At 71.6% G+C, this 115343-nt stretch carries 97 protein-coding genes, 5 tRNA genes and 2 pseudogenes (2 of these 104 only partly in view); 74 read left to right on the top strand and 30 right to left on the bottom strand.

Annotated features, from left to right (window positions below; genetic code table 11):
* Positions 1-1068: the 3' portion of a tRNA 2-thiouridine(34) synthase MnmA gene (gene mnmA, locus OHS82_RS14170; protein WP_057584908.1), read on the top strand. The gene continues 63 nt to the left of window position 1, outside the view; 1068 of the gene's 1131 nt are visible here — the last part of the coding sequence; the start codon falls outside the window, past its left edge; its stop codon occupies positions 1066-1068.
* Positions 1069-1090: 22 nt separating this feature from the next.
* On the opposite strand, the gene OHS82_RS14165 is transcribed toward mnmA, so the two are convergent.
* Positions 1091-1876: an alpha/beta fold hydrolase gene (locus OHS82_RS14165; RefSeq protein WP_328433951.1), complete on the bottom strand. Its 786-nt coding sequence runs from the start codon at positions 1874-1876 to the stop codon at positions 1091-1093.
* Between the two features lie 38 nt (positions 1877-1914).
* Positions 1915-2238: a DUF427 domain-containing protein gene (locus OHS82_RS14160; protein ID WP_057584912.1), complete on the bottom strand. Its 324-nt coding sequence runs from the start codon at positions 2236-2238 to the stop codon at positions 1915-1917.
* Positions 2239-2288: 50 nt separating this feature from the next.
* Between OHS82_RS14160 and OHS82_RS14155 the strand changes: the two genes are divergently transcribed.
* From OHS82_RS14155 to OHS82_RS14080, 16 genes and pseudogenes are all read left to right on the top strand, one after another.
* Positions 2289-2828 (top strand): TIGR00730 family Rossman fold protein, encoded by a 540-nt coding sequence (locus OHS82_RS14155; RefSeq protein ID WP_057584913.1) that lies wholly within the window; start codon positions 2289-2291, stop codon positions 2826-2828.
* A gap of 18 nt (positions 2829-2846) precedes the next feature.
* Positions 2847-3545: an SDR family oxidoreductase gene (locus tag OHS82_RS14150; protein ID WP_079041689.1), complete on the top strand. Its 699-nt coding sequence runs from the start codon at positions 2847-2849 to the stop codon at positions 3543-3545.
* Positions 3546-3574: 29 nt separating this feature from the next.
* Complete coding sequence (locus tag OHS82_RS14145; RefSeq protein WP_328433950.1) at positions 3575-4576, top strand: methionine synthase; 1002 nt, start codon at positions 3575-3577, stop codon at positions 4574-4576.
* A 14-nt stretch (positions 4577-4590) separates the two neighbouring features.
* Complete coding sequence (ligA, locus tag OHS82_RS14140) at positions 4591-6783, top strand: NAD-dependent DNA ligase LigA (RefSeq protein WP_057584919.1); 2193 nt, start codon at positions 4591-4593, stop codon at positions 6781-6783.
* 201 nt (positions 6784-6984) lie between these two features.
* On the top strand, positions 6985-9228 hold the full coding sequence (locus OHS82_RS14135; protein ID WP_057584921.1) for a putative bifunctional diguanylate cyclase/phosphodiesterase: 2244 nt from the start codon (positions 6985-6987) through the stop codon (positions 9226-9228).
* Between the two features lie 123 nt (positions 9229-9351).
* Positions 9352-9648, top strand: coding sequence for an Asp-tRNA(Asn)/Glu-tRNA(Gln) amidotransferase subunit GatC (gene gatC, locus OHS82_RS14130; RefSeq protein ID WP_007384860.1), 297 nt, complete (start codon positions 9352-9354; stop codon positions 9646-9648).
* A 5-nt stretch (positions 9649-9653) separates the two neighbouring features.
* Positions 9654-11156, top strand: a complete 1503-nt coding sequence (gatA, locus tag OHS82_RS14125; protein WP_057584923.1) for an Asp-tRNA(Asn)/Glu-tRNA(Gln) amidotransferase subunit GatA — start codon at positions 9654-9656, stop codon at positions 11154-11156.
* Positions 11153-11392, top strand: coding sequence for a hypothetical protein (locus tag OHS82_RS14120; RefSeq protein WP_020131415.1), 240 nt, complete (start codon positions 11153-11155; stop codon positions 11390-11392). The genes gatA and OHS82_RS14120 overlap by 4 nt, the downstream gene beginning before the upstream one ends.
* Positions 11393-11407: 15 nt before the next feature.
* Positions 11408-12922, top strand: a complete 1515-nt coding sequence (gatB, locus tag OHS82_RS14115) for an Asp-tRNA(Asn)/Glu-tRNA(Gln) amidotransferase subunit GatB (RefSeq protein ID WP_057584925.1) — start codon at positions 11408-11410, stop codon at positions 12920-12922.
* 86 nt (positions 12923-13008) lie between these two features.
* Complete coding sequence (locus OHS82_RS14110; RefSeq protein WP_057584926.1) at positions 13009-13320, top strand: hypothetical protein; 312 nt, start codon at positions 13009-13011, stop codon at positions 13318-13320.
* A gap of 258 nt (positions 13321-13578) precedes the next feature.
* A complete protein-coding gene (locus OHS82_RS14105; protein ID WP_328433949.1) occupies positions 13579-15843 on the top strand; it encodes an MMPL family transporter in 2265 nt (754 codons plus the stop codon).
* Positions 15821-16394: pseudogene (locus tag OHS82_RS14100) on the top strand (GNAT family N-acetyltransferase). Before OHS82_RS14105 ends, OHS82_RS14100 begins: the two are co-directional and overlap by 23 nt.
* A 26-nt stretch (positions 16395-16420) precedes the next feature.
* Complete coding sequence (locus OHS82_RS14095; protein ID WP_370444254.1) at positions 16421-17047, top strand: hypothetical protein; 627 nt, start codon at positions 16421-16423, stop codon at positions 17045-17047.
* 198 nt (positions 17048-17245) lie between these two features.
* The gene (locus OHS82_RS14090; RefSeq protein ID WP_057584968.1) at positions 17246-17440 is read left to right on the top strand and encodes a hypothetical protein; all 195 of its coding nucleotides are present in this window, start codon (positions 17246-17248) and stop codon (positions 17438-17440) included.
* A 140-nt stretch (positions 17441-17580) separates the two neighbouring features.
* On the top strand, positions 17581-20691 hold the full coding sequence (locus OHS82_RS14085; protein ID WP_057584935.1) for a helix-turn-helix transcriptional regulator: 3111 nt from the start codon (positions 17581-17583) through the stop codon (positions 20689-20691).
* A 36-nt stretch (positions 20692-20727) separates the two neighbouring features.
* Complete coding sequence (locus OHS82_RS14080) at positions 20728-21006, top strand: DUF6191 domain-containing protein (RefSeq protein ID WP_328433948.1); 279 nt, start codon at positions 20728-20730, stop codon at positions 21004-21006.
* A gap of 9 nt (positions 21007-21015) precedes the next feature.
* Here OHS82_RS14080 and OHS82_RS14075 read toward each other — a convergent pair whose 3' ends face one another.
* Together OHS82_RS14075 and OHS82_RS14070 are read right to left on the bottom strand one after the other, a co-directional pair.
* Positions 21016-22176, bottom strand: a complete 1161-nt coding sequence (locus OHS82_RS14075; RefSeq protein ID WP_328433947.1) for a PQQ-dependent sugar dehydrogenase — start codon at positions 22174-22176, stop codon at positions 21016-21018.
* A gap of 136 nt (positions 22177-22312) precedes the next feature.
* On the bottom strand, positions 22313-23311 hold the full coding sequence (locus tag OHS82_RS14070; protein WP_057584941.1) for an aldo/keto reductase: 999 nt from the start codon (positions 23309-23311) through the stop codon (positions 22313-22315).
* A gap of 75 nt (positions 23312-23386) precedes the next feature.
* On the opposite strand from OHS82_RS14070, the gene OHS82_RS14065 reads away from it, so the two are divergent.
* From OHS82_RS14065 to serA, 6 genes are all read left to right on the top strand, one after another.
* On the top strand, positions 23387-24340 hold the full coding sequence (locus OHS82_RS14065; RefSeq protein ID WP_057584943.1) for a 2-hydroxyacid dehydrogenase: 954 nt from the start codon (positions 23387-23389) through the stop codon (positions 24338-24340).
* A gap of 420 nt (positions 24341-24760) precedes the next feature.
* Positions 24761-27724, top strand: a complete 2964-nt coding sequence (locus OHS82_RS14060) for a putative bifunctional diguanylate cyclase/phosphodiesterase (protein ID WP_443061781.1) — start codon at positions 24761-24763, stop codon at positions 27722-27724.
* A gap of 257 nt (positions 27725-27981) precedes the next feature.
* Positions 27982-29829: an acetolactate synthase large subunit gene (locus tag OHS82_RS14055; RefSeq protein ID WP_328433945.1), complete on the top strand. Its 1848-nt coding sequence runs from the start codon at positions 27982-27984 to the stop codon at positions 29827-29829.
* Positions 29830-29850: 21 nt separating this feature from the next.
* On the top strand, positions 29851-30375 hold the full coding sequence (ilvN, locus tag OHS82_RS14050) for an acetolactate synthase small subunit (protein ID WP_057584948.1): 525 nt from the start codon (positions 29851-29853) through the stop codon (positions 30373-30375).
* A 117-nt stretch (positions 30376-30492) separates the two neighbouring features.
* A complete protein-coding gene (gene ilvC, locus OHS82_RS14045) occupies positions 30493-31491 on the top strand; it encodes a ketol-acid reductoisomerase (protein WP_057584950.1) in 999 nt (332 codons plus the stop codon).
* Between the two features lie 232 nt (positions 31492-31723).
* Positions 31724-33313 (top strand): phosphoglycerate dehydrogenase, encoded by a 1590-nt coding sequence (serA, locus tag OHS82_RS14040; protein WP_057584952.1) that lies wholly within the window; start codon positions 31724-31726, stop codon positions 33311-33313.
* Positions 33314-33481: 168 nt separating this feature from the next.
* On the opposite strand, the gene OHS82_RS14035 is transcribed toward serA, so the two are convergent.
* Entirely contained in the window at positions 33482-34999 is a 1518-nt protein-coding gene (locus tag OHS82_RS14035; protein ID WP_328433944.1) for an MFS transporter, read from the bottom strand.
* A 96-nt stretch (positions 35000-35095) separates the two neighbouring features.
* Between OHS82_RS14035 and OHS82_RS14030 the strand changes: the two genes are divergently transcribed.
* Positions 35096-35686, top strand: coding sequence for a TetR/AcrR family transcriptional regulator (locus OHS82_RS14030; RefSeq protein ID WP_057584956.1), 591 nt, complete (start codon positions 35096-35098; stop codon positions 35684-35686).
* Between the two features lie 45 nt (positions 35687-35731).
* Here the strand turns inward: OHS82_RS14030 and OHS82_RS14025 are convergent, their stop codons facing one another.
* The gene (locus OHS82_RS14025) at positions 35732-36925 is read right to left on the bottom strand and encodes a PucR family transcriptional regulator (RefSeq protein WP_057584958.1); all 1194 of its coding nucleotides are present in this window, start codon (positions 36923-36925) and stop codon (positions 35732-35734) included.
* A 128-nt stretch (positions 36926-37053) separates the two neighbouring features.
* Between OHS82_RS14025 and OHS82_RS14020 the strand changes: the two genes are divergently transcribed.
* The 9 genes from OHS82_RS14020 (at position 37054) to OHS82_RS13980 (ending at position 50109) form a co-directional block, all read left to right on the top strand.
* Positions 37054-37980: a proline dehydrogenase family protein gene (locus OHS82_RS14020; RefSeq protein WP_057584960.1), complete on the top strand. Its 927-nt coding sequence runs from the start codon at positions 37054-37056 to the stop codon at positions 37978-37980.
* 45 nt (positions 37981-38025) lie between these two features.
* Positions 38026-39666: an L-glutamate gamma-semialdehyde dehydrogenase gene (pruA, locus tag OHS82_RS14015; protein WP_057584962.1), complete on the top strand. Its 1641-nt coding sequence runs from the start codon at positions 38026-38028 to the stop codon at positions 39664-39666.
* A gap of 311 nt (positions 39667-39977) precedes the next feature.
* Positions 39978-40109 (top strand): hypothetical protein, encoded by a 132-nt coding sequence (locus OHS82_RS14010; RefSeq protein ID WP_015493350.1) that lies wholly within the window; start codon positions 39978-39980, stop codon positions 40107-40109.
* A gap of 203 nt (positions 40110-40312) precedes the next feature.
* Complete coding sequence (locus OHS82_RS14005) at positions 40313-41356, top strand: 3-isopropylmalate dehydrogenase (RefSeq protein ID WP_057584964.1); 1044 nt, start codon at positions 40313-40315, stop codon at positions 41354-41356.
* A 250-nt stretch (positions 41357-41606) separates the two neighbouring features.
* Entirely contained in the window at positions 41607-42695 is a 1089-nt protein-coding gene (locus OHS82_RS14000) for a branched-chain amino acid aminotransferase (protein ID WP_057584966.1), read from the top strand.
* Positions 42696-43139: 444 nt separating this feature from the next.
* Entirely contained in the window at positions 43140-44744 is a 1605-nt protein-coding gene (gene cimA, locus OHS82_RS13995) for a citramalate synthase (protein ID WP_328433943.1), read from the top strand.
* 182 nt (positions 44745-44926) lie between these two features.
* Entirely contained in the window at positions 44927-47956 is a 3030-nt protein-coding gene (locus tag OHS82_RS13990) for a glycoside hydrolase family 3 protein (protein ID WP_328433942.1), read from the top strand.
* Between the two features lie 58 nt (positions 47957-48014).
* Complete coding sequence (locus tag OHS82_RS13985; protein ID WP_328433941.1) at positions 48015-49373, top strand: hypothetical protein; 1359 nt, start codon at positions 48015-48017, stop codon at positions 49371-49373.
* Positions 49374-49509: 136 nt separating this feature from the next.
* Complete coding sequence (locus OHS82_RS13980; protein ID WP_328433940.1) at positions 49510-50109, top strand: YdeI/OmpD-associated family protein; 600 nt, start codon at positions 49510-49512, stop codon at positions 50107-50109.
* An 88-nt stretch (positions 50110-50197) separates the two neighbouring features.
* Here OHS82_RS13980 and OHS82_RS13975 read toward each other — a convergent pair whose 3' ends face one another.
* Entirely contained in the window at positions 50198-50836 is a 639-nt protein-coding gene (locus OHS82_RS13975; protein WP_328433939.1) for a hypothetical protein, read from the bottom strand.
* Positions 50837-50929: 93 nt separating this feature from the next.
* The gene (locus OHS82_RS13970; protein WP_057580468.1) at positions 50930-51538 is read right to left on the bottom strand and encodes a YceI family protein; all 609 of its coding nucleotides are present in this window, start codon (positions 51536-51538) and stop codon (positions 50930-50932) included.
* A 322-nt stretch (positions 51539-51860) separates the two neighbouring features.
* Between OHS82_RS13970 and OHS82_RS13965 the strand changes: the two genes are divergently transcribed.
* Both OHS82_RS13965 and OHS82_RS13960 read left to right on the top strand, forming a co-directional pair.
* On the top strand, positions 51861-53465 hold the full coding sequence (locus OHS82_RS13965; RefSeq protein ID WP_057580469.1) for an acyl-CoA carboxylase subunit beta: 1605 nt from the start codon (positions 51861-51863) through the stop codon (positions 53463-53465).
* A gap of 57 nt (positions 53466-53522) precedes the next feature.
* Positions 53523-53717, top strand: coding sequence for an acyl-CoA carboxylase subunit epsilon (locus tag OHS82_RS13960; protein WP_057580470.1), 195 nt, complete (start codon positions 53523-53525; stop codon positions 53715-53717).
* 145 nt (positions 53718-53862) lie between these two features.
* Here OHS82_RS13960 and OHS82_RS13955 read toward each other — a convergent pair whose 3' ends face one another.
* The 8 genes from OHS82_RS13955 to OHS82_RS13920 all read right to left on the bottom strand — a co-directional run bounded on the left by OHS82_RS13955 (position 53863) and on the right by OHS82_RS13920 (position 64520).
* On the bottom strand, positions 53863-54444 hold the full coding sequence (locus OHS82_RS13955; RefSeq protein ID WP_026248371.1) for a GTP-binding protein: 582 nt from the start codon (positions 54442-54444) through the stop codon (positions 53863-53865).
* Positions 54425-55012 carry a DUF742 domain-containing protein gene (locus OHS82_RS13950; protein ID WP_057580471.1) on the bottom strand — a complete coding sequence of 196 codons (588 nt, stop codon included), beginning with the start codon at positions 55010-55012 and terminating at the stop codon, positions 54425-54427. Before OHS82_RS13950 ends, OHS82_RS13955 begins: the two co-directional genes overlap by 20 nt.
* Positions 55013-55108: 96 nt before the next feature.
* The gene (locus tag OHS82_RS13945; protein ID WP_037781109.1) at positions 55109-55522 is read right to left on the bottom strand and encodes a roadblock/LC7 domain-containing protein; all 414 of its coding nucleotides are present in this window, start codon (positions 55520-55522) and stop codon (positions 55109-55111) included.
* A gap of 10 nt (positions 55523-55532) precedes the next feature.
* Positions 55533-58895 (bottom strand): sensor histidine kinase, encoded by a 3363-nt coding sequence (locus OHS82_RS13940; RefSeq protein ID WP_057580472.1) that lies wholly within the window; start codon positions 58893-58895, stop codon positions 55533-55535.
* Positions 58896-59271: 376 nt separating this feature from the next.
* Positions 59272-59847, bottom strand: a complete 576-nt coding sequence (locus OHS82_RS13935; RefSeq protein WP_030793795.1) for a GTP-binding protein — start codon at positions 59845-59847, stop codon at positions 59272-59274.
* Positions 59828-60226, bottom strand: a complete 399-nt coding sequence (locus tag OHS82_RS13930) for a DUF742 domain-containing protein (RefSeq protein ID WP_009190816.1) — start codon at positions 60224-60226, stop codon at positions 59828-59830. Before OHS82_RS13930 ends, OHS82_RS13935 begins: the two co-directional genes overlap by 20 nt.
* Before the next feature lie 112 nt (positions 60227-60338).
* Positions 60339-60752 (bottom strand): roadblock/LC7 domain-containing protein, encoded by a 414-nt coding sequence (locus tag OHS82_RS13925; protein WP_003973453.1) that lies wholly within the window; start codon positions 60750-60752, stop codon positions 60339-60341.
* Positions 60753-60761: 9 nt separating this feature from the next.
* Positions 60762-64520: a sensor histidine kinase gene (locus OHS82_RS13920; RefSeq protein WP_057580473.1), complete on the bottom strand. Its 3759-nt coding sequence runs from the start codon at positions 64518-64520 to the stop codon at positions 60762-60764.
* Positions 64521-65123: 603 nt separating this feature from the next.
* Here OHS82_RS13920 and OHS82_RS13915 point away from each other — a divergent pair.
* From OHS82_RS13915 to gltX, 3 genes are all read left to right on the top strand, one after another.
* The gene (locus tag OHS82_RS13915; protein WP_057580474.1) at positions 65124-65312 is read left to right on the top strand and encodes a hypothetical protein; all 189 of its coding nucleotides are present in this window, start codon (positions 65124-65126) and stop codon (positions 65310-65312) included.
* Positions 65313-65486: 174 nt separating this feature from the next.
* Complete coding sequence (locus OHS82_RS13910) at positions 65487-66272, top strand: fumarylacetoacetate hydrolase family protein (protein WP_328433938.1); 786 nt, start codon at positions 65487-65489, stop codon at positions 66270-66272.
* On the top strand, positions 66265-67749 hold the full coding sequence (gltX, locus tag OHS82_RS13905) for a glutamate--tRNA ligase (RefSeq protein WP_328433937.1): 1485 nt from the start codon (positions 66265-66267) through the stop codon (positions 67747-67749). The genes OHS82_RS13910 and gltX overlap by 8 nt, the downstream gene beginning before the upstream one ends.
* A gap of 64 nt (positions 67750-67813) precedes the next feature.
* Here the strand turns inward: gltX and OHS82_RS13900 are convergent, their stop codons facing one another.
* Positions 67814-68086, bottom strand: coding sequence for a hypothetical protein (locus OHS82_RS13900; protein WP_328433936.1), 273 nt, complete (start codon positions 68084-68086; stop codon positions 67814-67816).
* Positions 68087-68122: 36 nt separating this feature from the next.
* Between OHS82_RS13900 and OHS82_RS13895 the strand changes: the two genes are divergently transcribed.
* From OHS82_RS13895 to OHS82_RS13870, 6 genes are all read left to right on the top strand, one after another.
* Positions 68123-68857: an HAD family hydrolase gene (locus tag OHS82_RS13895; RefSeq protein WP_057580477.1), complete on the top strand. Its 735-nt coding sequence runs from the start codon at positions 68123-68125 to the stop codon at positions 68855-68857.
* A 91-nt stretch (positions 68858-68948) separates the two neighbouring features.
* Positions 68949-69020 (top strand) — tRNA-Gln (locus OHS82_RS13890).
* Between the two features lie 21 nt (positions 69021-69041).
* Positions 69042-69114 (top strand) — tRNA-Glu (locus OHS82_RS13885).
* A 62-nt stretch (positions 69115-69176) separates the two neighbouring features.
* A tRNA-Glu gene (locus OHS82_RS13880) sits at positions 69177-69249 on the top strand.
* Positions 69250-69269: 20 nt separating this feature from the next.
* Positions 69270-69341: transfer RNA gene (locus OHS82_RS13875), tRNA-Gln, on the top strand.
* A 28-nt stretch (positions 69342-69369) separates the two neighbouring features.
* Positions 69370-69445, top strand: a tRNA-Glu gene (locus OHS82_RS13870).
* Between the two features lie 60 nt (positions 69446-69505).
* On the opposite strand, the gene OHS82_RS13865 is transcribed toward OHS82_RS13870, so the two are convergent.
* Entirely contained in the window at positions 69506-70150 is a 645-nt protein-coding gene (locus tag OHS82_RS13865; protein WP_057580478.1) for a MerR family transcriptional regulator, read from the bottom strand.
* A 38-nt stretch (positions 70151-70188) separates the two neighbouring features.
* On the opposite strand from OHS82_RS13865, the gene OHS82_RS13860 reads away from it, so the two are divergent.
* Positions 70189-70680: a DUF4188 domain-containing protein gene (locus tag OHS82_RS13860; protein ID WP_057580479.1), complete on the top strand. Its 492-nt coding sequence runs from the start codon at positions 70189-70191 to the stop codon at positions 70678-70680.
* Positions 70681-70798: 118 nt separating this feature from the next.
* Here OHS82_RS13860 and ndgR read toward each other — a convergent pair whose 3' ends face one another.
* Positions 70799-71515, bottom strand: coding sequence for an IclR family transcriptional regulator NdgR (gene ndgR / locus OHS82_RS13855; RefSeq protein ID WP_007384919.1), 717 nt, complete (start codon positions 71513-71515; stop codon positions 70799-70801).
* Positions 71516-71707: 192 nt separating this feature from the next.
* Here ndgR and leuC point away from each other — a divergent pair, with 192 nt between their 5' ends.
* The 4 genes from leuC to OHS82_RS13835 all read left to right on the top strand — a co-directional run bounded on the left by leuC (position 71708) and on the right by OHS82_RS13835 (position 75061).
* Positions 71708-73138 carry a 3-isopropylmalate dehydratase large subunit gene (leuC, locus tag OHS82_RS13850; protein ID WP_057580480.1) on the top strand — a complete coding sequence of 477 codons (1431 nt, stop codon included), beginning with the start codon at positions 71708-71710 and terminating at the stop codon, positions 73136-73138.
* A gap of 6 nt (positions 73139-73144) precedes the next feature.
* The gene (leuD, locus tag OHS82_RS13845; protein ID WP_057580481.1) at positions 73145-73738 is read left to right on the top strand and encodes a 3-isopropylmalate dehydratase small subunit; all 594 of its coding nucleotides are present in this window, start codon (positions 73145-73147) and stop codon (positions 73736-73738) included.
* A gap of 285 nt (positions 73739-74023) precedes the next feature.
* On the top strand, positions 74024-74254 hold the full coding sequence (locus OHS82_RS13840; RefSeq protein WP_057580482.1) for a hypothetical protein: 231 nt from the start codon (positions 74024-74026) through the stop codon (positions 74252-74254).
* A gap of 138 nt (positions 74255-74392) precedes the next feature.
* On the top strand, positions 74393-75061 hold the full coding sequence (locus tag OHS82_RS13835) for an HU family DNA-binding protein (RefSeq protein ID WP_057580483.1): 669 nt from the start codon (positions 74393-74395) through the stop codon (positions 75059-75061).
* A 91-nt stretch (positions 75062-75152) separates the two neighbouring features.
* On the opposite strand, the gene OHS82_RS13830 is transcribed toward OHS82_RS13835, so the two are convergent.
* Positions 75153-75356, bottom strand: a complete 204-nt coding sequence (locus OHS82_RS13830; RefSeq protein ID WP_057580484.1) for a hypothetical protein — start codon at positions 75354-75356, stop codon at positions 75153-75155.
* 9 nt (positions 75357-75365) lie between these two features.
* A complete protein-coding gene (gene cofC / locus OHS82_RS13825) occupies positions 75366-76004 on the bottom strand; it encodes a 2-phospho-L-lactate guanylyltransferase (RefSeq protein WP_057580485.1) in 639 nt (212 codons plus the stop codon).
* 163 nt (positions 76005-76167) lie between these two features.
* Between cofC and OHS82_RS13820 the strand changes: the two genes are divergently transcribed.
* Genes OHS82_RS13820 through OHS82_RS13810 form a run of 3 tightly spaced genes read left to right on the top strand, consistent with a single transcriptional unit; the run spans position 76168 to position 79234 of the window.
* Complete coding sequence (locus OHS82_RS13820; protein WP_057580486.1) at positions 76168-77010, top strand: lysophospholipid acyltransferase family protein; 843 nt, start codon at positions 76168-76170, stop codon at positions 77008-77010.
* Positions 77007-78017 carry an NAD(P)H-dependent glycerol-3-phosphate dehydrogenase gene (locus tag OHS82_RS13815; RefSeq protein ID WP_057580487.1) on the top strand — a complete coding sequence of 337 codons (1011 nt, stop codon included), beginning with the start codon at positions 77007-77009 and terminating at the stop codon, positions 78015-78017. Before OHS82_RS13820 ends, OHS82_RS13815 begins: the two co-directional genes overlap by 4 nt.
* Positions 78018-78076: 59 nt before the next feature.
* A complete protein-coding gene (locus OHS82_RS13810; RefSeq protein WP_057580488.1) occupies positions 78077-79234 on the top strand; it encodes a D-alanine--D-alanine ligase family protein in 1158 nt (385 codons plus the stop codon).
* Positions 79235-79283: 49 nt separating this feature from the next.
* Here OHS82_RS13810 and OHS82_RS13805 read toward each other — a convergent pair whose 3' ends face one another.
* Positions 79284-79784 (bottom strand): DUF3515 domain-containing protein, encoded by a 501-nt coding sequence (locus OHS82_RS13805; RefSeq protein ID WP_057580489.1) that lies wholly within the window; start codon positions 79782-79784, stop codon positions 79284-79286.
* A 20-nt stretch (positions 79785-79804) separates the two neighbouring features.
* Entirely contained in the window at positions 79805-80038 is a 234-nt protein-coding gene (locus OHS82_RS13800; RefSeq protein ID WP_020128743.1) for an Lrp/AsnC family transcriptional regulator, read from the bottom strand.
* Positions 80039-80244: 206 nt separating this feature from the next.
* On the opposite strand from OHS82_RS13800, the gene OHS82_RS13795 reads away from it, so the two are divergent.
* Positions 80245-81213: a thiamine-phosphate kinase gene (locus OHS82_RS13795; RefSeq protein WP_057580490.1), complete on the top strand. Its 969-nt coding sequence runs from the start codon at positions 80245-80247 to the stop codon at positions 81211-81213.
* On the top strand, positions 81210-82025 hold the full coding sequence (gene thiD, locus OHS82_RS13790; RefSeq protein ID WP_328433935.1) for a bifunctional hydroxymethylpyrimidine kinase/phosphomethylpyrimidine kinase: 816 nt from the start codon (positions 81210-81212) through the stop codon (positions 82023-82025). Before OHS82_RS13795 ends, thiD begins: the two co-directional genes overlap by 4 nt.
* 165 nt (positions 82026-82190) lie before the next feature.
* Here thiD and rpmB read toward each other — a convergent pair whose 3' ends face one another.
* On the bottom strand, positions 82191-82376 hold the full coding sequence (rpmB, locus tag OHS82_RS13785) for a 50S ribosomal protein L28 (RefSeq protein ID WP_079041368.1): 186 nt from the start codon (positions 82374-82376) through the stop codon (positions 82191-82193).
* A gap of 297 nt (positions 82377-82673) precedes the next feature.
* On the opposite strand from rpmB, the gene OHS82_RS13780 reads away from it, so the two are divergent.
* Positions 82674-84515 (top strand): DAK2 domain-containing protein, encoded by a 1842-nt coding sequence (locus tag OHS82_RS13780; RefSeq protein ID WP_328433934.1) that lies wholly within the window; start codon positions 82674-82676, stop codon positions 84513-84515.
* An 88-nt stretch (positions 84516-84603) separates the two neighbouring features.
* Here the strand turns inward: OHS82_RS13780 and OHS82_RS13775 are convergent, their stop codons facing one another.
* Positions 84604-87594, bottom strand: coding sequence for a tetratricopeptide repeat protein (locus OHS82_RS13775; protein ID WP_328433933.1), 2991 nt, complete (start codon positions 87592-87594; stop codon positions 84604-84606).
* Positions 87587-89449, bottom strand: a complete 1863-nt coding sequence (locus OHS82_RS13770; protein WP_328433932.1) for an HSP90 family protein — start codon at positions 89447-89449, stop codon at positions 87587-87589. The genes OHS82_RS13775 and OHS82_RS13770 overlap by 8 nt, the downstream gene beginning before the upstream one ends.
* Before the next feature lie 167 nt (positions 89450-89616).
* On the opposite strand from OHS82_RS13770, the gene OHS82_RS13765 reads away from it, so the two are divergent.
* The 8 genes and pseudogenes from OHS82_RS13765 to mutM all read left to right on the top strand — a co-directional run bounded on the left by OHS82_RS13765 (position 89617) and on the right by mutM (position 97853).
* Positions 89617-92697 (top strand): helicase-related protein, encoded by a 3081-nt coding sequence (locus OHS82_RS13765; protein WP_328433931.1) that lies wholly within the window; start codon positions 89617-89619, stop codon positions 92695-92697.
* A gap of 76 nt (positions 92698-92773) precedes the next feature.
* Positions 92774-93364, top strand: a pseudogene (gene rsmD, locus OHS82_RS13760) (16S rRNA (guanine(966)-N(2))-methyltransferase RsmD); the annotation flags it as partial.
* Positions 93361-93870, top strand: coding sequence for a pantetheine-phosphate adenylyltransferase (gene coaD, locus OHS82_RS13755; RefSeq protein WP_057580497.1), 510 nt, complete (start codon positions 93361-93363; stop codon positions 93868-93870). The pseudogene rsmD and the gene coaD, both read left to right, overlap by 4 nt.
* A 111-nt stretch (positions 93871-93981) precedes the next feature.
* Complete coding sequence (locus OHS82_RS13750) at positions 93982-95070, top strand: cell division initiation protein (RefSeq protein WP_328433930.1); 1089 nt, start codon at positions 93982-93984, stop codon at positions 95068-95070.
* Positions 95071-95253: 183 nt separating this feature from the next.
* Positions 95254-95907 carry a YceD family protein gene (locus OHS82_RS13745; protein ID WP_057580499.1) on the top strand — a complete coding sequence of 218 codons (654 nt, stop codon included), beginning with the start codon at positions 95254-95256 and terminating at the stop codon, positions 95905-95907.
* Between the two features lie 2 nt (positions 95908-95909).
* The gene (gene rpmF / locus OHS82_RS13740) at positions 95910-96083 is read left to right on the top strand and encodes a 50S ribosomal protein L32 (RefSeq protein ID WP_007493396.1); all 174 of its coding nucleotides are present in this window, start codon (positions 95910-95912) and stop codon (positions 96081-96083) included.
* A gap of 7 nt (positions 96084-96090) precedes the next feature.
* A complete protein-coding gene (gene rnc / locus OHS82_RS13735) occupies positions 96091-96912 on the top strand; it encodes a ribonuclease III (RefSeq protein WP_370444156.1) in 822 nt (273 codons plus the stop codon).
* A gap of 80 nt (positions 96913-96992) precedes the next feature.
* Positions 96993-97853 (top strand): bifunctional DNA-formamidopyrimidine glycosylase/DNA-(apurinic or apyrimidinic site) lyase, encoded by an 861-nt coding sequence (mutM, locus tag OHS82_RS13730; protein WP_328433929.1) that lies wholly within the window; start codon positions 96993-96995, stop codon positions 97851-97853.
* Here mutM and OHS82_RS13725 read toward each other — a convergent pair.
* Positions 97826-98227: a winged helix-turn-helix transcriptional regulator gene (locus OHS82_RS13725; protein WP_057580502.1), complete on the bottom strand. Its 402-nt coding sequence runs from the start codon at positions 98225-98227 to the stop codon at positions 97826-97828. The genes mutM and OHS82_RS13725 overlap by 28 nt on opposite strands.
* A 106-nt stretch (positions 98228-98333) precedes the next feature.
* Here OHS82_RS13725 and OHS82_RS13720 point away from each other — a divergent pair, with 106 nt between their 5' ends.
* A complete protein-coding gene (locus OHS82_RS13720) occupies positions 98334-98921 on the top strand; it encodes a flavodoxin family protein (protein WP_057580503.1) in 588 nt (195 codons plus the stop codon).
* A 152-nt stretch (positions 98922-99073) separates the two neighbouring features.
* Complete coding sequence (locus OHS82_RS13715; RefSeq protein ID WP_057580504.1) at positions 99074-99607, top strand: SHOCT domain-containing protein; 534 nt, start codon at positions 99074-99076, stop codon at positions 99605-99607.
* A gap of 76 nt (positions 99608-99683) precedes the next feature.
* Here the strand turns inward: OHS82_RS13715 and OHS82_RS13710 are convergent, their stop codons facing one another.
* The gene (locus OHS82_RS13710) at positions 99684-100835 is read right to left on the bottom strand and encodes a CAP domain-containing protein (protein ID WP_057580505.1); all 1152 of its coding nucleotides are present in this window, start codon (positions 100833-100835) and stop codon (positions 99684-99686) included.
* 198 nt (positions 100836-101033) lie between these two features.
* Here OHS82_RS13710 and OHS82_RS13705 point away from each other — a divergent pair, with 198 nt between their 5' ends.
* From OHS82_RS13705 to OHS82_RS13690, 4 genes are all read left to right on the top strand, one after another.
* The gene (locus tag OHS82_RS13705) at positions 101034-101315 is read left to right on the top strand and encodes an acylphosphatase (RefSeq protein ID WP_057580506.1); all 282 of its coding nucleotides are present in this window, start codon (positions 101034-101036) and stop codon (positions 101313-101315) included.
* Positions 101316-101695: 380 nt separating this feature from the next.
* The gene (locus OHS82_RS13700; protein ID WP_020128723.1) at positions 101696-101899 is read left to right on the top strand and encodes a hypothetical protein; all 204 of its coding nucleotides are present in this window, start codon (positions 101696-101698) and stop codon (positions 101897-101899) included.
* 277 nt (positions 101900-102176) lie between these two features.
* Entirely contained in the window at positions 102177-105920 is a 3744-nt protein-coding gene (locus tag OHS82_RS13695) for an AAA family ATPase (RefSeq protein ID WP_328433928.1), read from the top strand.
* Positions 105921-106137: 217 nt separating this feature from the next.
* On the top strand, positions 106138-107556 hold the full coding sequence (locus OHS82_RS13690; RefSeq protein WP_328433927.1) for a sugar porter family MFS transporter: 1419 nt from the start codon (positions 106138-106140) through the stop codon (positions 107554-107556).
* Positions 107557-107656: 100 nt separating this feature from the next.
* On the opposite strand, the gene OHS82_RS13685 is transcribed toward OHS82_RS13690, so the two are convergent.
* On the bottom strand, positions 107657-108628 hold the full coding sequence (locus OHS82_RS13685) for an LLM class flavin-dependent oxidoreductase (protein WP_057580509.1): 972 nt from the start codon (positions 108626-108628) through the stop codon (positions 107657-107659).
* Between the two features lie 207 nt (positions 108629-108835).
* Between OHS82_RS13685 and ftsY the strand changes: the two genes are divergently transcribed.
* Entirely contained in the window at positions 108836-110050 is a 1215-nt protein-coding gene (ftsY, locus tag OHS82_RS13680) for a signal recognition particle-docking protein FtsY (protein ID WP_057580510.1), read from the top strand.
* A 277-nt stretch (positions 110051-110327) separates the two neighbouring features.
* On the opposite strand, the gene OHS82_RS13675 is transcribed toward ftsY, so the two are convergent.
* Positions 110328-111017: a bifunctional DNA primase/polymerase gene (locus tag OHS82_RS13675; protein WP_057580511.1), complete on the bottom strand. Its 690-nt coding sequence runs from the start codon at positions 111015-111017 to the stop codon at positions 110328-110330.
* A 447-nt stretch (positions 111018-111464) separates the two neighbouring features.
* On the opposite strand from OHS82_RS13675, the gene nsdA reads away from it, so the two are divergent.
* The 4 genes from nsdA to OHS82_RS13655 all read left to right on the top strand — a co-directional run.
* Entirely contained in the window at positions 111465-112949 is a 1485-nt protein-coding gene (gene nsdA / locus OHS82_RS13670) for a transcriptional repressor NsdA (RefSeq protein WP_328433926.1), read from the top strand.
* 359 nt (positions 112950-113308) lie between these two features.
* Positions 113309-114652, top strand: a complete 1344-nt coding sequence (locus OHS82_RS13665) for an ammonium transporter (protein WP_057580513.1) — start codon at positions 113309-113311, stop codon at positions 114650-114652.
* Positions 114649-114987, top strand: a complete 339-nt coding sequence (locus OHS82_RS13660) for a P-II family nitrogen regulator (RefSeq protein ID WP_003997576.1) — start codon at positions 114649-114651, stop codon at positions 114985-114987. The genes OHS82_RS13665 and OHS82_RS13660 overlap by 4 nt, the downstream gene beginning before the upstream one ends.
* A gap of 26 nt (positions 114988-115013) precedes the next feature.
* A protein-coding gene (locus tag OHS82_RS13655; protein ID WP_328433925.1) for a [protein-PII] uridylyltransferase crosses the window boundary here: on the top strand, positions 115014-115343 show its 5' end (the start). Its footprint extends 2127 nt past the window's final position; 330 of the gene's 2457 nt are visible here — the first part of the coding sequence; it begins with the start codon at positions 115014-115016; its stop codon lies beyond the right edge, outside the window.

Genomic DNA, 115343 nt, shown 5'->3' with positions numbered 1-115343 from the left:
GACTCCGCCGTCGCCGCCGCCCGCGCCGCGGAAGCCGGCCACGACGTGACCGGCGTCCACCTCGCGCTCTCCGCGAACCCGCAGTCGTTCCGCACCGGCGCGCGGGGCTGCTGCACCATCGAGGATTCCCGCGACGCCCGTCGCGCCGCCGACGTCATCGGCATCCCGTTCTACGTCTGGGACCTCGCCGACCGCTTCCGCGAGGACGTCGTCGACGACTTCGTCGCCGAGTACGAGGCCGGCCGCACCCCCAACCCCTGCCTGCGCTGCAACGAGAAGATCAAGTTCGCCGCGCTGCTCGACAAGGCGCTCGCGCTCGGCTTCGACGCGGTGTGCACCGGCCACTACGCGAAGGTGCTGGTCCGCGAGGACGGCACGCGCGAGCTGCACCGCGCCTCCGACATGGCGAAGGACCAGTCGTACGTCCTCGGCGTGCTGGACGACCGGCAGCTCGCCCACGCGCTCTTCCCGCTCGGCGACACGGTGACGACCAAGGACGAGATCCGCGCGGAGGCGGAGCGGCGGGGCCTCGCCGTCGCCAAGAAGCCCGACTCGCACGACATCTGCTTCATCGCCGACGGCGACACCCAGGGCTTCCTCGCCCAGCGGCTGGGCCGGGCGGAGGGCGACATCGTCGACGAGTCCGGCGCGAAGATCGGCACCCACGAGGGCGCCTACGGCTTCACCGTCGGCCAGCGCAAGGGCCTGCGCATCGGCACCCCCGCCGCCGACGGCAAGCCGCGCTACGTCCTCGACATCTCCCCGGTGAACAACACGGTGACGGTCGGTCCCGCCGCCTCCCTCGACGTCGGCGCGCTGACCGCGATCAAGCCCCGCTGGTGCGGCGCCGCCCCCACCGGCCCCGGCGTCTACACGGCCCAGCTGCGCGCCCACGGCGGCGAGACCGAGGTGGCCGCCGAACTCGTCGACGGCCGCCTCGAGGTCACGTTCACCGAGCCGGTCCGGGGAGTGGCGCCCGGTCAGGCGATCGTGCTGTACGACGGCACGCGCGTGGTCGGCTCGGCCACGATCGCGTCGACCGTGCGGACGACGGCCGGGGTGGCCTGACGCCGCCGGGGCGGCCCGGCCGTCAGTCCTGCCCGGCGAAGAAATCCGCCAGCACAGGCGCCAGCACGTTCGGATCCACCATGTGGGACTGGCCTTCCAGCGTCCGGTACGTCCCTCGGGGGACGGCGTCGGCGACGGTGCGCGCGGCCTCGCGCAGCCAGTCCGGGCTCGCCCCGCCCGCCACGGCCAGCACCGGCACGCCGACCGACGCCAGCCGCTCCCGCGGCGCAGGCCCGCCGCCCATCACGGCGTCGTCGTAGGCGAGGGTCGGCGCGACGGCCTCCATCCCCGCCCACATGGGCGACCGGCGGGCGCCCTGGATCATCTCCTCGGCGAGCCCCGTCAGCCGCAGGAACAGCTCGACGGCGTCCCCCCGCCGCCCCTGCGCCAGTGCCTCGGTCAGGTCCGCCGTGTACGCGGCGCGGGCCCGCTCGGCCGCCTCGTCGACGGCGAACGGCGTCTCGTAGACCGCAACCCGGCTCACCGGCAGCCCGGCCGCAGCCGCCTCCAGCACCAGCGCCCCGCCGGACGAGACGCCGTACAGCGCCGCCTCACCGCCCGCCGCGTCCACCAGGGCGCCCAGATCCTCGACCTCGCGCCGCACCGCGTACGGCGCCGTGTCGCTGCTCTCGCCGCGGCCCCGGCGGTCGTACCAGAGGACCGTGAAGCGGTCGGCGAGCAGCCCGGCCAGGGGCGCCACGGTGCCGCCCGTGGACATCGCCCCGCTCACGAGGATGACCGCGGGGCCCTGTCCGGCGCGGGAGTACGCGAGTTCGGTGCCGTCGCGGGAAATCGTCTTCTTGTCCATGCCTGTGCAGACTGCCGCACGGCACGGCCCTCATCGCCCTACGACACCTCGGCTTCGTAGAAGCAGAAGTGGTTCCTGATCGGTGCGACGTCCGGCTTCGGATCCGGATAGGCCCAGACGAGGTCGGCGGCGCCCGGCAGCGACCAGTACGACGCCGTTCCCTTGAAAGGGCAGTAGGTGTGGGTGTCGGAAGGGGTCAGCACGTCGAGGCGGACGTCCTCGGCGGGGATGTAGTACCGCGCCGGACAGCCGGTCTCGCGCAGGACGAGCGCCCGGTCGGTCTCGGCCAGCACCTGTCCGTCATGGACGACCCTGACGTGCCGGTCGCCCTGCTCGATCGTGATCGTGTGTCCTCGGGTCATGCCACAGCAGCGCTCACGGGCCCGTGGTTCTTCCCGCGTACCGTGGCGGCATGCGTATCTGCGTCTTCCTCTCCGCCGCCGACCTCGACGAGCGCTACACCCGCCCCGCGCGCGAGTTCGCGGAACTGCTCGGCAAGGGCGGGCACACCCTCGTGTGGGGCGGCTCGGACGTCGGCCTGATGAAGGTGGTCGCCGACGGCGTGCAGTCGGCCGGCGGCCGGCTGTGCGGGGTGTCCGTGGACTTCCTCGCCGCGTCGGCGCGGCCGGGAGCCGACGAGATGGTGATCGCGAGGGACCTGGCCGAACGGAAGCGGCTGCTCCTGGCGAAGTCGGACGCCGTGGTGATCATGGTCGGCGGGACCGGGACGCTGGACGAGGCCACCGAGATACTGGAGCTGAAGAAGCACGGCCACACCGACAAACCGGTCGTGCTGCTCAACACCGCGGGCTTCTACGACGGCCTGAAGACGCAGTTCCGGCGGATGGAGGACGAGGGTTTCCTGCCCGTGCCCCTCACCGACCTGGTGTTCTTCGCGGAGGAGCCGGTGGGCGCCCTCGCCTGGCTCGAGGAGAGCCAGGGCATCGAGTGACCCGGCGATGATGCGAGCATGGCGGACATGGCTACCCATGTGATCACCGGAGCGGGTTCCGGCATCGGCGCCGCCGTCGCCCGTCGTCTGCACGCGCGCGGGGACGAACTCGTGCTGCACGCGCGCGACGCCGGCCGCGGCAGGGAACTCGCGGCCGAGTTCCCCGGCGCCCGCACGCTCGTCGGCGACCTCGCCGACCCCGACAGACTGAGCTGGGCCTTCTCCCACCAGAGCCTCCCGGAACGGGTGGACTCCCTCCTGCACATCGCCGGAGTGGTCGATCTCGGACCGGTCGGCGACCTCACCCCGAAGTCCTGGCGGCACCAGCTCAACGTCAACCTGATCGCGCCCGCGGAACTGACCCGGCACTTCCTGCCGCAACTGCGCACCGCGCGCGGCCACGTGCTGTTCGTCAACTCGGGCGCGGGCCTGAGGGCGAGCGCCGACTGGTCCGCGTACGCCGCCTCCAAGCACGGCCTGAAGGCCCTCGCCGACTCGCTGCGCGCCGAGGAGCACGGCAACGGCGTCCGCGTCACCTCCGTCTACCCCGGCCGCACGGCCAGTCCCATGCAGGCCAAGGTGCACCAGCAGGAGGGCAAGGAGTACGACCCCGCCGAGTGGATCGACCCCGAGTCGGTGGCCACGACGATCCTGACGGCGCTCGACCTCCCGAGGGACGCCGAGATCAACGACCTGACGGTACGGCCGGGGCGCTGACGGTCCGTCGCGCTACGTACGCTTCACCCGTGAACGCAGACTTCAGTTTCGCCCCGGCCACCGGTGTCGGCTCCCTGCCGGGCGGCGACGCCCGCGAGGCCGCCAAGACCGTCACCGGGTCCTTCGAGGACTTCCCCTTCCTCGCCGAACTGCCGGCCCGTGGACCCGGCGCGGACATGATCGGCCGCACCGCGGGCCTGCTCGTCGAGCTGTACGCGCGCGTGGAGCCCAGCGGCTGGCGGATCGGCGACCGGCCGGGCCGGGACACCAAACGGGCCCGGTCGTGGCTGCGGGAGGACCTCGACGCACTGGAGGAGCACACCCAGGGCTACGAGGGGCAGCTGAAGGTCCAGGCGGTCGGGCCCTGGACCCTCGCCGCCGCACTGGAGCTCAGGAACGGCGAGGCGGCCCTCTCCGATCCCGGGGCCTGCCGCGATCTCGCCGGCTCTCTCGCCGAGGGCCTGCGGCTCCACCTCGCCGAGGTGCGCCGACGGGTGCCCGGCGCGGACGTGGTGCTCCAGCTCGACGAGCCGTCCCTCACCTCCGTGCTCCGCGGCCAGGTGCGGAGCGCCAGCGGCTACCGCACGCACCGCGCGGTCGACCGGCAGGTCGTGGAGGGCACGCTCCGGGACGTCGTCGGGGTGCACGGAGACGGGCCGGTCGTGGTCCACTCGTGTGCGCCGGACGTCCCCTTCGCCCTCCTGCGCCGGTCCGGCGCGGCTGCGGTCTCCTTCGACTTCTCGCTCCTCACCGAGCGTGACGACGACGTGATCGGCGAGGCGGTCGAGGCGGGCACCCGGCTCTTCGCCGGTGTCGTGCCGGGAGTGGACGCCCCATTGTCGGACCCTGCCGGTAGCGTCATGGGTGTCAGGACGCTGTGGCGCCGACTGGGACTGCTGCCCGGGCTTCTCGCGGAGGCGGTCACGCTCACGCCGTCGTGCGGCCTCGCGGGCGCTTCCCCCGGATACGCCCGCCGGGCCTTCGCCCACTGCGTCCGGGCGGCGAGATCCCTCGCGGACGACCCTGAGTGACGGGAGGACACACGGTGGCCGGCGACAGGCAGGCGGAGACGACGGTGCCGAGCGAGGCGCGGGAGCAGCACGCGCAACTCGCCGAGCAGATCGAGGAGCACCGCTTCCGGTACTACGTGAAGGACGCTCCCGTCGTCAGCGACGCGGAGTTCGACCGGCTGCTGCGCGCGCTCGAGGCGCTGGAGGAGGAGCACCCCGAGCTGCGCACGCCCGACTCCCCGACCCAGAAGGTCGCGGGCGCGTACGCCACGGAGTTCACGGCCGTCCAGCACCGCGAGCGGATGCTGTCGCTCGACAACGCCTTCGACGACCTGGAGCTGGCCGCCTGGGCCGAGCGCGTCCACCGGGACGTCGGGGCCTCCGCGTACCACTTCCTGTGCGAGCTCAAGGTGGACGGTCTGGCCGTCAACCTGACCTACGAGAACGGCCGTCTCACGCGCGCGGCGACCCGCGGCGACGGCCGTACGGGCGAGGACATCACGCCCAACGTGCGCACCATCGCGGAGATCCCGGAGCGTCTCACGGGCGACGGGGTGCCCACGCTCGTGGAGATCCGCGGCGAGGTGTTCTTCCCGATGGAGAAGTTCGAGGAGCTCAACGCCCGTCTGGTCGAGGCCGGCGACAAGCCGTTCGCCAACCCGCGCAACGCGGCCGCCGGTTCGCTGCGCCAGAAGGACCCGCGCGTCACCGCCTCCCGTCCGCTGCACATGGTCGTGCACGGCATCGGCGCCCTGGAGGGCTACGAGGGCCTGACCCGTCTCTCCGAGGCCTACGACCTGCTCAAGACATGGGGCCTGCCCACCTCCCCGCACAACAAGGTGGTCGGCGACCTCGACGGGGTACGGGCGTTCATCGCGTACTACGGCGAGAACCGGCACTCGGTGGCGCACGAGATCGACGGGGTGGTGGTCAAGCTCGACGAGATCCGTCTGCAGGGCCGGCTCGGCTCCACGGCCCGCGCGCCGCGGTGGGCGATCGCGTACAAGTACGCGCCGGAGGAGGTCAACACCCGCCTCGTCGACATCCGCGTGGGCGTCGGCCGCACCGGCCGTGTCACGCCGTACGCCCAGGTGGAGCCGGTGACGGTGGCGGGCTCCGAGGTCGAGTTCGCCACCCTGCACAACCAGGACGTGGTCAAGGCCAAGGGCGTGCTGATCGGCGACACCGTGGTGCTGCGCAAGGCCGGTGACGTGATCCCGGAGATCCTCGGCCCGGTCGTCGACCTGCGCGACGGCAGCGAGCGCGAGTTCGTGATGCCCGCAGAGTGCCCCGAGTGCGAAACGCCGCTGCGGCCGATGAAGGAGGGCGACGTCGACCTGCGCTGCCCGAACGCCCGCAGCTGCCCGGCCCAGCTCCGTGAGCGCCTGTTCTACCTGGCGGGCCGCAAGGCACTGGACATCGAGCAGTTCGGTTACGTCGCGGCGGCCGCCCTCACCCGCCCGCTCCAGCCGGAGCAGCCGCCGCTGGCCGACGAGGGCGACCTGTTCGATCTCACCGTCGAGCGGCTGCTGCCCATCCGGGCCTACGTCCTCGACCAGGACAGCGGGCTGCCCAAGCGGGACCCGAAGACGGGCGAGGAGAAGATCGCCACGGTCTTCGCCAACCAGCAGGGCGAGCCTCGCAAGAACGCGGTCGCCATGCTGGAGAACATCGCGGCGGCCAAGGAGCGCCCGTTGGCGCGGGTCCTCACCGGCCTCTCGATCCGGCATGTCGGACCGGTCGCGGCCGAGGCGCTGGCGCGCGAGTTCCGCTCGATCGAGCGCATCGAGCAGGCGACCGAGGAGGAGCTGGCGAACACCGACGGGGTCGGCGCCATCATCGCGGCCTCGCTCAAGGAGTGGTTCGCCGAGGAGTGGCACCGGGAGATCCTCCGCAAGTGGAAGGCCGCCGGCGTCCGGATGGAGGAGGAGAGCTCCGGGGAGGACGAGGGCCCGCGTCCCCTGGAGGGCCTGACGGTCGTCGTCACCGGCACCCTGGAGCGCTTCACCCGCGACGGCGCCAAGGACGCCCTGCAGACCCGTGGGGCGAAGGTGACCGGTTCGGTTTCGAAAAAGACATCTTTCGTCGTCGTGGGTGACAATCCTGGATCGAAATACGACAAGGCAATGCAACTGAAGGTTCCTGTTCTGAACGAGGACGGCTTCGCCGTCCTGCTGGAACAAGGGCCCGAAGCGGCGGCTGAAGTGGCGCTTTCCGTCGAGGAGTAGGCGCGGCGGCGGTTGAAGGCCACCCGATTGGCGCATACCAGATGCATACGGGTGGCCGGGGCGCATTCGGGCAACCGTCGACGACCGCTGCCCGTGGAAGCCTTCTGCGGCCTACTGTTGAGACGTGCGCCTGCCGTGCCCAGGGTTGTCAGGGCAACGGGCCGCGTGGCGTGGGCACCGCCGGCTGTGAGAGGGACGGGAATGGAACCGACCGAGAGCGCCGCCCCGGAGTCATGGCTGCGCCGGCGCCGGGTAGCCGGCGTCCGGTGGGGGAACTGGTGGGCGGGGCGCTCCGAACGACGGCCGGCCGCGGAGACGTACGTGCCGCACACCACGCCGCGGTCCGTGCTCGACGCCGGCGGCTTCGCCGCTCCGCACCCCGGGGCGCCCGGCGCGCAGACCGACCGGCAGCCGGTCTGGCCCACACTGCCCGCGTCGGTCGTCGGGGCGGCCGCGCTCGTCCTGGGCGCCGGGATCTCCCGCGCCTACACCGACCACCACGCCCTCTTCCCGTCCGGCACGACCGGCTGGGCGCTGGCCGTCCTCGCCGGCGTCGTCGTCGGCCACCTGGTCCTCCTCGGCCGGGCCCGGTGGTGGGGCGGCACCGGTTCCGGCGGCGCCCTCACCCTCGCCGTCCTGCTGCTGTACGGGTGGGTGCCCGCCGGCATGGTCAGCCTCACCGTCGTCGTCCTGGTCGGCATAGCCCGGCGCCACCGCTGGCGGCAGGGCGTCCTGCACGGCGCGGTGGACATCCTCGGCATCGGCGCGGGCGCCCTGCTGCTGGCCGCCTGCGGACGGATACCGTCCGTGGAACGCCCCTGGACTCCCGGCAGTTGGACGGTCTACACCGGCCCGCAGGTGGTGCTGGTGGCCGTCGCCTACCTCGCCGTCACCCGTGTCCTGCTCTGGTACCTGCACACCCCCCGCCTCGGCGGGCTACCCACCGTCGCCCGGACGGCCCTGGTCCGACAGGGCCTGGTCGCGGTGGCCCTGCTCGGCATCGCACCGCTGATCTGTGTGGTGGCCGTGGCCAAGCCGATCCTGCTGCCGCTGTTCGCCATCCCCCTCATCGCCCTCGACTCCACGCTGTGGATGGCCCGCGCCCGAGCCGAGGAGCAGCTGCGCGACCCGCTGACCGGCCTGCCCAACCGTCAGTGGCTCCTGGAGCGCATCTGGACCGCCCTGGACGACGCCGAGCGCATCGGCGCCCGGTCCGCCCTGATGCTGATCGACCTCGACCGCTTCCGCTCGGTCAACGACACCCTCGGACACCTCGCCGGGGACCGGCTGCTGCTGCAGATAGCCGAGCGGCTGAAGCTCGCCCTCCCGCGCGGAGCGGAGGTCGCCCGGCTCGGCGGGGACGAGTTCGCCGTCTTACTGCCCGTCGCCGACTCCACGACCTCGGCGACCCGGGTCGCCCGCAGACTGGTGTCCGACCTCAGCTCGCCGCTCGACCTCGACGGACTCACGCTCGTCCTGGAGGCCAGCGCGGGCGTCGCCGTCTACCCCGAGCACGCGCTCGACGCCGAGGGCATGCTGCGCCGGGCCGACGTGGCGATGTACCAGGCCAAGCGGGACCGCACGGGCGTCGAGGTGTACGAGTCCAAACGCGACTCCAACACCCCCGACCGGCTCGGCCTGCTGGGCGACCTGCGGCGCGCGCTCGACGCGCACGAGGTGCAGCTGCACTACCAGCCGAAGGTCCGCTTCGACGGACAGGTGGCCGGGCTGGAGGCCCTGGTCCGCTGGGTGCACCCGGAGCGCGGGAAGGTTCCGCCGGACGAGTTCATAGCGATCGCCGAGTCGTCCGGGCTGATGCCGCACCTCACCGAGTACGTGCTGGACACGGCGCTCGCCCAGGTCGCCCGGTGGCGAGCCCAGGGACTGTTCGTGCCGGTCGCGGTCAACGTCTCCCCGCGCGACGTCCACACCCCGGGTTTCGCGGGATCGGTCGCGGCGCGTCTCGCCCGGCACGGAGTGCCCGCGGGAGCGCTCCAACTGGAGATCACCGAACACGTCCTCCTGGAGGACCCGCAGCGCGCCGCCGACACCCTCAACGGACTGACCGGCCACGGCGTGAAGATGTCCCTCGACGACTTCGGCACCGGCTACTCCTCCCTGGTGCACCTGCGCCGGCTGCCGGTGAGCGAGCTGAAGATCGACCGCTCCTTCGTGGCGCGGCTGGCCGTCGACGCCGAGGACGCGGAGATCGTGCGCTGCACGGTCGACCTCGCGCATTCCCTGGGGCTCCTGGTCGTCGCCGAGGGCGTCGAGGACGACGAGACCTGGGAACGCCTGCGCGACCTGGGCTGCGACGCCGTCCAGGGCTGGCTGGTGGCGGCCGCCATGCCGGCGGACGAGACGACGGCGTGGCTGCGGGCCAGGGGCTCGCGCGGCTGGCAGCGCCCGCGGGCGGCGTTGCCGGCGGCAGCCGCCGACGAGTAGCTCTCGCGGGCCGCGGGCGGGCAGCTCTCGAGGGCCGGTGACGAAGCGTTTCACGGGCACGGGGCCCAGCACCCTAGGATTGGGCCCAAACCACACACTCACTCCACCCCAGAGGAACGCTGCATGCCTGGCATCACGCGCGAGGAGGTCGCCCACCTCGCCCGGCTGGCGCGTCTGGAGCTGAAGCCCGAAGAGCTCGAGCACTTCGCGGGACAGCTGGACGACATCATCGGCGCGGTCGCCCGCGTCAGCGAGGTCGCCGACCAAGACGTACCGCCGACCTCGCACCCGCTCCCGCTGACGAACGTCATGCGGGCGGACGAGGTCCGTCCGTCGCTCACCCCCGAGCAGGCGCTCTCCGGCGCCCCGGCCCAGGAGCAGCAGCGTTTCAAGGTGCCGCAGATCCTGGGGGAGGACTAACCGCCATGACGGACAACGTCACCATCATCAGGCTCACCGCCGCCGAGACCGCCGCGAAGATCGCCTCCGGCGAGCTCACGGCCGTCCAGGTCACCGAGGCCCACCTGGCCCGTATCGAGGCCGTCGACGAGAAGGTCCACGCCTTCCTGCACGTCGACCGCGAGGGCGCTCTCGCGCAGGCCCGCGCCGTCGACGAGAAGCGGGAGCGGGGCGAGAAGCTCGGCCCGCTGGCCGGCGTCCCGCTCGCGCTCAAGGACATCTTCACCACCGAGGGCATCCCGACGACCGTCGGCTCGAAGATCCTCGAGGGCTGGATCCCGCCGTACGACGCGACCGTCACCAAGCGGCTGAAGGCCGCCGACGTGGTCATCCTCGGCAAGACCAACATGGACGAGTTCGCCATGGGGTCCTCCACCGAGAACAGCGCCTACGGCCCGACCGGCAACCCCTGGGACCTCACCAAGATCCCCGGAGGCTCCGGCGGCGGTTCGTCCGCCGCGCTCGCCTCCTTCCAGGCGCCGCTCGCCATCGGCACCGACACCGGCGGTTCCATCCGCCAGCCGGCCGCCGTCACCGGCACGGTCGGCGTGAAGCCGACGTACGGCGCGGTCTCCCGTTACGGCATGGTCGCCTTCTCGTCCTCCCTCGACCAGGGCGGCCCCTGCGCCCGCACGGTCCTGGACGCGGCGCTGCTGCACGAGGTCATCGCCGGGCACGACCCGCTGGACTCCACGTCCATCGACGCGCCCGTCCCGCCGGTCGTCGAGGCCGCCCGCAACGGCAGCGTCGACGGCATGCGCGTCGGCGTCGTCAAGCAGTTCCGCGGCGAGGGCTACCAGGCCGGCGTCATCCAGCGGTTCGACGAGTCGGTCGCGCTGCTGAAGGAGCTGGGCGCCGAGATCGTCGAGCTGGACTGCCCGTCCTTCGACCTCGCGCTGTCGGCGTACTACCTGATCGCGCCGTCCGAGTGCTCGTCCAACCTCGCCCGCTTCGACGGCCTGCGCTACGGCCTGCGCACCGGCGACGACGGCACCCACTCGGCGGAGGAGGTCACCTCCCTCACCCGTGAGGCGGGCTTCGGCCCCGAGGTCAAGCGCCGCATCATGCTCGGCACGTACGCCCTGAGCTCCGGCTACTACGACGCGTACTACGGCTCGGCGCAGAAGGTCCGCACGCTCATCACGCGGGACTTCGAGAAGGCCTTCGAGCAGGTCGACGTGATCGTGTCGCCCACGACGCCGACCACCGCCTTCGCGATCGGCGAGCGCGCCGACGACCCGATGGCGATGTACCTGGCCGACCTGTGCACCATCCCGACCAACCTCGCGGGCAACTCGGCCATGTCGCTGCCCTGCGGCCTCGCCCCGGAGGACAACCTCCCGGTCGGTCTGCAGATCATCGCCCCGGCGCTGAAGGACGACCGGCTGTACAAGGTCGGCGCCGCGGTCGAGGCCGCCTTCGTGGAAAGGTGGGGTCACCCGCTTCTCGAGGAGGCTCCGTCGCTGTGAGCGCACTGAACAAGGCCAAGGGCTTCAAGAAGTCCAAGTCCGGTACGTACCTGTCCATCGCCGGGACCGCGTTCGGCGCGTTCGGCGTCGCCAAGCGGCTGAAGAAGGCCCGCGCCGAGAAGGACACCCTGGTCCTGATCGACGCCACCGTGTCCGCCGTCGCCATCGTCACCGGCCTCGCCATCCTCTACCGCGAGCTGAAGCGGCTGGGCGACGACGACGTCCTGCTGGGCTGAGAGGGAAGTTTCACCGTGACCACCACGACCGACCTGGTGTCGTACGAGGACGCGCTGGCGTCGTACGACCCCGTCATGGGCCTCGAGGTCCATGTCGAACTCGGCACCAAGACGAAGATGTTCTGCGGGTGCTCGACCGAGCTGGGCGCAGAGCCCAACTCGCAGACGTGCCCCACCTGCCTCGGCATGCCCGGCGCGCTTCCGGTCGTCAACGCGATCGGCATCGAGTCCGCGATCAGGATCGGTCTCGCGCTGAACTGCGAGATCGCCGAGTGGTGCCGTTTCGCCCGGAAGAACTACTTCTATCCGGACATGCCGAAGAACTTCCAGACCTCCCAGTACGACGAGCCGATCGCCTTCGACGGCTACCTCGACGTACAGCTGGAGGACGGCGAGACCTTCCGGGTGCAGATCGAGCGCGCCCACATGGAGGAGGACACCGGCAAGTCGCTGCACGTCGGCGGCGCCACCGGCCGTATCCACGGCGCGTCCCACTCCCTGCTCGACTACAACCGCGCGGGCATCCCGCTCATCGAGATCGTCACCAAGCCGATCGAGGGAGCGGGCGAGCGCGCCCCCGAGGTCGCGCGGGCGTACGTCCGTGAGCTGCGCGAGCTCATCAAGGCGCTCGGCGTCTCCGAGGCCCGTATGGAGCAGGGCCAGATGCGCTGCGACGTGAACCTGTCGCTGCGTCCGCACGGCCGGGAGAAGTTCGGCACCCGGTCCGAGACGAAGAACGTGAACTCGCTGCGGTCCGTCGAGCGCGCGGCCCGCTTCGAGATCCAGCGGCACGCGGCCGTGCTGAACGGCGGCGGCACGATCATCCAGGAGACCCGCCACTTCCACGAGGACACCGGGTCGACGACCTCGGGCCGCGTGAAGGAGGAGGCCGAGGACTACCGGTACTTCCCGGAGCCCGACCTGGTCCCGGTCGCCCCGTCCCGCGAGTGGGTCGAGGAGATCCGCGCCGGTCTGCCGGAGCTGCCGCTGGCCCGGCGCAACCGGCTGGTCGCCGAGTGGGACATCTCCGCCAACGACATGCAGTCGATCCTGAACGCCGGCGCGCTGGACCTGATCGTCGCCACGATCGACGCCGGCGCCGACTCGGCCTCCGCCCGCAAGTGGTGGATGGGCGAACTGGCCCGCAGCGCCAACGAGTCGGGCGTCCCGCTCGACGAGCTGGCCATCACACCGGTGCAGGTCGCGCGGGTCGCCGAGCTGGTGCTCAAGGGCGACCTGAACGACAAGCTGGCCCGCCAGGTCATCGAGGGCGTCCTCGCGGGCGAGGGCGGCCCGGACGAGGTCGTCGACAAGCGCGGGCTGAAGGTCGTCTCCGACGACTCCGCGCTGGGCACGGCCGTCGACGAGGCCATCGCGGGCAACCCGGGCATCGCCGACAAGATCCGCGGCGGCAAGGTCGCGGCGGCCGGAGCGCTGGTCGGCGCGGTGATGAAGGCCACGCGCGGCCAGGCCGACGCGGCCCGCGTCAAGGAGCTGATCCTGGAGAAGCTGGGCGTCAGCGAGGGCTGAGGCCCGGCGTGACGGCGAAGGGGTGCACCGCGAACCGGTGCACCCCTTTCCGCTGCGCGCGCAGCGACGCGCTACGCTCGCCCGCCATGAGTGCACGAACCGACTCCGACGCCCACAGCGACATAGAGGACCCGGACGAGGAGTACGGCACCGAGGAGGCCCGGCGGGCCCGCTGGACGGCGACCGTCGCCGGAGCCCTGCTCACCCTCGCCGGCCTCGCCGCGTCCCTCATGCGCCTCAGCCGCTCCGTCCCGGCCCTCGTCCCGTCGGCCTATGCGCTCGGCGCCGCCGTCTGCGCGGTCGCCGCGTTCCTCGGCTCCCGGGGCCGCACCCGGCGCGCGCTGTGGCTGCTCATCGCCGGCGTGATGGTGATGGCGATCGGCGACCAGTCGGACTGACCCGGCCCGATCCGGCGACCGGCGAGGACCGGCGCGGCGACCGGCGAGGACCGGCGCGGCGACCGGCGTGACCCGGCTGACGTGGCCCGACACGGACGCCGTTATTGTCCTGTGACGTGTCTCCCACTCTTGTGAAAAGACACACGAACGCGTCATTCGATCTTTTTCTCCTGCGAGAGTGATCCCAGATCGCTCATACGTTCTTTGCTGGCTGATTCCCGGTCAAAGATCCACAATCCGTCCTCCGGGAGCACAGCTGTGGCAGCCCTCGCGCGTTGGTGTGTCCGCAACCGCCTGCTGGTGGTCCTGCTCTGGCTTCTCGCCCTGGGCGGCACGGCCACCGCGGCCGCCGTCGCCGGCGCCGCGTACTCCAACGACTACGAGGTCCCCGGCACCGAGTCCGGCCGCGCCACCCAGCTGCTCGCCGAGGGCTTCCCGGACCTCGGCGGCGACAGCGACACCGTCGTCTGGCACACCACGGCCGGCTCCGTGAGCGCCTCCGACGTCGAACAGACCATGACCCGGACGCTGGAGAAGATCGCCGGCCTGCCCGGCGTGGCCTCCGTCGTCGGCCCCTACGGCGACCAGGGCACGGCGCAGATCAGCAGGGACGGGCACACCGCCTACGCGACCGTCACCTTCGAGGACCGCGCCGAGGACGTCGACGAGGGCGAGGCACAGGCCGTCGTCCACACCGCCAAGGCCGCCGAGAGCGACGGTCTCCAGGTGGAGCTGGGCGGCAGCGCCATCGCGCTCACCGAGTCCTCCGGCGGGCATCTCTCCGAGGTGGTCGGCGTGGTGGTGGCCGCGGTCGTGCTGTTCCTCGCCTTCGGCTCGCTCGCCGCCTCGGCCCTGCCCATCGCCACCGCCCTGGTCGGCGTCGGCACCGCCTACGCCGGGATCGTGCTGCTCGGGCACGCCATGACGGTCGCCGACTTCGCGCCCATGCTCGGCATGCTCATCGGGCTGGGCGTGGGCATCGACTACGCGCTGTTCATCGTGACCCGGCACCGGCGCGGGCTCAAACGCGGGCTGCCGGTCGCCGAGGCCGCCGCGAACGCCGTCACCACCACCGGTCGCGCGGTCGTCTTCGCGGGCGCCACCGTGTGCATCGCCCTGCTCGGCATGCTGATCCTGCGCCTGAGCTTCCTCAACGGTGTCGCGATCGCCGCCTCGCTCACCGTCGTCCTCACGGTCGCGGCCTCCGTGACGCTGCTGCCCGCCCTGCTGTCCCTCATCGGCATGCGCGCCCTCAGCCGCCGCGAACGCCGCCGCCTCACCGAGCACGGGCCTCAGCCGGAGCTGCCGACCGGGCTCGCCGCCCGCTGGTCGGCGTTCGTGGAGCGCCACCCCAAACTCCTCGGGGCGCTCGCCCTGGTCGTCATCGGCGTCCTCGCCCTGCCCACTTTCTCGCTCCGCCTCGGGACCTCCGACCAGGGCAACGGCCCGGAAACGGCCACCACCCGCCAGGCCTACGACCTCCTCGCCGGGGGAGCCTCCCGCTCGGGCGCGGCCGGCAGCGGGGGAGGTTTCGGCCCGGGCGTCAACGGCCCGCTGACCCTGGTGACCCGCGTCGGCGGCGCCGAGGACCGGCTCGCCCTGGACAACCTCGACACCGCCCTGCGCACCACCGAGGGCGTGGCGTCGGTGACGCCGGTGACCTTCGCGTCCGACGGCCGCACCGCGTACCTGACCGTGGTCCCGGAGTCCGCCCCGCAGTCGCAGCACACCAGCGAACTCGTCGACCGGCTGCGCACCGAGGTGCTGCCCCGCGCCGAGGCAGGCACCTCCCTCGACGTGCAGGTCGGCGGCGTCACGGCCGGCTACGACGACTTCGCGGACGTCATCGTCGACAAACTGCCGCTCTTCGTGGGCGTCGTCATCGGCCTGGGCTGCCTGCTGCTCCTGCTCGCGTTCCGGTCCGTGGGCATACCGCTGAAGGCCGCCGTCATGAACGTGGCCGCCGTCGCCGCCGCCTTCGGGGTCGTCGTGGCCGTCTTCCAGTGGGGCTGGGGCAGCGAACTGCTGGGACTCGGCCGCGCCGGGCCCATCGAGCCCTTCCTCCCCGTGATCATGGTGTCGGTGCTCTTCGGCCTCTCCATGGACTACCAGGTCTTCCTGGTCAGCCGGATGTACGAGGAGTGGCTGGAGACCGGCGACAACCGGCGCGCGGTCCGCGTCGGCCTCGCCGAGACCAGCCGGGTCATCAACTCGGCCGCGGTCATCATGATCTCGGTCTTCCTCGCCTTCGTGCTCAGCGGCGACCGGGTGATCGCCATGTTCGGCATCGCGCTCGCCGCCGCCGTCGCCCTCGACGCCTTCGTCCTGCGCACCCTCCTCGTCCCCGCGCTCATGCACCTGCTCGGCGGCGCCAACTGGTGGCTGCCCCGCGCACTCGACCGGCGCCTGCCGCGGATCAGCATCGAACCGCCCGAGTGCCGGGCCGCCCATGAGAGGCTCGCCGGGGCAATGGAGGAACTCGAGAGGGAGCCGCGGCCGGATGTACGCGATATCGCTGGGTGACGGAGCCGAGCTGCGCCCCCTGGAGCCCTGGGCACGCCGAGGAGTTCCTGACGCACCTGCAGCGCGGCCGGGACTTCATCAACCGGTACGTCCCCTTCGGCGCGAAGGCCGTCGACGCGGCGACCGCGCGCGAGGTGCTGCAGCGATACGCCGACATGCGCGCCGCCGACACCGGCTCGCTGCACGGCCTGTGGCTGGACGGCCGTCTGGTGGGCGGCGCGCTCCTGCTGAACTTCGACGCCGCGACCGCGAACTGCGAGGTCGGCTGCTGGCTGGAGCCCGCCGCCACCGGGCGCGGGCTGATCACCCGGGCCGTGCGGATCCTGATCGACCACGCGGTGGAGCAGCGCGGGATCCAGCGGGTCGAGTGGATCGCCTCCGCCGGCAACACGGCCAGCCTCGATGTCGCCCGTCGGCTCGGGATGACCCGCGACGGCGTCCGCCGCCGGGCCTACCCCTATCGTGGGGAGCGGCACGACCTCGAGGTGTGGTCCGTGCTGGCCCAGGAGTGGCGCGACGCACGCGCGGGCGCCGCTCACAACGATCATTAAGGGACCTCTCAGAGAGCGTCCGTACGGTGCGAGGTATGGGAACCAAGACTGCTGACCAGGCCGGGGCCGAAACCGGCGCCGGGGCCACGACCGACGAGGAGAAGGTGGACGTCACCAGGACCGACGCCGACGACCGGGCGACGACGGGGACCGAGGAGCCCAAGGACTCCGAGGAGACCGCCGCGCAGGACGCGCACGCCGCCGACGCCGCGGACGAAACCGACGACACCGACGGCACTCAGGCGCTCCGGGAGGAGTCCGTCGGCGTGGGGCAGGGCGCGGGCGCGGTCGTCTCCGCGGTCCTCGGCTTCGTGTCGCTGACCGGCAGCTGGGTCGGCACCATCGCCGGTGCCCGCCAGACCCTCGTCGGCCAGCTGGAGGCCTCGTCCGGGGCGAGCGTCGCCAAGCAGATCCAGGCGGTCTACGGCGACGCCTGGCAGATCACCGCCCTGTGGGCGGGACTGTTCGCGCTGGCCGCGCTGGTCACCGGCGTCGTCGTGCTGGCCCGTCCGGCCTTCGGCAGCCCGGCCCGGCCGCAGGCGGCCTGGATCAAGTCGGTCTCCTGGGCGGGCGTGGCGCTCGGCGTCATCGGTCTGCTGCTGGCCGTGCTCAAGTACACCGACGCGCTGCTCGGCCTGCCCTCCGCGAGCTGAGTTCCCGCAGACCACGAGGGGTCTCAGGGCCGCCGTAAGCACCTTACGGCCGGCTCTGAGGCCCCTCGCGCGCGTCTAAGGCCCCGCCGCCCGCCGAAGATGCGGAACTCTCCCGATGTGGCGGACCCCCCTGGGAGACGAAGGTTGAGGCATCGCGAACAAGCGAGGCCGAAACCGATCTCTCAGGGGATGCACACCATGTACGAGTACGAGCTCCACCAGGCCCGTTCCGCCGAACTGCGCCGCCGGGCCGCCGACGAGCGGCTCGCCCGCGCCGTCGCCCGAGGCGCCCGCGCCGCCCGAGGCGCGGCCGCCGAACGCGCTGGCGGAGGCGCCGAGTCCGAGTCCCATACCCACCGTCCGCGCCGGCTCCGGTTCCCCCGGACGGCATGACCGCCGCGGCGGCGGCGGGCGGCCGCACGGGGGTCGGCCGCCCGCCCACCGGAGGAGCCCTCACCGGAGGAGCCCTCACCGGAGGGGCACCCATCGGGGGCCCGGCGATAACCGCTGGGCCCCCTTCGCGCCCGCGTGCCATGCTCGCCCCCGTGGATACCAGGTCCGTCAGCCCTGTCTTCGTCGGCCGCTCCGACGAGCTGGACGTCCTGAACGACGCGCTCTCCCGTGCCGCCGCGGGAGAGCCCCAGGCGTTGCTCGTCGGAGGCGAGGCCGGGGTCGGCAAGACCAGGCTCGTCGAGGAGTTCGCGGCGACCGCCGGCCGCGGCGGCGCCGTCGTCGCGGTCGGCGGCTGTGTCGAGATCGGCGCCGACGGACTGCCCTTCGCCCCGTTCTCCAGCGCCCTGCGCGCCCTGCGCCGGGCCCTGCCGGACGAGTTCGCCGTCGCCGCCGCCGGACAGGAGGACGAACTCGCCCGACTGCTGCCGGAGTGCGGGCAGAGCACGGTCGGACGCCACGACGAGGAGGGCATGGCCCGGCTCTTCGAGCTCGTCGCACGCCTCCTGGAACGCGTCGCCGCCGACCGCACGGTCGTCCTCGCCCTCGAAGACCTCCACTGGGCCGACGCCTCCACCCGCCATCTGCTCTCCTACCTGCTGCGCACCCTGCGCACCGGCCGCCTCGTCGTCGTCGCCACCTACCGCGCGGACGACATCCACCGCCGTCACCCGCTGCGCCCCCTGCTCGCCGAGCTCGACCGGCTGCGCACCGTACGGCGCGTCGAACTCGCTCGCTTCACCCGGGACGAGGTCGGTCGCCAGATCGCCGGCATCCTGGCCCGCGAACCCGACCCCGAGCAGGTCGACGCCATCTTCGAACGCTCCGACGGCAACGCCTTCTTCGTCGAGGAACTCGCCGTCGCCGCGCACGAGGGCTGCCGCACCGGCCTCACCGACTCCCTGCGCGACCTGCTCCTCGTCCGCGTCGAGACGCTGCCCGACAGCGCCCAGCACGTCGCCCGGATCGTCGCCGAGGGCGGCTCCACCGTCGAGTACCGGCTGCTGGACGCCGTCGCCCGGCTCGCCGAGGACGATCTGATCGAGGCCCTGCGCGCCGCCGTCAACGCCCATCTGCTGCTCGCGGTGCCCGACGGGGACGGCTACCGCTTCCGTCACTCCCTGGTCCGCGAGGCCGTGAGCGACGACCTCCTGCCCGGGGAACGCTCCCGCCTCAACCGCCGTTACGCCGAGGCCCTGCAGGCCGACCCGACGCTCGTCCCCGCCGACGAGCGCGTCATGCGGCTGGCCAGCTACTGGTACCACGCCCACGATCCGGCCGAGGCCCTGCCCGCCGTCCTCGACGCCTCCGTAGAAGCCCGCTGCCGACGCGCCTACAGCGAGCAACTGCGGCTCCTGGAGCGGGCGATGGAGCTGTGGGAAGCCGCCCCGGCCCAGGTGCGGGCCGCGCTGCGTCCCGTCGACCACACCGAGGTGTACCCGTCCCGGCCGTCCGGACGGAGCGAGGGAGCCCCCGGCGGCTGCGACCCCGCCGCCACCCCGCTGCGCTACCTCGACCTCCTGGCGGAGGCCACCGTCGCGGGCCGGTACTGCGGGGAACGCGAACGCGCGCTGAAGATCGCCAAGCGGGCGCTGCGGCTGTTGGAGGACGAGGGCGGCGACCCCCGGCGCGCCGCCTGGTTCTGGGTGCAGCGCTCCCGTCTGGTGCGCTCCCTGGGCCGGGGCAGCGGCCGTGAGGAACTGGCCAGGGCACAGGAGCTGATGCGGGGTCTGCCGCCCAGCGAGGTGCACGCCGAGGTGCTCGCCCACGCCGCCGGCTGGTCCGCGCTCCACGTGCCGGGACCGGACGCCTACCGCGCCGCCGAGCGGGCGGTGGAGTACGCCCGGATGGTCGGCGCCCGCGAGACCGAGCTCAAGGCCCGCCAGATCCTGGGCATCCTCATGGTCGACGCCGGGCACATCGAGCCCGGCCTCGCCGAGCTGTCCGAGGTCAAGGACCTGGCGCTCGCCGAGGACATCCCCACCGTCGCGCTCGACGCCTATGTGAACCTCCCCTCCGAGCTGGAGGCGGTCGGACGTTCCGGGGAAGCCGTCGCGATCATGGCGGAGGGACTGCTCTACGCCCGACGGCAGGGACTGCCCGACACGGAGGCGTGGGTCCACGGCAACCTCGCCGAGTCCCTGCTGTCGCTGGGGCGTTGGGACGAGGCGGACCGTGCGAGCGCCGAGGCGGGACGGATCGCCCGGGGCGTGGGCGTCAAGGGCGTCCACGCCACGCTGCGCGCCGAACTCGCCCTGGCCCGGGGCGACCTCGCCGAGGCGGGCCGCCGGCTGGACGCCGCACACCGCTACTTCGGCTCCCGCGAACACGTGCCCCAGAACCATCTCCCGCTCGCCCGCCTCGCCATCGCCCTCGCCGTGGCCGAGAACCGTCCCGCCGACGCCCGGTCCCATCTCGAACACGCCCTGGACGTCGGATTCCCGCCCGGCACCCAGCGCTACGCCTGGCCCCTGCTGCTCACCGCGGTCTCCGCGGTCGATGCGGCCTCCGCGGCCGCGGTCGACGCGGCCCCGGCGGTCACCGAGGCGGCCGGCGCCGACGCCGGGCTGCCGGCCCGGATCCGCCGGGCGGCGAAGAAGCTCGCCGCCGTCGCCCCCGTCTGGCAGGCGCACGCACTGTGGCTCCACGCCGAACTCGCCCGCGCCGAGGGCCGCAACCACCCGGACGACTGGTCCGAGGTCGTCGCCGCCTTCGAGTGCCTGGAACGCCCCTACGACCTCGCGCGCGCCCGGCACCGCATGGCCGAGGCCCTGCTCTCCGTCGGCGGGGACGCCGAACGCGACCGGGCCGCCGAACTCCTGCGCCTCGCCCACGCGGTCGCCGCCCACCTCGGGGCCCGCCCCCTCGCCGACGCCGTCGCCCTGCTTGGCCGGCGTGCCCGGCTGCCCCGGACCACCGCCACGGGTCCGCCGCAGACCCCGGCCGGCCCCGCGGACCCGCTCGCCGCACTCGGTCTCACCGGCCGGGAACGCGACGTGCTGCGTCTGGTCTCCGCCGGGCGTACCAACCGGCAGATCGCCGAGGAGCTGTTCATCTCCCCGAAGACGGCCAGCGTGCACGTCTCGAACATCCTGTCGAAGCTCGAGGTCTCGGGCCGGGGAGAGGCGGCGGCGGTGGCCCACCGCCTGGGGCTGTTCCCGCCGAGGACCGGGGACGGACTGATCGCGCGATAATGGGGCAAGCTGACCGCGAACCGGCAGAGGAGAGCGATGTTCAACGCCTTCGAGGAACTCTTCTCACCGGGCCGGGGGCACACCCGTGAGGAGCAGAACCGGCTGGAGCTGACCCGGGAGGACGTGGGCGACGCCGATCCCGGGCGCGGGCCGATAGACCTCGCCTCCGGAAGGGTCGTGGTCCGGGCGGCCGAACCGGACCCGGCGGAGGACGGGCCCAAGGTGGAGGCGCCGCCGGGGGAGGGGCCGCCGAGGGGGGAGGGGCCGCCCGGGGAGGGTCCTGCGGGGGAGAAGTCCGCGGCGGGGGAGAGGTGACGCCGAAGGTCACGTCACCCGCAGCTCGAGGATCCGGTCGTCCCCCTTCTTCGGGTCGCCGCGGCCGTCCGTGGCGCTGGTGGTGACCCACAGCTTGTCGCCGCCCACCGCCACCACCGTGCGCAGCCGGCCGTACTCGCCCTTGAGGAAGGCCTGCGGATCCGCCGAGACGGCCGTGCCCTTCAGCGGGACGCGCCACAGCCGCTGCCCCCGCAGACCCGCCATCCAGATCGAGCCCTCGGCGTACGCGATGCCGCTCGGAGAGGCCTCGTCGGTGTGCCACTGGGCTGCCGGGTCGCGGTACTTCGCATCCTTGGACGCGCCCTCGGCCGCGGGCCAGCCGTAGTCGGCGCCGGGTTCGATCGCGTTCAGCTCGTCCCAGGTGTTCTGGCCGAACTCCGACGCGAACAGGCGCTGCTTGGCGTCCCAGGCCAGTCCCTGCACGTTGCGGTGGCCGTACGAGTACACCGGGGAGTCCGGGAACGGGTTGCCCGGGGCCGGGTCGCCCTCCGGGGTCAGCCGCAGGATCTTGCCTCCGAGGGACTTCTTGTCCTGCGCCAGCCCGCGGTCGCCGTTCTCACCGGTGCCGATGTACAGCTGCCGGTCGGGGCCGAAGGCGATCCGGCCGCCGTTGTGGATCATGCCCTTGGGAATGCCCTTGAAGACCGTGTCGGGAGCCCCCAGCTGATCGCCGGCGGGTCGCTTCGCGTCGTAGATCATGCGGAGGACCCGGTTGTCGGAGGCGGAGGTGACGTACGCGTAGACCATGTGGTCGGAGGCGTAGTCGGGGGAGAGGGCGAGGCCCAGCAGCCCGCCCTCGCCGGCCGCCGAGACGCCCGGCACCTCGCCCAGCTCGGTCTTCGCGCCGGTCTTCTCGTCCACCCGCGTGATCGTGCCCTCGTCGCGCGAGCCGACCAGCAGGCCGCCCTCCGGGAGGGGGGCGAGGCCCCAGGGGCTGTTCAGCCCCTCGGTGACCGTGCGCACCACTTCGACCGTGCCCTTCGCGGGCGGGGTCTCCTCGGCGGCCGGGGTGGTGCGGGCGGCCGCGCTCCCCGCCGGCGCGCCGGTGGAGGCGGGGGACGATCCTCCGGCGCCGGAGGAACAGCCGGCCGTCACCAGCAGGGCACCCGTGGCCAACACGGCCGACACAGCTCGACGTCGCACGATCATGGTCCCTTCGACACGCGGGTTCCCTCGGCAGGCTTCACCTGTCTTACGCCGGTGGCGCCCGTGGGGTTCCCGTCCGGCGCGAGGTCGACCCGAAAGCGGTGCTCGTCCCCAGGTCCCGGCGCCCCGGGCGCGACGCTCACTCCCACGATCCCTGCGCCCCCGGCAGCTGCGCCAGTTCGGCCAGATCCTGCGGCGTCAGGCGCAGAAGCGGGGCGCGCGCGTTCTCCGACACCCACCGCTCCCGCTTGGCGCCCGGTATCGGGACCACGTGCCGGCCCTGCGCCAGCACCCAGGCCAGGGCCGCCTGCGCGGCCGTCACGGTGTCGCCGTGCCGGGCGGCGACCCGGCGCAGGCCGACGACGATCGGCTGGTTCGAGGCCATCATCTCGGCGGTGAACCGAGGATGCCGGGCACGCATGTCGTCCGGCTCGAACCCCTCCCCGGGAGTGAGCCTGCCGGTGAGGAAGCCGTTGCCGAGCGGCATCGCGGCGAGGAAGCCGACACCGTGCGCCTCGCACCAGGGCAGCAGGCCGTCCAGCGCCTCCGGCGACCACACCGACAGCTCCGCCTCGACGGCGCTCACCGGGAACACCTGCTGGACGCGCCGCAGCTGCCGAATCGTTCCGTCGTACAGGTGCCCGCTCGATCGCCGGCCGCCCCGTGCGCCCACCGCGCACAGCCCCAACGCCCGCACCTTGCCCGCCTGGACGAGCTCGGCCATCGCGCCCCAGGTCTCCTCCACCGGGACCTCGGGGTCGGCGCGGTGCAGCTGGTAGAGGTCGATGACATCCGTCTGCAGCCGCCGCAGGGAGGCGTCGCAGGCCCGTTTCACGTACCCCGGGCGGCCGTTCGCCACGATGTGCTGTTCGCCGACGAGCAGACCGACCTTCGTCGACACGAACGCGTCCTCGCGCCGCTCCTTCAACGCCCGCCCCAATAACAGCTCGTTGGTGAACGGGCCGTACATGTCGGCGGTGTCCAGCAGGGAGGAGCCCTCGTCCAGCGCCCGGTGCACCGCCCTGAGCGACTCGTCGCCCCGCTGCCGCGACCCGCTGTACGCCCAGCTCATCGGCATGCACCCGAGACCGACGGCACCCACCTCGAGCGCCCCCGCGCCGATCGTCCTGCGCTCCACCTGCTCGAAACCCTCCCTCACCCGGTCCCCCAACCTAACCTCTGCCGCGCCATGTGCCTGACATAGCCTCCCGACATGAGTGCTGACGTATGGCTGCCCATCCCCCCACAAGAGATCGAGGGCCTCCCGCAGGGCCCGGCCTACCGCTTCTGGAACGGCGAGCAGGACTTCCCGGCGGATCCCGCCGACTGCGCCTTCTACGTCGTCCCCTACATGAAGGCCCCCGAGGTCGGGCAGCGGCCCCTGCCCGCGATGAGCTCGCTGGAGGTCGTGCAGACCCTGTCCGCCGGCATCGACCACGTGGAACCGGCCCTCGGGTCGCTGCCTCCCGGCGTACGGCTCTGCAACGCGCGCGGGGTGCACGAGGCGAGCACGGCCGAGCTCACGCTCACCCTGGTCCTCGCCTCGCTGCGCGGGGTCCCCGACTTCGTCCGGGCCCAGGACCGGGGGGAGTGGCTCGGCGGCTTCCGGCCGGCGCTCGCCGACAAGAACGTGCTCATCGTCGGATACGGCTCCATCGGCTCCGCCATCGAGGACCGGCTCGTGCCCTTCGAGGTGGCGCGGGTGGCGCGCGTCGCGCGCTCCTGGCGCACGACGGCGCGCGGCCCCGTGCATCCGATCGCCGAACTGCCCGCCCTGCTCCCCGAAGCGGACGTCGTGATCCTCTGCACGCCCCTGAACGAGACCACCCTGGGCCTCGCCGACGCCGGGTTCCTGGCCCGGATGAAGGACGGCGCACTGCTCGTCAACGTGGCCCGCGGCGGGGTCGTCGACACCGAGGCGCTGCTCGCGGAACTGGAGAGCGGCCGGCTGACCGCGGCGCTGGACGTCACCGACCCAGAGCCGCTGCCCCCGGGACACCGCCTGTGGACCGCGCCGGGCGTGCTCGTGAGCCCGCACGTCGGCGGACCCACCTCCGCCTTCCGGCCCCGCGCCGAACGCCTCCTCGCCGACCAGTTGCGCCGCTTCGTGAACCGCGAGCCGCTGCGCAACGTGATCCTCACGACGGGTACCCCGACCGGAGCGTGACGGCGACGGCGGTCCCGCGGTCCGGTTCGGGCACCCTCCGCAGTCCCCCGGACGCGTTCTGTACCTCATCCGGGCGCATATGCCGATGATCGTCACGCAGCGTAGAGGAACTATGTCCCTGAGTGACGAGACTGGTGTATCGTCCCGACAGGGGCTGCGCCGCGCACGATCGGCGTCAGGGACGGACATCTCAGACTTGTGAGGGGGGCGACGGGCGATGCACGGCCAATGGACGAACGATCCGACGCGGCGGAGCCGCCGCCGGCGACCCTGGCGCTCGGCCGCGCGCGCACACGGTCGCAAGCCTCACCGGGACCCGGGGGCGGCACGGACCGGGAGGGTCCGGTGAGCTCGCCGTCGACCTCCGCCCCCCTCCTCGAGGGAGCGCCGCGCACGCGGCCTCCGGCGGGGACGCCGCGCTTGACCGCGCCGCCCTCGGGCGGCCCCGGACCCAACGTGGTCCACCAGCTTCTGCTGGCCTTCCTGTGCGCGGCGTACGCCGTCGGCGCCGCGCTCGGCTGGGGCTCGGAAGAACTCGCGCTGATCATGGGCGACTTCGGGCTCACCGCCGCCGCCGGCACGGCCGCCGTGTCCTGCTTCTGCTACGCGCGCATCCGCCGCGTCCGCTTTCGACCCGCCTGGATGCTGTTCTCGCTCTCCTCGACGATGGCGGCCCTCGGCAACCTGGTCTGGGGCTGGTACGAGGTGGTCCTTGGGCGGCCCGTGCCCAGCCCCAGCTTCGCCGACCTGTTCTTCCTGTGCTTCGCGCCCCCCGCCATCGTGGGGCTGCTGGTGCTCGCCGCCCGCCCCGTGACCAAGGCCGGCTGGGTCTGCCTGGGGCTGGACGCCTGGCTGATCGCCGGCTCGCTGCTCACCCTCTCCTGGAGCCTCGCGCTCGCCCAGGCCGCCAAGCTCGACGGCCCGAGCGTGGCGCACGCGGCGCTGTCGCTGGCGTACCCGCTGCTCGACATCGCCCTGGTGAGCATGGTGCTGGTGCTGCACTTCCGGCGCACCGCGGTGAACCGCACCGGGGTCAACACGGCCGTCGGCGCCCTCGCGCTGACCGTCGTGTGCGACGCCCTGTTCACCTCGCCGCTGCTGCACAACGAATACCGCTCGGGCCAGCTCCTGGACGCCGGCTGGTTCGCCGGCTCGCTGCTCCTGGCGTACGCGCCCTGGGCGGCCTACCGCCGGCACGGGCGGGTGCTGGACGAGGGGCACACGCGCGTGGTGCACGAGCACCTGCCCGGACAGCGCCCCGGAGCCCGGACCGTCACCTCCCCGCAGACCCCGACGTCCCCGCATGCCCCGACGCCCCCGCAGGGCGGTGATCACGGCTGCTACCCGGCCACCCGGCCCATCACCGGCTCGCTGGCCGCGCTCACCCCGTACCTCGCCGCCGCCGTCTGCACCCTGGGCATCCTCTACAACGTGCTCAACGGACGCAGCGTCGACCGCGTGGTGCTGCTGACCGGCGGCACGGTCGTGCTCGCCCTCGTGGTCCGCCAGGGGATCATGCTGCTCGACAACATCGCCCTCACCCAGGAACTGGCGCAGAAGGAGAGCCACTTCCGCTCCCTGGTGCAGGGCTCCAGCGACGTCATCATGATCGCCGCCCCCAGCGGCGTGCTGCGTTACGTCTCCCCGGCCGCCGCCGGTGTGTACGGCCGGTCCGCCGAGGAACTGGTGGGGACCGAACTGGCCCACCTCATCCACCCGGAGGACCTGGGCTGCGTCGTCCACGAGGTGCGCCGGTTCCTCGCCGTCAGCCCGCAGGACGAACCCACCACGCGCATCGAGTGCCGTTTCCGTTCCGGCGGAGGAGGCTGGCTCAACGTCGAGTCCACCGTCAACCGGCATCACGGCGGCCTGATCTTCAACAGCCGGGACGTGACGGAGCGGGTGCGCCTGCAGGCGCAGCTCCAGCACAACGCCGAGCACGACCCGCTCACCGACCTGCCCAACCGCGCGCTGTTCACCCGGCGCGTCCAGCAGGCGCTGTCCGGCCGCCGCAGCTCCGACCGGGGCCCCGCCCTGCGCAACACGGCCGTCCTCTTCATCGACCTCGACGGCTTCAAGGCCGTCAACGACACCATCGGCCACGCCGCCGGCGACGCCCTGCTGGTACAGGCCGCCCGTCGGCTGCAGGACGCGGTCCGCCAGGGCGACACCGCCTCCCGGCTGGGCGGCGACGAGTTCGCGGCCCTGATCGTCGGCGACGGCACCCGTGACCGGGCCGCCCGCGAGCGTCACATACTGGAACTCGCCGACCGGCTCCGGCTCACGCTCTCGCAGCCGTACCTCATCGACGGCAACGAGGTCCGCGTCGCCGCGTCGATCGGCGTCGCCTTCGCGGAACCCGGTCTGGGCGCGGGGGAGCTGCTGCGCAACGCCGACCTCGCCATGTACCGCGCCAAGGCCGGCGGCAAGGGCCGGGTCGAGCTGTACAAGCCGCAGATGCAGCAGGACGTCGTACGCAAGGCGGAGCTGGCCACGCGGCTGCGCGCCGCGCTGCACGACGGCGAGTTCGCCCTCCTGCACCAGCCCGTGGTGCGCCTCTGCGACGGCCGGATCTCGTCGGTCGCCGCACAGGCCCGCTGGCGTTCCTCGCAGGGTGTGCTCTTCACGCCCGCCGAGTTCCTCCGGGTCGCCGAGGACGGCGACAGGACGGCCGAACTGGGCCGCTGGGTGCTGGAGCAGGCCGTCGAGCAGGCCGCCGACCGGACCGCGAGCGGGCTGACGCTGCCCGTGGTCGTCCGGGTGGGCGCCCGGCGGCTGCTGGACCGCTCGATGCCGCTGGGCTCGGTGGAGGCGCTGCTGACGCGACACGGCCTGCCGTCGGGCTCGCTCGTGGTCGAGCTCTCGGACACCGACCCCAGGGTGCCGCTGGACGAGCTGGAGCGCCGCCTGGGGGCCCTGCGCCGGCTGGGCGTCCGGATCGCCCTGGACGGCTTCGGCGGTGGCTACGGGGCCCTCACGGCGCTGCGCCGGCTCCCGGTGGACGTCCTCAAGCTCGACCGCACGCTGGTCGAGGGGGTCGTAGAGTCCGCCCGGCTGAACAAGATCACCGGCGGGCTGCTGCGGATCGCCTCCGACCTGGGGCTGCAGTCCGTCGCCGAGGGCGTGGACCTGCCCGAGCAGGTCGTCGCGCTGCACGCGATGGGCTGCACGCACGGTCAGGGCATGGCGTTCTCCGGACCGCTCGACGAGTACCGGCTGCGCCGCGCGCTCGCGACGGGCCGCTATCCGGTGCCGCACGACGGGCCTGCGGAGCCCGCGTTCGCGGGCGGCGGCGCGGGGGTGTACACCAGTGGGGTGACCGCCGTCCTGGGGAGCGGAAGTGCCCTACGCTCACATAATGAGACTCCCGTCCCACCCACTTGACAGTCGGTGCGCGCCAGGGGGAGGGTCAATGCCATGCGCACCCGAATTCTCGTACTTGGCAAGCGCGTCGGCTGAAGCTGGTGGCGTCCGGATGAACCCGGAACTCACAGCGACCCACACCCGGCGCGCTCCCCTCGCTTGCCTTACGGCACGAGGGGTTTTTTGTTGCACAAAACCCGGGGCGACGCCCCCGCACCACCCCCAGCAGCACCCGTAGAACCTTCAGTAAAACCCTCAGCATCGAGAAGAGAATGCCGATGACCGAGCAGGCCACCGGGGCCCATCCGCAGCCGCGGCCCCGATCCGGAGGACAGCACTCCGCGTCCGTCGAGCACGTGACGGGTGCGCAGTCCCTCATCCGCTCTCTCGAGGAGGTCGGCGCCGACACGGTATTCGGCATTCCCGGCGGTGCGATCCTTCCTGCCTACGACCCGCTGATGGACTCGACGAGGGTCCGTCACGTCCTGGTCCGCCACGAGCAGGGCGCGGGCCACGCCGCCACCGGCTACGCCCAGGCCACCGGCCGGGTCGGCGTCTGCATGGCGACCTCCGGCCCCGGCGCCACCAACCTGGTGACCCCGATCGCCGACGCGCACATGGACTCGGTGCCGCTCGTGGCGATCACCGGGCAGGTCGCGTCCAAGGCGATCGGCACGGACGCCTTCCAGGAGGCGGACATCGTCGGCATCACCATGCCGATCACCAAACACAACTTCCTGGTCACCAAGGCCGAGGACATTCCGCAGGTCATCGCGCAGGCCTTCCACATCGCCTCCACCGGCCGGCCCGGCCCGGTCCTGGTCGACATCGCCAAGGACGCCCTCCAGGCGAAGACCACGTTCTCCTGGCCGCCCAGCATGGACCTGCCCGGCTACCGTCCGGTGACCAAGCCGCACGCCAAGCAGATCCGCGAGGCCGCGAAGCTGATCACCGCCGCCAAGCGGCCGATCCTCTACGTCGGCGGCGGTGTCCTGAAGGCCGGCGCCACCGCGGAGCTGAAGGTCCTCGCCGAGCTGACCGGCGCGCCCGTCACCACCACGCTGATGGCGCTGGGCGCGTTCCCCGACAGCCACCCGCAGCACCTGGGGATGCCCGGCATGCACGGCTCGGTGGCCGCCGTCACCGGTCTGCAGAAGGCCGACCTGATCATCGCCCTCGGCGCCCGCTTCGACGACCGCGTCACCGGCAAGCTGGACAGCTTCGCGCCGTACGCCAAGATCGTCCATGCGGACATCGACCCGGCGGAGATCGGCAAGAACCGCGCCGCCGACGTCCCGATCGTCGGTGACGCGCGCGAGGTCATCGCGGACCTGGTCCAGGCCGTCCAGAAGGAGCACAGCGAGGGCCAGCAGGGCGACTACACCGCCTGGTGGAAGGACCTGAGCCGCTGGCGCGACACCTACCCGCTCGGCTACGACCAGCCCGCCGACGGTTCGCTCTCCCCGCAGCAGGTCATCGAGCGCATCGGACAGCTCGCCCCCGAAAGCACGATCTTCGCGGCGGGCGTCGGCCAGCACCAGATGTGGTCCGCGCACTTCGTGCAGTTCGAGAAGCCCGCCACCTGGCTGAACTCCGGCGGCGCGGGCACCATGGGCTACGCGGTGCCGGCCGCCATGGGCGCCAAGGCGGGCGCGCCGGGTCAGACGGTCTGGGCGATCGACGGCGACGGCTGCTTCCAGATGACCAACCAGGAACTCACCACCTGCGCCCTGAACAACATCCCGATCAAGGTCGCCATCATCAACAACGGCGCCCTCGGGATGGTCCGCCAGTGGCAGACCCTGTTCTACAACCAGCGCTACTCCAACACCGTGCTGCACTCCGGCCCGAACGACGTCAACCCGCAGGCCCGGGGTACGCGCGTCCCGGACTTCGTGAAGCTGTCGGAGGCCATGGGCTGCCACGCGATCCGCTGCGAGTCCCCGGACGACCTCGACAAGGTCATCGAGGAGGCGAACTCCATCAACGACCGTCCCGTCGTCGTCGACTTCATCGTCCACGAGGACGCGATGGTGTGGCCGATGGTCGCCGCCGGCACCTCCAACGACGAGATCCTGGCCGCCCGGGACGTCCGCCCCGACTTCGGCGACAACGAAGACGACTGAGCGAGAGAGACGTAAGAAGACATGTCCAAGCACACGCTCTCCGTCCTGGTGGAGAACAAGCCGGGCATCCTGGCCCGGATCGCCGCCCTGTTCTCCCGCCGGGGCTTCAACATCGACTCGCTTGCCGTCGGCGTCACCGAGCACGCAGACATCTCCCGCATCACGATCGTGGTGAGCGTCGACGCGCTGCCGCTGGAGCAGGTCACCAAGCAGCTCAACAAGCTCGTCGAGGTGCTGAAGATCGTCGAACTCGAGCCGGGACAGGCCGTTCACCGCGAACTCGTTCTGGTGAAGGTGCGCGCCGACAACGAGACGCGCTCGCAGATCGTCGAGATCGTCCAGTTGTTCCGCGCCAAGACCGTCGACGTCTCCCCGGAGGCCGTGACCATCGAGGCCACCGGCAGCAACGACAAGCTCACCGCCATGCTCAAGATGCTGGAGCCGTACGGCATCAAGGAGCTGGTCCAGTCCGGCACGATCGCGATCGGCCGTGGCGCCCGTTCGATCACGGACCGCTCGCTGCGCGCCCTCGACCGGTCGGCGTAAGCATGTGAACGGGCGGCCGACGTCATCGGCCGCCCGTATGCCGAGACCCCGTGACCTACCTTCCGCCCTCCGTCATACGGTGGGACGCACCACCTGCACTCAAGGAGAGAACCCAAAGTGGCCGAGCTGTTCTACGACGCCGACGCCGACCTGTCCATCATCCAGGGCCGCAAGGTCGCGGTCATCGGATACGGCAGCCAGGGCCACGCCCACGCCCTGTCGCTCCGTGACTCCGGTGTCGACGTCCGCGTCGGTCTGCACGAGGGCTCCAAGTCCAAGGCCAAGGCCGAGGAGCAGGGCCTGCGCGTGGTCACCCCGGCCGAGGCGGCCGCCGAGGCCGACGTCATCATGATCCTGGTGCCGGACCCGATCCAGGCCCAGGTCTACGAGGAGTCCATCAAGGACAACCTCGAGGACGGCGACGCGCTGTTCTTCGGCCACGGCCTGAACATCCGCTTCGACTTCATCAAGCCCCCGGCCGGCATCGACGTCTGCATGGTCGCCCCGAAGGGCCCCGGCCACCTGGTGCGCCGTCAGTACGAGGAAGGCCGCGGCGTTCCGTGCATCGCGGCCGTCGAGCAGGACGCCACCGGCAACGCCTTCGCGCTGGCGCTGTCCTACGCCAAGGGCATCGGCGGCACCCGCGCCGGCGTCATCAAGACGACCTTCACCGAGGAGACCGAGACCGACCTGTTCGGTGAGCAGGCCGTCCTCTGCGGTGGTACGGCCGCGCTGGTCAAGGCCGGTTTCGAGACGCTGACCGAGGCGGGCTACCAGCCGGAGATCGCGTACTTCGAGTGCCTCCACGAGCTGAAGCTGATCGTCGACCTGATGTACGAGGGCGGCCTGGAGAAGATGCGCTGGTCGGTCTCCGAGACCGCCGAGTGGGGCGACTACGTCACCGGTCCGCGGATCATCACGGACGCCACCAAGGCGGAGATGAAGAAGGTCCTCGCCGAGATCCAGGACGGCACCTTCGCGCGTGAGTGGATGGCCGAGTACCACGGCGGTCTGAAGAAGTACAACGAGTACAAGCAGCAGGACTCCGAGCACCTGCTGGAGACCACCGGCAAGCAGCTGCGCAAGCTGATGAGCTGGGTCGACGAAGAGGCCTAGGCCTCGAGGGCAAGGGCCGGAGCGCACCGCTCCGGCCCGTTGTCCATCCCGTCCACCCACGGACGGGTGATCCTTCCGCGGAGGCATGAGGCGACCTCCGCCGCAGCACTACACTGCTGCCTATATACGCGTTCAGGCCCACAGCGTCGTGCGTCTTCCACGCGGCTAGCCCCTCCTCCGCCTGCGGCCGTCGGGACGGCCGTCCGCACGCTCTGGACTTGTGAGGACTCACGTGAGCTCGAAACCTGTCGTACTCATCGCTGAAGAGCTGTCGCCCGCGACCGTGGACGCGCTTGGCCCGGACTTCGAGATCCGGCACTGCAACGGAGCGGACCGAGCCGAACTGCTCCCGGCCATCGCCGACGTCGACGCGATCCTGATCCGCTCGGCCACCAAGGTCGACGCCGAGGCGATCGCCGCCGCGAACAAGCTGAAGGTCGTCGCACGAGCCGGCGTCGGCCTGGACAACGTCGACGTCTCCGCCGCCACCAAGGCCGGCGTGATGGTCGTCAACGCCCCCACCTCGAACATCGTGACCGCCGCCGAGCTGGCCTGCGGTCTGCTGCTCGCCACCGCCCGCCACATTCCGCAGGCCAACGCCGCGCTGAAGAACGGCGAGTGGAAGCGCAGCAAGTACACCGGCGTCGAGCTGGCCGAGAAGACGCTCGGCGTCGTCGGCCTCGGCCGCATCGGCGCGCTCGTCGCGCAGCGGATGTCCGGCTTCGGCATGAAGGTCGTCGCCTACGACCCCTACGTGCAGCCCGCACGCGCCGCGCAGATGGGCGTGAAGGTCCTGTCGCTGGACGAGCTGCTCGAGGTCGCCGACTTCATCACCGTCCACCTGCCGAAGACCCCCGAGACGGTCGGCCTGATCGGCGACGAGGCGCTGCGCAAGGTCAAGCCGAGTGTGCGCATCGTCAACGCCGCGCGCGGCGGGATCGTCGACGAGGAGGCGCTGTACTCGGCGCTGAAGGAGGGCCGGGTCGCCGGCGCCGGCCTCGACGTGTACGCGAAGGAGCCCTGCACGGACTCCCCGCTGTTCGAGTTCGACCAGGTCGTGGCCACTCCGCACCTCGGCGCGTCGACCGACGAGGCGCAGGAGAAGGCCGGCATCGCGGTCGCGCGGTCGGTGCGCCTCGCGCTCGCCGGTGAGCTCGTCCCCGACGCGGTGAACGTGCAGGGCGGTGTCATCGCCGAGGACGTCAAGCCGGGTCTGCCCCTGGCCGAGCGGCTCGGCCGGATCTTCACCGCGCTGGCGGGCGAGGTCGCGGTCCGTCTCGACGTCGAGGTGTACGGCGAGATCACCCAGCACGATGTGAAGGTGCTGGAGCTGTCGGCCCTCAAGGGTGTCTTCGAGGACGTCGTCGACGAGACGGTGTCCTACGTCAACGCCCCGCTGTTCGCACAGGAGCGCGGTGTCGAGGTGCGTCTGACGACCAGCTCGGAGTCGGCCGACCACCGCAACGTCGTCACCGTGCGCGGCACGCTCTCGGACGGCGAGGAGGTGTCGGTCTCCGGCACGCTGGCCGGCCCCAAGCACCTGCAGAAGATCGTCGCGGTCGGCGAGTACGACGTCGACCTCGCGCTCGCCGACCACATGGTCGTCCTCAAGTACGAGGACCGGCCGGGCGTCGTCGGCACCGTCGGCCGGGTCTTCGGCGAGGCGGGGATCAACATCGCCGGCATGCAGGTCGCCCGGGCGGCGGTGGGCGGCGAGGCGCTGGCCGTCCTGACCGTCGACGACACGGTGCCCGCGGGTGTGCTGGCGGAGGTCGCGGAGGAGATCGGCGCGACGTCTGCTCGTGCCGTGAACCTCGTCTGAGGTTCGCCGCACGTTCTTGGGGGCTGCCGCCCCCCGGGCCCCCGCTTCGGCCCTGAAGGAGCCTCGTCCTCAAGCGCCGGACGGGCTCATCTTCCTGAACGTGGCTTTGACGGTGCACGCCGGGCGGGCTGGAGTGATCCAGTCCGCCCGGCGTTTTCGTCTGCGCCGTTACTTGTCGCTGACGCGGCTTCGCCGCAGCGTGGTCGTCGCCGCTGCCGCCGCGCCCGCGAGGATCACCGCGCCCGCGATCGCCGCGCCCTGCATGCCGTGGGTGAAGGCCTCGCGGGCCGCCGTGGCCAGGGCGTCTCCCGTGCGCCCCGGGAGACGGGTCGCCACCGCCAGGGCGCCGCCGAGGGTCTCGCGGGCCTCCGCCGGGGCCGAGGCCGGGATGCCGTGGCGGTAGAGCGCGGTGCCGATGGAGCCGAGGACCGCCATGCCGAGGGCGCCGCCGAACTCGGTGCCGGTCTCCAGGAGGGCGGACGCGGAGCCCGCGCGTTCGGTCGGGGCCGAGCTCAGCGCCAGGTCCGTCATCTGGGAGAGGACCATGACGATCCCGGAGGCCAGGACGGCGCACGCGGTCAGCACGAGCCACATCGAGTCGGTGCCGGCGACGGCCAGCAGGGCGTAGCCGGCCGCCGCGACCGTGAAGCCGGCTGTCACGACGTACGCGCGGTCGACGCCCCGTTGGACCAGGGTGGTGGCGACGGGCCCGGCCATCCCGATCGGCACCGCCGGGAGCAGCGCCCACAGGGCTGCCTCCAGCGCGCTCTTGCCGAGCACGGACTGCAGGTACTGGGTGGTGAAGAACGCCGAGCCCATCATGCCGAACGCGCAGACCAGGTTGAGGACGAGCGCCGCCGCGAACCCGCGGCCGCGGAACAGGGCCGGGGAGATCATCGGGTCGGCCGCCGTGCGCTGGCGGTGGACGAAGAGGGCCGCGAAGAGCAGGCCCACGGTGACCGAGAGGACGTACTCGGTGTGCCAGCCCTCGGACGGGATCTCCTTCAGTCCGTAGATCACGGGGAGCACGGCGGCCATCGACAGCGGGACGCTGGGCCAGTCGAAGCGGCCCGGGGCGGGGTCGCGCGACTCCGGCAGCAGGACCGGGCCGAGGACGAGCAGCAGGGCCATCGCGGGCAGGTTGACCAGGAAGACCGAGCCCCACCAGAAGTACTCGACCAGCACGCCGCTCATCACGGAGCCGAGCGCGATGCCGCCCGTCATCACCCCGGACCACAGGCCGATCGCCTTGGCGCGCTGGCCGGGGTCGGTGAACATCGTGCGGATCAGGGCCATCGTCGAGGGCATCAGGGTCGCGCCGCCGATGCCGAGCACCGCGCGGGCCGCGATCAGGGTCTCGGCGCTGTCCGCGTAGGCCGCGATCAGCGAGGCGGCGCCGAAGGCGGCCGCGCCGATCAGCAGCAGCCGGCGCCGGCCGATGCGGTCGCCCAGGGAGCCCATCGTCATCAGCAGGCCCGCGAGGACGAACGCGTAGATGTCGAATATCCACAGCTGCTGGGTGCCGCTCGGCTCGAGGTCCGCGCTGATCGCCGGGATCGCGAAGTAGAGGACGGAGACGTCCATGGAGACCAGGAGCAGCGGAAGCATCAGCACGCCGAGGGCGGTCCATTCGCGGCGGCCGGCGCGGGGCGCCGGGGCGGTGACAGTGCTCGTCGGGTTCGTCATGACAGGGACTGTACGGACGTATTAAACGGTTGTCTAGAACGATTGTATAAGTCATGCGTATAGGACGAGCGTATGGATCGGGGATAGGGTGACGGCATGGGACATCGTGAAGATCTGCTCGAAGGCGCCAAGCGCTGCCTGCTGGAGAAGGGGTTCCTGCGGACGACCGCGCGGGACGTCGTCAAGGAGTCGGGGACCAATCTGGCGTCGATCGGCTACCACTACGGCTCCAAGGACGCGCTGCTGGTGCAGGCGTACGTCTCCTTGATCGAGAGCGCCGGCGACGACTTCGACCCGGGCTGGGGCGGGGGCGGCGAGGCGACGGCCCCCGCGGGATCGCTGGAACGCTTCCAGGAGGTGTGGGCGAGCATCATCGGCTCCGTGCCGCGGACGCGGGCGATCTGGCTGCTGAGCTTCGAGCTCGTCGTCCAGGGTGACCGGCTCCCCGAGGTGCGCAAGCTGCTGGCCGCGGCGCAGGAGGAGGGCCGCTCGGGGATCGTGCCCATGTTCAACGGCGTCCCGGAGGCCGAGCTCGACAAGGAGACCGTCGACACGGAGGGCCGCTTCTACCAGACCCTCCTCAACGGGCTCATGGTCCAGTGGCTGTTCGACCCGGACACGGCGACGGACGCGGCGCAGCTCACGGAGGGGCTGCGGCGGGTGATCGCGGGCGCGGCGAAGCGCTGAGCGGGGAGGGCGCAGGAACGGGGAGGGCGCAGGAAGGGCCGGCCGTTACAGCCGGGCCGCCTTCAGCGTCATGTGCAGCAGCAGCCGGTCCTCGCCGTCGTCCAGGTCCAGGCCCGTCAGCTGCTCCACCCGCGACAGCCGGTAGTACAGCGTCTGCCGGTGGATGCCCAGTGCGGCGGCCGTGCGGCCGGCCTGGCCCGCGCAGTCGAGATAGACCTCGGCCGTGCGGGCCAGTTCGTGGTGGGCGGGGGAGGTCAGTGCCCGTACGGCGGGGTCCTGGACGCTCGCCGGGGGCAGCGAGGTGAGCAGACGGTACGGGCCGATGGACGACCAGAGCGCGACCGGCCCCAGTCGGGGCTCGGCGAGGGCGGCCCGCGCCGACGCCGACGCCTCCTCCCACGCGGCCCCGAGCTCCGCCAGGCCGACCCGACCGGCGGCCACGCCCGCGGCCGCCTCCGGCGCCCGCTCCCGCAGCCGGGCCGCCGCCGAGGTCGCGGGGGCGAGGGCGTCCGCCGAGCGCAGCCGCACCAGCAGCGCCAGCGACCGCGAGGCCGCGCCCCACGGCACCGTGCACCATGCCGTCGCCCCGGGCAGGGTGCGCAGCGACGGGGCGTCGTCCGGATCGGCGGAGGGCCAGGGAGTCACGCACACCACCGTGTGCGGGCCGTCCGCGCGGGCCCCGAGCGCGGTGCGCAGATCCGCGACCGCCATGTCGCGGGGCCAGCCCGGCTGTGCCGCGAGGACCGCCCGCAGTTCCCGGGTGAGATCGGCGCCGTGCCGGGCCTCGTCGGCGAGCAGGGCGCCGATCCGGGCGGTCACCTCCATCGCTGAGGCGAGCTGCGCGTCCGAGGGCCCGGGATCGTCGTCCAGCAGCCAGACGTAGCCGAGCACGACCCCCCGGTGCCGTACGGGGAGGCAGACGCGTCCCCGGTGCACCCCGGCCTCCGGGGTGGGCGGGATCCGCACCGGGCCCGTCGCGCGGGTGATGCCGAAGCCCTCGAACCAGGCGCGGACGGCGGAGGTGGAACGTCTGGTCAGGATCGAGCGGGTGCGGACCGGGTCCAGCGCCGACTCGTCCAGCTCGTCCTCGCTCGCGTACGCGCCGAAGGCGAGGAGCTCGAAGTCGCGGTTCTCCAGGGTCGCGGGGGCGCCGAGCAGCTCGGAGAGCTCGTCGACGAGTTCCTGGTAGTCGCCCCGATGGTCCCGGTAATCCGACGTCACCGGGGCATTCTCCCCCATGGGCGACCGTCCTTCATACATCTGTCTGAGATCTGCGGCACGGATGCGTGACAGCTGTCGATGGCCCACGATCGGAGGGATCCTTAGGTTTCACGGTGGTTCTATCTGCTGGTTTGTGGAGGTGCCCCGTGCTGGGTCCCGTGATTCTCGCCGCGTCGCGCAGCGACCGGATGCGACGCCTGATCTCGGCGGCCCCGGTGACGAAGCAGGTCGTCGACCGCTTCATCCCCGGCGAGACGGTCGACGACGTCGTCCCGGTCATCGAAGAGCTCACCGGCCGGGGTCTGGAGCTGACGATGGACGTCGTCGGCGAGGACATCACCGCCCCCGAGCAGGCCTTCGCCGCCCGCGACGCCTACCTGGCGCTGGTCGACCGGCTGGGGCACCTCGAGCTCGGCGAGCGGGTGGAGATGTCCGTCAAGCTGTCCATGTTCGGGCAGGCGCTGCCCGGCGGTCACGAGCTGGCCCTCGCAGGCGTCCGTCCGGTCGTCGAGGCCGCCGCCGCCATCGGCACCACCGTCACCCTCGACGCCGAGGACCACACCACCCTCGACTCGATGTTCGCCGTCCACGAGGAGCTGCGGAAGGACTTCCCGCAGACCGGCTGCGTCATCCAGGCCTACCTCTTCCGCACCGAGGCCGACGCCCGCCGGCTCGCCGCGACCGGCAGCCGGGTACGGCTCGTGAAGGGCGCCTACAAGGAGCCCGCCGAGGTCGCCCACCAGGACCGGCACGAGATCGACAAGGCGTACGTCCGCGTCCTGCGCACCCTCATGGCGGGCGACGGGTACCCGATGATCGGTTCCCACGACCCGCGCCTGATCTCCATCGGGCAGGAGCTGGCGCGCAAGGCCGGCCGCAAGCTCGACGAGTACGAGTTCCAGATGCTGTACGGGATCAGGAGCGACGAGCACCTGCGGCTCGCCGCCGAAGGACACCGCATGCGCGTCTACACCGCGTACGGCACCGACTGGTACGGCTACTTCATGCGCCGGCTCGCGGAGAAGCCGGCGAACCTGCGCTTCTTCGCGCGCTCGATGGTCAGCAAGGGCTGAGCCCACCCCCGCTCGCAACACGCTCAGTAAGGAGTTACCGACCTCATGGACGCTGTGACCCAGGTCCCCACCCCCGTCAACGAGCCGGTGCACGGCTACGCCCCCGGCTCGCCCGAGCGGGCCCGGCTGGAGGCCAAGCTCAAGGAACTGGCCGACAACCCGATCGACCTGCCCTGCACCATCGGCGGCGAGCGGCGGATGGGCGGCGGTGAGCGTTTCGACGTCGTCCAGCCGCACCACCACAAGTCCCGCCTCGGCACGTACGCCAACGCCACGCGCCAGGACGCCCAGGACGCCGTCGACGCGGCCCTCGCCGCCGCGCCCGCGTGGCGCGCTATGTCCTTCGACGACCGTGCCGCGATCATCCTGCGCGCCGCGGAACTGCTGGCCGGCCCCTGGCGGGAGACGCTCGCCGCGTCCACCATGCTCGGTCAGTCGAAGACCGCCCAGCAGGCGGAGATCGACTGCCCCTGCGAACTCGTCGACTTCTGGCGCTTCAACGTGGCCTACGCCCGCCAGATCCTGGCCGAGCAGCCCCCGGCCAACTCCCCGGGAGTCTGGAACCGTCTCGACCACCGCCCGCTCGAGGGCTTCGTCTACGCGATCACGCCGTTCAACTTCACGGCGATCGCGGGCAATCTGCCGACCGCGCCCGCGCTGATGGGCAACGTGGTCGTGTGGAAGCCGTCCCCGACGCAGACGCACGCCGCCGTGCTGCTGATGCGGCTGCTGGAGGAGGCCGGGCTGCCGAAGGGCGTCATCAACCTGGTCACCGGCGACGGCCTGGAGGTCTCCGAGGTGGCCCTGAACCACCGCGACCTCGCCGGCATCCACTTCACCGGCTCCACGAAGACCTTCCAGCACCTGTGGAAGACGGTCGGCGCCAACATCGAGAAGTACCGCACCTACCCGCGTCTGGTCGGCGAGACCGGCGGCAAGGACTTCGTCGTCGCCCACCCGAGCGCCGACCGCGCCGTGCTGAAGACGGCCCTCACCCGGGGCGCCTTCGAGTACCAGGGCCAGAAGTGCAGCGCGACCTCCCGGGCCTACATCCCGGCGTCGATCTGGAACTCCGGCTTCAAGGAGGAGTTCGCGGCCGAGGTCGACAGCCTCACCATGGGCGACGTCACCGACCTGTCCCACTTCATCGGCGCGGTCATCGACGAGCGTTCCTTCGCCAAGAACAAGGCGGCCATCGACCGCGCCGAGGCGGACCCGGCCTGCACGATCGTCGCGGGCGGCACCTACGACGACTCGGTGGGCTGGTTCGTGCGCCCGACCGTCGTCGAGTGCACCGACCCGGAGAACGAGGTCTTCACGACCGAGTACTTCGGCCCGTTCCTCGCCGTGCACGTCTACGACGACAGTTCGGCCGAGGCGTACGACGCCATGCTGACCCAGATGGAGTCGGTCTCGGACTACGCGCTCACCGGCTCGGTCATCGCGAACGACCGCGCCGCCGCCGCGCACACGATGGAGAAGCTGCGCTACGCGGCGGGCAACTTCTACATCAACGACAAGTCGACCGGTGCCGTCGTCGGCCAGCAGCCCTTCGGCGGCGGCCGCGCCTCCGGCACCGACGACAAGGCCGGCGCCCCGCAGAACCTGATGCGCTGGACGCTGACCCGCGCCATCAAGGAGACGCTGGTCCCGCCGACCGACTACACCTACCCGCACATGGGCTGACGGCGCACGGCGCCCACGCGTACCCCGAACGGGCCGGTCTTCCCCAGACCCGGCCCGTTCGGCGTTGCGGCGCCCGTACGGCGCGCTCCACCGGACCGTGCCGTCTCAGATAGTAGGAAGTCCGAGTAATTGTAGAGACAGGCGCGGGCTCCTCGCTTAGCTTTGTAGGAGCCGAACGTCTCGCTCGATCAAGCGAATGGCGGTCGTGAGCCGGGCCCTGTGCAGGCAACCCCTGCGGTCCGCTCCCCGCCCCTTCCGGCGTCTCGCACCCCCCTTTGGCACTCCCTGGATTTCGAAGGAGTCGATTTCCCATGGCCGAGACGACCGTCCGCCGCCGAGTCCGTCACGTCTCCCGTACGAGCGAGTCCGACCGCAAGAACGCCGCCGCCGCCCTGCAGCGCGCCCTCGACCGCCGCGACAACGGAGGCGAGACCGGCCACTGAGCCGGCCCGCCCCGCAGTCCGGGAGCCGCACCCGCACGGGGCGCGGCGCGGGCGTCCGAACGGGACTTCGGACCCCGCGCCGCACCTCGACCTCTTCACCGCCTCCCGCCTCGCCCCTTCGGGCGCGCCGCCGCGCCGCCGCGCCGTTGTCCGGATGATGGACGGTCCGTGTCATCACCTGGGACGAGGAGTAGGGTTCCCGCATGTCTCGCAGCCTCAATCTCGCAGTGATCCCCGGTGACGGCATCGGCCAGGAGGTCGTGGCCGAAGGTCTCAAGGTCCTCTCCGCCGTCCTCCCGCAGGATGTGAAGCTGGAGACCAAGGAGTACGACTTCGGCGCCCGCCGCTACCACGCCACCGGTGAGACCCTCACCGACGCGGACGTGGACGCGCTCAAGCGGCACGACGCGATCCTGCTCGGCGCGATCGGCGACCCCAGCGTCCCCTCCGGCGTCCTCGAGCGGGGCTTTCTGCTCAAGCTGCGCTTCGCCTTCGACCACCATGTGAACCTGCGTCCGTCGAAGCTCCTGCCCGGCGTCGCCACCCCGCTGGCCGGTCAGCCCGAGATCGACTTCGTCGTCGTCCGCGAGGGCACCGAGGGTCCGTACACCGGCAACGGCGGCACGATCCGCAAGGGCACCCCGCACGAGGTCGCCACCGAGGTCTCCGTGAACACGGCGTTCGGCGTCGAGCGCGTGGTCCGCGACGCCTTCGCCCGCGCGCAGGCCCGGCCCCGCAAGAAGCTCACGCTCGTCCACAAGAACAACGTGCTGGCCTTCGCCGGTCACCTGTGGACGAACGTCTTCAACCGGGTGGCCGAGGAGTTCCCCGAGGTCGCCACCGACTACATCCACGTCGACGCGGCCACCATCTACCTGGTCACCGACCCGGCGCGGTTCGACGTCATCGTCACCGACAACCTCTTCGGCGACATCATCACCGACCTCGCCGCGGCCGTCTCCGGCGGCATCGGCGTCGCCGCCAGCGGGAACATCAACCCGTCCGGCGAGTTCCCGTCCATGTTCGAGCCGGTGCACGGCTCGGCCCCGGACATCGCGGGCCAGGGCAAGGCCGACCCCACCGCCACGGTCCTGTCCGTCGCCCTGCTCCTGCGCCACCTCGGCTACGAGGAGGAGGCCGTCCGCATCGAGGACGCCGTCTCCGCGGACCTCGGGGAGCGCGTCTCGCTGCCCGCGCGCAGCACCTCCGAGATCGGCGACGCGCTCTCCGTACGAGTAGCCGGCTGACCCGCGCCGCTCGAGAGCCTCGAAGCCGCCGGGTCGCAAGCGCGCCCGGCGGCTTCCGCATGTCCCCCGCCGGGTGTCACCATCAACCCTGGGTCGTATTCACGCCGTTTTTCGGTCCTCGTCCGCCTCTTGCGATAATCGAACGCGGAGCCGCGGTATGAGGGAATGCTCGGACGTCCTACCACCGGCCATCGGCCGTACGGACGTGAGCGCGGCCCGTCACTACACAACCGGTGAAGGACAACCACTCATGACGACGCCCACGATCGAGCTCAAGCCCTCCGCCAGTCCCACCTCCGCCGCCGAGCGGCAGGCGATCCTGGCGAACCCCGGCTTCGGCCGCCACTTCACCGACCACATGGTGACGATCAAGTGGACCGAGGGCCGCGGCTGGCACGACGGCCAGCTCGTTCCGTACGCGCCGATCCCCCTCGACCCGGCCACGAACGTCCTGCACTACGCGCAGGAGATCTTCGAGGGCCTGAAGGCGTACCGCCGCCCCGACGGCTCCGTCGCCACCTTCCGGCCGGATCAGAACGCCAAGCGCTTCCAGCGCTCCGCCCGCCGGCTCGCCATGCCGGAGCTGCCGGTCGAGACGTTCATCGAGGCGTGCGACGCGCTCGTCGCCCAGGACCTGGACTGGGTGCCCGCGCACGGCGGCGAGGAGTCCCTCTACCTGCGGCCCTTCATGATCGCGACCGAGGTCGGCCTGGGCGTCAAGCCCGCCAACGAGTACCTCTTCCTCGTCATCGCCTCACCGGCCGGCGCCTACTTCCCCGGCGGCGTGAAGCCGGTCTCCATCTGGGTCTCCGAGGACCACGTGCGCGCCGTCCCCGGCGGCATGGGCGACGCCAAGACGGGCGGCAACTACGCCGCCTCGCTGCTCGCCCAGGCCGAGGCCGCCGCGCAGGGCTGCGCCCAGGTCTGCTACCTCGACGCGGTCGAGCGCAAGTGGGTCGAGGAGCTCGGCGGCATGAACCTGTACTTCGTGTACGGCGACAAGATCGTCACGCCGTCGCTCACCGGCTCCATCCTGGAGGGCGTCACCCGTGACAGCCTCCTCGCCGTCGCCCGCGACCTGGGCTACGAGGCCGCGGAGGGCCGCATCTCCGTCGACCAGTGGCAGCAGGACTCCGCCGACGGCACCCTGACGGAGGTCTTCGCCTGCGGCACCGCCGCCGTGATCACTCCGGTCGGCACGGTCAAGCGCACCGGCGGCGAGTGGCGGCAGTCGGGCGGCGAGCCCGGCGAGGTCACCCTCAGGCTGCGGCAGGCCCTGCTGGACATCCAGCGCGGCACGGCCGAGGACAAGCACGGCTGGATGCACCGGCTGGGCTGACCCGCCGCAGGCCCCACCGCCGGGGCCGGGCCGCGCCGCACGCCCCACCGCCGGGGCCGGGCCGCGCCGGACGTCACGTCCGGCGCGGCCCGGCCGCTTTCCGCGGTCCGGTGGGCGTCCCCGGGCCGACGTCCGAGCACACGCCGCTCGCATCCTGAGACACCGGGTGAGCACCCGGACGGACTGTGCCAGACTTCCCCCGTGCTCTCGTTCGCCACGATTATTGGCAGCAGGCGCGCCGGTCCGCAGTGACCGCCACGTACGACCAGGTACGGGCGGCCCTCGTCGTCCTCGACCCGCGCGCAGACCTCTCGCACCCGCGAGGGGTTTTTCGCTTTTCTGGCACCACCCACAGCCGGGAGCGAGAGCGCGAGGGAGCATGGGGGGATGGTGGAGCCGGTCATTCCGGTAACGACCGAGGTCCAACACAGGAGTCTTCAGACCATGACCGCAACCAGCGAACTCGACGATTCGTTCCACGTCTTCGACACCACCCTGCGGGACGGCGCCCAGCGTGAGGGCATCAACCTCACCGTCGCCGACAAGCTGGCCATCGCCCGTCACCTGGACGACTTCGGAGTGGGCTTCATCGAGGGCGGCTGGCCCGGCGCCAACCCGCGCGACACCGAGTTCTTCGCCCGCGCGCAGGAGGAGATCGACTTCAGGCACGCCCAGCTGGTCGCCTTCGGCGCGACCCGCCGGGCCGGCGCGAAGGCCGCGGAGGACCCGCAGGTCAGGGCGCTGCTGGAGTCGGGCGCGGGAGTGATCACCCTGGTCGCGAAGTCCCACGACCGGCACGTGGAGCTGGCCCTGCGCACCACGCTGGACGAGAACCTGGCCATGGTGAGCGACACCGTGTCCTTCCTGAAGGACGAGGGCCGCCGGGTCTTCGTCGACTGCGAGCACTTCTTCGACGGCTACCGCGCGAACCCCGAGTACGCGAAGGCGGTCGTGCGGGCCGCGGCGGAGGCCGGCGCCGACGTGGTCGTGCTGTGCGACACCAACGGCGGCATGCTCCCGGGGCAGGTGCAGGCGGTCGTCTCCACCGTCCTCGCCGACACCGGCGCCCGGCTCGGCATCCACGCCCAGGACGACACCGGCTGCGCGGTGGCGAACACCCTGGCCGCGGTGGACGCGGGCGCGACGCACGTGCAGTGCACGGCGAACGGCTACGGCGAGCGGGTCGGCAACGCGAACCTCTTCCCGGTGGTCGCGGCCCTGGAGCTGAAGTACGGCAAGAAGGTGCTGCCCGAGGGGCGGCTGCGCGAGATGACCCGTATCTCGCACGCGATCGCCGAGGTCGTCAACCTCACCCCGTCCACGCACCAGCCGTACGTCGGCGTCTCGGCCTTCGCCCACAAGGCCGGTCTGCACGCCTCGGCCATCAAGGTCGACCCCGACCTGTACCAGCACATCGACCCCGAGCAGGTCGGCAACACCATGCGGATGCTGGTGTCCGACATGGCCGGGCGGGCCTCGGTCGAGCTCAAGGGCAAGGAGCTCGGCGTCGACCTCGGAGGCGACCGCGAACTGGTCGGCCGGGTCGTCGAGCGGGTCAAGGAGCGCGAACTGAGGGGCTACACCTACGAGGCGGCGGACGCGTCCTTCGAGCTGCTGCTGCGCGCGGAGGTCGAGGGCAGGCCGCTGAAGTACTTCGAGGTGGAGTCCTGGCGGGCCATCGTGGAGGACCGCCCCGACGGCAGCCACGCCAACGAGGCCACCGTCAAGCTCTACGCCAAGGGCGAGCGGATCGTCGCCACGGCGGAGGGCAACGGCCCGGTCAACGCTCTCGACCGCGCGCTGCGGGTGGCGCTGGAGAAGATCTACCCGCAGCTGGCCAAGCTCGAGCTGGTCGACTACAAGGTCCGCATCCTCGAGGGCGTCCACGGCACCCAGTCCACCACCCGCGTCCTGATCTCCACGACGGACGGTGCGGGGGAGTGGTCCACGGTCGGCGTCGCGGAGAACGTGATCGCCGCGTCCTGGCAGGCCCTGGAGGACGCGTACACCTACGGACTCCTCAGGGCGAGCGTGACGCCGGCGGAGTGACCGAGGCCGACGGGACGTCCCGGCGGCGCAGGGGGGCCGGGACGTCCCGCTGTCCTGACGGGACGTCTTGACGGCGGTGTGCGACGCCAGTTAACTCACGGCGTGATCTAAGCCATGAGTGAACCGCGCGAGCTCGACGTGCCCCGACGTGTCCCAGAGACCCGAGAGCCGAGGGAAGGTCTATGCCAAGGGATCGGTCCGTACCGAGAACGGCCCTGCTCGTCTCCACCGCTTTGTTCGCCGCCCTGCTGACACCGGCCGCCTCCCGCGCCGCCGACGACCCCGCCCCCGCCGCCGTCGACCGTTTCGAGGGCGAGGTGCCGTTCGCCGCCCAGCCCGCCGAAGGCATCTTCACCTGGGGCAGCGACGCCGACGACCCGCCCACGCTGCGGCTCGCGGAACGCCCCGACGCCCCCGACGGGCAGAAGGTTCTCGCCGGCGCCTACGCCATCAGCGGCTGGGGCGGCTTCACCCACGACTACGCCGCCACCGGACCCGCCCACGACTGGTCCGCCCACCGCGGCATCCGGTTCTGGTGGGAGGGCCGGGGCACCGGCGGCACGGTCGGCTTCGAGATCAAGGACGGCGGCGCCCACGGCGAGGCGTCCGAGCTGTGGACGACCTCGTTCACCGACGACTTCACCGGCTGGAAGCGGATCGAGATCCCCTTCTCCGACTTCGTCTACCGCACCGACTACCAGCCCGTCGGCGGCATCGACCAGATCCTCGGCCTCACGCAGATGTGGGGTTACGCCGTCACCCTGCCCACCGGCGGAGGCGGCGTGTTCGCCATGGACGGCGTGGAGCTGTACGGCCGGGCCGACCAGGCGCTGCGCGCGTCCGTGACCACCGACGCCGCCGTCCACCCGGTGAAGGAGGGCGCCTCGGCCGCCGTCCGCGTCACCCTCGCCACCACCGGCGCGGCCCCCGTCGACCAGCCGGTGACCGTCGCCTACCGGACCGCGGGCGGCACCGCGTCCGCCGGCGCCGACTACACGCCGGTCTCCGGCACGGTCACCTTCCCCGCGGGCACCGCGTCCGGCGCCTCCCGCACGATCGAGGTCCGAACCCTCAAGGACCGCACCGCCGAGCCCGCCGAGACCGTCCCGCTGGAACTGACCGTCACCGGCGCCAAGCCGCCCGCCGAGACCCCGCAGGTCGTCGTCGACGCGCACGGGCTGCCGTACCTGAACGCCAGGCTGCCGGTGAAACAGCGCGTGAAGGACCTGCTCTCCCGGATGTCCCTGGAGGAGAAGGCAGGCCAGACCACCCAGGCCGAACGCGGCGCGATGACCGCCCCCGCCGACATCGCCGGCTACGGCCTCGGCTCGCTCCTCTCCGGCGGCGGCTCCACCCCGACGCCCAACACCGCGCAGGCCTGGGCGAAGATGATCGACGCCTTCCAGCTCCGGGCACAGGCGACCCGCTTCCAGATCCCGCTGATCTACGGCGTGGACGCGGTGCACGGGCACAACAACCTGGCCGGCGCCACGGTCATGCCGCACAACATCGGCATCGGCGCGACCCGGGACCCCCGCATCGCCCAGCGCACCGGTGCGGTCACCGCCGCCGAGGTCCGGGCCACCGGAGTCCCCTGGGACTTCGAGCCCTGCCTCTGCGTCACCCGCGACGAACGCTGGGGCCGCTCCTACGAGGCCTTCGGCGAGGACCCGGCGCTGGTGAAGTCCATGGAGACGGTGATCCAGGGCCTCCAGGGGGCCCGCGACGGCCGCGACCTCAAGAACGCCGACAAGGTCCTGGCCACCGCCAAGCACTTCGTCGGCGACGGCGGCACCACCTACGGCTCCTCGACCACCGGCACGTACACCATCGACCAGGGCGTCACCGAGGTCACCCGGCGGCAGCTGGAGGCCGTCCACCTCGCGCCGTACCAGGAGGCGGTCGACCGGGGCGTCGGCACGGTCATGCCGTCGTACTCCTCCCTCGACATCGCGGGCGACGGCCGGGGCCCGGTGAAGATGCATGCCCGCGCCGACCTGCTGGGCGGCGTCCTGAAGGGCCGGATGGGCTTCGACGGCTTCGTGATCAGCGACTGGAACGCCATCGACCAGCTGCCGGGGGACTACGCCTCACGCGTGCGCGCAGCCGTCGGCGCCGGCGTCGACATGATGATGGTGCCGTACGGCTACAAGGAGTACAGCACCACCCTGATCGCCGAGGTGAAGGCCGGCCGCGTCAGCGAACGGCGGCTCGACGACGCCGTCTCCCGCATCCTCGCCCAGAAGTTCCGCCTCGGTCTGTTCGAGCGGCCGTACGCGGACACTGGCGGCGCCTCCCGCATCGGGTCCGCCGCCCACCGCGACGTCGCGCGGGCCGCGGCCGCCGCCTCGCAGGTGCTGCTGAAGAACGACGGCGGAGTGCTGCCCCTCAGGAAGGGCCAGAAGGTCTACGTGGCCGGCTCCAACGCCGACGACATCGGCAACCAGACCGGCGGCTGGACGATCACCTGGCAGGGCGCGTCCGGTGACATCACCCCCGGCACCACGATCCTCGAGGGCATGCGCAGCGCGGGCGGTGCGATCACGTACTCCAAGGACGCCTCCGCTCCCCTGGCCGGCCATGACGTCGGCGTGGTCGTGGTGGGCGAGACGCCGTACGCCGAGGGCGTCGGCGACGTCGGCAACGGCCACGACCTGGAGCTGAGCCCCGCCGACCGGGCGGCCGTGGACCGGGTGTGCGCCGCGATGACGTGCGCGGTGCTGGTCGTCTCCGGGCGCCCGCAGCTGATCGGCGACCGGCTCGGGGAGATCGACGCCCTGGTCGCGAGCTGGCTGCCGGGCACCGAGGGCGACGGAGTGGCCGACGTGCTCTACGGCCGGCGTGCCTTCACCGGCCGGCTCCCGGTCACCTGGCCGCGCTCCGAGGCCCAGCTGCCGATCAACGTCGGCGACACGGCCTACGACCCGCAGTACCCGTACGGCTGGGGCCTGACGACGCTGACCAGGATCCCGCAGGGCGGTGACGCCACCCTGAAGGCGCTCCGCCTCGCCGCCACCGCCGCCGAGCGCGCGGGCGCGGGCGAGGCCGGCCGGGCCCTGGTGACCAGAGCCCGGCTGATCGTCCAGCAGAAGGCCGGTGACAGCCTCACGGCACGGGTGGCGAAGCCCTTCGCCGACGCGGACCATCTGCTGCTGACCGGCCGATACGGGGCGGCGGTGGAGAAGCTGACGGAGGCGTACCGGGCGGCCTGAGTCCGCTCGACGCCGCACACGGCCGACCGGTTCGGTGGGCTTCGGGTAGTTTCGACATATGAAGGTCGTGTCGTCGGCCCGGAGCCTGCTCGTGTGGGTGGCCGCGCTCGTGCTCGCCGCCTTGGCCCTGCCGGCGGCGGGCGCCCCGCGCGCCGAGGCGGCCACCAGCGTGTCGGCCGTCGCCGAGGCCCTCCGCGAGAGCCCGGTCTACGTCGACCCCGAGGCGAGCGGGCAGCTGTCCCAGGCGGACGCGCACGCCCTCCAGCAGCAGATCGAGCACGCCGGCAAACCGCTGTTCATCGCCGTCCTGCCGGCCGGCTACCCCACGGCGGACCTCTTCACGGACCTGCGCACCGCCACCGGAGTCACCGGCGCGTACGCGATCCGCCTCGGCGACCGCTTCGACGCCCGCGCCGACTCCTCGGTGCTCTCCCGCACGGCCGTCCGGAACCTGGTCACCAGCGTCCGCCCGGAGAGTGACGCCCGGACCCAGCTGGCCGACTTCACCGACCGCGCCCTGGTGAACATGGGCGGTTCGGCCCCCGCGAGCTGGGGCTCCTCGGACCACGGCGGCGGGGTCTCGCAGACCGCGCTGATCACGGCGGGCGTGGTGCTGGCGGCGGGCGGGGCCGGCGCGTACACGCTGGTGCGCCGCAACCGCCGGCGGCGCGCGGCCGAACAGCGGGCAGCCCTCGACCGGCTGCGGGTCGTCGTGGACGAGGACATCACCGCGTTCGGCGAGGAACTCGACCGGCTGGACTTCCACCCGGCCGAGCCGGGCGCGGACGACGCCATGCGCGCCGACTACGAACGCTCCCTGGACGCCTACGAACAGGCGAAGTCGGCCATGGCGTCGGCCGCGCGACCGGAGGACGTCCGCGGTGTCACCGAGGCCCTGGAGGACGGCCGCTTCTCCCTCGCCCTGCTCGCCGCCCGCCGGGAGGGACGGTCGCTGCCCGAACGCCGTCCGCCCTGCTTCTTCGACCCCCGGCACGGTCCCTCGGTCGGCGACGCGACCTGGACGCCGCCCGGCGGGGCCACCCGCGAGGTCCCGGTCTGCGCGGCGGACGCGACCCGGCTGGCCGACGGGCGCGACCCGGTGATCCGCGAGGTCGACAGCGACTACGGCCGCCGCCCGTACTGGGAGGCGGGTCCGGCCTACGGCCCCTGGGCGGGCGGCTACTTCGGCGGCGGCATCCTGCCCGGTCTCCTCGTCGGCACCATGCTCGGCTCGATGATGGCCGCCCCGTCCTACGCCTACGACTACGGCGCCGGATACGGCGACTTCGGCGGCGGCCACGACGGCGGCGACGTCTCCGGTGCCGACTTCGACCCCGGAGACTTCGGCGGCTTCGGCGACGGCGGGGGAGGGGACTTCGGCGGGGGCGGCGGGGGCGACTTCGGCGGAGGCTTCTGACCGCCCGACATGCCTGTCGCCCGGCAGCGCCGGTCGCCTCACGCCGGGCGCCCGACGCCTGCCGCCTCGGCATCCCCGCTCTTCCCGGGACCGAACTAGGTCGGGATCTGGCCTATTCCGCGCCTACGGTGGCTCCATGCCCGCAGGAGCCGGTACCACCGCAGCGCCGCCGTCGTCGCAAGCCCTCTTCTTCGCCTCGGCCGACGCCCTCGACGCCTGGCTCACCGCGCACCCGGCGCCACACCCGGGCCTGTGGGTGAAGGTCGCGAAGAAGGGTGCCGGCGTGGTCTCGGCCGACGCGGGGGATGTCAACGACGTGGCCCTGTGCCACGGGTGGATCACCGGGCACCGCAAGGGGCTCGACGCCGTCCACTACCTCCAGCGGATCACGCCGCGGCGCCCGGGCAGCCACTGGTCGGCGGTCAACGTGCGGCGCGTCGAGGAGCTGACGGCGCAGGGCCGGATGCGGCCGGCCGGTCTCGCCGAGGTGGCCGCCGCCGGGGCCGACGGGCGGTGGGCGGCGGCGTACGCCTCGCAGAAGGAGGCGGCCGTACCGCAGGAGCTGCTGACCGCGCTGGAAGCGCATCCGGGCGCCGCGGCGGTGTTCGACGGGATGGGCCGCACCGACCGCTATCTCGTGATGCTGGCGCTGCTGCGGGCCCGCACCCCGCGGAGCCGGCAGGCGCAGGCGGCGGCCGCCGTCGCGAAACTCGAGGCGGCCTCCGGGAACTCGTGAACCGGCGCTGCGTCCCGCACCGACGTGCCCGGTCCCGCACGGCCGGCGTCGGTCCTGCGCCGCCGCTCTCCGTCCCGCACGGCCGGCCTCAGTCCTGCGCCGCCGCCTTCGCGAAGTCCAGCAGGCCGTCGAAGTCGATCGCGCCGGGGTCGCCGTGCGTGTTCTCGGGAACGTGCATGTGTCCGCACACGCCCTTGAACGCGTTCCAGCGCTCCCCGCTCATCCGCTGGCCGCCGCCGTTCCCCGCCGACTTGGGGTAGGCGGGCCACAGCGCCGGGCCGCGCAGCGGCACATGGTGGTGGATGTTCATCCACGCCAGGTACTGGGCGACGGCGCGCAGCGCCCACTCCGGGGCCTTGGGCCAGTAGACGTGCGCCTGGCCGCGGGCCGTCCACTTGGCGTGCAGGCTCGGATCGCAGGTGCCGAGGAGTTCCACCTGGCAGACGTTCAGCGTGTTCGTCTCGACGCCCCCGCGCAGGTTGGCCAGCGCGCGCGAGGAGATGTCGATCTCGAAGTGCTGGTACCACTTCAGCTTCCTGGCGGCGACGTCCGGCACCGCCGTCAGGTTGGGCGCGACGGAGCCGCCCTGGTAGTCGGGCAACGAGCGGCCCTCGGTGGTGTGCAGAACGACGACGTTGACCTCCATGCGGTCGCCGCCGAAGTCGTCCTGGTACCAGTGGTCGCGGTTCGCGCCGGGGTAGTGCTGGGGTCCGGTCCTGGTGCTCATACCTCGTGACTGTGACACAAGGCACAAATCGGGGCCGGAAGCTCTTCGCTTCCGGCCCCTTTCTGCCGTTTTCCTCCGTATCGGGTCAAGCGCTTACGCGTTCTTGATCGCCGAGATGTCGAAGTTCAGCTTGATCTTGTCCGAGACCAGCACGCCACCCGTCTCCAGTGCCGCGTTCCAGGTCAGACCCCACTCCGAGCGCAGGATCTCGGCCTTGCCCTCGAAGCCGACGCGCTCGTTGCCGAACGGGTCCTTCGCGGCGCCGTTGAACTCCAGGTCGATGGTGAGCGGCTTGGTGACGCCGAGGATGCTCAGGTCGCCGGTGACGCGGTAGTCGTCGCCGCCGGCGGACTCGACGGACGTGGAGCGGAAGGTCATCGCCGGGAACTCGTCGGTCTTGAAGAAGTCGGCGCTCTTGAGGTGGCCGTCGCGGTCGGCCGACCCGGTGTCGATGCTGTCCATGCTGACGTCGATGGAGGCGGTGGACCGGGACGGTTCGGCGCCGTCCAGCTGCAGCGAGCCGCTGAAGTCGTTGAACTTGCCCTTGACGTTCGTGACCATCGCGTGCCGGGCCACGAAGCCGATCGTCGAGTGCGCCGGGTCGATCGTGTACGTGCCGGTCAGTGCGGCGAGCTCCGGGCTCACCGTGGCGACGGCGGCGGCGGTGGAGTCGGCGGTGTTCTTGCGGCCGAAGATGCTCATGGGATGCTCCTTGGGGACGGGGAAGATCCAGTTTGTTTAACCTTCAATCACTCCCAACGTAGGCGGTCGCGAACCTATTCCACGGGGGCGGCCCGACTTCCCGCATCACCCGACCGGCCGAAGCCGAAGCGCGTCGCGGACCCGGGATGTGAGGCGAATCGCACTCACGGTCTTTGTGCGACCCCTACAAGCGCCAGGCCCTCTGAGCAGTCGGAACGGCTGCACACCGGCCGGGTTCTGTTCGGTGGTACCAGGAAAACGCTCCGGAGACTGTACGGAGTCGACGTCTCCCTTTCCTTGGCGGGCTTCGTAAGGTCGCTACATGACCGTTTTGGAAGAGACGACGGGCGAGCAGACCGCAGAGCCTTCGGAGCCCACGGACGCGCGCGGCCGGGTGGCCGAGCTGCACGAGATCCGTGCGCAGGCTCTGGCCGGTCCGAGCGAGAAGGCGACCCAGGCGCAGCACGCCAAGGGCAAGCTGACCGCCCGGGAGCGGATCGAGCTGCTCCTGGACCCGGGGTCCTTCCAGGAGGTCGAGCAGCTGCGCCGGCACCGGGCGAGCGGCTTCGGCCTCGAGGCGAAGAAGCCGTTCACCGACGGTGTGATCACCGGCTGGGGCACGGTGGAGGGCCGCACGGTCTTCGTCTACGCCCACGACTTCCGCATCTTCGGCGGCGCGCTGGGCGAGGCCCACGCCACGAAGATCCACAAGATCATGGACATGGCCATCGCGGCCGGTGCTCCGCTGGTGTCGCTCAACGACGGCGCCGGCGCCCGTATCCAGGAGGGCGTGTCCGCGCTCGCCGGGTACGGCGGCATCTTCCAGCGCAACACCAAGGCCTCCGGCGTCATCCCGCAGATCTCCGTGATGCTCGGCCCGTGCGCGGGCGGCGCGGCCTACAGCCCCGCCCTGACCGACTTCGTGTTCATGGTCCGCGAGACCTCGCAGATGTTCATCACCGGCCCGGACGTCGTCAAGGCGGTCACCGGCGAGGAGATCACGCAGAACGGCCTCGGCGGCGCCGACGTGCACGCCGAGACCTCGGGCGTCTGCCACTTCGCCTACGACGACGAGGAGACGTGCATCGCCGAGGTGCGCTACCTCCTGTCGATGCTGCCGCAGAACAACCGCGAGAACCCCCCGCGCGCCGAGGCCGGCGACCCCGCCGACCGCCGCGGCGACGTCCTGCTCGACCTGGTCCCGGCCGACGGCAACCGCCCGTACGACATGACCAAGGTCATCGAGGAGATCGTCGACGACGGCGACTACCTCGAGGTCCACGAGCGCTGGGCGCGCAACATCATCTGCGCGCTGGCCCGGCTGGACGGCCAGGTCGTGGGCATCGTCGCCAACCAGCCCCAGTCCCTGGCCGGCGTGCTGGACATCGAGGCCTCCGAGAAGGCCGCGCGGTTCGTGCAGATGTGCGACGCCTTCAACATCCCGATCGTCACCCTGCTGGACGTCCCCGGCTTCCTGCCCGGCGTCGACCAGGAGCACGGCGGCATCATCCGCCACGGCGCGAAGCTGCTGTACGCCTACTGCAACGCGACCGTCCCCCGTATCTCGCTCATCCTGCGCAAGGCCTACGGCGGCGCCTACATCGTCATGGACAGCCAGTCCATCGGCGCGGACCTCACGTACGCGTGGCCGACCAACGAGATCGCCGTCATGGGCGCCGAGGGCGCGGCCAACGTCATCTTCCGGCGGCAGATCGCCGGCGCGGAGGACCCCGACGCCATGCGGGCCCGCATGGTCAAGGAGTACAAGTCCGAGCTGATGCACCCGTACTACGCGGCCGAGCGCGGCCTCGTCGACGACGTGATCGACCCGGCGCAGACCCGCGAGATCCTGATCCGCTCGCTGGCGATGCTCCAGTCGAAACACGCCGACCTGCCTTCCCGCAAGCACGGCAACCCTCCGCAGTAACCCGGCGGACCCCTCGCGGTACCCCTGCGGAAACCTCATCCACGGAGACTGAGACCCATGAACACTCCCGACATCCGCGTCGAGAAGGGCCACGCCGAGCCCGAGGAAGTCGCCGCCATCACGGCGATCCTCCTGGCCCGCGCGGCCGCCCGCACCTCCGAGCCCGCTCCGGACCGTCGTGGCCGCCACAAGGCGGGCTGGCGCCGCCTGGAGCGCGAGGGCGGCTTCCGCGCCCCGCACAGCTGGCACTGACCTCCCGGCACGCAGAAGGGCCCCTCTCCACGAGAGGGGCCCTTCTGCATACCCGGGGGCACGAGGACTGCGCGACCGACCGGCCACCGACTGCCCCGCACACGGCTCACCACCGTCCGGGGCAGCCCAGCGGCCGCACGAACGCCTACCGCAACCGCGCCATCAACGCATGCTCGACGAGCGTGATGAGCGCGGACTTCGCGTCGGCGCGGTGGCGGGCGTCCGTCGTGATGATGGGGGTGTCGGGGCCGATCTGCAGCGCCTCGCGCACCTCGTCCGGGTTGTACGGCTGGTTGCCGTCGAAGCCGTTGAGGGCGATCACGAAGGGGAGACCCGAGTTCTCGAAGTAGTCGACCGCGGGGAAGCAGTCGGCGAGACGGCGGGTGTCGACGAGCACGATCGCGCCGATGGCGCCGCGCACCAGGTCGTCCCACATGAACCAGAAGCGGTCCTGGCCGGGCGTGCCGAACAGGTACAGGATCAGGTCCTGGTCCAGGGTGATGCGGCCGAAGTCCATGGCGACCGTGGTGGTCGTCTTGTCCCCGGTGTGGGTGAGGTCGTCGATGCCCGCCGACGCGGACGTCATGACGGCCTCGGTGCGCAGCGGATTGATCTCCGAAACAGCCCCGACGAACGTGGTCTTGCCCACGCCGAAGCCGCCCGCCACCACGATCTTCGCGGAAGTGGTGGAGCGGGAGGGACCCCCGCTAGAGCTTGCGAAGTCCACTGAGCACCCTTTCGAGCAGTGTCACGTCTGGCTGGCCGCCGGCGCTCTCGTCGCCGCCGGGCTGATGGATGGCGACCAGTCCCGCTTCCGCCAGGTCGGCGACGAGGATCCTGGCCACACCGAGAGGGATGGTCAGCAGCGCCGAGATCTCGGCGACCGACTTGATCTCTCGGCAGAGGTTGCAGATCCGCTGATGCTCGGGCAGCTGGCCCTGCATCTGATGCGGCTGCGCGGTGGTGTGCACCAGCGCCTCGATGGCGAGCTGGTACCGCGGGCGGGTCCGGCCACCGGTCATGGCGTACGGACGCACCAGCGGGTTGTTCGACGAGCCGGCGGGCGCCGGCTCCGGGGAGCGGCGATGCGGCTGCACCGGCTGGATGCGCGGCGCATGCGGCTGGTCGTACGGGGACGGCCCCGGGCCCTGCGGCCCCTGAGGCGTGTACGGCCGCTGCTGGCTGGGCGCGGAGGGGAAGCTGTAACGGTTCGGGTTCTGGGTACCGTCGTTCTGGCCCTGGGCAGGACCGTACGACCAGTTGCCCGAATGCGAACCGCCTGGGGGTGTTGCCACTCTCTCTCCTCCTCCGACTGTGCCCTGGCACCCATCACGTGGAGCCGCGTCCCGAAACACTACGGCCTCGGGACGCCAAAACGCACCGTCCGTTTGTTAGTTGAGAAGGCTCCCTTGGAGCTCTGCTCGAAGGTCGGGCGTCAGGACCGAACCGGCCCGGTCCACCAGAAGGGCCATCTCGTACCCAATGAGACCGATGTCCGCCTCCGGGTGTGCGAGCACGGCGAGCGAGGAACCGTCGGACACGGACATGATGAACAGGAATCCCCGCTCCATCTCCACAACCGTCTGATTCACGCTGCCTCCCTCGAAGATCCGGGAAGCGCCTGCCGTCAGGGACGTCAGACCTGAGGCGACGGCCGCGAGCTGGTCGGCACGGTCGCGGGGGAAGCCTTCGGACATCGCCAGAAGGAGTCCGTCGGCGGAGACCACCACCGTGTGGGACACCCCCGGGGTGTTGTCCACGAAGTTGGTGATCAACCAGTTCAGGTTCTGTGCCGCCTGGCTCATCGGGCTCACACTAACGCTCCTGGTTGTAGGTGCTGTCAGGCCCACTGTGATGGTTCCCAGTGGCCTGGCCGTTCGTTTCACTGCTTCCTGCGTTGCGACCGCGCTGGACGCCGCGACGCAGGTTGCTCAACCTGCCTCGGACGTCCTCCGGGGCGCGGGAGACCTGTGGGCCCCCCTGGGGGGTGCTCTCGGCGGCGCCTTCGATCAGGTTGGCCTTGGGCACCCGCCGCGGCAGACCGGAGGAGGTGACCCCACCCGCCTTGGGCTTCTTCAGAGCGGAGGCCTGCTGCCAGCGCTCGTCGTTCGCCGACCGCCAGATGTCGCCGCCGCCGTTGCTCTCCGGAGAGGAGGCCGGCGCTTCCTGCTTCGTGGCGGGCCGTGCGCCGTTCGCGCCGCTTGCGGTGGATCCGCGGCGGGGCAGACCGGCTTCGGTCAGCGCGTGGGAGGCGGAGGAGCTCGATCCCGGACGGTCGAAGCCTACGCGGTTCTGCTCACCCGCGTCAGCGACCTGCGTGGATTCCGCTTCCGGAGCGTACTGGTCCGGGTAGCCGTTCTGGTAACCGTTGCCCTGACCGTTCTCCTTGGGCCAGTCGTCCTGGTAGGACTGCTGCTCCTCGTACGGCTGGAAGCCCTCGGACGGGGCCGGCACGGCCGCCGTCCGCTCCTCCTGGACGGGCTCCGCATACGCGGGGTCCGGGTAACCGCCGTTCGACGAGAAGCCGTCGCCCTGCGGACTGCCGTTCTGCGGGGCGAAGGAGTCGCTCTGCGGCCCTGCGCCGTTCGTCGAGAAGTACTGGTCGTCGTACGCCGGGCGCTGCTGCTCCTGGTACGCCGTCTGCTGGTCGAACGAGGCGGGCTGCTCGGCGTAGCCGGTCGCACCGTTGTCGTAGTGGCCCTGAGCGCCGTTGACCGCGGGGTCGTAGCCGTTCTGTCCGGCCTCGTAGCCCTGCTGCTGACGGCCGGTCTCGTAGTTCTCGCCGAAGGCGGCGGACTCCGCGGACCGGTGCGGCTGCGGGGACTGCTGGTCCGGCTGGCCCGTCTGCGACTCCAGGGCCGCCCGGCGCTCCTCGCGCATCAGCGACCGGCCCACCGGGTCCAGGTCGCGGATGTCGTCGGGGACCTCGTAGCGGCTGTCGTCGAAGCCGAGTTCGGCGGCGGTGCGCATCGGCAGACCGTTGTTGAAGTCCTCGCCGGCGCCGTAGTTCTGCTCCGGGATGATCTGCGAGACCGTGAACTCGTCGCGGTCCGGCTGGTGCTGCTGCTGTTCGCCGCCGCCACCGTGGGTGATGGCGTCCGGGAGCATGACCAGCGAGGTGGTGCCGGCCTGCTCGCCCGAGGGACGCAGCTGGACGCGGATGCCGTGCCGGTCGGACAGCCGGCCGACCACGAAGAGGCCCATGCGCTGCGAGATCGCGGCGTCCACGGTCGGCGGGTTGGCCAGCTTGTGGTTGATGTCCGCGAAGTCCTCGGCGGTCAGGCCGATGCCCTTGTCGTGGATCTCGATCATCACGCGGCCGTCGGGGAGACGGGTGGCGGTGACGCGGACCTTGGTCTGCGGGGAGGAGAACGTGGTGGCGTTCTCCAGCAGCTCGGCGAGCAGGTGCACGAGGTCGGTCACGGCGCGGCCGTGGATCTCGGCCTCCGGGACGCCCGACAGCTCGATGCGCTCGTACTGCTCCACCTCGGAGGAGGCGGCGCGCAGCACGTCGACCAGCGGGACCGGCTGGTCCCAGCGGCGGCCCGGCTCCTCGCCGGCGAGGACCAGGAGGTTCTCGCCGTTGCGGCGCATACGGGTCGCGAGGTGGTCCAGGCGGAAGAGGTTCTCCAGCTGGTCCGGGTCGGCCTCGTTGTTCTCCAGGTCGGTGATCAGGGTCAGCTGGCCCTCGATCAGGGACTGGTTGCGGCGCGACAGGTTGGTGAAGATCGCGTTGATGTTGCCCCGCAGCAGGGCCTGCTCGGCGGCGAGCCGGACGGCCTCGCGGTGGACCTGGTCGAAGGCGCGGGCGACCTCGCCGATCTCGTCCGTGGTGGTGATCGGGATCGGGGCGACCCGCGTGTCGACCCGGCCGGGGTCGGTGCGGGAGAGCTGGTCGACCAGCATCGGCAGGCGCTGTTCGGCGATGCCGAAGGCGGCGTTGCGCAGCTGGCGCATCGCGCGGCTCATCTGGCGGGCCACCGCGCCGGCGAGGATGAACGCCAGGAGCAGGGCCACGACCACGGCCGCGCCGGTGATGATCGCGGAGGTCTTCGCGTCGGCCGCGATGTCCGACGCCTCGGACACGGCCTTGTCGGTCAGATCCGACTCGATCTTCCGGTAGGCGTCGTACTTCAGCGTGGTGACCGCCCACCAGTTCTCCATGCTGATGCCCTTTTCGGCGAGGGCGGCGCGCTCGGCGCCGTCCCTGCTCTGCATCGTGGAGATGGCGACGACCATCGTCGTCGGGTTGGCGGGCGGCGGAACGTAGTCCGGGTTCTTCTGCTTCGCCTCGGCGGCCTGCGCGGCGCCGTCACTCTTGATCTGCGCCTCGGCGTCCTGCAGCTTCCGCGCGTCGGCCTCGGTGCCGCCGCCGACGTACTCCTCGATGGCGATGCCCTCGAGGTAGGCGTAGGAGGAGAGGGAGACCTTCTGCTTGGCGAAGTCGTCCGCCCGCGGGCCCGGCTTGATCAGCAGGTGCATGCCGATCGAGCGCTCCAGGGACATCGCGGCCTTGGTCAGCGAGATCGCGTAGACGGTGCGGCCGTAGGAGGTGATGTTTCCGGTGCCCAGACCGAGCTCGTTGGAGAACTCCATCAGGGGGTGCGCGATCGCGGTGTAGCCCTCTTCGGTCTGCACACCCGACAGCTTGGAGGTGTAGGCGGCCGCACGCAGCGGCGCCAGCTTGGTCTCCGCGTCCCGGAACAGCTTCAGCCGGCGCTCCAGACCGGCCTTCGCCGGCATGTTCTTCGCGGCCTCGTCGAAGGCGCCGGCCGCGTCGTCGGTGACCTTGCGGGCCTGGGTGACGATCGCGTCGTCCCGCTTGCCGGCGAGCAGGGGCGCGGCCGAGACGTCGCGCTCCTTGTAGATGGCGTCGCCGTAGCTCAGCGAGGCCCGCACCAGGCGCGCGGTGTTCTCCGCGTCCTCGGCCTCCTGCCAGGTGTCGATCGAGCTCTTCACCTGGAAGCCGCCCATGACCAGGCCGACCACCACGGGTATGAGCAGAATCGCGTTCAGCCGGGTCGGCACCCGCCAGTTGCGCGGGGAGAGACGGCTGCCGCTCTTGGCGGGCGCGGCCGTCGGCTCCGGGCCGGGCACATGGGCGGGCGCCGCTCCGCGCGGCGGCGGCGTGAAGTTGCCCCGGGCCGCAGGCTCGGGACTTTTCTTGCTTCGCCTCACTCGACCAACAACCTCTCGGCGGTCGGCACCTTCGTCGTGCCGCTGTGTCTCAGAGCCCGGTCAGCCATCGACCATGAGTACGTCATTGACTATTGGGCAGTTCAGGCATTCCAGCATGACGACCAGCCCTCTTCCAAACATGGGAAAGAGTTGGTTCGACGTGATGTAAACCCCAGATAAATCGGTCAAAAAGAACGAGCCCCGCCAAAAGACGGGGCCTTCGTGCGCACAGTGAGACCGAGTGACCGCGACGCGTGGCGGGACTCGCCGATTCCTCTGCCGAAACGTTATGAACACCGGAGCCGACCGTGTCAAAGCCCACAGCCGGCTCCAGGGTGCCTACGGCAACTGCTGTACGTCACCAGGTGCTTGAAAGTTACCGCAGTCGCGCCATCAGCGCGTGCTCGACCAGGGTGATCAGCGCGCTCTTGGCGTCCGAGCGATGCCGGGCGTCCGTCGTGATGATCGGGGTGTCCGGGCCGATCTGCAGCGCCTCGCGCACCTCTTCGGGCTGGTAGGGCTGCTGCCCGTCGAAGCCGTTGAGCGCGACCACGAACGGCAGACCGCTGTTCTCGAAGTAGTCGACCGCGGGGAAGCAGTCGGCCAGCCGCCGCGTGTCCACCAGAACCACCGCGCCGATGGCGCCGCGCACCAGGTCGTCCCACATGAACCAGAAGCGGTCCTGACCCGGCGTGCCGAACAGGTAGAGGATCAGGTCCTGGTCGAGCGTGATGCGGCCGAAGTCCATGGCCACCGTGGTGGTGGTCTTGTCCCCGGTGTGGGTGAGGTCGTCGATGCCCGCCGACGCGGACGTCATCACGGCCTCCGTGCGCAGCGGGTTGATCTCGGAGACGGCGCCCACGAACGTGGTCTTGCCCACGCCGAAGCCACCCGCCACCACGATCTTCGCGGAGGTGGTGGCCCGGCCTCCGTCAGAGCTTGCGAAGTCCACTGAGCACCCTTTCGAGCAGCGTCACGTCCGGAGCGCCACCGTTGTTCTCGTCGCCGCCCGGCTGGTGGATGGCCACCAGTCCGGCCTCGGCGAGGTCCGCGACGAGGATCCGCGCCACACCCAGCGGCATGGCCAGCAGCGCCGAGACCTCGGCGACCGACTTCACCTCGCGGCACAGGTGACAGATGCGCTGGTGCTCCGGGAGCAGCCCCATGAGCGCTGCCGGGTCGGCCGTGGTGCTGATCAGCGCCTCGATGGCGAGCTGATAGCGCGGCCGGGTCCGGCCACCGGTCATCGCGTACGGACGCACCAGCGGCTGGTCGCCCTCATCGCCGTACGGCTCCGCGTACGGATCATGATGGGCGGTGGGCGGGGTCATGGATCCTCCGGGCGGGACAGCATTTTTGGTTTGTCGTGCCGTCCGTCGAGGCCGGTGGGGGGAGTGTGTCGGCCGGACGGTGATTTCGTGAGGCGGGTGGTACTCGGGCGGGTCAGTGGAGCAGACTGCCCTGGAGCTCGGCGCGAAGGTCGGGCGTGAGGACCGCGCCCGCTCGGTCGACGAGCAGCGCCATCTCGTAGCCCACGAGGCCGATGTCGCACTCGGGGTGCGCGAGCACGGCGAGGGACGAGCCGTCCGAGACGGACATGAGGAAGAGGAAGCCTCGCTCCATCTCGACGACCGTCTGCGCCACGTTGCCGCCCTCGAAGATCCGGGAGGCCCCGGCCGTCAGGGAGGTCAGCCCCGAAGCGACGGCCGCCAGCTGGTCGGCGCGGTCGCGGGGGAAGCCCTCGGACATGGCGAGCAGGAGCCCGTCGGCGGACACCACGACGGTGTGGGACACCCCAGGGGTGTTGTCCACGAAGTTGGTGATCAACCAGTTCAGGTTCTGTGCTGCCTGGCTCATCTGGCTCAACTAACGCTCCTGCTGGTGAGTGGGGCTCGGGAAACTGCCGGTCGAGCCGTTGCCGGCCTGACGACCCTGCGCGATGCCCCGACGGAGATTGGTCAGCCGGCCGCGTACGTCGTCAGGCGAACGCGAGACCTGCGGACCGGTCTGGTGCTGTTGCTGCTGAGCCGTGCCCGGGACGAGGTTCGCCCTGGGCACCCGGCGCGGCAGACCGGAGGTGGTGACGCCGCCCGCGGCAGGCTGCCTGACGCGCTCGGCCTGGCGGACGAGTTCGTCGTTGGGCGAGGTCCGCCAGGAGGCGGGAGCGGTGGCCGGACGCTGCGGAGCGGCCGGGGCCTGCTGCTGTTCCGCCTGCGGAGCCGGGGACGGCTCCGCACCACCCGCCTGCTGACCGTGGAACCAGTTGGTCTCCAGCGTGTCGTACAGCGGGGTGCGGCCGTCGCCGGGACCCGAGGCCGGCGGCAGTGCCTCCGGCTCGGGACGCCCGGCCGGACGCTGCGGTACCGGCTGCTGCGCCGCTCCGTAGCCGTTCGGCTGTGCGACGGGGAACTGGCCGGTGGACGAGGGGTTCTGGCTGCCGGGCAGCGAGTGCTGGCCGGTGGCGGAGCCGTCGTGGCCGGGGGAGGCGAACCGGCCCGTGGAGCCGTTGTCGTAGCCCTGCGGGGCGAAGCGGTCCGGGGTAGCCGGAGCGTTCTGGCCGCCGGGGGCGCCGAAGACGTCGGAGCGGGTGTAGCCGTTGTCGCCCGGACGGCCGCTCGTGCCGGGGCGCTCGAACTGGCCAGCGTCCTGTCGGCCGCCGGTGCCCGGACGCTGGAACTGACCGCTGTCCTGCGGGTTGCCGACGGCCGGGAACTGGCCCGTGTTCTGCTGACCGTTCGCCGCGGTGCGGCCGAAGTCGGCGGGTCGGCCGAAGTCGGCGGGACGGCTGAAGTCGGCGGGACCGGACTGGCCCTGAGGCTGGTCGAGCCGCGGCACCGCGGGTATCTCGGCGGTGGCGCCGGGACCCTGCCGGTCGTCGATGCGCGGCATCCGCGAGGTCTGCGCGACGTCCGGCTCCTCGTGGCCGCGCGGGGCGTCCAGCGGGGTGCGCGGCACCGGCGGCCGGGCGTTCTCGTCGCCCCAGCTGGGCATGCGCGGCTGCGGGTTGCCACCCGGCAGCTCGGCGCGCGGACCACCGCGCGGCGGCAGCTGCGGCTGACGGCCGCGACCGCCCTGCTCGGCGTTGTTGGGGCGCTGCTGCGGCGGACGTCCGCCGAACATGTCCGGGCCCTGCGTGCTGCCGTTGGCCGCCTGCAGACCCTGCGGCGCGCCCGGCGCCTGGCCGCCGAAGCCGGCGCCGGCCGGGGCCGGACGGCCCTGCGGCGGTGCGGCCTGCGGCTGCTGGGGACCGCGCGGCGGCTGGCCGCCGGGGCGGCCACCGCCGTCCCGGCCGGGCAGCGCGGCCCGGGGACCCTGACCGCCGGCGAGAAGGCCGCCCGCGCCGGGACCGGAGCCGAGGGCGCCGCCCTGCGAGCCGTTCTGGCGACGCGCGGCGGCGACGCCGGCCGCGGCCTGTGCGGCGGCGGGACCGCCCGCGACGCTGCCCTGACCGGGCTTGGGCTGGGGCTTCTTGCCGCCCTGGGCGACGTCCACGGGCAGCATGACCAGCGCGGTCGTGCCGCCGGAGTCGGAGGGGCGCAGCTGGATGCGGATGCCGTGCCGCTGCGACAGACGACCGACCACGAACAGACCCATGCGGCGGGAGACCGACACGTCCACGGTGGGCGGCGAGGCGAGGCGCTCGTTGATCGCGGCGAGGTCCTCGGGCGAGAGGCCGATGCCGGTGTCGTGGATCTCGATCAGCACGCGGCCGTCGGGCAGCGCGTGACCGGTGACCTTGACCTTGGTCTGCGGGGAGGAGAACGAGGTGGCGTTCTCGAGCAGCTCGGCGAGCAGGTGCACGAGGTCGTTGACGACCCGGCCGGCCACTTCGGTGGTCGGCACCGAGGACAGTTCGATGCGCTCGTACTGCTCCACCTCGGAGGCGGCGGCGCGCAGCACGTCGACCAGCGGGACCGGACGGGTCCAGCGGCGGCCGGGCTCCTCACCCGCGAGGACGAGGAGGTTCTCACCGTTACGGCGCATGCGGGTCGCGAGGTGGTCGAGCTTGAAGAGCGAGGAGAGCTGGTCCGGGTCGGCCTCGCGGGACTCCAGTTCGGAGATGAGCGACAGCTGACGCTGGATGAGGCCCTGGGAGCGGCGCGAGAGGTTGGTGAACATCGCGTTGACGTTGCCCCGCAGGAGGGCCTGCTCGGCGGCGAGGCGGACGGCCTCGCGGTGCACGTCGTCGAAGGCCGCGGCCACCTGGCCGATCTCGTCCCGGGAGTGCACACCGACCGACTCCACGGACGTGTCGACGTCCTGCGGGTCGGACTCGGACAGCTGCTTGACCAGTTCGGGCAGCCGGTCCTGGGCGACCTTGGTGGCGGTCTCCTGCAGGCGGCGCAGCGAACGGATCATGGACCGGGCGACGACGAAGGCGCCGACCAGCGAGACACCGAGCACGAGCAGGATGAGCGCACCGGAGATGATCGCTTCGCGCTCGGACTCGGCGCGCAGCTCACGCGCCTTCTGCTCCATGTCCTCGAGCAGCGTGTGCTCGATGTTGGCCATCTGCGCGATCTTGGTCGAGCTGTCGTCGATCCAGTCCTGGTACGACCGCTTGTCCTGCGACTGCAGACCGGTGGTGGAGCTCAGGGCCCGGGTGGCGTAGGTGTCGGCTTCCTCGATGACCGGGTTGCCCCGCTCGATGGGCTGCAGCAGCTCCTCGGCGCCGTCGTCGCCGTAGATGCTGCGGAAGCTCGCGAGCTCGGAGTCCTGGTTCTCGAGGGCGGCCTCGGCGTACTGCCGGTCGTTCTCGGAGAGGTCGCCGTAGACGGTGTTGCTCACCGGCAGCGCCGCCGCGAGCACGGCGCGCTGGACGGAGGCGTACTCCTTGGCGGCGGAGAAGGCGGACAGCGCGCGGGTGCGCTGGATCATCTCCGGGTTGCTGGTGGCCTGCGCCATGTCCTGCGACAGGTCCAGCAGGCTGGTGATCAGGCGGTGGTAGGCCTCGACCGTCTGGGTGGAGTTCTTGGGCTCCGAGTAGGCGGTCGACCTGATCTTGGCCAGGTTGCCGAGGTCGCTGAGGAGACCCACGAGGCTGTCGCGGACACCCTGCAGGTTGCCGTCGGCGCTGGCGGCGTCGATCTCCTCCGAGGCGTCCTGGAAGGCGGTCACCGCCTTGTCGGTCTTGTCCCGGTAGCCCTTGACGCCGAAGTCGGTCGCCTTGCTGCCGTGCGACAGCGGACCGGCGGAGCGGTCGCGCTCGTTCTGCAGCTGGACGGCCAGCTCGGTGGCCTGCTTGGTCATGTCCGTCAGCAGCTTCATGTTGTCGAGCTGCTTGATGTCGTCCATCGACTGGTCGATGCGCAGCGCGCCCAGCGTGGTCGCGGCGACCACGGGCAGGGTCAGCAGCGCCACCAGACGCGTGGAGATGCGCCAGTTGCGCAGCGCCACCCGCGGGCCGGGACCGGGGGAACCGGCCGGCGGCTTGGCCGTCGGAGTCGGGGTGAAGGAACTCGGCGACGCGGACGAGCCGGGGCGCCCGGAGCGCTCACCGCCGTCGCCGGACTGGCCCGGGTTCTGGGCGTGCTGGGGCGAGGAACTGCCGGCATTGGGGCCAGTCCCGCCGTGCGGCTCCGGCTCCGCCGAAGCACTGCCATCCCTCTTGAAACGTCCCTGCACTAGCGTCGCAACCTCTGGACCAGGCGCCTTCCCGCGTGAACGGGAAAGACGGTGTCGGCGTGTCGGGGGGCGTCCTGAATTACGCCACCCTGATGGTCGTGAGTACCGGCGCTGGCTCCCCCTGTCTTGCCGCCACCGGGCGCGTTCTGCGCCCCCTGTGCGCCGGCTCGATCCCGCGGCGGTCCGAGGAATTCCAGCACAGTGCAGGATCTCCAACAAGGCCCGTTGGCCAGGCTGTGACATCCGTGACACGACGTGAGGGTGAAGTTACGGGATGTAGAAAGTGTTCATCCCTAAGGCGGACATAAGGGTGTGAACCCCAGGGGTGGCAGGGGTGTCCCAGTCGCCATGATCAGGAGCGGAATGAGTGCTTCAGGTGTCTTATGTCCGTTTCGTAGTGGTCACGCGAGGGCCCGAAATGACCGAAATACCACTGAACTCGTGAGCAAACTCACACGCTAATCATGCGACCTTCACGCGTTCGCCGGGAAGCGCATGTTTAGCCTGACGCTTTACAGGGATGGCACATCCGACAAACCGCGCCCGCGCGGGGGCCCTTGACGGCCTCTCCGGCGCCCCGAGACGACAGGGTCACGTACAACAGTGAAGACGACGACGATGTTCCACAAGATCGCCAACCCGAGGCGCACGACGCTGGCGCACCTCAAGGACGCCGACGAACTGCAGCTCCCGGAGCAGCAGGAGCACTCCGTCGATCTCCCTGCCCAGACTGCCAACCCCAAGCGCACCGTCCTCATGGAGGCGCCGCTCGCCGCCTCCGTCGCGGAGTAGATCCAGGGATCCAGGAGATCATCCCCGATCTCCGCGATCACATACGGGCGGCGGCCGCCGAATGCTCAAGCCGGCCGCCCACGGATGTCAAGGGCGTCCCCGGCCGGGGACGCCCTTCCGCGTTAGCCTGGACCGTCACACTCCAGCCAGCTCAGTCAAGGGGCCAACCAACCCGTGCGCATCGCCAGGTTCTCCATCGACGGCAACGTCGCCTTCGGCGCGGTCGAGGGGGCCGAGCCGGACGAGCTCGTCCTCGACATCATCAAGGGCATCCCGTTCGCGGACTTCGAGCTCTCCGGCACCAAGGTGCCGCTGAGCAAGGTCCGGCTCCTGCCGCCCGTGCTGCCCAACAAGATCGTCGCCTTCGGCCGCAACTACGCCGAGCACGCGCGCGAACTGGGCAACGAGGTCCCCGACGCCCCGTTCGCCTTCTTCAAGCCGTCCACCTCGGTGATCGGCCACGGCGACGACATCCAGTACCCGTCGTTCTCCGAGGAACTGCACCACGAGGCCGAGCTGGCGGTCGTCATCGGCCGGATGTGCCGAGAGGTCCCGCGCGAGCGCGTGGCGGACGTGATCTTCGGCTACACCTGCGCCAACGACGTCACCGCACGGGACGTCCAGCGGCGCGAGAAGCAGTGGGCGCGGGCCAAGGGCTTCGACACCTCCTGCCCGCTCGGCCCGTGGGTGGAGACCGGCCTGGACCTGGCGACCGCGTCCGACCTCACGATCCAGCTCACGGTGGACGGCGGGCAGCGCCAGCTCGGCCGCACCAGCGAGATGATCCACTCCATCGCGGATCTCATCGTCAACATCACCGAGGCCATGACGCTGCTCCCCGGCGACGTGATCCTCACGGGCACCCCGGCAGGGGTAGGCCCCCTGGCTGTCGGCGACGAGGTCGCCGTCACCATCGAAGGCATCGGCACTCTCACCAACAAGGTTGTCAAGCGTGGCTAGCGCACCCGGCTCTCCCGTACGCGTCCGTTTCTGTCCCTCGCCGACCGGTAACCCGCACGTGGGCCTGGTCCGCACCGCCCTGTTCAACTGGGCCTTCGCCAAGCACCATCAGGGCACCCTGGTCTTCCGCATCGAGGACACCGACGCGGCCCGCGACTCCGAGGACTCGTACAACCAGCTCCTGGACTCGATGCGCTGGCTCGGCTTCGACTGGGACGAGGGCCCCGAGGTCGGCGGCCCGCACGCGCCGTACCGCCAGTCCCAGCGCATGGACCTGTACAAGGAGGTCGCGCAGAAGCTCCTGGACGCCGGTCACGCGTACCACTGCTACTGCTCCCAGGAGGAGCTGGACACCCGCCGCGACGCCGCCCGCGCCGCCGGCCGTCCGTCCGGCTACGACGGCCACTGCCGCGACCTCACCGAGGCGCAGGTCGAGGAGTACCGCGCCCAGGGCCGTGCGCCGATCGTCCGCTTCCGCATGCCCGACGAGACGATCACCTTCACGGACCTGGTCCGCGGCGAGCTGACGTTCACCCCGGAGAACGTGCCCGACTACGGCATCGTCCGCGCGAACGGCGGCCCGCTGTACACGCTGGTCAACCCGGTCGACGACGCCCTGATGGAGATCACCCACGTCCTGCGCGGCGAGGACCTGCTCTCCTCCACGCCGCGCCAGGTCGCCCTCTACAAGGCGCTGGCCGAGCTGGGCATCGCGAAGTCCGTGCCCGCCTTCGGCCACCTGCCGTACGTGATGGGCGAGGGCAACAAGAAGCTCTCCAAGCGCGACCCGGAGTCGTCACTCAACCTCTACCGCGAGCGCGGCTTCCTCCCCGAGGGTCTGCTCAACTACCTCTCGCTGCTGGGCTGGTCGCTCTCGGCCGACCAGGACATCTTCACGATGGACGAGATGGTCGCCGCCTTCGACGTCACGGACGTCAACCCCAACCCGGCGCGCTTCGACCTCAAGAAGTGCGAGGCGATCAACGCCGATCACATCCGCCTGCTCGACGTGAAGGACTTCACCGAGCGCTGCGCCCCCTGGCTGAAGGCCCCGGTCGCCCCCTGGGCGCCGGAGGACTTCGACGAGGCGAAGTGGCAGGCGATCGCCCCGCACGCGCAGACCCGGCTCAAGGTCCTCTCGGAGATCACCGACAACGTCGACTTCCTCTTCCTCCCCGAGCCGGTCTCCGACGAGGCCTCCTGGGCGAAGGCGATGAAGGAGGGCAGCGACGCGCTGCTCACCACGGCCCGCGAGAAGCTGGAGTCGGCCGACTGGACCTCCGCCGAGTCCCTGAAGGAGGCCGTCCTGGCCGCCGGCGAGGCCCACGGCCTCAAGCTCGGCAAGGCGCAGGCGCCCGTCCGCGTCGCCGTCACCGGCCGCACGGTCGGCCTGCCCCTCTTCGAGTCGCTGGAAGTCCTCGGCAAGGAGAAGACGCTGGCCCGCATCGACGCGGCCCTGGCGAAGCTCGCGGCGTGACGCCCGGGCGCACGTGAGGGGCGGCACCCGGTGATCCGGGTGCCGCCCCTCGGGCGTTCACTCCTCAGACGGCGTCGCTCTCGTCGACGAGGTAGGCGAACTCGTCGAAGATCTCGAGCACGACGGCCCCCGCGACCACGTACTCGAACCTCACTCCGGGGGCCGCGTACGCCCTGCGGAAGTGTTCGCCGGCACCCAGCGGTGCGGTTGCGTTCTTGCGGAAGGGATCACGCGCCAGTATCCGCACGGCCCTGTCCAACACGGCTCGCCGTGTGCCGGGCGCGGCGTCGTAGGCGGCCCGGGCCTCGACGGTGAACTGAACGCGGTACTCGGTCATATCCGGAGTGTGTCAGCCCGCGATACCGTCGGGACCATGAGTATTCGCGCCGTGGTCTGGGACGTTGACGACACTCTCTTCGACTACACGACCGCCGACCGCGAGGGCATGCGGGCGTACCTCACCACCGAGCGGCTGCTCGACCGGTTCGGCACGGCGGAGGAGGCCCTCGCGCGCTGGCGGGAGGTGACCGACCAGCAGTGGGCGCGGTTCTCCGCGGGCGGCGTCACCTTCGAGGACCAGCGCCGGGACCGGGTACGGGCGTTCCTGGAGCGGCCCGAGCTGACCGACGCGGAGACGGACGCCTGGTTCCGCCGGTACATCACGCACTACGAGGCCGCATGGTCCCTCTTCCCGGACGTTCTGCCCGTGCTCGACGCGCTCGCCGCGAGCCACCGTCACGCGGTGCTGTCCAACTCGAGCATCCACGTCCAGGACCACAAGCTGCGCGCCCTCGGCGTGTACGACCGTTTCGAGGTCGTCCTGTGCGCCGCGGAGCTGGGCGTCTCCAAGCCCGAGGCCGGCGCCTTCCTCGCCGCCTGCGAGGCCCTGTCGCTGCCCCCGCACCAGGTCGCCTACGTCGGGGACCACCCCGAGATCGACGGACGGGGCGCCGCCGACGCCGGACTGCTCTCGGTGTGGATCGACCGTTACGGCGGCACGGCGACGGTGGAGCTCCCCGCCGGGCGGCACCGGATCGCCTCCCTCGCCGAACTCCCCGCGATCCTCGGCGCGGATACCCGTTTTGGAGCGCAGTCCACCTTCGGGTAATGTTCTTCCTGCGCCGCCGGAGAGCGGGCTGAAAGGCCGGGCACCGAAGGCGCAAGCTAGAACAAGATCCCCGCAGGGGCTTGCGTTCCAGTGGCCTATGGTGTAATTGGCAGCACGACTGATTCTGGTTCAGTTAGTCTAGGTTCGAGTCCTGGTAGGCCAGCTCGCAGAGCTCATCTGCAAAGCCCCCGTTGTGTAGCGGCCTAGCACGCTGCCCTCTCAAGGCAGTAGCGCCGGTTCGAATCCGGTCGGGGGTACAGATCCTTCCCAGGAAGGCAGTCCGGGTCGCACCCGCTGTCTCTCATGCAGGATCGCTAGGGCCCCCGTTGTGTAGCGGCCTAGCACGCCGCCCTCTCAAGGCGGTAGCGCCGGTTCGAATCCGGTCGGGGGTACGATTCACGTTGAATCACCTTGGTCTATGGTGTAATTGGCAACACTACGGTTTCTGGTACCGTCATTCTAGGTTCGAGTCCTGGTAGACCAGCTCTGATCTGCGGAAACGCAAGATCTAGGCCCCCGTTGTGTAGCGGCCTAGCACGCCGCCCTCTCAAGGCGGTAGCGCCGGTTCGAATCCGGTCGGGGGTACCACACAAAGGCCCTTCGCTTCGGCGGAGGGCCTTTGGCGTATGCCGGCCGCGAGAGCGTCGCTCACTCGAAGCCGTACCGCCGCGCCGACTCCTCCTCCTGCGCCAGCCGGTGCAGCGCCTGCAGCATCGGCTCGACGAGGATCGCCCCCAGCACCGCCGTCTCGATCCGCTCCGCCTCCGACTCCCGCGTCTCCACGAAGTCCAGGTCCAGGACCGCGGCCTCATGCATCAACCCTGCGTAGGAGAAGAGCAGTTCGGGGTCCCAGTCGTAACCGAGGCGACGCAGCGCCGCCACCGAGACCACCAGTGACCGGTACGCCGGGGAGATCGTCGTCAGCAGGCGGGCGTTGGCCCAGCCCAGCGTGCGCAGAAGGTCGTCCACCTCCTGGTGGGCGGCGCGGACGTGGTCGTCCTCGGTGTCCGGCTCGGGGACCTGGGGCAGCGCCCACAGGGCGGCGCCGAGGCGGATCGTGCGGCCCAGGGAGTCGTCGTCCACATGCCCGAGCACTTCGCGGACCGTGGCCACCGGCAGCCGGCCCACCTGGATCATGGCGCGCACCAGCCGCAGACGGCGCAGGTGCTCCTCGTCGTACTCGGCGGTCGTCGCGTTGCGCCGCCGACCGGGCGGCAACAGGCCCTCACGCAGGTAGTACTTGATCGTCGCCGTCGCGACTCCGCTGCGCTCGCTCAACTCGGCCAGTCGCATCCCTTGCGCACCTCCTTGGACAGCGTCACTATCCAAGCATGTCCGAAGCCACCCGTACCACCGCCGACGCACGAGGCGACGTCGTCGTTCTGCTCATCGGGATGCGTGTCAACCGGTTCTGGGCCGTGCACCAGTGGGTGCCGGTGATGCTGGCGATGTTCAGGATGCTCGCCGAGCTGAAGAAGGACCCGGGCCGCGGGCTCCTCTCCCGGGTCATGCTGACGGCCTCGCCGCGGACGTACTACGTCGTCCAGTACTGGGAGTCCAAGGAGAAGCTCTACGCCTACGCGAGCGCGCCCGACGCGTTCCACCACCGGGTGTGGGCCAGGCTCAACCGCATGGAGCGGGAGGGGAAGGTGCGCGGGCGCGTGGGGATCTGGCACGAGACGTACGTCGTGCCGGAGGGGTCGTACGAGGCGGTCTACGGCGATATGCCGGCGTTCGGCCTGGCGGCCGCGCACGGGCAGATTCCGCTGGAGCGGCGGGGGCGGTACGCGAAGGACCGCTTCTCGTACCGGTCCGCGCCGTAGGGGGAGCGACCCGCGATGCATTCGGGCGCGTCCGCACGGTCCCGCGTCCGCACGGTGACGGCCTTGCCGGACGGGAAAGGGCTGCCGCGGCGTTGAGGCCGCCCTTTTCCGCGCGGTGTCAGCCGGTGCGGCGCAGGGCCTCCGACAGGCGGGCCGCCGCGTCGATGACCGCCTGGGCGTGCATACGGCCCGGGTGGCGCGTCAGGCGCTCGATGGGGCCCGAGACGGACACGGCGGCCACCACACGGTTGGAGGGGCCGCGGACCGGCGCGGAGACGGACGCGACGCCCGGCTCGCGCTCGCCGATGGACTGGGCCCAGCCGCGGCGCCGCACGCCGGACAGGGCCGTCGCCGTGAAACGGGCGCCCTGGAGGCCGCGGTGCAGGCGCTCCGGCTCCTCCCAGGCCATCAGGATCTGGGCCGAGGAGCCCGCCTTCATCGTGAGCGTGGAGCCGACCGGCACCGTGTCCCGAAGACCGGACAGGCGTTCCGCCGCGGCCACGCAGATGCGCATGTCGCCCTGGCGGCGGTAGAGCTGCGCGCTCTCGCCCGTGATGTCCCGCAGATGCGTGAGCACGGGGCCGGCGGTGGCCAGCAGGCGGTCCTCGCCGGCGGCCGCGGCCAGCTCGGCGAGTCGGGGGCCGAGGATGAAACGGCCCTGCATGTCGCGCGCGACCATACGGTGGTGTTCCAAAGCCACGGCCAGACGGTGGGCCGTGGGTCGTGCGAGTCCGGTGGCGGCGACCAAGCCTGCGAGGGTGGCCGGACCGGACTCCAGAGCGCTCAGGACAAGGGCTGCCTTGTCCAGGACGCCGACGCCGCTACTGTTGTCCATGAAACGATACTCCCGTCTCACTCTGTGAAACGCAAGTTCATTTTTCCGTGAGACGCGCAACCCTTGGACGCATGGTGGCCCGCGGACCAACGGGCCAGGCGGCGGGTGCCCGGGGAAACAGGGGCCGGTGGGCGTCGCCTCCACAAGATCTCTAGTTGGGCCGGTGCGTCATTGCCGGCCGGAGGGAAAGCGATGGGTAGGACACTCGCGGAGAAGGTCTGGGACGACCACGTCGTCCGGCGCGCCGAGGGCGAGCCCGACCTCCTCTTCATCGATCTGCACCTCCTGCACGAGGTGACCAGCCCGCAGGCCTTCGACGGACTGCGGCAGAACGGCCGCCCGGTGCGCCGTCTCGACCTCACCATCGCGACCGAGGACCACAACACCCCGACCCTCGACATCGACAAGCCGATCGCGGACCCGGTCTCCCGGGCCCAGCTGGAGACGCTGCGCAAGAACTGCGCCGACTTCGGCGTCCGGCTGCACCCGCTGGGCGACGTCGAGCAGGGCGTCGTGCACGTCGTCGGCCCGCAGCTGGGTCTGACCCAGCCCGGTATGACGGTCGTCTGCGGCGACTCCCACACCTCCACGCACGGCGCCTTCGGCGGCCTGGCGTTCGGCATCGGCACCTCGCAGGTCGAGCACGTGCTGGCCACCCAGACGCTTCCGATGGCCCGCCCGAAGACGATGGCGATCACCGTCGACGGCGAGCTGCCCGACGGAGTCACCGCCAAGGACCTGATCCTGGCGATCATCGCGCGCATCGGCACCGGCGGCGGTCAGGGCTATGTCCTGGAGTACCGCGGCTCCGCCATCGAGAAGCTCTCGATGGAAGCCCGCATGACCATCTGCAACATGTCGATCGAGGCCGGCGCCCGCGCGGGCATGATCGCGCCCGACCGGACCACCTTCGACTACCTCGAGGGTCGCCCGCACGCCCCGAAGGGCGAGGACTGGGACGCGGCCGTCGCGTACTGGGAGACGCTGAGGACGGACGACGACGCCGAGTTCGACGCCGAGGTGGTCATCGACGCCACCGCCCTCTCGCCGTTCGTCACCTGGGGCACCAACCCCGGCCAGGGCGCGCCGCTTTCGGCCCACGTCCCCGACCCTGCTTCGTACGAAGACGCTTCGGAGCGCCTCGCCGCCGAAAAGGCCCTGGAATACATGGGGTTGGAGGCAGGACAGCCGCTGCGCTCCATCAAGGTGGACACCGTCTTCGTAGGTTCCTGCACCAACGGCCGCATCGAGGACCTGCGTGCCGCCGCCTCGATCGTCGAGGGCCGCAAAGTCGCCGACGGCGTACGGATGCTGGTCGTCCCGGGCTCCGCGCGCGTCGGTCTGCAGGCCGTCTCCGAGGGCCTGGACCTGGTCTTCAAGGAGGCCGGCGCCGAATGGCGGCACGCGGGCTGCTCGATGTGCCTCGGCATGAACCCCGACCAGCTGGCCCCGGGGGAGCGCTCGGCGTCCACCTCCAACCGCAACTTCGAGGGCCGGCAGGGCAAGGGGGGCCGGACGCACCTGGTGTCGCCGCAGGTCGCGGCCGCCACGGCCGTCCTGGGCCACCTGGCCTCCCCGGCCGACCTGTCCGACGCCGAGACCCGTACGCCCGCTGGAGTCTGATCAGTCATGGAAGCATTCGTCTCGCACACCGGCCGGGCCGTCCCGCTGCGCCGCTCCAACGTCGACACCGACCAGATCATCCCTGCTCACTGGCTCAAGAAGGTCACCAGGGACGGGTTCGAGGACGGGCTGTTCGAGGCCTGGCGCAAGGACCCGGAGTTCATCCTCAACCGGCCCGAGCGCCAGGGCGCCAGCGTGCTGGTCGCCGGCCCCGACTTCGGCACCGGCTCCTCCCGTGAGCACGCCGTCTGGGCACTGCAGAACTACGGCTTCAAGACCGTGATCTCGTCCCGCTTCGCCGACATCTTCCGGGGCAACTCGCTGAAGAACGGCCTGCTCACGGTGGTGATCGAGCAGAAGATCGTCGACGCGCTGTGGGAGCTCACGGAGAAGGACCCGCAGGCCGAGATCACCGTCGACCTCGAGGCCCGCGAAGTGCGCGCCGAGGGGATCACCGCGGCCTTCGAGCTCGACGAGAACGCCCGTTGGCGCCTGCTGAACGGGCTGGACGACATCTCCATCACCCTGCAGAACGAGGGTGACATCGCCGCCTACGAGGCCAAGCGCCCCTCGTACAAGCCGAGGACGCTCGAGGTCTGACCTTGGGGCCCCCGGGCCCCCGAGGCGGCCCCGGCCGGGTCGAGTTTCGGCCACCGCGACACCCCCTCCGTACCCCCGATCGGTCCGATCGGGGGTACGGCTGTGTCCGGACCCGTTCGGCCCCAGACGTCTTCGCCGTTCCTGCCAACTTCCCACGTTAGAGCGGTTGTTGCCGGGGTACGCGCCCTGTGTGGACGCGACCGCCGACAGGGCGCGGAGGGCCGTTCGAGGCGGCAGTTGCCCCCTGAGCGGGCGACAACTCGCCCCAGATGGCACAATCTGTGCATGGAACACGACGGCCAACTCGAGCTCTATACGGCGGTCGCGAACCAGCTCAAGGAAGCGCACACAAGAGTGCGCGCACTGCAAGTCCCGGAGGGCGTACGGATGGCGCTGACCCGGAAGCTGCTGGTCATCACGGCCGCGGCCAAGCACGATCTCGCCGACGCGACAAGGCGACTGGAGCGGTTCATGGCGGACCTCGACGAGGGGCGAACGCCCGAAGAGGGGTGCTGATCGCTTCCGGAGCAGCCGATTTCGTTGCGGCACAAGGGTGATTAGCCCGTTTCGTGTTTGATTTGCGGTATATATCTGCCTAACGTGCGAAAAAGCTTGAACACTTTCGTTCTGGCGAATGTCTCCGAAGGGGAAGACGTGAACAAGGCGCAGCTCGTAGAAGCGATTGCCGACAAGCTGGGCGGTCGCCAGCAGGCCGCCGAGGCGGTCGACGCGGTCCTGGACGCCATCGTCCGCGCGACGGTCGCCGGCGACCGGGTCTCGGTCACCGGCTTCGGTTCGTTCGAGAAGGTCGACCGGCCGGCCCGCTACGCCCGCAACCCCCAGACGGGCGAGCGGGTTCGGGTCAAGAAGACGTCCGTCCCGCGCTTCCGTGCAGGCCAGGGCTTCAAGGACCTGGTCAGCGGCTCGAAGAAGCTCCCGCGCGGTGGCGAGGTCGCCGTCAAGAAGGCCCCCAAGGGAAGCCTGACCGGCGGCGCGTCCGCGACGGTCAAGAAGGCCGCCGCGAAGAAGGCCGCCCCCGCGAAGAGGGCGTCGGCCGCCGCGAAGAAGGCCGCCCCCGCGAAGAAGACGACGGCCGCCGCGAAGAAGACCACGGCCACCGCCAAGAAGACCACCGCGAAGAAGACCGCCGCCAAGAGCACGACGGCGGCCGCCAAGAAGACCACCACCGCGAAGTCGGCCGCCGCGAAGAAGACGACGGCCCAGAAGGCCCCGGCGAAGAAGGCGACGGCCAAGAAGGCCCCGGCCAGGAAGTCCACCGCCCGCAAGACCACCGCGAAGAAGGCCACCGCCCGCAAGGCATAGGGCACCTGGGGCACTCACGCGCCGGGCCGGACTCCCTCTCGGAGCCCGGCCCGCGGCGTGTCCGGCGGCTTCTCCCGCGGCGACGACTCCCTCAGAACGTCTGGAGCGTCACCAGGGTGATCCTGGGGCGCTCCTTCGGCCCGTCCGTCTCGATCCGCACCCGCTGTCCGGGCCGCAGCAGCCGCAGCCCGCCCGCGTCGAAGGCCGGCGCGTCGAAGGGCACCGGCGTGCCGTCGTCGAGCAGCACCTGTCCGCTGCGGGTGTCGGGGTCGTACGTGTATGCGGTCGCATGCATGGCGGCAGCCTACTGCCCGGGGATCAGCAGGCGCGCGGTCGCCGCGGCCGTCCGGGGCCCCACGCCCAGCGCCAGCGCGGCGCGCAGGTCCTCGCCGGTGTCCACGTCCTGGCGTACCGAATCCACCGCGTCGAGACGGAGTTCCACGGCTCCGGAGGCGCGATGGCGGGCCCGGGAATCCGGGCCGAATGCGGGGTGCAACGCACGGCCCGGCGCGACGGCGAGAAGCGTGGTGCCGATTGCGGCGGCGTCGGGAAGGAATGCGCGGGGGAATTCCGCGGCCGCGTCCAGTACCCGGGCCAATTCCGGCGCGCGCAGCGACGGCAGATCGGCGTTGAGGGCCGCGAGGGGCGCGTCGGGACGAAAAGCGCGTACCGCGGCCGCTCCGTGGGCCAGCGCGGCGTTCAGGCCCGCCCCCGGCTCGTCCGGGACGATCCGGGCGCCCAGGGCCGCCAGCGTGCGCCCGGCCAGGGCGTCGTCCGTGACCACGGCCACATCCCGCACCGCGGGCGAGGCCAGCGCGGCCGCCACGGTGTCCTCGGCGAAGGCCAGGGCGACGCCCGGGCGCAGGCTGTCGGCGGCCGTGTCCGCGAGCCTGCTCTTGGCCAGGGCCAAGGGCTTCAGGGGTATGACCAAGGTCCACCGCACCGGCGTGCCTCCCCTCTCTTGTCGCGGTCATTGTCACCCGGCCCGTCCGTGCGCAGGACGCGCGGGCGTACGGTGTTCTCGACAGACCCGCGGTCCGGAGCGACACTTGTGCGGCCCCGGGCTCCGGTGCAGGCCCAGGGAAGTCCTAGAGGAAGGTGTCCGCGTGCCCCGCCGCAGAATCGGCTTCTGGTACCGCTTCGCCGCGGTGCTGTGCAAACCCTGGCTGGTGGTTCTGATCAAGCGGGACTGGCGCGGAATGGAGCACATTCCGGCCGAGGGTGGATTTATCACCGCGGTGAACCACAATTCGCATGTAGACCCCTTCGCTTACGCGCACTTCCAGTACAACACCGGACGGGTGCCGCGATTCCTGGCGAAGAGCGGGCTTTTCCGGGAGGGATTCGTCGGTGCCGCGATGCGCGGCACCGGGCAGATCCCCGTCTACCGCGAGAGCACGGACGCGCTCAGCGCCTTCCGGGCCGCCATCGACGCGGTGGAGCGCGGCGAGTGTGTCGCGTTCTACCCCGAGGGCACCCTCACCCGCGACCCCGACGGCTGGCCGATGACCGCCAAGACCGGCGCCGCGCGCGTGGCGCTGCAGACCAGGTGCCCGGTGATCCCCGTCGCCCAGTGGGGCGCCAACGAGCTGCTGGCCCCGTACGCCAAGAAGCCCGACCTCTTCCCGCGCAAGACCCACCACGTGCTCGCGGGCCCGCCCGTGGACCTCTCGCGGTTCTACGGCAGGGAGACCACTCCCGAGCTGCTGAAGGAGGCCACGGAGGTCATCATGGCGGCCGTCACCGGCCTGCTGGAGGAGATCCGCGGCGAGAAGGCGCCCGAGACGCCCTACGACCCGCGCCGGGAGCGCATCGAGCAGCGCCGCCGCACCCAGGCGGAGACCGCCGCGGAGAACGGCGCCGGGGTCGTCGGCCCGCACACCGACCGCACCGACCACGCGGAGACCGGGCACGCGCAGGCCCGTCACGAGGGGGAGAACAGCAAGTGAGCAACTCCGTGAAGGCGGCCGTCTTCGGCACCGGATCATGGGGGACCGCCTTCGGCGCGGTCCTCGCCGACGCGGGCTGCGAGGTGACGCTGTGGGCGCGCCGCGCCGAGCTCGCCGACGCGGTCAACTCCACCCACGTCAACCCCGACTACCTTCCCGGCGTGGAGCTCCCGCGCAACCTGCGCGCCACCGCCGACCCCGCCGAGGCGGCCCGGGACGCCGACTTCACCGTCCTCGCCATCCCCTCGCAGACGCTGCGCGCCAACCTCGCCGACTGGACGGCGCTGCTCGCCCCGGACACCGTGCTGGTGTCGCTGATGAAGGGTGTCGAGCTCGGTACGACCATGCGGATGAGCGAGGTCGTCGAGGACGTCGCCAAGGTGGGCCGGGACCGGATCGCCGTCGTCACCGGGCCCAACCTCGCCAAGGAGATCGCCTCCCGCAGGCCGGCCGCGGCCGTCGTGGCCTGCACCGACGAGGGCGTCGCCCAGCGCCTGCAGGCCGCCTGCCACACCCCCTACTTCCGCCCGTACACCAACACCGACGTGGTGGGCTGCGAACTGGGCGGCGCGGTCAAGAACGTCATCGGTCTCGCGGTCGGCATCGCGGACGGCATGGGACTCGGCGACAACGCCAAGGGCTCGCTGATCACGCGCGGGCTCGCCGAGACCACCCGGCTGGGCCTGGCGATGGGCGCGGACCCGCTCACCTTCGCCGGACTCGCCGGGCTCGGCGACCTGGTGGCCACCTGCTCCTCGCCGCTGTCCCGCAACCACACCTTCGGCACCAACCTCGGCAAGGGCATGACCCTGCAGGAGACCATCGCGGTCACCCGGCAGACCGCCGAGGGCGTCAAGTCCTGTGAGTCGGTGCTGGATCTGGCCCGGCGGCACGGCGTCGACATGCCGATCACGGAGACGGTCGTCGCCATCGTGCACGAGGGCAAGCCTCCGGTGGTCGCCGTCAAGGAGCTGATGTCGCGCAGCGCGAAGCCCGAACGACGCTGAGCGAACCCGGCGGGTGGACGCTGACTCCCGGCACTACCACCGGGTACCCTCAAGCCGATATGAGCACCGAGAACCTCCCCCAGAGCCCTCAGCAGCCCTCTCGCAAGCCGCGGGTCGCCGTCGTCTTCGGCGGTCGCAGCTCCGAGCACGGGATCTCCGTGGTCACCGCCGGTGCGGTCCTGCGGGCCATCGACCGGACGCGGTACGAGGTGCTGCCGATCGGCATCACGCGCGAGGGCGGCTGGTTCCTCACCGCCGACGAGCCCGAGCGCATGGCGATCACCGACCGGCGTACGCCCGACGTCGACGAACTGGCCGAGTCGCGGGACGGCGGCGTGGTGCTCCCCGTCGACCCCGCCAACCGCGAAGTCGTGTACTACGAGGCCGGATCGGTGCCCAAGGCGCTCGGCGAGGTCGACGTCGTCTTCCCGGTGCTGCACGGCCCCTACGGGGAGGACGGCACGCTGCAGGGCATGCTGGAGCTCTCCGGCGTCCCGTACGTGGGGTCGGGGGTGCTCGCCTCGGCCGTCGGCCAGGACAAGGAGTACATGAAGCGGGTGTTCACCTCCTTCGGGCTCAAGGTCGGCCCGTACGTGGTGATCCGGCCGCGCGAGTGGGCCCAGGACGAGCCGGCCGCCCGCAAGAAGATCGTCGACTTCGCCGGCGAGCACGGCTGGCCGCTCTTCGTGAAGCCCGCGCGCGCGGGGTCGTCCATCGGCATCACCAAGGTCGACGACCTGTCGGGTCTCGACGAGGCGATCGCGGAGGCTCAGCGCCACGACCCGAAGATCCTGGTCGAGGCGGCGCTGCGGGGCCGCGAGATCGAGTGCGGCGTCCTGGAGTTCGAGGACGGCCCGCGCGCCTCCGTCCCGGCCGAGATCCCGCCGCCGGACGCCCACGCTTACTACGACTTCGACGCCAAGTACATCGACTCGACCCCCGGCATCGTCCCGGCGCCGCTGACGCCCGAGGAGACGGCCGAGGTGCGGCGCCTCGCGGTGGACGCGTTCGAGGCGGCGTCCTGCGAGGGCCTGGTCCGCGCGGACTTCTTCCTCACGGACGAGGGCGAGTTCGTCATCAACGAGATCAACACGATGCCCGGTTTCACGCCGATCTCGATGTACCCCAAGATGTGGGAGGAGACCGGGATCGGCTATCCCGAGCTGGTGGACCGCCTGGTGCAGGCGGCCCTGCGCAGGTCCACGGGCCTGCGGTGATCCGGGGCTGACCGATGCCGGACCGGCACGGCCCCTCCGGTCGGACGAGCTAGTCGGCGATCCCCTCGGGGATCGCCTTCTTGATGGCCGGGGCCAGATCGATCAACGCGCCGGAGGTGTCGGCGCCCGCCGGCACCGTCACCTCGACGTAGGCGCTCCTGCTGGCCGTGGTGAAGCGGTAGCCCCCGCCGTCCCGCTTCTCCATCAGCCAGTCGACGCCGTTCACCCCGCCGGCCACCGCGTCCGCGTCGGCCCCCTGCGGGACCTTCGGGTCGATCATCTTCGGCGGCTGTGCGACACCGCAGCGCAGTATGATCGCCGGACCTCCCCAGCCCGCGGTCAGCGCGGAGGCGGGCTCGGGATCGTGGCGGCTCTCACCGTCCACCTTCGACGGCAGTACCTTGTCCAGGTTCCGGCACAGCGCCGTGGTTTTCGCGTCGGGACCGGGAACCGCCGTCGAGGTGTCACCGTCTGCTGAGGAGCAGCCCACCGCAAGCAGCAGCAGGGCGAGCGCGGGCAGGCCGATGGGCCGGTGACGGAAAGGGTTCACCGGCCAAGGTTAGACGGGGGCTACAGATGCACGACCGGGCAGGTCAGGGTTCGGGTGATCCCGTCCACCTGCTGGACCTTGGCGACCACCATGCGGCCGAGGTCGTCCACCGTGTCGGCCTGGGCCCGCACGATCACGTCATAAGGTCCCGTCACGTCCTCGGCCTGGACGACGCCAGGGATTTTGCCGATCTCTTCGGCGACGGTCGACGCTTTGCCGACCTCCGTCTGGATCAGGATGTACGCCTGTACCACGGAACCTCCAGAGCGGCCACGAGGATCATGTGGGGAAAAGGAACGCCACGGTATCGCGTCGCCGCTCGCCGCGGGGAGACCTGCGGGAACCAGGGCCCGCGCGCCGGGGTACGGGCCCGACAGAAGTTGACGGCTGACTCGACCGTATCGAGGACACTGGTTACGCGCGACCGGGCACAGACAGGTACAGAAGGGGCGAAAGGGCAATGAAGGGCACTGTTGGTGAACTCGGCGAGTTCGGGCTCATCAGGGAGCTCACCTCCCGACTCACCACCACCCCCGCGGTCCGGGTCGGCCCCGGCGACGACGCAGCGGTGGTCGCCGCACCCGACCGCCGGGTCGTGGCCAGCACAGACATCCTGCTGGAGGGCCGGCACTTCCGCCGCGACTGGTCCACGGCGTACGACGTCGGCCGAAAGGCCGCCGCGCAGAACCTCGCCGACATCGCCGCCATGGGCGCGGTGCCGACTGCGCTGCTGCTCGGCCTCGTCGTGCCGGCCGAGCTGCCGGTCACCTGGGCGAGCGAGCTGATGGACGGCCTGCGCGACGAGTGCCAGGTCGCCGGCGCCTCCGTGGTCGGCGGCGACGTCGTACGCGGCGACACGATCATGGTGTCGATCACCGCGCTCGGCGATCTGCGCAACCAGGAGCCGGTCACCCGGGGCGGGGCCCAGCCCGGCGACCTCGTCGCGGTGACCGGCTGGCTGGGCTGGTCCGCCGCCGGGTACGCGGTGCTGTCCCGCGGCTTCCGCTCGCCCCGTGCCTTCGTGGAGGCCCACCGTCGCCCGGAGCCGCCGTACCACGCGGGCCCGGCGGCAGCCGGCCTCGGCGCCACGGCGATGTGCGACGTCAGCGACGGGCTGATCGCCGACCTCGGGCACATCGCCGAGGCGAGCAAGGTCCGGATCGACGTGCGATCGGGCGCGATCGACATCCCGACCCAGATGAACGACATCGGGCAGGCCGTCGGGGTCGACCCGATGCAGTGGGTGCTGGCCGGGGGAGAGGACCACGCGATCGTGGCGACCTTCCCGCCGGACGTGAAACTGCCCGCCCGCTGGAAGGTGATCGGAGAGGTCCTCAACCCCTCCGCCCTGCCCCAGGTGACCGTCGACGGGGCGCCCTGGACCAGCAAGGGCGGCTGGGACCACTTCGGGGACCTGGAGGAGTCGTGAACGCTCCCGCGGCGCCGCCCCGGGTGCTGACCGTCGCAGGCTCCGACTCGGGCGGCGGAGCCGGCATCCAGGCCGACCTGAAGACGATGCTCGCGCTCGGCGTGCACGGCATGAGCGTGATCACGGCGGTCACCGCGCAGAACTCCGTCGGCGTGCAGGGTGCTTGGGAGCTGCCGGTGGAGGCGGTCCGGGCCCAGTACCGCAGCGTCGTCGACGACATCGGCGTCCAGGCGGTCAAGACGGGCATGCTCGCCTCCGCCGAACTCGTCGAGGCAGTGGCCGGGTTGCTCGCCGGGACCGGCGTCCCCGTCGTCGTCGACCCGGTCGGCGTCTCCAAGCACGGCGATCCGCTGCTGGCCGCCTCGGCGCTGGACTCCGTCCGCACGAAGCTGCTGCCGCTCGCCACCGTCGCCACCCCGAACCTCGACGAGACGGCCCAACTCACGGGCGTGCGGGTCGAGTCGGAGGAACAGCTGCGGGAGGCGGCCGCCGCCGTGCTGGCCCACGGGCCGCGGTGGGTGCTCATCAAGGGCGGTCATCTGCCCGGCGACGCCGTGGACCTGCTGACGGACGGCGTCGAGGAGCACTGGCTGCGCGCGCCGAGGTACGACAACCGGCACACGCACGGCACGGGCTGCACGCTCGCCTCCGCGATCGCGGCGCAGCTGGCGAAGGGGCACTCCGTGCCGGAGGCGGTCGCGGCCGCCAAGCGGTATGTCACGGGGGCGATCGCCGCGGGGTTCGCGCTCGGCGCGGGGATCGGACCCGTGGACCACGCCTGGGACCTCGGCCCGGGCGGGCACGCAGCCTGAGGGCCGCGAAGAGCATCGCGGTGCGGGCGGCGAAGCGCGTGGTGGTGAGGGCAGCAAAAAGCCGGTCCACTCGAGGTGGACCGGCTCGATGCAGCGAACCAGCAGTGGCCGCGCGCGATGGGGTTCCCCCCAGCTCGAATGGAGTCGAGGGCAGGGGGACGTGCGTCAGCGCGAGACCTTGCCGGCCTTGATGCACGAGGTGCAAGCGTTCACGCGCTTCGGCGTCCCGCCGACCACGGTACGGACGCGCTGGATGTTCGGGTTCCAGCGACGGGACGTACGGCGGTGCGAAAACGAGATGTTGTTGCCGAAGCTCGGCCCCTTGCCACAGACGTCGCAGTTGGCAGCCACGGGTCACTCCAAAGACTTCAGATGCACTTACGGTGGATCCCGGCATGCCGGGATCGAGATCGCAGGATCAGAGATCTGAGTGGCGGTGCCAGGGGGATGGCCCGATGTGTATCGGGCAACCGGAGCAGCATACAACGGCTGCGCCAGCAGAACGAAACTACCATGGCTGCTCAGGGCCCCGGCCCCGGCGTCGTCGCTCCCGGCGGGCCCGGCCTTCGCCCTGCCCGGGCCCTTTTTCCGGCGGACCCGGGGCCTCGGGCTACGCTGCGTCCAGTCCAGGACTTCAGGGAGGCGCAGGTGGCGCAGGTGCCGCAGACGTTCTTCGATGCTCTCGCGGTGCGCACCTGGTGCGGCCTGGCGCTGTCGGCTCTGGGTCGGGCCCGCGAGGAGATCGACGCGATCAACGTCTACCCGGTCGCGGACGGGGACACCGGCACCAACCTGTACCTCACCGTCGAGTCCGCGGCGACCGCCGTCGAGGCGGTCTTCGCCGGGCACGAGGCCGGCGCCGCGCCCGTTCGGCCCCCGTCCCTCGCCGACGCCGCGCACGCGATGGCCCACGGCGCGCTCATAGGCGCGCGCGGCAACTCGGGCACGATCCTCGCGCAGTTGCTGCGCGGCATGGCACAGGTGCTCGCCGCCGAGAGTGAGGCGACTCACACCGACGGAGCCGGGCTGCGCCTGGCGCTGCGGCAGGCGGCCGACGCGGCCCGGCAGGCTGTGGCCCACCCCGTCGAGGGCACCGTCCTGACGGTCGCCGACGCCGCCGCGGACGCGGCGGGGGGCGCGCAGGGCGACTGCGGCACTATCGCCCGGGCCGCCCACCGGGGGGCGTGTGCGGCACTCGCCGCCACTCCGGAGCAGCTCGCGGTGCTGGGGCGGGCGGGAGTGGTCGACGCGGGCGGCCGGGGGCTGGTCGCGGTCCTCGCGGCCCTGGTGGAGACGTTCACGGGAGAGGCGCCGGGCATGCCGGGTCCGTCGGGGCAGCCGGGCCTCTCGGGTCCGCCTGTGCGCGGGGGATCCGTTCGGGTGCAGAGCGCCCGGCGCACGGAGGGCTTGGACGACGCGGACGAGGCGGACGACGCGGACGACTGCGGACGCGCGCCCGGCGAGGAGGGCGGGAACGCCCCGGACGCCGGACGGGGCGGCGAAGCCGGTGCGGCGCACGAGCGCGGTCCGGACGGGGAAGGGGACGGCCAGGACGGGGAAGGGGACGGCCCGGCCTTCGAGGTGATCTACCTCCTGGAGGCCGAGGACGCGGCCGTGGGACGGCTGCGGCAGCGGCTGGACGGTCTCGGCGACTCGCTCGTCGTGGTCGGCGGGGACGGCCTGTGGAACGTCCATGTGCATGTGGACGACGCCGGCGCGGCCGTGGAGGCGGGCGTCGAGGCGGGCCGGCCGTACCGCATCCGCATCACCCACTTCGGCGCCGACGACGCACACACGCACGGAGGCCGGCGTCCCCCGCGCGAGCGCGTGCAGCGTGCGGTCGTGGCCGTCGTGCCCGGCGAGGGACTGGTCGGGCTGTACTCCGAGGCCGGCGCGACCACCGTGCTCGCCCGCCCCGGGGAGCCGCCCGCGAGCGGGGAGCTCGTGGAGGCGGTGCGACGCGCCCACGCGCGCGAGGTGGTGCTGCTGCCCAACGACGCCGACCTGCGGCACACCGCGGCCGCAGCGGCGGAACAGGCCCGCACGGAGGGCATCCGGGTGGCCCTGATCCCGACCCGTTCCGCGGTCCAGGGGATCGCCGCGCTCGCCGTCCACGAGCCCGACCGCCGCTTCGACGAGGACGTCGTGTCGATGACCTCGGCCGCCGGCGCCACCCGCTATGCCGAGGTCGTCGTGGCCGTGCGCGAGTCGTGGACCATGGCGGGCATCTGCCAGGCCGGCGACGTCCTCGGGCTGGTCGACGGCGACGTGGCCGTCATCGGCTCCGATGTCGCCGCCACCGCGGAGGGCGTCCTCGACCGCATGCTGTCGGCGGGCGGCGAGCTGGTCACCCTGGTGCTCGGCGACGAGGCTCCCGAGGGCGTCGCGGAGCGCCTGGAGTCGCGGGTGCGGGAGGCGTACCTCGCCGTGGACACGGTCGTGTACCGGGGCGGGCGGCAGGGGGCGTTGCTGTTGATCGGGGTGGAGTGAGCAGGCGGTGGGGGTGGCGGGGAGAGGGGGGAGGGGCCGCGGGGGCGAGGTGCTCGTCGAACGCTCCCCCCTCCCTCCGGGGAATCGTTCAACGATCCCTCGGTTCCTCCGCCGCCTGCAGCAACTGCTCCGCCTCGGCCCGCCGCGCCCCCATCGGCCCGCCGTCCACCTGACCGTCGCCCCCGAAGTCCTCGGCGGCGGCGTCCGCACAGGACCGCAGCACGGCGCGCGCACGGGCCGCCGCCTGCGCGGGGCGTCCCAGATCGCACTCCAGCCAGCCCGCGGCCAGTTCGGCGCCGGTCCGGGCGAGCAGGGCGCTCTCTCCCAGGGTGACGAACACCGCGACCGCCTCGGACATCTGGGAGAGCGCCTCGTCCAGGGTGACCCGGATGGCCTCGTCGTCCGCGTCCTCGGCGGCGGAACGAGCGAGCAGGTCCCCGAACTGGCGGTGGGTGTCGCCGAGTTCGGCGATGAGCCGGTGCCGTGCCTCCTCGTCGTCGCCCGCGGCGCCGAACGCGTCCGCGCACTCCTCCACGGCGCTCGTCATCAGGGCGCGCGCCACGTCCGGGTCCTGCCCGGTGCGCAGCGCCAACCAGGCGCGGGCGCGCAGCGAGCGGATCAGCCCGCGCACGTTGCCGAGGTCCCGCCACAGCTCCCCCGCGCGCGCGTACGCCCGGTCGGCCTCGGCGTGCAGTCCGGCGTGGCCGAGCGACTCGGCGGCCAGGTGGGCGAGCGTGGCATGGTCGTGCTGCTCGGGCCAGTGCCGGGCGATCTCGGCGGCCTGCAGCCGGCGTTCGGCGGCGTCCCGGTGCTCGCCGAGCTCACTCAGACAGTCGCCGAGCCACCACTGCGTCTGGACGACCGCCCCGTCCCCGTGCGTCTCGGCGCTCAGGTCCGTCAGCGCGGACTCCAGCACCTCCGCGGCCTCGGCCCAACGGCCCAGTCGCACCAGATACCCGCCGAGCTGGTGCCGCGCCCACGCGCCGTACGTCGGGCCCGCGCCCGCCTCGTCGGCCCAGTGCGCCGACTCGAGGGCCTGCTCCGCGGCCTCTTCCGCTGCACCCCGGCCGCCGACCACCTCGGCCAGCTGGAGGTGCAGCTGGGCCCGCCCGATCGCCTCCAGGAACGGCCCGCCGTGCTCCAGGGCCGCCCGAAGCGCCCGCTCCGCCTCCGCCATGTCGCCCAGCTCGTGGGCGAGAGCGGCCAGCCTGGCCTCGTACTCCACGGCGAACCACGGCACACCCGCCCCGACGAACTCCGCGGCGGCCCGCGCGAACAGCTCCGCACCGGTCTCCGCCTCGCCGGAGCGCGTCGCGAGCTCCGCCAGCATCGCGTGGCCCTCGGCCACCCGGGCGGCGAGCCGGACGTCGTCACCGGCCCGCCCGTCCACGAGCGCCAGGAGCTCCCGGACGGCCGACTCCGCCGCCGTCCCGACCGATTCGGACACCGGCCCCTCGGCCTCGTGGACCCGACGCATCAGTATCCGCGCCCGCGCCATCAGAACGCCCGCAGCCTGCGGCACTTCGGTGTCGCCCTCCGCGTACAGCGCGAGGACCCGGTCGTACGGCTCGGCGACCGCCGCGAGCGCCTCGTCCACCTCGCCGTCGAGCGCACGGACGTAGGCGGCACGCGCGCGTGCCGCCAGAGCCTCCCCGGGGTCGCCCGCCTCCTCGTACAGCCCGGCGGCGCGCTCGAAGGCGGCGGCGCCCCGCGAGCCGAGACCGATCGCCTCGTGGTCGGCGATCTCCGCGAGGTCCCGCGCCGCCAGCTCCACGTCATCGTCGGCCGCGGCCGCCCGGGCCACCCGCTCCCACGCCTCGACGGCGTGCGGCCGGAGGGTGTCCGACAACCGCCGGGCCTCCTCGAGCAGAGCCGGCAGATCCGTTTCCGCGACCTCACCGGCCGCCTCGGCCGGGGCCGGGGCAGCAGCGGCGAGCGCGGGTGCGGGCGCGGCGGACGTCGGACGTGACGCCCGCACCCCCAGGGGCAGCCGTTCCACCAAGGGCCGCTGCGCCATACGCGCGCGTGCCCGCTCGCTGACGTGCCCGGTGCCGTTGCGCTCGTCGAAACGCGCGGCCAGCGCGAGCGCCTCCGCGCGCGCGTGCCCCGCGAGCTCGTCGGCCGTCCACTCCCGCCCGTCCGCCCCGGGCACCCGCTCACCGCCGAGCCCGAGTTCGCCCAGGCGCCCCATCAGCAGCGCCACCACACTCAGGAAATCCAGCTTGCTGCGCGGCTGGCCCTCGTCCGTGAAGTACGCGGGCCGCTCCGCGAGCAGCTCCAGCCCTCGCGCCTCGTTGCCGGTCAGCGCGCAGAACTCGACGTGGTCGGCGTACGCGCTCCGCATGCTCTCCATCGACCGCACCAGCCGGAGCCCGCGCAGATGGTGGGCGCGGGCCTCGTCCGGGCGGCCCAGCCGCAGCAGCGGCAGCAGCGACGACGCCAGCACGCTGTGCGGCTCGTGCGCGCACGTGTACTCACCCTCCAGGACCGGCGCCCACAGCTCCAGGGCCTCCGTGTCCCGCCCCCGCTCCGCCTGCCACCAGCCCTGCCCGTGCAGCTCGCACGCGTGGCAGTCGGCCATCGTGTCCCGGTCCGCGGCCAGCCAGGCGGCGAACGCCCGCTCGGCCCGCGCCACGTCGCCCACGTGCGCGGCGACGCTGAACTCGGCGCTGCGCACCGCCCGTTCGGAGTGACCGGCCAGCCGGTAGCGGTGCTCCATCTCGCCCAGCCACTTCTCCACCGACGCAAGCGGCACGTGCGGCTGGTCGAGCATCCCGGCCGACATCCACTTGAAGACCCAGTGCAGCGAATGCGTCTCGTACGCGTCGAAGTCCTCGGGCCGCTCGTCCCACATGCGCAGCAGCCGCGCGAACGGGACGAACATCTTCGCCTTCTCGGAGCTGTAGTTGTAGACCTTCAGCTGGTGCCCGAGCGCCTCGATCACGGCGAGCGGGATCTTCAGCCTCTCCGCCTCCAGGAGCAGCTGCTCCGCGCGCGCGTTGCGGGCCGGCCCCTCCGGCTGCTCGCCGTTCTCCGCCATCGCCCGGCGGAGCGAGTCGAAGTCCGTGATCTCACTCATCCGTGGCCCCCTGTCGGTCCGACGACTGCCCGTGTGCCGCGTCCCGGTGGGTGGCCCACTCGAGGAGGCCGATGAACGACCGGTTCAGCAGCGCCGAGTCCGCCGGCCGCAGCGGACGCTGCGCCATCAGCAGCGCCTGCCCGTACAGGGACTCCGTGGCGGTGCCGATCAGCTCCGGATCGCGCAGCGAACTGATGCGCCGGATCAGCGGGTTGAGATGGTTGAGCACCAGACGCGCGCGCGGGGCGCTCCCGCGCAGCGACCCCAGGATGCCCGCCCAGAGGTCGTCGGCCTGCTCCTCGGCGTCCGCGCGGGCCTGCTCGTGCCGGGCCGCGCGGTCGTCGAGGTGCAGCGCGGGCACCGACAGCGGATGGAAGGACCGCAGGACGACGTCGCAGCCCAGCGGGTCGAGCTTCGCCCGCGCGGCCGCCAGGAAGCCGGACAGCGCCGGCTCGTCGGCGGAGGCGACCGTGTCCAGGTGCGCGGTCACGGTGTCGGCGTCCAGCTCGGCGACCACCGTCCCCGGCCGCACCGAGGGCAGCGCCTCCACCAGCTCGCTGTCGTACGTGTAACCGCCGTTGATCACCCCGACGCCCTGCGCGGAGGCGATCGGCGCGACCTGCCGGTACTCCTCCACGGTCCGCGTGAAGTGCACCACCGGGTGCCGCTGGGCGAACTCCTCCAGCGACAGCCGGCCGTCGGTCGTCTCGAAGGGCAGCCACGGCAGCATCGTGCGCAGCATGTCCGTGTCGTGCCGCGCCAGGGCCTTCACACCCAGATGGTGCACGGCCAGAAAGGCCGACAACCGCTCCGGGTCACCGGCCGCCAGTCCGGTCAGCCACGACCGGACCCGCTCGCCCAGCGCCTCCCGCACCGCGGCCAGCGTCTCGTCCTCGTACAGCGACTCCCGCGAGGCGGTGGGCCGCAGACTGTCGGTGTCCAGGACACAGCGCACGAAGAACGCCCAGTCGGGCAGCAGCTGTTCGCCCCGCTCGGTCAGCAGCATCCCCTTGAGGTGCACCCGGTGACCGGCGCGCTGCACGGGGCTCACCGCCGACGGCAGCACGTACGCCACCCCGCGGATCCCCGCCAGCGGCACGTCCAGGCCGATCGCGTCCAACGGGGTGAAGCCGAACAGTTCGTGGCAGTGCCGGGCCAGGGCGACCCGCCGGTCGGCGGGGGAGGCGTACGCCCGGTCCCAGGGCGCGGGCAGATCGGTGACCGCCTCGTCGCCGACCCGGACGTCGTAGGGCAGCAGCGACCCGAAGTCCCGGGCCAGTGCCAGAACGCGCGGCTCGGAGAGCCACTCGCCGGCGCCCGCCCGCGCCACCAGATGCACGGTGGTGCCCGGCTCGGGACGCTCCTCGTGGGGCAGGGTCCGCACGGTGTACGAGCCGTCGTCGCGAGCCGTCCACTCCACCGGCGGCGCGTCCGGAGTGCGGGCGCTGCGGCTGACCACCCGGATCCGCTCGGCGACCACGAAGCAGGCCAGCAGACCGATGCCGAACTGGCCGAGGAAGTCCGACCGGACGTCCTGCAGCCCCTCGGCGCGCTTGGAACTGCGTCCGATCGTCGCCAGCAGGTCGTGCACGTCGGCCTCGGTGAGCCCGACGCCGGAGTCCTCCACCCGCAGCCCGCCGTCCGCCACGAACAGCCGCACCCGCGCCGGGGCGTCGGGCTCCTCGGCCCGCCGGGCGGTGACGGCGTCCACGGCGTTCTGCAGGAGCTCGCGCAGATAGACCTTGGGGCTGGAGTAGAGGTGATGGGACAGCAGGTCCACCAGACCACGCAGGTCGACCTGGAACGAGTGGGGTGACGGGGATGCCTGGGATGACTGTGAGGTCTGGGAGTCCATCGCTGCAGCGCCGCGGGCTGGGGGAGGAGCACGGCGCGGGGTCGGGCGGTCCCGGTGGGGCGGTGACCGCGGATGATGGCCGGAGCGCGCCATCCTAGAGCCCGAACGAGCCGTCTGACCAGGGGTTTCAGGACACCTGTGCGGCAATGTCAGTGACGTGGTGTGCAATGGATCTCGTGCCCGCACTGAAGGAACCACTGGAACAACCGCTCACGTCAGTGCTCGGCCCCGCGACCGCGAAGGTGATGGCCGAGCACCTCGGCCTGCACACGGTCGGCGACCTCCTGCACCACTACCCCCGCAGATACGAGGAGCGCGGCCAGCTCACCCACCTCGCCGACCTCCCGATGGACGAACACGTCACGGTGGTCGCCCAGGTCGCCGACGCCCGCCTGCACAGCTTCGCCTCGGCCAAGGCGCCCCGCGGCAAGGGCCAGCGCCTGGAGGTGACCATCACCGACGGCAGCGGCCGGCTCCAGCTGGTCTTCTTCGGCAGCGGCGTCCACAAGCCGCACAAGGAACTGCTGCCGGGCACGCGCGCGATGTTCGCGGGCAAGGCCTCGGTCTTCAACCGCCGCCTCCAACTGGCCCACCCCGCCTACGAACTGCTGCGCGCCGACACCGAGGAGTCCGTCGAGACCTGGGCGGGCGCCCTCATCCCTCTCTACCCGGCCACCGCCAAACTGGAGTCCTGGAAGATCGGCAAGGCGATCCAGACCGTCCTGCCCAGCGCCCAGGAGGCGGTCGATCCGCTCCCGGAGTCGCTGCGCGAAGGCCGCGGCCTGCTGTCCCTGCCCGAGGCCCTCCTGAAGATCCACCGCCCGCACACCAAGGCCGACATCGCCGACGCCCGCGCCCGCCTGAAGTGGGACGAGGCGTTCGTCCTCCAGGTCGCCCTGGCCCGCCGCCGGCACGCCGACGCCCAACTTCCGGCGGTGGCCCGCAGGCCCGCGCCCGACGGCCTGCTCACCGCCTTCGACGCCCGGCTCCCGTTCACCCTCACCGAGGGGCAGCGGAAGGTCTCGAAGGAGATCTTCGACGACCTGGCGACGGAGCACCCGATGCACCGGCTGCTCCAGGGGGAGGTGGGCTCGGGCAAGGCCCAGCCCCTCGACTCCCTGGTGCTCACGCCCGCCGGTTTCCGGCGGATGGGCGACATGGCCGTGGGCGACGAAGTCGTCGTCCCGAACGGGGAGATCGCGCCGGTCGACGGCGTGTTCCCGCAGGGCGAGCGCGAGGTGTGGCGCCTGGTCCTGTCCGACGGCGCCTCGGTGGAGTGCGACGACGAGCATCTGTGGATCGTCGGCACGGCCTCCGCATGGCGCCGCGGCCAGGCTCCCGGGGTCATGACCACACGCCAGATCCGGCAGGACGCGCTCGCGGCGGACGGAACCCCGAAGTGGTACCTCCCGGCCGCGACCCCGGTCGACCTCGGAGGCGACGCGGCACTGCCGCTGGACCCCTATCTGTGCGGGGCCCGGCCGGCCGAGGGCGAAAGCCCCCGCGATCCGGCCGTGCACGACCCCTCCTCGCCCGCCGCGGGCATCCCCGACGCCTTCAAGAACACCTCGGTCAAGAACCGCCTCGCCCTCCTGCAGGGCCTTCTGGACGCGGACGGCACGGTCGGTGCGGACGGCCTGAGCGTCACGTTCCGCACCGGCTCGGCCCCGCTGGCCGACGACGTCGCCTGGATCGTGCGCTCACTGGGAGGCCGGGCGCGGATCTCCTCGTCGGCGGAGGGCGTCGAGGTCTGCCTCGCCCTGCCCGACGCGCACCCGCCGTTCCGGCTGCCCCACAAGGCCGCCCGCCTCCGGCCCCGCGCGGACGACGACGGCGACGCGTTCCGCCGCGGCGTCCACGCCGTCGAGTACGTGGGCCGCAAGCCCGTCCAGTGCATCAGCGTCGCCCACCCGAGCCACGCCTACGTCACCGACCACTTCACGGTCACCCACAACACCATGGTCGCCCTGCGCGCCATGCTCGCCGTCGTCGACGCGGGCGGACAGGCCGCGATGCTCGCCCCCACCGAGGTCCTCGCCCAGCAGCATCACCGCTCCGTCGTCGAGATGATGGGCGATCTGGCCGAGGGCGGCATGCTCGGCGGATCCGACCAGGCCACCAAGGTCGTCCTGCTGACCGGGTCCATGGGCGCGGCGGCCCGCCGCCGGGCGCTGCTCGACCTCGTCACCGGAGAGGCCGGCATCGTGATCGGCACGCACGCGTTGATCGAGGACAAGGTCCAGTTCCACGACCTCGGCCTGGTCGTGGTCGACGAACAGCACCGCTTCGGCGTCGAACAGCGGGACGCCCTGCGCGGCAAGGGCAAGCAGCCCCCGCACCTGCTCGTCATGACGGCCACACCCATCCCCCGCACCGTCGCCATGACCGTCTTCGGCGACCTGGAGACCTCCGTCCTCGACCAGCTCCCGGCCGGCCGTTCGCCCATCGCCAGCCATGTCGTCCCCGCCGCGGACAAACCCCACTTCCTGGCGCGCGCGTGGGAGCGCGTGCGCGAGGAGGTGGCCGGCGGTCACCAGGCGTACGTCGTGTGCCCGCGCATCGGCGACGACGAGGACGACCCGGAGAAGGCGGGCAGGGCCAAGAAGAAGTCCGCCGCGGACGAGGCCGAGAAGCGGCCCCCGCTCGCCGTCCTCGACGTCGCCGAGCAGCTTGCGCGGGGCCCCCTCCAAGGGCTGCGCATCGAGGTGCTGTACGGCCGGATGCCCCCCGACGACAAGGACGCCGTCATGCGCCGTTTCGCCGCGGGCGACATCGACGTCCTGGTCGCCACGACCGTCATCGAGGTCGGCGTCAACGTCCCGAACGCCACCGCGATGGTGATCATGGACGCCGACCGGTTCGGCGTCTCCCAGCTCCACCAGCTGCGCGGCCGCGTCGGCCGGGGCTCGGCGCCGGGCCTGTGCCTCCTGGTCAGCGAGATGCCGGAGGCCACCCCGGCCCGGCAGCGGCTGAACGCCGTTGCCGCCACCCTCGACGGCTTCGAGCTCTCCCGCATCGACCTCGAGCAGCGCCGCGAGGGCGACGTCCTCGGCCAGGCCCAGTCGGGCGTCCGCTCCAGCCTGCGCGTCCTCGCGGTCATCGAGGACGAGGAGGTCATCGCCGAGGCGCGGCAGGAAGCGGCGGCCGTCGTCGAGGCGGATCCGGAGCTGACCGCCTACCCGGGTCTGCGCACGGCACTGGACGCCCTGCTGGACGAGGAACGGGAGCAGTACCTGGAGAAGGGATGAGGAGGACCCACCCGGGGACGCGCGGAAGAGCGCGACCCGCCACACTGAACCCAAAGCCGCCCACCACCAAGGACCAGAGATGACCCGCGTGATCGCCGGAGCAGCCGGCGGACGTCGCCTGGCGGTCCCGCCAGGCACCGGAACCCGCCCCACCTCCGACCGCGCACGCGAAGGCCTCTTCTCCACCTGGCAGTCCCTCCTCGGCGGCCGCCCCCTCGACGGCGAACGGGTCCTCGACCTGTACGCCGGATCAGGGGCCGTCGGCCTGGAAGCCCTGTCCCGCGGCGCCGGCCACACCCTCCTCGTCGAGGCCGACGCGCGTGCGGCCCGCGTCATCCGGGAGAACGTGAGAAACCTCGCCCTCCCCGGCGCCGAGGTCCGCGCGGGGAAGGCCCGACAGGTCATCGAGGCGGCGCCGGCCGCGCCGTACGACCTCGTCTTCCTCGACCCCCCGTACGCCGTCCCGGACGACGATCTTCGAGAGATCCTGCTCACACTCCGCTCGGGGGGCTGGCTCGCGGCCGAAGCGCTCGTCACCGTGGAGCGCAGCACCAGAGGCGGTGAGTTCGGCTGGCCGGACGGTTTCGAAGCGCTCCGGGCCCGTCGATACGGCGAGGGAACGTTTTGGTACGGTCGCGCCGCCTCTACGTGCGAAGACGCACGATGACCGGACCGGAGAGCGAGGGAACACCAGTGCGCCGTGCCGTCTGTCCCGGGTCGTTCGACCCGATCACCAACGGACACCTCGACATCATCTCCCGCGCCTCCCGTCTGTATGACGAGGTCTATGTCGCGGTGATGATCAACAAGTCCAAGAAGGGCCTGTTCGAGATCGACGAGCGGATCGACCTGATCCGCGAGGTCACCGCCGAGTACGGCAACGTCAGGGTCGAGGCCTTCCACGGCCTCCTCGTCGACTTCTGCAAGGAGCGCGGCATCCCGGCCATCGTCAAGGGCCTGCGCGCGGTCAGCGACTTCGACTACGAACTGCAGATGGCGCAGATGAACAACGGCCTCTCCGGCGTCGAGACGCTGTTCGTGCCCACCAACCCCACCTACAGTTTCCTCTCCTCGTCCCTGGTCAAGGAGGTCGCCACGTGGGGCGGCGACGTCTCCCACCTGGTGCCGCCCAGGGTCCTCGAAGCGCTGACCGAGCGCCTCGGGCGGGGCTGACCGCCCGACGGCCGTCCTGACGTGCCGTCATCCGGTGTCCGGCGGACACCCCATGGCCGTACAGTCGTCCCGTCCGTCTCCAACACAGCTGTAGAGAGTGGCGAGCAACCGGTGGACGTGCAGAAGAAGCTCGACGAGATCGTCACGGCGGTCTCCAGTGCCAGGTCGATGCCGATGTCGGCCTCGTGCGTGGTCAACCGCGCGGATCTGCTCGCCCTGCTGGAAGAGGTACGAGCGGCCCTGCCCGACTCCCTGGCCCAGGCCGAGGAACTCATCGGCGGCCGCGAGCAGGTCGTCGAGCAGGCCCGCCAGGAGGCCGAGCGGATCATCGAGACCGCCCACGCCGAACGCGGCTCGCTGGTCTCCGGCACCGAGATCGCCCGCCGCTCCCAGGCCGAGGCCGACCGCATCCTCGCCGAGGCCCGCAAGGAGGCCGAGGAGGTCCGCGCGGACGCGGACGACTACGTCGACTCCAAGCTCGCCAACTTCGAGGTCGTCCTCACCAAGACCCTCGGCTCCGTGGGCCGCGGCCGTGAGAAGCTCCTCGGCACCGGACCGGGCACCGACGAGAACGGGTACGAGGACGAGGACGCCCCCGAGCGCAGCCACGACCCCGAGACCCTGCGCCGCGACGCCGACGCGTACGTCGACACCAAGCTGGGCGCCTTCGAGGCGGTCCTCGCCAAGACGCTGGAGGCGGTCGGCAGGGGCCGCCAGAAGCTGCACGGCCGCATCGCCACGGACGACCTCGGCGCCCTCGCCGCCGACACCACCACGTTCCAGCACTCCTCGGACGCCGACTACCTCGCCGACCTGGCCGCCCTCGCGGAGCAGGACGCGGCGCCCGCGCAGCCCGTCCAGCCGGCGTACGACCAGCCGCAGCCGGCGTACGGCTACCAGCAGCAGCCGGACCCCTACGGCGGCTATCCGCAGCAACCGCAGCAGGGCTACGGCGGGCAGGACGCGTACGGCTACCAGCAGCAGGCCGACCCCTACGCGTATCAGGGGGGCTACGACGCCCAGCAGGCCCCCTACGACCCGAACCAGGCCGTGCAGCAGGACCCGTCCCAGCAGGCCCAGCAGGCCCAGCAGCACCAGCAGGCGCAGCAGGGGTACGCCCTCGACGAGACCAGCCTCTTCGACACCGGCATGATCAGCGCCGAGCAGCTGCGCGCCTACGAGCAGGGACGCGGGCTGTAGCCGGCGGGGACGCGGGCTGCGCGGCAGGGCGGCCGGGGGCCGGATTGGGCTGTGGGCGAATGCTCCAGTATCCTGGCTCATCGGTCGCGTGTGCGCTTCGCTGATGTCGTATGCGCCCGCGATCACCGCTGCCCGCGACACCGAGGGGCAGCGTCCCCCGAGCTCAGAAGATCGAAAGCAGGAATGGCTCTGAACGCCCGCCTCGACCACCGCAAGCCTCTCGTGTTCGACACGCACGAGCTGGGGCGGCGGCCCGGTGCGCAACAGCGCCTGACCCGTGAGATCGACGCTCCCCAGGATCTCGGGATCCAGGGGGTCGTCGGAGTGCCGGAAGGCGCTCCGGTGGAGCTCGAACTCCGTCTCGAGTCGGTCATGGAAGGTGTGCTCGTCACAGGCACCGCCCGTGCACGGGCCGAGGGGGAGTGCGTAAGGTGTCTGGAGCCGCTCGAGTTCGATCTCGCAGCGGACTTCCAGGAGATGTTCTCGTACCCTGACGCCGACGACCGGGGCCGTGTGAAAGCGGATCCGGCCGACGACGCCGAGGAAGACGAGGACAGGCTCTTCCTCGAGGACGGACTGTTCGACCTCGAACCCGTGCTGCGCGATGCGGTGGTGCTCGCACTGCCGATGCAGCCGGTGTGCCAGGACGACTGCCCCGGCCTGTGCTCCGAGTGCGGAGCCCGGCTGGCGGACGACCCGGACCACCACCACGACGCCGTCGACATCCGTTGGGCGGCACTGCAGGGACTCGCCGGTTCACCTGAAGACGGCGAGAAGGACGAGATGAGCGGCGGCGCGCTTCCATCAGCGCACGCCGACGAGAAGCAGGAGAAGTAGCCGTGGCTGTTCCGAAGCGGAAGATGTCGCGCAGCAACACGCGCCACCGCCGGTCGCAGTGGAAGGCTGCGGTCCCCACCCTGGTTGCGTGCGAGCGCTGCCACGAGCCCAAGCTGCAGCACATCGCGTGCCCGTCTTGTGGCACCTACAACAAGCGCCAGGTCCTCGAGGTCTGAGCGGCTGGTGAGAGGCTTCATGTCTGACGCCAAGGCGGACACTGCCGCCAAGAACAAGGCGGACACGGCCTCGTCCCACACGCTTCTGGAAGGGCGGCTCGGCTACCGGCTCGAGTCCGCCCTTCTGGTGCGTGCGCTGACCCACCGTTCCTACGCGTACGAGAACGGCGGCCTGCCGACGAACGAGCGGCTGGAGTTCCTCGGGGACTCCGTGCTCGGCCTCGTCGTCACGGACACGCTGTACCGCACCCACCCCGACCTGCCCGAAGGCCAACTGGCCAAGTTGCGGGCCGCGGTGGTCAACTCTCGTGCGCTGGCGGAGGTCGGTCGTGGCCTCGACCTGGGCTCCTTCATCCGGCTCGGCCGGGGTGAAGAGGGCACGGGCGGCCGGGACAAGGCGTCCATCCTCGCCGACACGCTCGAAGCGGTGATCGGCGCGGTCTATCTCGATCAGGGCCTCGACGCGGCCTCCGAACTGGTGCACCGCCTGTTCGACCCGCTGATCGAGAAGTCCTCGAACCTCGGTGCCGGCCTGGACTGGAAGACCAGTCTCCAGGAGCTCACCGCGACCGAAGGCCTCGGCGTCCCCGAGTACCTGGTCACGGAGACCGGCCCCGACCACGAGAAGACCTTCACTGCTGCCGCCCGCGTCGGAGGCGTCTCGTACGGCACCGGCACCGGCCGCAGCAAGAAGGAGGCGGAGCAGCAGGCCGCCGAGTCCGCGTGGCGGTCCATCCGGGCCGCGGCGGACGAGCGCGCCAGGGAGGCGGCGGCCGATACGGTCGTCGCAGCCGACGGCAGCGTGGACCAGGAGTCCGCCTCCGCCTGAGCAGTACCACGCGACGAGCGCCCGCCCCCGTCCGGGACGGGCGCTCTGTCCGTGCAGGAACCGACGTCACGGGGGATGACATGCCCGAGTTGCCCGAGGTCGAGGTCGTCCGGCGCGGTCTGGAACGGTGGATCGCCCATCGCACGGTCGCCGACGCCGAGGTGCTGCACCCCCGCGCCGTCCGCCGTCACCTGGCCGGCGCCGACGACTTCGCGCACCGCCTCGAAGGCCACCGCATCGGCGCCCCGAGCCGACGCGGCAAGTACCTCTGGCTGCCGCTGGAGGACACCGACCAGGCGGTTCTGGCGCATCTCGGCATGAGCGGTCAGCTCCTGGTCCAGCCGCTCCGGGCGCCCGACGAGAAGCATCTGCGCATCCGGGTGCGCTTCGCGGACGACACGGACACCGAGCTCCGCTTCGTCGACCAGCGCACCTTCGGCGGCCTGTCACTGCATCCGACCGGCCCGGACGGGCTCCCGGACGTCATCGCGCACATCGCCCGTGACCCCCTCGACCCGCTGTTCGACGACGAGGCGTTCCACCAGGCGCTGCGCAGGCGGCGCACCACCGTCAAGCGGGCGCTGCTCGACCAGTCGCTGATCAGCGGCGTCGGCAACATCTACGCGGACGAGGCGCTCTGGCGCTCCCGACTGCACTACGAACGTCCGACGGCCGCCTTCACCCGGCCCCGCACGTTCGAACTGCTCGGCCATGTCCGGGACGTGATGAACGCGGCCCTCGCCGTCGGCGGCACCAGCTTCGACAGTCTGTACGTCAACGTCAACGGGGAGTCGGGCTACTTCGACCGGGCCCTGGACGCCTACGGGCGTGAGGGTCTGCCGTGCAAGCGGTGCGCCACGCCGATGCGCCGGCGTCCCTGGATGAACCGGTCCAGCTACTTCTGCCCGAAGTGTCAGAGGGCGCCGCGCGTCCCGTCGTAGTGCTCGCGCGCGGCCAGGACGTCGGTCATCCGCCCTTCGACGAGGTGGATGAGGCCCAGCAGGCGCTCGGCCACCTCCCGCCCGAGCGGGGTCAGCTCGTAGTCCACGCGGGGCGGGTTGGTGGGCTGCGCCTCGCGGTGCACCAGCCCGTCGCGCTCCAGCGCGTGGAGCGTCTGGGAGAGCATCTTCTCGCTCACGCCGTCGACCCGGCGGCGCAACTCGTTGAAGCGCAACGAGCCCTCGTGCAGCGCCCCGAGGGTCAGTCCGCCCCAGCGGCCGGTGATGTGCTCCAGTGTGCCGCGCGAGGGACAGGCCTTGGCGAACACGTCGAACGGAAGGTCCTGGTCCTCCGCTCTCTCCCGGGTGATGTCCATACGGGAAGCCTACTCGAAGGTAGCGCTAACCGATAGGTTGCACTAACCAAAAGTTAGTGCTTTCCTGTGGTCACTGTTCCCGAGCTGCCCATTTCCAGGAGTACGCATGTACACCCCTGTTGTCTCTGTCGCCTACCACTCCGGCTACGGCCACACCGCCGTCCTTGCCGAGGCCGTCCGCGCCGGTGCCGTCGACGCCGGCGCCGAGGTGCACCTGATCAAGGTCGACGAGATCACCGAGGAGCAGTGGACGCTGCTCGACCGCTCGGACGCCGTCGTCTTCGGATCGCCCACCTACATGGGGACCGCGTCGGCCGCCTTCCACGCGTTCGCCGAGGCGACCTCCGCGCGCTGGCCCGACCAGGTGTGGAAGGACAAGTTGGCCGCCGGGTTCACCAACTCGGGCTCCAAGAGCGGCGACAAGCTGCACACGCTGCAGTTCTTCCAGATCCTGGCCGCGCAGCTCGGCATGCACTGGGTCAGCCTCGGCCTGCTGCCCGGCTGGAACAACTCGGCCGGCTCCGAGCACGACCTCAACCGGCTGGGCGTGTTCCTGGGCGCCGCCGCGCAGACCAACGTCGACGAGGGGCCGGACGCCGTCCACAAGGCGGACGTGGCGACGGCCGAACACCTGGGCCGCAGGGTGGCCGAGACCGCACGGGTCTTCCTGGCCGGCCGGGCCCGGGCAGCCTGACCCCCGGGCTCCCCGACCAACGCCGTGACCTGTGACGCAGTCGCCGCGGGGCGCGGCGTCGGTCGTCTGTCCCGTACAACCTTCGCCTGCCGACGGGTGTCCTGATGTAGACGGCACGTACCTTGCCGCCGCACCGGAGTCAGGAGCACCTCATGTCCAGCAGCGCGCTGATGACCTTCAAGAGCCACATCGAAGGCAAGAACGCCGACGTGGCCATTCACCACGACCGGGTCGAGTGGGCCCGGGGGCGAGGCATGAGCGCCAAGAAGCTCACGGCGGGTCTTCTGACCGGCGGTGCGTCTCTCCTGGCCACGGGTGTCCGCGGCTCCGACGCGGGCACCGAGATGATCCCGGTCCGGAACATCTCCAGCGTGGTCACCAAGCGGGACGGCCTGATGTACACCAAGGTCGTCGTGGTCGCGTCCGGCAACACGATCGAGTTCCGGGTGCCGCACGACGCGGCTCCCGGCATCAAGGCGCTGCTGACCGACCTGGTGCTCGGGAAGATCCCGGCCCCCGGCCAGGCCGCTCCGGCCGTCGCGGCCCCCGCCCGTGCCGAGGCCCCCGCGCCCCAGACGGACTCGCCCGTCGAGCAGTTGCGGCAGCTGGCGGGCCTGAGGGACGCGGGCATCCTCTCCGAGGAGGAGTTCACGGCCAAGAAGGCGGAGATCCTCGCCCGCATGTGACGGGCGCCGGCCGGCGACCCGCGGCGGGCGCTCCCCGTCAGCGGTGTCGCCGGCGACTCTCCGACCTGCGGCTCTCTCAGTAGCCGAAGTCCTGCGTCCACCAGGGGCCGCCGGCGCCGAAGTGGACGCCGACGCCCAGCGTCTTGAAGTCGCAGTTCAGGATGTTCGCCTTGTGGCCCGGGCTGTTCATCCAGGCCTCCATGACGGCAGCCGCGTCGGCCTGGCCGCGGGCTATGTTCTCGCCGCCGAGCCCCGATACGCCGGCCTTGGCCGCCCGGTCCCACGGGGTCGCCCCGTCGGGGTCGGTGTGGTCGAAGAACCCGCGCGCGGCCATGTCGTCGCTGAACTTCTCGGCGAGGTCCGACAGGGAGCTGTTCGCGGAGACGGGACTGCAGCCGACCTTGGCCCGCTCCTCGTTGACCAGCTTCAGCACCTCGGCCGCGGCCTGCGTCTCGGCCGACACCGTCACGGGGGCCTCGGACTTCGCCGGCGCCTTGGTGGCGGCCCTCGACTTGGACGGAGTGGTCTGCGGAGTCCTGGAGGGCGTGGACTCGGGCTTCTGCGGAGCGGTCTTCGTCGGAGCGGTCTTCGTCGGAGCGGCCGAGGATGCGGAGACGGAGGGGGAGGGCGCGGCCGGGGTGGAGGGCGAGGCCGGGCGGCCGGCGTCGCGGTTGGTCGGGGCGGAGTCGCGGTCGTCGTCGGCGGTGCCGGACGTGCCGCCCTGCTCGGAGGCCGAGTTCGTCGGCGAGCCGGCAGCGGCCTGGACCTTGTCGCCTGAGCTGCCGCTGCCGCCCCCGAGACGGTAGCCGTCGATACCGGGCACCACACCTGTGGCCACGGCGACCGTGCCGATCGCCACCGCCGCGGAGACGCCGAGCAGACCGGACTTCACCGGCGTGGCGACCCTGCGCTTACGGCGGCGGCCCACACCCGCCCGATTCGCGCCCGGCCGGCGGGCGCCGCCGTCGGGGGTGAACGCGTCGCCCGCGAACACCGCGGTGTCGCCGTGGGCGTAGCCGCCCTCCGCGTACAGGTACTCCTGGCTTCTCGCGACGGAGTCCGCGTACGCCTCGGGGTTCAGATACGGCGCGATGCCGATCGTGGGGAGGGTTTCGGTGTGCGCGTCCTGCGTCCTGTGGCTGTCCGCATGCGAGCCGTGCGTCTGTGTGACCCCCGTGGCGCGGCTCTTGGCGGCGCTGCCGGCGGCGGAGCGTCGGTGGCGTCCCATGTCCTTGCCTTCCTCGTCCGAGCGGTGTTCTCAACGGTCGACCGAAGCTCTGGGGCGACGCGCGCCTCCTGCTCCCTCTGGTCGACCTGACTCACCCGATCGAGTGAGTTTCATATGAGAATCATTGGGTGGGGACGGTACCGCATGGCGCTCGGGGAGGAAGTGTCCCGAGAGACTTTGCGCGGTTAGGTTGCACCCATGAGCGAGGATGTACGGCTGGTCGCCTGGGTGCGCGGACACGTCCAGGGCGTGGGATTCCGCTGGTTCACGCGGGCCAAGGCGCTGGAGATCGGCGGCCTGAGTGGTTTTGCTCTCAATTTGGCTGACGGCCGGGTCCAGGTGGTCGCCGAAGGCGCCAAGGAGGGGTGCGAGGAACTGCTCGGCTGGCTTCTGGGTGACGACACGCCCGGACGCGTAGCCGGAGTCACCGAGATATGGGACACACCGCGCGGAGGTTACGACGGCTTCGCGATCCGTTGAGAGCTCCCCGTGGGCGTCCCCGTGAAAGCGGAGGGGAATGCCACGGGCACGTGCCCCCAGCAGAAAGGGGCAGGTGATTGCCAAGAACCGCTTGTCGTGGGAGGCTCCGCACTCAAGGATGATCGCCACGCCCCGAGGGCCCCCGCAGGAGTCGCAGCGCCGCCGTTCCGGCCGCGCGCCACCGGGCCGCCCGCCAATACGGGGTGTGATCGTGTTGACCGTCAAACTTTTTGGTGAGACGCTGAAAGCACCCCGCGCACCCCAGCTGTTTGGCATGGATGAACGGCAGCACGAACAAGATCCTGCCAAGCACCGCGGGTGCTCATCCCTCACGACCCACACCGCTTCGGTCGGTCACTCATTGTGGAGGACCATCCATCATGGCAAAGGCGCTTCTCGGTTACGTCGGCGGCTCCGACCCGCGACTCCTCGCCGAGATGCGACGGCTCCAGCAGCGTGTACAAGACCTGGAATCCGAGCTCGGACGGATCCAGGCCGAGAACGACGCGCTGACGGCTGCCGCTTCTCACGAATCGCTTCTGGAGAGCATCGACGCACGCCAGGCGGAGCCTGCGCTCACCTGATCGCTGCATGCTGCACAACAGCACGCAGGGGTCGGGCGGCTCATTCTCACCGCGTCGGACCGCTAGGTTGTCAGAGTTTGCAAGGGACGCTTCGGCGTCCCTTCTTTCTTGCTCCGCACATTTCCGCGCCCCCGCTTCCGCCCCGTCGGCCGCGCCCCCGCCATTGGTTCCCCCGCGCACCCTTTCAGTCTCTTAACGTTTGGTGTGCCCTGCGCGTTCATGGGTGAAACCGCGGGTTCATGGAGTGAGACACCGCCGGAAGGTAGAGTCCAGCGCCGTGCACCTCAAGGCCCTGACCCTCCGGGGGTTCAAGTCGTTCGCTTCCGCGACCACGCTCCGGTTCGAACCGGGGATCACGTGCGTCGTCGGACCGAACGGCTCGGGCAAGTCCAACGTCGTCGACGCCCTCAGCTGGGTCATGGGCGAGCAGGGCGCGAAGTCGCTGCGCGGCGGCAAGATGGAGGACGTCATCTTCGCCGGCACCACCGGCCGCCCCCCGCTGGGCCGCGCCGAGGTGTCCCTGACCATCGACAACTCCGACGGGGCGCTCCCCATCGAGTACGCCGAGGTCACCATCACGCGGATCATGTTCCGCAACGGCGGCAGCGAGTACCAGATCAACGGCGACACCTGCCGGCTGCTCGACATCCAGGACCTGCTCTCCGACTCCGGCATCGGGCGCGAGATGCACGTCATCGTCGGCCAGGGCCAGCTCGACTCCGTCCTGCACGCCGACCCCATGGGCCGCCGCGCCTTCATCGAGGAGGCCGCGGGCGTCCTCAAGCACCGCAAGCGCAAGGAGAAGGCGCTCCGCAAGCTGGACGCGATGCAGGCCAACCTCGCGCGTGTGCAGGACCTCACCGACGAACTCCGGCGTCAGCTCAAACCCCTCGGCAGGCAGGCCGCCGTGGCCCGCCGCGCCGCCGTCATCCAGGCCGATCTGCGTGACGCCAGGCTGCGCCTGCTCGCCGACGACCTGGTACGGCTGCGGGAGGCCCTGCAGACGGAGGTCGCCGACGAGGCCGCCCTCAAGGAGCGCAAGGAGGCGGCCGAGCAGGAGCTGAGGAAGGCCCTCCAGCGCGAGGCCCTCCTGGAGGACGTGGTCCGGCAGCTCACTCCGCGTCTCCAGCGGGCCCAGCAGACCTGGTACGAGCTGTCCCAGCTCGCCGAACGCGTCCGGGGCACCGTCTCGCTCGCCGACGCCCGGGTGAAGAGCGCCACCTCCGCGCCCCCCGAGGAGCGGCACGGCCGCGACCCCGAGGACATGGAACGGGAGGCGGCCCGGATCCGCGAGCAGGAGGCCGAACTGGAGGCCGCCCTCGAAGCGGCCCAGCACGCACTCGACGACACCGTCGCCCACCGCGCGGACCTGGAACGGGAACTGGCCGTCGAGGAACGGCGGCTGAAGGACGTCGCCCGCGCCATCGCCGACCGTCGCGAGGGCCTGGCCCGGCTGAACGGCCAGGTCAACGCCGCCCGCTCGCGCGCCGCCTCCGCGCAGGCCGAGATCGACCGCCTCGCGGCCGCCCGCGACGAGGCCCAGGAGCGGGCCGTCGCCGCACAGGAGGAGTACGAGGCGCTCAAGGCGGAGGTCGACGGCCTCGACGCGGACGACCACGAGCTCGCCGAACGGCACGAGAGCGCCAAGCGCCAGCTCGCCGAGGCGGAGTCCGCCCTCGCCGACGCCCGCGAGGCGACCACGGCCGCCGAACGCAGCCGCGCCGCGACCCTGGCCCGCCGGGACGCCCTGGCCCTGGGGCTGCGACGCAAGGACGGCACGGGCGCGCTGCTCGCCGCGCGCGACCGCCTGCACGGCCTGCTGGGCCCGGCGGCCGGACTGCTGACGGTGACGCCGGGCCACGAGGTCGCGCTCGCCGCGGCCTTCGGCGTCGCCGCGGACGCGATCGCGGTGACGACGCCCGCAGCGGCTGCCGAGGCCATCCGGCTGCTGCGCAAGCAGGACGCGGGGCGCGCCGCGCTGCTCCTCGGCGGTGACGCGGGCGACGTGGGCGACGTGGGTGACAAGGGCGATGTGCCCGAGGAACGCACCGGCGGCCGGCTCATCGACGACCGGCCCGTCGACGACCGGCCCGTCGACGACCGGCCCGTCGACGACCGGCTCATGGACGGCCGACCCGTCGACGGGCAACGCGCCGACATTCAGCACACTCACATTCAGCACACCCACATTCAGCGCCCCGAGGGGCAGCGCGCCGACGGGCCGCCGTACGCCGCCGATCTGGTGCGCGGTCCCGTCGAGCTCATGCCCGCCGTGCGCAGGCTCCTGCGGGGGATCGTGGTCGTGGGCACCCTGGAGGACGCCGAGGAGCTGGTCTACGCCCGCCCGGACCTCACCGCGGTCACCGCCGAGGGCGATCTGCTGGGCGCGCACTTCGCGCACGGCGGGTCCGCCGGGGCGCCCAGCCTGCTGGAGGTGCAGGCGTCTGTCGACGAGGCCGCCGCCGAGCTCGACGAGCTGGCCGTGCGCTGCGCGGAGCTGACGGAGGCACAGCGCACGGCCGGCGAGCGTCGCCGCGCGTGTGCCGCGTTCGTCGAGGAGGTGGGCGAGCGGCGGCGGGCCGCCGACCGGGAGAAGTCGGCCGTGGCGCAGCAGCTCGGGCGCCTCGCCGGGCAGGCCCGGGGGGCGGCCGGTGAGGCCGAGCGGTCCGCGGCGGCCGCGGCGCGGGCGCAGGAGGCGCTCGACCGGGCCGTGGAAGAGGCTGAGGAACTGGCGGAACGGCTGGCCGTCGCCGAGGAGATGCCGGCCGAGGAGGAGCCCGACTCCGCCGTGCGGGACCGGCTCGCCGCCGACGGGGCCAACGCGCGGCAGACCGAGATGGAGGCCAGGCTTCAGGTCCGTACCCACGAGGAGCGGGTCAAGGGGCTGGCCGGGCGGGCCGACTCGCTGGACCGGGCCGCGCGGGCGGAACGCGAGGCACGCGCGCGTGCCGAGCAGCGGCGGGCGCGGCTGCGGCACGAGGCGGCCGTCGCGGACGCCGTGGCCTCGGGCGCGCGGCAGCTGCTCGCCCACGTCGAGGTCTCCGTGGGCCGGGCCGAGGCGGAGCGGGTCGCCGCCGACGCGGCCAAGGCGCGGCGGGAGCAGGAACTGGCCGCCGCCCGCACCGCCGGGCGCGATCTGAAGGGCGAGCTGGACAAGCTGACGGACTCGGTGCACCGCGGCGAGGTGCTCGGCGCCGAGAAGCGGATGCGCATCGAGCAACTGGAGACCAGGGCGCTGGAGGAGCTGGGCGTGGAGCCCGCGGGGCTCGTCTCCGAGTACGGGCCGCATCAGCTCGTGCCGCCCTCGCCGCCCGCCGAGGGCGAGGTGCTGCCGGAGGACCCGGAGGACCCGCGCAACCGGCCGAGGCCGTTCCAGCGCGCCGAGCAGGAGAAGCGGCTGAAGTCGGCCGAGCGCGCCTACCAGCAGCTCGGCAAGGTGAACCCGCTGGCGCTGGAGGAGTTCTCCGCGCTGGAGGAGCGGCACAAGTTCCTGAGCGAGCAGCTGGAGGACCTCAAGAAGACGCGCACCGACCTGCTTCAAGTGGTGAAGGAGGTCGACGAGCGTGTCGAGCAGGTCTTCACCGAGGCGTTCCGGGACACCGCACGGCAGTTCGAGGGCGTGTTCGGTCGGCTGTTCCCGGGCGGCGAGGGGCGGCTGATCCTGACCGACCCCGACAACATGCTCACCACGGGCGTGGACGTGGAGGCCCGGCCCCCGGGCAAGAAGGTCAAGCGGCTCAGTCTGCTCTCCGGCGGCGAGCGGTCGCTGACCGCGGTGGCCATGCTGGTGTCGATCTTCAAGGCGCGGCCCAGCCCGTTCTACGTCATGGACGAGGTCGAGGCCGCCCTCGACGACACCAACCTGCAGCGGCTGATCCGCATCATGCAGGAGCTGCAGGAGTCCTCGCAGCTGATCGTGATCACGCACCAGAAGCGCACGATGGAGGTCGCCGACGCGCTGTACGGCGTGTCCATGCAGGGCGATGGTGTGTCGAAGGTCATCAGCCAGCGCCTGCGTTGACCGGCGGGAGCGGGTACCCGTCATCCAGCTCCCACCGCTTCTGCTTCAAGAGTTGAACACAATCCCTGCACGTGGGCGCTGAAAAGTCACAGCCGGGCCCTCTTGACTTCGAAACTTGAAGGCATAGTCTCGGCACCGTTGCTTTTACCTTCAGATGCCACGTATCTGGAGGTGCTGATCCCGTCGGCAGCGCTGCCGACGGCTCGAGGAGTTGAACGTGACCAGCACGACGCAGGCGCAGAAGTCAGGAGCCGGCAGGGCTCATCCCGACCATCTCGGGCACGTCGTCTTCATCGCGGCGGCGGCCGCGATGGGCGGATTCCTCTTCGGCTACGACAGCTCCGTGATCAACGGCGCCGTGGAGGCCATCCGGGACCGCTACGACATCGGCTCCGCGGCCCTCGCCCAGGTCATCGCGATCGCCCTGATCGGCTGCGCCGTCGGCGCAGCGACCGCCGGCCGCATCGCCGACCGCATCGGCCGCATCCGGGTCATGCAGATCGCCGCCCTGCTGTTCACGGTGAGCGCCGTCGGCTCGGCGCTGCCCTTCTCGCTGTGGGACTTCGCCTTCTGGCGGGTCGTCGGCGGCTTCGCCATCGGCATGGCCTCCGTCATCGGCCCCGCCTACATCGCGGAGGTCGCCCCGCCCGCCTACCGCGGCCGGCTCGGCTCCTTCCAGCAGGCCGCGATCGTCATCGGCATCGCGATCTCGCAGCTGGTCAACTGGGGACTGCTCAACTCCGCGGGCGGCGACCAGCGCGGCAAGCTCATGGGCCTGGAAGCCTGGCAGGTCATGCTCGGCGTCATGGTGGTCCCGGCCGTCCTGTACGGCCTGCTCTCCTTCGCCATCCCCGAGTCCCCCCGCTTCCTGATCTCCGTGGGCAAGCGCGAGCGGGCCCGCGAGATCCTCGAGGAGGTCGAAGGCGCAGGCGTCGACCTGGACGCCCGCGTCGCCGAGATCGAGCACGCGATGAAGAGCGAGCACAAGTCGACGTTCAAGGACCTGCTCGGCGGTTCCTTCTTCTTCAAGCCGATCGTCTGGATCGGCATCGGCCTCTCGGTCTTCCAGCAGTTCGTCGGCATCAACGTCGCGTTCTACTACTCCTCCACGCTGTGGCAGTCGGTCGGCGTCGACCCGACCGACTCGTTCTTCTACTCGTTCACGACGTCGATCATCAACATCGTCGGCACGGTCATCGCGATGATCTTCGTGGACCGCGTCGGCCGCAGGCCGCTGGCCCTGATCGGTTCCGCCGGCATGGTCGTCGGCCTCGCGTTCGAGGCCTGGGCGTTCTCCTTCGACCTCGTCGACGGCAAGCTGCCGGCCACCCAGGGCTGGATCGCCCTGATCGCCGCCCACGTGTTCGTCCTCTTCTTCGCCCTGTCCTGGGGTGTCGTCGTCTGGGTCTTCCTCGGCGAGATGTTCCCCAACCGTCTCCGCGCCGCGGCCCTCGGCGTGGCCGCCTCCGCGCAGTGGATCGCCAACTGGGCCATCACCGCGAGCTTCCCGTCGCTGGCCGACTGGAACCTCTCCGCGACCTACGTGATCTACACGGTCTTCGCCGCGCTCTCCATCCCGTTCGTCCTGAAGTACGTCAAGGAGACGAAGGGCAAGGCGCTGGAGGAAATGGGCTGAGGCTCCGGCAGGGCCTCCGCCGCCAGGGCCCACGATCTCGAGGAGCCGGGCCCGCCCCCGCTGCCCGCTCCTCGAATCCCGTGGGACGTGCTGCCCCGGCTCACCCGCCGAGCCGGGGCAGCACGTCTTCGCAGAACAGCCGTAGGCTGCGCCACCCCTCCTCCACCGGCATCCCGCCCGCCAGCGGATGCAGGACGAGGTTGTCGAGCCCCTGCGCCACGCACGCGTCCGGCGTGAGGATCCGGTACACGCCCTCCTCCCGCAGCTCCGCCACCGTCGTCGCCCCCGACTTCACCGCCGAGCGGATCCCGCCCGACTGCCAGGAGGCGTAGGTCCGCGCCTCGTGCAGGAAGCGCTCGCCGTACTCGGTCCACGCCCGGTCCGGATCCTCGGCGACATGCAGCAGGGGCGTCTCGGCGCCCGGCATCATCGTCCAGCCCTCCGTCCCGTACTCCGCCAGCCGCTCCTTGTAGTAGGCCTCCAGCTCCGGCAGATGGGCGCTGGGGAAGAACGGCAGCCCGAGCCGGGCGGCCCGGCGGGCGGCGGCCTTCGAGGATCCGCCCACCAGCAGCAGGGGGTGCGGATCGGTCGCCGGGCGGGGGGTGACCCGTACCGTGCGCCCCCGGTAGGTGAACTCCTCGCCGGTCCAGGCCTTCAGCACGGTCTCCAGCAGCTCGTCCTGGAGCTGCCCCCGCCGCTTCCAGTCCACTCCGGCCCGGGCGTACTCCTCCGGCCGGTAGCCGATCCCGGCGACCGTGACCAGCCGCCCGCCGCTCAGCAGGTCCAGCACCGCGATGTCCTCGGCCAGCCGCAGCGGGTCGTGCAGCGGTCCGATGACGGCCGAGACGGTCACCGCCAGCCGCCGCGTCGCACCGAGCACCGCGCCCGCGAAGACGAAGGGCGAGGGCAGCCAGTTGTTCTCGACGCCGTGATGCTCCTCGGTCTGTACGAGGGTGACCCCGTGCCGGTCGGCGTACGTGGCCATCTCCAGCGCGGTCCGGTAGCGGACGCCCAGCTCGGCAGGGGTCGCACCGGGGGCGACGAGGTTGAATCGGACGACGGTGACGGGCATGGAGGACCCCCTTCGGCGGATGTGGGGGACCGTAGCTGACGAGGTGTCAGATGGCCATGGGCCGGGACGGTCCGACTGCGAGCCGCGGCCCCAAGCCGCCCGTTCCCGCCGGCCCGGCCGCCGGGAGAGGCCGGACGGGGGCCGCCTGACGCGCGGCCGGGCCGCCGCCCGCCCCGGCCGGGAGGGGTCACGCATACTGGACCCGTTATGGAAACCGTCATCCTTGCTGTAGTCATCGCCGTGGTCGTGCTCGCAGTGCTCGGCGGGCTGGTCGTCGGCAGTCGGCGGAAGAAGCCGCTGCCCCCGCCGCCCCCCGCAGCGCCCGACATCACCGCCCCTCCGGCCGAACCGCACGTCGGCGACGAGGCCGAGACCCCGCGCGACGAACCGCGCCGCACGATCGAGGAGGTTGATCTTCCCGACGGCAGGCCGACCGGTACCGCGGTCGAGGAACCCCCCGTCGTCCCCCCTCTCGAGGTTCCCGAGCTCGAGGTCCCGGAGCCCACCGAGGGGCGGCTGGTGCGTCTGCGCGCCCGCCTCTCCCGCTCGCAGAACGCCCTGGGCAAGGGGCTCCTCACGCTGCTCTCGCGCGAGCACCTCGACGAGGACACCTGGGAGGAGATCGAGGACACGCTGCTCACCGCCGACGTCGGCGTGGCCCCCACCCAGGAGCTGGTCGAACGACTGCGCGAGCGCGTGAAGGTGCTCGGCACCCGCACCCCGGAGGAGCTGCGCGCGCTGCTGCGCGAGGAGCTGCTCAAGCTGGTCGGCACCGAGGCCGACCGCACCGTGAAGACCGAGCCCGAGGACCGCAAGCCGGGCATCGTGATGGTCGTCGGCGTCAACGGCACCGGCAAGACCACCACCACCGGCAAGCTCGCGCGCGTGCTCGTGGCCGACGGGCGCACCGTCGTCCTGGGCGCCGCCGACACCTTCCGCGCGGCCGCCGCCGACCAGCTCCAGACCTGGGGCGAGCGGGTCGGCGCGCACACCGTGCGCGGTCCCGAGGCCGGCGATCCCGCCTCCGTCGCGTTCGACGCGGTGAAGGAGGGCAAGGAGATGGGCGTCGACGTCGTCCTCATCGACACCGCCGGCCGCCTCCACACCAAGACCGGCCTGATGGACGAGCTCGGCAAGGTCAAGCGGGTCGTCGAGAAGCACGCCCCGCTGGACGAGGTGCTGCTCGTGCTCGACGCCACCACCGGGCAGAACGGGCTCGTCCAGGCCCGTGTCTTCGCCGAGGTCGTCGACATCACCGGCATCGTGCTGACCAAGCTGGACGGCACGGCGAAGGGCGGCATCGTGGTCGCGGTCCAGCGCGAGCTGGGCGTCCCGGTCAAGCTGGTGGGACTCGGCGAGGGGGCGGACGACCTCGCGCCGTTCGAGCCGGAGGCCTTCGTTGACGCCCTTATCGGGGACTGACCGGCCGGTACCGCAGGGCCGCGAACCGCAGACGGTGTGCCGGGAGGCAGGCCGGGGCACGGAAGAAGCGCCCGCTCCGAGGTGCAGTCGGAGCGGGCGCTTCGTCGTGTGCGTCGTCGGCGGCCGCGGGGGAGGGTCGCCGCGGTGGCCCCTGGCGTCCCAGGCGCGCAGGTCCGCGGCGGTCCCGCGCGGGGGCCGAGCGACCCCGCGGACGGCGTCAGGCGGTGGTGCGGCCGAGGCCAGGCGGTAGGGACGGCGTCAGGCGGTAGGGACGGCGTCAGGCGGTGCGGCCGAGGGTCTCCCGGGCGCCCTGGGCGCGTGACCGGTGCGCCAGGTACGCCAGCGTCCCCAGCAGCAGCCGGGCCTCCGGCGGGCGGGTCGCCGAGTCCAGCGCGGGCGGGCGCAGCCAGCGCACCGGACCGAGCCCGCCGCGGTCGGAGGGCGGGGCCGTGATGAACGTGCCGGGTCCGAGGCCGCGCAGGTCCAGGGCGGCCGGATCGTCCCAGCCCATGCGGTAGAGCAGGTCCGTCAGCTCGGCGGCGGCGCCGGGGGCGACGAAGAACTGGGTGCGGCCCTCGGGCGTGGCGATGACCGGGCCGAGGGGCAGGCCCATGCGCTCGAGGCGGACCAGGGCGCGGCGCCCGGCGGACTCGGCGACGTCGAGCACGTCGAACGCGCGTCCGACGGGCAACATCACCGCGGCGCCGGGGAACCCGCCCCAGGTCCTGCCCACGTCGTCGAGGGTGGCGCCGGCCGGGACGCGCGGGGCGAACTCCAGGGGGTGCGCCCCCGGTTCGCGGCACCCGGGGTGTCCGCAGGAGCAGACGCCTGCCGCGGCCCGTGCGCCGGGCACCGCGTCCCAGCCCCACAGTCCCGTGAACTCGGCGACGGCGGTGCACTCGGACGAGCGACCGCGCCTGCGCGCGCCGGAGCGGATCTCGCGAATGCCGCCGATCGTGAAGCCCATGCCCCCTCCAACGGGTCCTACGCGCCGCTGGTTACGCAGCGGTCGAGCACGGTTACTCTGTGTGCTTCCGCTTTCCCGGGGCCGCCCCATCCAGGCAGCGCCCGGGAGCGCCGCGGGTGGTGGGCCGGGCTTCGCGCGCCCCTGAGTGCTTCGCTCCGCTCACCCCTGGCTGTTCTCTGTCAAGTGAATCGCGTACGGGTCACCGGGAGTTCATCCGAAGGGGTGGCGAATGGTGGCGTTTCCGGGATCGCCGTGGCTGGGACCGTGATCGTAGGATTACTTTGAGTAGGCGGGTCCTGTGGGTGCTTGCGCTCGTGGGTATGCCGGGGGCAAGTCGGGTTTCCGTTCGAAGGGTGACAAGTGCCGTACGGCGGGCCCTATTTACCGGCATTCTGATAAGGCTTGGCGCACTCAGTGACAAGTGGTCTCAGGGATGGGGGCGTTCCAGTGAGCGGCAACGGCGGAAGCGGGAACAACGCTGCGAGCGCGGACAGGCGCCCGAACGAGCTGCTCACCTCGTGGTTCGTGCGCAGCGGCTGGTCGAAGGGCGAACTCGCACGTCAAGTGAACCGTCGAGCCCGCCAGTTGGGCGCCAATCACATCTCCACCGACACCTCACGAGTGCGCCGCTGGCTGGACGGCGAGAACCCCCGCGAGCCCATCCCCAGGATCCTCTCCGAGCTGTTCTCCGAGCGGTTCGGCTGCGTCGTGTCCGTCGAGGACCTCGGACTGCGCGCGGTCCGGCAGGTGCCCTCCGCGACCGGCGTCGACCTGCCGTGGACGGCCCCGCAGACGGTGGCCCAGCTCAGCGAGTTCTCGCGCAGCGACCTGATGCTGGCCCGCCGCGGCTTCCTCGGGACGTCGCTGGCCCTGTGCGCGGGGCCGTCCCTCATCGAGCCGATGCAGCGCTGGCTGGTCCCCTCGCCGCCCGCCCTGATCGAGGAGCCGGAGTCGGTGCCGACCAGCCGGGCCCGCGGCCGGCTCTCCCGGCCCGAGCTGGACCTGCTGGAGTCCACCACCGTGATGTTCCGGCAGTGGGACGCCCAGTGCGGCGGCGGCCTGCGCCGCAAGGCGGTCGTCGGGCAGTTGCACGAGGTGACCGACCTGCTCCAGGAGCCCCAGCCCGAGTCCACCTCGCGCAGGCTCTTCAAGGTGGCCGCCGAGCTGGCCGAACTCGCCGGCTGGATGAGCTACGACGTGGGGCTCCAGCCGACCGCGCAGAAGTACTTCGTCCTGGCCCTGCACGCGGCGAAGGAGGCCGGCGACCGGCCGCTCGGCAGTTATGTGCTGTCGAGCATGAGCCGTCAGATGATCCACCTCGGCCGGCCGGAGGACGCGCTGGAGCTGATCCACCTCGCCCAGTACGGCAGCCGGGACTGCGCCGGGCCGCGCACCCAGTCCATGCTGTATGCGATGGAGGCCCGCGCCTACGCCAACATGGGCCAGCCCGGCCGGTGCAAGCGCGCGGTCCGGATGGCCGAGGACACCTTCGCCGAGACCGACGAGTGGGACGAGCCGGACCCCGACTGGATCCGCTTCTTCTCCGAGGCCGAGCTGCACGGCGAGAACAGCCACTCCTTCCGCGACCTGGCCTACGTCGCCGGCCGCAGCCCCGCCTACGCCTCGCTGGCCGAGCCCCTGATGCGGCGGGCCGTCGAACTGTTCGCGGGCGACGGCGACCACCAGCGCTCCTATGTGCTGAACCTGATCGGCATGGCCACGGTCCACCTGCTGCAGCGCGAGCCGGAGCAGAGCACGGTTCTCGCCACGCAGGCGATGAAGGAGGCCAAGAAGGTGCGCTCCGAGCGCGTCAACACTCGTATCCGAAAGACGGTCGACAGCGCTGTACGCGATTTCGGGGATCTCTCCGAGGTCGTGGACCTGACCGAGCGGCTCACCGTCGAGCTGCCGGAGACGGCCGAAGCGGTCTGAACCACCCCGCCCGACCGGCCGCCGGCAGCGGTCCACCGGGCGAAACCCCAGAACCCCGGCCGCGGCCGGTCCTCCCGAACTGCCCGACTCGGCTCCCCCATGCCAGGTCATCGGAAGGCCGACCGCGGCCGGTTTCCTTCCTTCAGTGAAGGTTGCGCCACCATAACGATCCGCTCGTCGAACATCAGCCAGTTCACCGAGGCGTAACGCACGCGGCGCCTTCGTCACGGCGGCGAAACAACGAGGGGCCTCCACCGAAACGGCGCTGCGCGAATCTCATGGCGCATAACCGGCCCACCCCTCACGAACCCGCTCTGGCTTCGCCCGCACGGGGCCGTACCTACGACGAGGAGACGCCGATGGCAGCAGCCATCACGCTTGCCGCGGAGGCACCCAAGCTGTCCTCCGCGAACACAGGCTTCATGCTCATCTGTTCCGCCCTGGTGCTGATCATGACCCCGGGCCTCGCCTTCTTCTACGGAGGCATGGTCAGGGTCAAAAGCACGCTGAACATGCTGATGATGAGCTTCATCAGCATCGGGATCGTCACCATCCTGTGGGTGTTGTACGGCTTCTCGCTCGCCTTCGGCACCGACTCCGGCAGCCTCATCGGCTGGAACTCCGACTGGGTCGGTCTCAGCAACATCGGCCTGACGGAGCTGTGGGACGGCTACACCATCCCGATCTTCGTGTTCATGGTCTTCCAGATGATGTTCGCGATCATCACGCCCGCCCTGATCAGCGGTGCGCTCGCCGACCGCGTCAAGTTCTCCGCCTGGGCGCTGTTCGTCGCCCTGTGGGCCACGGTCGTCTACTTCCCGGTCGCGCACTGGGTCTGGGGCGCCGGCGGCTGGGCCTTCGAGCTGGGCGTCATCGACTTCGCCGGCGGTACGGCCGTCCACATCAACGCCGGTGCCGCGGCCCTCGGCGTGATCCTCGTCATCGGCAAGCGCGTCGGGTTCAAGAAGGACCCGATGCGCCCGCACAGCCTGCCGCTGGTCATGCTCGGCGCCGGTCTGCTGTGGTTCGGCTGGTTCGGCTTCAACGCCGGCTCGTGGCTCGGCAACGACGACGGCGTCGGCGCGCTGATGTTCGTCAACACGCAGGTCGCCACCGCCGCCGCCATGCTGGCCTGGCTCATCTACGAGAAGATCCGCCACGGCGCGTTCACCACGCTGGGCGCCGCCTCCGGCGCGGTCGCCGGTCTGGTCGCCATCACCCCCTCGGGCGGAGCCGTCTCCCCGCTCGGTGCGATCGCCGTCGGCGCCATCGCCGGTCTGCTCTGCGCCATGGCCGTCGGCCTGAAGTACAAGTTCGGTTACGACGACTCGCTCGACGTCGTCGGCGTCCACCTCGTCGGCGGTGTCATCGGCTCCCTGCTGATCGGCTTCTTCGCCACCGGCAAGGGCCAGTCCACCGCGACCGGCGTCTTCTACGGCGACCACTCCTTCGACCAGCTGTGGAAGCAGTGCGCCGGAGTCTTCGCGGTCCTCGCCTACTCGCTGGTCGTCTCCGCGATCCTCGCCTTCCTCCTCGACAAGACCATCGGCATGCGGGTCTCCGAGGACGACGAGATCGCCGGCATCGACCAGGCCGAGCACGCCGAGACCGCATACGACTTCAGCGGGGCCGGCGGTGGCGCCGCCCGCACGACCGCCCTCCCGACCGCCGTCGCCGGGGCGAGCAAGAAGGTGGACGCATGAAGCTCATCACCGCCGTCGTGAAGCCCCACCGGCTCGACGAGATCAAGGAAGCCCTGCAGGCCTTCGGCGTGCACGGACTGACGGTCACCGAGGCCAGCGGCTACGGTCGTCAGCGGGGACACACCGAGGTCTACCGCGGCGCCGAGTACACGGTGGACCTGGTCCCCAAGATCCGCATCGAGGTGCTGGCGGAGGACGACGACGCCGAGCAGCTGATCGACGTCATCGTCAAGGCCGCCCGCACCGGCAAGATCGGTGACGGCAAGGTCTGGTCCCTCCCGGTCGAGACGGCCGTACGGGTCCGCACCGGCGAGCGCGGCCCGGACGCGCTCTGACGGCAGAAGAGAACAGGAGTCGCTGGGTGACGAGTACGGACGTGCGCATGGATGCAGAGGACTCGGGACCCAGCGGCTACGCGGCGGCCCGGCTGCGCCTCCTCACCGAGGAGGCGCAGTCCGGGCCGCCGCGCCGTGCGGCCCTCGCCGAACTGACCGACGACTGGCTCACCGGGCTCTTCACGGCCGGCGCCGAGGAACTGAAGGGCGTGTCCCTGGTCGCCGTCGGCGGCTACGGCCGGGGCGAGCTCTCCCCGCGCAGCGACCTCGACCTCCTGCTGCTGCACGACGGCGCGGACGGCAAGACCGTCGCAGCCCTCGCCGACCGTCTCTGGTACCCCGTCTGGGACCTCGGC

The sequence above is a fragment of the Streptomyces sp. NBC_00425 genome (genome assembly GCF_036030735.1).
GTDB lineage: Bacteria > Actinomycetota > Actinomycetes > Streptomycetales > Streptomycetaceae > Streptomyces.
Note: the sequence above shows the minus strand (reverse complement) of the source record. Positions and strands in the feature narration are given on the sequence as shown.

What these genes read in the sequence shown, in the direction of transcription:
- OHS82_RS13685 (WP_057580509.1), bottom strand. Translation starts at nt 108,628, where the DNA reads ATGCCCGTCACCGTCGTCCGATTCAACCTCGTCGCCCCCGGTGCGACC.
- OHS82_RS14165 (WP_328433951.1), bottom strand. Translation starts at nt 1,876, where the DNA reads ATGGACAAGAAGACGATTTCCCGCGACGGCACCGAACTCGCGTACTCC.
- OHS82_RS13895 (WP_057580477.1), top strand. Translation starts at nt 68,123, where the DNA reads ATGAGTATTCGCGCCGTGGTCTGGGACGTTGACGACACTCTCTTCGAC.
- OHS82_RS14110 (WP_057584926.1), top strand. Translation starts at nt 13,009, where the DNA reads ATGAGTGCACGAACCGACTCCGACGCCCACAGCGACATAGAGGACCCG.
- OHS82_RS14150 (WP_079041689.1), top strand. Translation starts at nt 2,847, where the DNA reads ATGGCGGACATGGCTACCCATGTGATCACCGGAGCGGGTTCCGGCATC.
- OHS82_RS14035 (WP_328433944.1), bottom strand. Translation starts at nt 34,999, where the DNA reads ATGACGAACCCGACGAGCACTGTCACCGCCCCGGCGCCCCGCGCCGGC.
- OHS82_RS13860 (WP_057580479.1), top strand. Translation starts at nt 70,189, where the DNA reads ATGTCCGAAGCCACCCGTACCACCGCCGACGCACGAGGCGACGTCGTC.
- OHS82_RS14155 (WP_057584913.1), top strand. Translation starts at nt 2,289, where the DNA reads ATGCGTATCTGCGTCTTCCTCTCCGCCGCCGACCTCGACGAGCGCTAC.
- OHS82_RS14025 (WP_057584958.1), bottom strand. Translation starts at nt 36,925, where the DNA reads ATGGGGGAGAATGCCCCGGTGACGTCGGATTACCGGGACCATCGGGGC.
- OHS82_RS13980 (WP_328433940.1), top strand. Translation starts at nt 49,510, where the DNA reads ATGCCCGCAGGAGCCGGTACCACCGCAGCGCCGCCGTCGTCGCAAGCC.
- OHS82_RS13810 (WP_057580488.1), top strand. Translation starts at nt 78,077, where the DNA reads ATGAGCACCGAGAACCTCCCCCAGAGCCCTCAGCAGCCCTCTCGCAAG.
- OHS82_RS13840 (WP_057580482.1), top strand. Translation starts at nt 74,024, where the DNA reads ATGGAACACGACGGCCAACTCGAGCTCTATACGGCGGTCGCGAACCAG.
- OHS82_RS13710 (WP_057580505.1), bottom strand. Translation starts at nt 100,835, where the DNA reads ATGGGACGCCACCGACGCTCCGCCGCCGGCAGCGCCGCCAAGAGCCGC.
- pruA (WP_057584962.1), top strand. Translation starts at nt 38,026, where the DNA reads ATGGACGCTGTGACCCAGGTCCCCACCCCCGTCAACGAGCCGGTGCAC.
- OHS82_RS13765 (WP_328433931.1), top strand. Translation starts at nt 89,617, where the DNA reads ATGGATCTCGTGCCCGCACTGAAGGAACCACTGGAACAACCGCTCACG.
- OHS82_RS13965 (WP_057580469.1), top strand. Translation starts at nt 51,861, where the DNA reads ATGACCGTTTTGGAAGAGACGACGGGCGAGCAGACCGCAGAGCCTTCG.
- cimA (WP_328433943.1), top strand. Translation starts at nt 43,140, where the DNA reads ATGACCGCAACCAGCGAACTCGACGATTCGTTCCACGTCTTCGACACC.
- leuC (WP_057580480.1), top strand. Translation starts at nt 71,708, where the DNA reads ATGGGTAGGACACTCGCGGAGAAGGTCTGGGACGACCACGTCGTCCGG.
- OHS82_RS13770 (WP_328433932.1), bottom strand. Translation starts at nt 89,449, where the DNA reads ATGGACTCCCAGACCTCACAGTCATCCCAGGCATCCCCGTCACCCCAC.
- OHS82_RS13775 (WP_328433933.1), bottom strand. Translation starts at nt 87,594, where the DNA reads ATGAGTGAGATCACGGACTTCGACTCGCTCCGCCGGGCGATGGCGGAG.
- OHS82_RS13985 (WP_328433941.1), top strand. Translation starts at nt 48,015, where the DNA reads ATGAAGGTCGTGTCGTCGGCCCGGAGCCTGCTCGTGTGGGTGGCCGCG.
- gatC (WP_007384860.1), top strand. Translation starts at nt 9,352, where the DNA reads ATGCCTGGCATCACGCGCGAGGAGGTCGCCCACCTCGCCCGGCTGGCG.
- OHS82_RS13945 (WP_037781109.1), bottom strand. Translation starts at nt 55,522, where the DNA reads ATGAGCCAGGCGGCACAGAACCTGAACTGGTTGATCACCAACTTCGTG.
- coaD (WP_057580497.1), top strand. Translation starts at nt 93,361, where the DNA reads ATGACCGGACCGGAGAGCGAGGGAACACCAGTGCGCCGTGCCGTCTGT.
- ftsY (WP_057580510.1), top strand. Translation starts at nt 108,836, where the DNA reads ATGGAAACCGTCATCCTTGCTGTAGTCATCGCCGTGGTCGTGCTCGCA.
- OHS82_RS13705 (WP_057580506.1), top strand. Translation starts at nt 101,034, where the DNA reads ATGAGCGAGGATGTACGGCTGGTCGCCTGGGTGCGCGGACACGTCCAG.
- gatA (WP_057584923.1), top strand. Translation starts at nt 9,654, where the DNA reads ATGACGGACAACGTCACCATCATCAGGCTCACCGCCGCCGAGACCGCC.
- OHS82_RS14065 (WP_057584943.1), top strand. Translation starts at nt 23,387, where the DNA reads ATGAGTGCTGACGTATGGCTGCCCATCCCCCCACAAGAGATCGAGGGC.
- OHS82_RS14090 (WP_057584968.1), top strand. Translation starts at nt 17,246, where the DNA reads ATGTACGAGTACGAGCTCCACCAGGCCCGTTCCGCCGAACTGCGCCGC.
- OHS82_RS13700 (WP_020128723.1), top strand. Translation starts at nt 101,696, where the DNA reads ATGGCAAAGGCGCTTCTCGGTTACGTCGGCGGCTCCGACCCGCGACTC.
- OHS82_RS13970 (WP_057580468.1), bottom strand. Translation starts at nt 51,538, where the DNA reads ATGAGCATCTTCGGCCGCAAGAACACCGCCGACTCCACCGCCGCCGCC.
- OHS82_RS13990 (WP_328433942.1), top strand. Translation starts at nt 44,927, where the DNA reads ATGCCAAGGGATCGGTCCGTACCGAGAACGGCCCTGCTCGTCTCCACC.
- OHS82_RS13960 (WP_057580470.1), top strand. Translation starts at nt 53,523, where the DNA reads ATGAACACTCCCGACATCCGCGTCGAGAAGGGCCACGCCGAGCCCGAG.
- OHS82_RS14085 (WP_057584935.1), top strand. Translation starts at nt 17,581, where the DNA reads ATGCTCGCCCCCGTGGATACCAGGTCCGTCAGCCCTGTCTTCGTCGGC.
- leuD (WP_057580481.1), top strand. Translation starts at nt 73,145, where the DNA reads ATGGAAGCATTCGTCTCGCACACCGGCCGGGCCGTCCCGCTGCGCCGC.
- OHS82_RS13830 (WP_057580484.1), bottom strand. Translation starts at nt 75,356, where the DNA reads ATGCATGCGACCGCATACACGTACGACCCCGACACCCGCAGCGGACAG.
- OHS82_RS13725 (WP_057580502.1), bottom strand. Translation starts at nt 98,227, where the DNA reads ATGGACATCACCCGGGAGAGAGCGGAGGACCAGGACCTTCCGTTCGAC.
- OHS82_RS13930 (WP_009190816.1), bottom strand. Translation starts at nt 60,226, where the DNA reads ATGACCCCGCCCACCGCCCATCATGATCCGTACGCGGAGCCGTACGGC.
- OHS82_RS13715 (WP_057580504.1), top strand. Translation starts at nt 99,074, where the DNA reads ATGTCCAGCAGCGCGCTGATGACCTTCAAGAGCCACATCGAAGGCAAG.
- OHS82_RS14005 (WP_057584964.1), top strand. Translation starts at nt 40,313, where the DNA reads ATGTCTCGCAGCCTCAATCTCGCAGTGATCCCCGGTGACGGCATCGGC.
- OHS82_RS14010 (WP_015493350.1), top strand. Translation starts at nt 39,978, where the DNA reads ATGGCCGAGACGACCGTCCGCCGCCGAGTCCGTCACGTCTCCCGTACG.
- OHS82_RS13795 (WP_057580490.1), top strand. Translation starts at nt 80,245, where the DNA reads ATGAAGGGCACTGTTGGTGAACTCGGCGAGTTCGGGCTCATCAGGGAG.
- OHS82_RS13925 (WP_003973453.1), bottom strand. Translation starts at nt 60,752, where the DNA reads ATGAGCCAGGCAGCACAGAACCTGAACTGGTTGATCACCAACTTCGTG.
- OHS82_RS13745 (WP_057580499.1), top strand. Translation starts at nt 95,254, where the DNA reads ATGGCTCTGAACGCCCGCCTCGACCACCGCAAGCCTCTCGTGTTCGAC.
- OHS82_RS14080 (WP_328433948.1), top strand. Translation starts at nt 20,728, where the DNA reads ATGTTCAACGCCTTCGAGGAACTCTTCTCACCGGGCCGGGGGCACACC.
- ndgR (WP_007384919.1), bottom strand. Translation starts at nt 71,515, where the DNA reads ATGGACAACAGTAGCGGCGTCGGCGTCCTGGACAAGGCAGCCCTTGTC.
- OHS82_RS14055 (WP_328433945.1), top strand. Translation starts at nt 27,982, where the DNA reads ATGACCGAGCAGGCCACCGGGGCCCATCCGCAGCCGCGGCCCCGATCC.
- OHS82_RS13865 (WP_057580478.1), bottom strand. Translation starts at nt 70,150, where the DNA reads ATGCGACTGGCCGAGTTGAGCGAGCGCAGCGGAGTCGCGACGGCGACG.
- OHS82_RS13665 (WP_057580513.1), top strand. Translation starts at nt 113,309, where the DNA reads ATGGCAGCAGCCATCACGCTTGCCGCGGAGGCACCCAAGCTGTCCTCC.
- OHS82_RS14075 (WP_328433947.1), bottom strand. Translation starts at nt 22,176, where the DNA reads ATGATCGTGCGACGTCGAGCTGTGTCGGCCGTGTTGGCCACGGGTGCC.
- OHS82_RS13720 (WP_057580503.1), top strand. Translation starts at nt 98,334, where the DNA reads ATGTACACCCCTGTTGTCTCTGTCGCCTACCACTCCGGCTACGGCCAC.
- OHS82_RS13900 (WP_328433936.1), bottom strand. Translation starts at nt 68,086, where the DNA reads ATGACCGAGTACCGCGTTCAGTTCACCGTCGAGGCCCGGGCCGCCTAC.
- ilvN (WP_057584948.1), top strand. Translation starts at nt 29,851, where the DNA reads ATGTCCAAGCACACGCTCTCCGTCCTGGTGGAGAACAAGCCGGGCATC.
- OHS82_RS13975 (WP_328433939.1), bottom strand. Translation starts at nt 50,836, where the DNA reads ATGAGCACCAGGACCGGACCCCAGCACTACCCCGGCGCGAACCGCGAC.
- OHS82_RS13675 (WP_057580511.1), bottom strand. Translation starts at nt 111,017, where the DNA reads ATGGGCTTCACGATCGGCGGCATTCGCGAGATCCGCTCCGGCGCGCGC.
- OHS82_RS14135 (WP_057584921.1), top strand. Translation starts at nt 6,985, where the DNA reads ATGGAACCGACCGAGAGCGCCGCCCCGGAGTCATGGCTGCGCCGGCGC.
- mutM (WP_328433929.1), top strand. Translation starts at nt 96,993, where the DNA reads ATGCCCGAGTTGCCCGAGGTCGAGGTCGTCCGGCGCGGTCTGGAACGG.
- OHS82_RS14000 (WP_057584966.1), top strand. Translation starts at nt 41,607, where the DNA reads ATGACGACGCCCACGATCGAGCTCAAGCCCTCCGCCAGTCCCACCTCC.
- OHS82_RS14160 (WP_057584912.1), bottom strand. Translation starts at nt 2,238, where the DNA reads ATGACCCGAGGACACACGATCACGATCGAGCAGGGCGACCGGCACGTC.
- OHS82_RS14030 (WP_057584956.1), top strand. Translation starts at nt 35,096, where the DNA reads ATGGGACATCGTGAAGATCTGCTCGAAGGCGCCAAGCGCTGCCTGCTG.
- OHS82_RS13660 (WP_003997576.1), top strand. Translation starts at nt 114,649, where the DNA reads ATGAAGCTCATCACCGCCGTCGTGAAGCCCCACCGGCTCGACGAGATC.